The 102,129-nt window shown below is 61.9% G+C and carries 82 protein-coding genes and 6 pseudogenes; 40 read left to right on the top strand and 48 right to left on the bottom strand.

The features are described from left to right. Positions 1 to 1,180: 1,180 nt before the first annotated feature. A complete protein-coding gene (locus QMK22_RS15065; protein WP_283498468.1) occupies positions 1,181 to 1,480 on the bottom strand; it encodes a hypothetical protein in 300 nt (99 codons plus the stop codon). 964 nt (positions 1,481 to 2,444) lie between these two features. On the opposite strand from QMK22_RS15065, the gene QMK22_RS15060 reads away from it, so the two are divergent. After that, a complete protein-coding gene (locus tag QMK22_RS15060) occupies positions 2,445 to 3,020 on the top strand; it encodes a hypothetical protein (RefSeq protein ID WP_283498467.1) in 576 nt (191 codons plus the stop codon). Positions 3,021 to 3,144: 124 nt separating this feature from the next. On the opposite strand, the gene QMK22_RS15055 is transcribed toward QMK22_RS15060, so the two are convergent. Further along, positions 3,145 to 3,324: a helix-turn-helix domain-containing protein gene (locus QMK22_RS15055; RefSeq protein ID WP_283498466.1), complete on the bottom strand. Its 180-nt coding sequence runs from the start codon at positions 3,322 to 3,324 to the stop codon at positions 3,145 to 3,147. 113 nt (positions 3,325 to 3,437) lie between these two features. Next, positions 3,438 to 4,082 carry a TetR/AcrR family transcriptional regulator gene (locus QMK22_RS15050; RefSeq protein ID WP_283498465.1) on the bottom strand — a complete coding sequence of 215 codons (645 nt, stop codon included), beginning with the start codon at positions 4,080 to 4,082 and terminating at the stop codon, positions 3,438 to 3,440. A gap of 123 nt (positions 4,083 to 4,205) precedes the next feature. On the opposite strand from QMK22_RS15050, the gene QMK22_RS15045 reads away from it, so the two are divergent. Together QMK22_RS15045 and QMK22_RS15040 are read left to right on the top strand one after the other, a co-directional pair. Further along, positions 4,206 to 4,634 carry a hypothetical protein gene (locus QMK22_RS15045; protein WP_283498464.1) on the top strand — a complete coding sequence of 143 codons (429 nt, stop codon included), beginning with the start codon at positions 4,206 to 4,208 and terminating at the stop codon, positions 4,632 to 4,634. Positions 4,635 to 4,718: 84 nt separating this feature from the next. Then, a complete protein-coding gene (locus QMK22_RS15040) occupies positions 4,719 to 5,132 on the top strand; it encodes a Dabb family protein (RefSeq protein ID WP_283498463.1) in 414 nt (137 codons plus the stop codon). Between the two features lie 790 nt (positions 5,133 to 5,922). Here QMK22_RS15040 and QMK22_RS17605 read toward each other — a convergent pair. From QMK22_RS17605 to QMK22_RS15030, 3 genes and pseudogenes are all read right to left on the bottom strand, one after another. Further along, positions 5,923 to 6,033 (bottom strand): annotated as a pseudogene (locus QMK22_RS17605) (ATP-binding protein); the annotation flags it as partial. Positions 6,034 to 6,404: 371 nt separating this feature from the next. Then, positions 6,405 to 6,875: pseudogene (locus QMK22_RS17600) on the bottom strand (SGNH/GDSL hydrolase family protein); the annotation flags it as partial. Positions 6,876 to 7,270: 395 nt separating this feature from the next. Next, positions 7,271 to 7,843, bottom strand: a complete 573-nt coding sequence (locus QMK22_RS15030) for a TetR/AcrR family transcriptional regulator (RefSeq protein ID WP_283498461.1) — start codon at positions 7,841 to 7,843, stop codon at positions 7,271 to 7,273. 248 nt (positions 7,844 to 8,091) lie between these two features. Here QMK22_RS15030 and QMK22_RS15025 point away from each other — a divergent pair, with 248 nt between their 5' ends. Continuing rightward, positions 8,092 to 8,733 (top strand): recombinase family protein, encoded by a 642-nt coding sequence (locus tag QMK22_RS15025; protein WP_283498460.1) that lies wholly within the window; start codon positions 8,092 to 8,094, stop codon positions 8,731 to 8,733. A 5-nt stretch (positions 8,734 to 8,738) separates the two neighbouring features. Then, positions 8,739 to 9,788, top strand: coding sequence for a PDDEXK nuclease domain-containing protein (locus QMK22_RS15020; RefSeq protein ID WP_283498459.1), 1,050 nt, complete (start codon positions 8,739 to 8,741; stop codon positions 9,786 to 9,788). A gap of 477 nt (positions 9,789 to 10,265) precedes the next feature. Here QMK22_RS15020 and QMK22_RS15015 read toward each other — a convergent pair whose 3' ends face one another. The 7 genes from QMK22_RS15015 to QMK22_RS14985 all read right to left on the bottom strand — a co-directional run bounded on the left by QMK22_RS15015 (position 10,266) and on the right by QMK22_RS14985 (position 21,259). Next, entirely contained in the window at positions 10,266 to 13,124 is a 2,859-nt protein-coding gene (locus QMK22_RS15015; protein ID WP_283498458.1) for a sensor domain-containing protein, read from the bottom strand. Positions 13,125 to 13,793: 669 nt separating this feature from the next. Next, on the bottom strand, positions 13,794 to 14,153 hold the full coding sequence (locus QMK22_RS15010; RefSeq protein WP_502857803.1) for a DDE-type integrase/transposase/recombinase: 360 nt from the start codon (positions 14,151 to 14,153) through the stop codon (positions 13,794 to 13,796). Positions 14,154 to 14,315: 162 nt separating this feature from the next. Then, positions 14,316 to 15,143, bottom strand: coding sequence for a hypothetical protein (locus QMK22_RS15005; protein ID WP_283498457.1), 828 nt, complete (start codon positions 15,141 to 15,143; stop codon positions 14,316 to 14,318). 337 nt (positions 15,144 to 15,480) lie between these two features. After that, the gene (locus QMK22_RS15000) at positions 15,481 to 16,035 is read right to left on the bottom strand and encodes a hypothetical protein (RefSeq protein ID WP_283498456.1); all 555 of its coding nucleotides are present in this window, start codon (positions 16,033 to 16,035) and stop codon (positions 15,481 to 15,483) included. A 484-nt stretch (positions 16,036 to 16,519) separates the two neighbouring features. Beyond that, complete coding sequence (locus QMK22_RS14995) at positions 16,520 to 17,632, bottom strand: ATP-binding protein (RefSeq protein ID WP_283498455.1); 1,113 nt, start codon at positions 17,630 to 17,632, stop codon at positions 16,520 to 16,522. Between the two features lie 751 nt (positions 17,633 to 18,383). Beyond that, a complete protein-coding gene (locus QMK22_RS14990) occupies positions 18,384 to 20,303 on the bottom strand; it encodes an AAA family ATPase (protein ID WP_283498454.1) in 1,920 nt (639 codons plus the stop codon). A gap of 623 nt (positions 20,304 to 20,926) precedes the next feature. After that, positions 20,927 to 21,259 carry an ArsR/SmtB family transcription factor gene (locus QMK22_RS14985; protein WP_283498453.1) on the bottom strand — a complete coding sequence of 111 codons (333 nt, stop codon included), beginning with the start codon at positions 21,257 to 21,259 and terminating at the stop codon, positions 20,927 to 20,929. Between the two features lie 395 nt (positions 21,260 to 21,654). Here QMK22_RS14985 and QMK22_RS14980 point away from each other — a divergent pair, with 395 nt between their 5' ends. Genes QMK22_RS14980 through QMK22_RS14940 form a run of 9 tightly spaced genes read left to right on the top strand, consistent with a single transcriptional unit; the run spans position 21,655 to position 31,442 of the window. After that, positions 21,655 to 22,356, top strand: coding sequence for a hypothetical protein (locus QMK22_RS14980; RefSeq protein WP_283498452.1), 702 nt, complete (start codon positions 21,655 to 21,657; stop codon positions 22,354 to 22,356). A gap of 2 nt (positions 22,357 to 22,358) precedes the next feature. Then, positions 22,359 to 22,961: a M23 family metallopeptidase gene (locus QMK22_RS14975; RefSeq protein ID WP_283498451.1), complete on the top strand. Its 603-nt coding sequence runs from the start codon at positions 22,359 to 22,361 to the stop codon at positions 22,959 to 22,961. A gap of 27 nt (positions 22,962 to 22,988) precedes the next feature. Then, positions 22,989 to 23,303: a hypothetical protein gene (locus QMK22_RS14970; RefSeq protein WP_283498450.1), complete on the top strand. Its 315-nt coding sequence runs from the start codon at positions 22,989 to 22,991 to the stop codon at positions 23,301 to 23,303. Position 23,304: 1 nt separating this feature from the next. Then, a complete protein-coding gene (locus QMK22_RS14965) occupies positions 23,305 to 24,732 on the top strand; it encodes a TrbL/VirB6 family protein (protein ID WP_283498449.1) in 1,428 nt (475 codons plus the stop codon). Between the two features lie 15 nt (positions 24,733 to 24,747). Further along, positions 24,748 to 26,238, top strand: a complete 1,491-nt coding sequence (locus QMK22_RS14960) for an SCO6880 family protein (RefSeq protein WP_283498448.1) — start codon at positions 24,748 to 24,750, stop codon at positions 26,236 to 26,238. Then, complete coding sequence (locus QMK22_RS14955) at positions 26,238 to 27,851, top strand: putative type IV secretion/conjugal transfer ATPase (protein WP_283498447.1); 1,614 nt, start codon at positions 26,238 to 26,240, stop codon at positions 27,849 to 27,851. The genes QMK22_RS14960 and QMK22_RS14955 overlap by 1 nt, the downstream gene beginning before the upstream one ends. Continuing rightward, entirely contained in the window at positions 27,848 to 29,212 is a 1,365-nt protein-coding gene (locus QMK22_RS14950) for a nucleotide-binding protein (RefSeq protein ID WP_283498446.1), read from the top strand. The genes QMK22_RS14955 and QMK22_RS14950 overlap by 4 nt, the downstream gene beginning before the upstream one ends. A 2-nt stretch (positions 29,213 to 29,214) precedes the next feature. Next, complete coding sequence (locus QMK22_RS14945) at positions 29,215 to 30,933, top strand: type IV secretory system conjugative DNA transfer family protein (protein WP_283498445.1); 1,719 nt, start codon at positions 29,215 to 29,217, stop codon at positions 30,931 to 30,933. After that, a complete protein-coding gene (locus QMK22_RS14940) occupies positions 30,930 to 31,442 on the top strand; it encodes a hypothetical protein (RefSeq protein WP_283498444.1) in 513 nt (170 codons plus the stop codon). The genes QMK22_RS14945 and QMK22_RS14940 overlap by 4 nt, the downstream gene beginning before the upstream one ends. Before the next feature lie 154 nt (positions 31,443 to 31,596). Here QMK22_RS14940 and QMK22_RS14935 read toward each other — a convergent pair whose 3' ends face one another. The 3 genes from QMK22_RS14935 to mobF form a co-directional block, all read right to left on the bottom strand. Beyond that, a complete protein-coding gene (locus QMK22_RS14935) occupies positions 31,597 to 32,151 on the bottom strand; it encodes a hypothetical protein (RefSeq protein ID WP_283498443.1) in 555 nt (184 codons plus the stop codon). A 14-nt stretch (positions 32,152 to 32,165) separates the two neighbouring features. Further along, on the bottom strand, positions 32,166 to 33,029 hold the full coding sequence (locus tag QMK22_RS14930) for a DUF6731 family protein (RefSeq protein ID WP_283498442.1): 864 nt from the start codon (positions 33,027 to 33,029) through the stop codon (positions 32,166 to 32,168). A 283-nt stretch (positions 33,030 to 33,312) separates the two neighbouring features. Continuing rightward, positions 33,313 to 37,122, bottom strand: a complete 3,810-nt coding sequence (gene mobF / locus QMK22_RS14925) for a MobF family relaxase (RefSeq protein ID WP_283498441.1) — start codon at positions 37,120 to 37,122, stop codon at positions 33,313 to 33,315. Positions 37,123 to 37,284: 162 nt separating this feature from the next. Here mobF and QMK22_RS14920 point away from each other — a divergent pair, with 162 nt between their 5' ends. Beyond that, positions 37,285 to 37,617 carry a hypothetical protein gene (locus QMK22_RS14920; protein ID WP_283498440.1) on the top strand — a complete coding sequence of 111 codons (333 nt, stop codon included), beginning with the start codon at positions 37,285 to 37,287 and terminating at the stop codon, positions 37,615 to 37,617. Positions 37,618 to 37,710: 93 nt separating this feature from the next. On the opposite strand, the gene QMK22_RS14915 is transcribed toward QMK22_RS14920, so the two are convergent. The 5 genes from QMK22_RS14915 to QMK22_RS14895 form a co-directional block, all read right to left on the bottom strand. Further along, positions 37,711 to 38,643: a nucleotidyl transferase AbiEii/AbiGii toxin family protein gene (locus QMK22_RS14915; protein WP_283498439.1), complete on the bottom strand. Its 933-nt coding sequence runs from the start codon at positions 38,641 to 38,643 to the stop codon at positions 37,711 to 37,713. Then, positions 38,636 to 39,751: a type IV toxin-antitoxin system AbiEi family antitoxin domain-containing protein gene (locus QMK22_RS14910; protein ID WP_283498438.1), complete on the bottom strand. Its 1,116-nt coding sequence runs from the start codon at positions 39,749 to 39,751 to the stop codon at positions 38,636 to 38,638. The genes QMK22_RS14915 and QMK22_RS14910 overlap by 8 nt, the downstream gene beginning before the upstream one ends. A 149-nt stretch (positions 39,752 to 39,900) precedes the next feature. Further along, a complete protein-coding gene (locus tag QMK22_RS14905; protein ID WP_283498437.1) occupies positions 39,901 to 44,775 on the bottom strand; it encodes a helicase-like domain-containing protein in 4,875 nt (1,624 codons plus the stop codon). Between the two features lie 143 nt (positions 44,776 to 44,918). Continuing rightward, positions 44,919 to 45,473, bottom strand: a complete 555-nt coding sequence (locus tag QMK22_RS14900) for a hypothetical protein (protein ID WP_283498436.1) — start codon at positions 45,471 to 45,473, stop codon at positions 44,919 to 44,921. A gap of 290 nt (positions 45,474 to 45,763) precedes the next feature. Beyond that, a complete protein-coding gene (locus QMK22_RS14895) occupies positions 45,764 to 46,381 on the bottom strand; it encodes a recombinase family protein (RefSeq protein ID WP_283498435.1) in 618 nt (205 codons plus the stop codon). Between the two features lie 246 nt (positions 46,382 to 46,627). Here QMK22_RS14895 and QMK22_RS14890 point away from each other — a divergent pair, with 246 nt between their 5' ends. Genes QMK22_RS14890 through QMK22_RS14875 form a run of 4 tightly spaced genes read left to right on the top strand, consistent with a single transcriptional unit; the run spans position 46,628 to position 53,773 of the window. Further along, a complete protein-coding gene (locus QMK22_RS14890) occupies positions 46,628 to 48,187 on the top strand; it encodes a type I restriction-modification system subunit M (protein WP_283498434.1) in 1,560 nt (519 codons plus the stop codon). Continuing rightward, complete coding sequence (locus tag QMK22_RS14885; protein ID WP_283498432.1) at positions 48,184 to 49,677, top strand: type I restriction-modification system subunit M; 1,494 nt, start codon at positions 48,184 to 48,186, stop codon at positions 49,675 to 49,677. Before QMK22_RS14890 ends, QMK22_RS14885 begins: the two co-directional genes overlap by 4 nt. After that, positions 49,674 to 50,837: a restriction endonuclease subunit S gene (locus QMK22_RS14880; RefSeq protein ID WP_283498431.1), complete on the top strand. Its 1,164-nt coding sequence runs from the start codon at positions 49,674 to 49,676 to the stop codon at positions 50,835 to 50,837. Before QMK22_RS14885 ends, QMK22_RS14880 begins: the two co-directional genes overlap by 4 nt. Further along, positions 50,837 to 53,773 (top strand): type I restriction endonuclease subunit R, encoded by a 2,937-nt coding sequence (locus QMK22_RS14875; RefSeq protein ID WP_283498430.1) that lies wholly within the window; start codon positions 50,837 to 50,839, stop codon positions 53,771 to 53,773. The genes QMK22_RS14880 and QMK22_RS14875 overlap by 1 nt, the downstream gene beginning before the upstream one ends. A 13-nt stretch (positions 53,774 to 53,786) precedes the next feature. Here the strand turns inward: QMK22_RS14875 and QMK22_RS17595 are convergent. The 3 genes and pseudogenes from QMK22_RS17595 to QMK22_RS14865 form a co-directional block, all read right to left on the bottom strand. Further along, positions 53,787 to 53,912 (bottom strand): annotated as a pseudogene (locus QMK22_RS17595) (IS21-like element helper ATPase IstB); the annotation flags it as partial. Between the two features lie 60 nt (positions 53,913 to 53,972). After that, positions 53,973 to 54,569: a hypothetical protein gene (locus QMK22_RS14870; RefSeq protein WP_283498429.1), complete on the bottom strand. Its 597-nt coding sequence runs from the start codon at positions 54,567 to 54,569 to the stop codon at positions 53,973 to 53,975. Then, positions 54,566 to 55,459: a ParA family protein gene (locus tag QMK22_RS14865; protein WP_283498428.1), complete on the bottom strand. Its 894-nt coding sequence runs from the start codon at positions 55,457 to 55,459 to the stop codon at positions 54,566 to 54,568. Before QMK22_RS14865 ends, QMK22_RS14870 begins: the two co-directional genes overlap by 4 nt. A gap of 208 nt (positions 55,460 to 55,667) precedes the next feature. Between QMK22_RS14865 and QMK22_RS14860 the strand changes: the two genes are divergently transcribed. Beyond that, a complete protein-coding gene (locus QMK22_RS14860; RefSeq protein WP_283498427.1) occupies positions 55,668 to 56,807 on the top strand; it encodes a coiled-coil domain-containing protein in 1,140 nt (379 codons plus the stop codon). A gap of 281 nt (positions 56,808 to 57,088) precedes the next feature. Here QMK22_RS14860 and QMK22_RS14855 read toward each other — a convergent pair whose 3' ends face one another. Continuing rightward, positions 57,089 to 59,047 (bottom strand): hypothetical protein, encoded by a 1,959-nt coding sequence (locus tag QMK22_RS14855; RefSeq protein WP_283498426.1) that lies wholly within the window; start codon positions 59,045 to 59,047, stop codon positions 57,089 to 57,091. Positions 59,048 to 59,562: 515 nt separating this feature from the next. Then, positions 59,563 to 59,823, bottom strand: coding sequence for an ArsR family transcriptional regulator (locus QMK22_RS14850; RefSeq protein ID WP_283498425.1), 261 nt, complete (start codon positions 59,821 to 59,823; stop codon positions 59,563 to 59,565). A gap of 165 nt (positions 59,824 to 59,988) precedes the next feature. Between QMK22_RS14850 and QMK22_RS14845 the strand changes: the two genes are divergently transcribed. The 10 genes from QMK22_RS14845 (at position 59,989) to QMK22_RS14800 (ending at position 68,478) form a co-directional block, all read left to right on the top strand. Then, entirely contained in the window at positions 59,989 to 60,453 is a 465-nt protein-coding gene (locus tag QMK22_RS14845; RefSeq protein WP_283498424.1) for a hypothetical protein, read from the top strand. 61 nt (positions 60,454 to 60,514) lie between these two features. Further along, positions 60,515 to 60,928, top strand: coding sequence for a hypothetical protein (locus tag QMK22_RS14840; RefSeq protein WP_283498423.1), 414 nt, complete (start codon positions 60,515 to 60,517; stop codon positions 60,926 to 60,928). Then, positions 60,928 to 61,908 (top strand): hypothetical protein, encoded by a 981-nt coding sequence (locus tag QMK22_RS14835; protein WP_283498422.1) that lies wholly within the window; start codon positions 60,928 to 60,930, stop codon positions 61,906 to 61,908. Before QMK22_RS14840 ends, QMK22_RS14835 begins: the two co-directional genes overlap by 1 nt. Beyond that, positions 61,905 to 63,092, top strand: a complete 1,188-nt coding sequence (locus QMK22_RS14830; protein WP_283498421.1) for an alpha/beta hydrolase family protein — start codon at positions 61,905 to 61,907, stop codon at positions 63,090 to 63,092. The genes QMK22_RS14835 and QMK22_RS14830 overlap by 4 nt, the downstream gene beginning before the upstream one ends. Before the next feature lie 499 nt (positions 63,093 to 63,591). Further along, a complete protein-coding gene (locus tag QMK22_RS14825; RefSeq protein ID WP_283498420.1) occupies positions 63,592 to 64,230 on the top strand; it encodes a hypothetical protein in 639 nt (212 codons plus the stop codon). A gap of 45 nt (positions 64,231 to 64,275) precedes the next feature. Further along, positions 64,276 to 65,112 (top strand): hypothetical protein, encoded by an 837-nt coding sequence (locus tag QMK22_RS14820; protein WP_283498419.1) that lies wholly within the window; start codon positions 64,276 to 64,278, stop codon positions 65,110 to 65,112. After that, on the top strand, positions 65,105 to 66,178 hold the full coding sequence (locus QMK22_RS14815) for an ImmA/IrrE family metallo-endopeptidase (protein WP_283498418.1): 1,074 nt from the start codon (positions 65,105 to 65,107) through the stop codon (positions 66,176 to 66,178). The genes QMK22_RS14820 and QMK22_RS14815 overlap by 8 nt, the downstream gene beginning before the upstream one ends. A gap of 65 nt (positions 66,179 to 66,243) precedes the next feature. Then, the gene (locus QMK22_RS14810; RefSeq protein WP_283498417.1) at positions 66,244 to 66,906 is read left to right on the top strand and encodes a multiubiquitin domain-containing protein; all 663 of its coding nucleotides are present in this window, start codon (positions 66,244 to 66,246) and stop codon (positions 66,904 to 66,906) included. Beyond that, a complete protein-coding gene (locus QMK22_RS14805) occupies positions 66,881 to 68,065 on the top strand; it encodes a ThiF family adenylyltransferase (protein ID WP_283498416.1) in 1,185 nt (394 codons plus the stop codon). Before QMK22_RS14810 ends, QMK22_RS14805 begins: the two co-directional genes overlap by 26 nt. After that, complete coding sequence (locus QMK22_RS14800; RefSeq protein ID WP_283498415.1) at positions 68,062 to 68,478, top strand: ubiquitination-like system serine protease family protein; 417 nt, start codon at positions 68,062 to 68,064, stop codon at positions 68,476 to 68,478. Before QMK22_RS14805 ends, QMK22_RS14800 begins: the two co-directional genes overlap by 4 nt. Positions 68,479 to 68,685: 207 nt before the next feature. Here the strand turns inward: QMK22_RS14800 and QMK22_RS14795 are convergent, their stop codons facing one another. Then, positions 68,686 to 72,555: a YobI family P-loop NTPase gene (locus tag QMK22_RS14795; protein WP_283498414.1), complete on the bottom strand. Its 3,870-nt coding sequence runs from the start codon at positions 72,553 to 72,555 to the stop codon at positions 68,686 to 68,688. A 253-nt stretch (positions 72,556 to 72,808) separates the two neighbouring features. Between QMK22_RS14795 and QMK22_RS14790 the strand changes: the two genes are divergently transcribed. Continuing rightward, entirely contained in the window at positions 72,809 to 73,606 is a 798-nt protein-coding gene (locus QMK22_RS14790) for a DUF6414 family protein (RefSeq protein WP_283498413.1), read from the top strand. Positions 73,607 to 73,609: 3 nt separating this feature from the next. Next, positions 73,610 to 74,686: a DUF3644 domain-containing protein gene (locus QMK22_RS14785; protein ID WP_283498412.1), complete on the top strand. Its 1,077-nt coding sequence runs from the start codon at positions 73,610 to 73,612 to the stop codon at positions 74,684 to 74,686. A 424-nt stretch (positions 74,687 to 75,110) separates the two neighbouring features. Here the strand turns inward: QMK22_RS14785 and QMK22_RS14780 are convergent, their stop codons facing one another. Then, complete coding sequence (locus QMK22_RS14780; RefSeq protein ID WP_283498411.1) at positions 75,111 to 75,350, bottom strand: hypothetical protein; 240 nt, start codon at positions 75,348 to 75,350, stop codon at positions 75,111 to 75,113. A gap of 886 nt (positions 75,351 to 76,236) precedes the next feature. On the opposite strand from QMK22_RS14780, the gene QMK22_RS14775 reads away from it, so the two are divergent. Then, complete coding sequence (locus QMK22_RS14775) at positions 76,237 to 76,797, top strand: recombinase family protein (protein WP_283498410.1); 561 nt, start codon at positions 76,237 to 76,239, stop codon at positions 76,795 to 76,797. Positions 76,798 to 76,823: 26 nt separating this feature from the next. Here the strand turns inward: QMK22_RS14775 and QMK22_RS14770 are convergent, their stop codons facing one another. The 5 genes from QMK22_RS14770 to QMK22_RS14750 form a co-directional block, all read right to left on the bottom strand. Continuing rightward, complete coding sequence (locus tag QMK22_RS14770) at positions 76,824 to 77,690, bottom strand: DNA/RNA non-specific endonuclease (RefSeq protein ID WP_283498409.1); 867 nt, start codon at positions 77,688 to 77,690, stop codon at positions 76,824 to 76,826. A gap of 1,224 nt (positions 77,691 to 78,914) precedes the next feature. Beyond that, on the bottom strand, positions 78,915 to 79,337 hold the full coding sequence (locus tag QMK22_RS14765) for a DUF302 domain-containing protein (RefSeq protein ID WP_283498408.1): 423 nt from the start codon (positions 79,335 to 79,337) through the stop codon (positions 78,915 to 78,917). A 46-nt stretch (positions 79,338 to 79,383) separates the two neighbouring features. Further along, the gene (locus tag QMK22_RS14760; protein WP_283498407.1) at positions 79,384 to 80,910 is read right to left on the bottom strand and encodes a multicopper oxidase family protein; all 1,527 of its coding nucleotides are present in this window, start codon (positions 80,908 to 80,910) and stop codon (positions 79,384 to 79,386) included. 370 nt (positions 80,911 to 81,280) lie between these two features. Continuing rightward, positions 81,281 to 81,484 carry a multicopper oxidase domain-containing protein gene (locus tag QMK22_RS14755; RefSeq protein ID WP_502857808.1) on the bottom strand — a complete coding sequence of 68 codons (204 nt, stop codon included), beginning with the start codon at positions 81,482 to 81,484 and terminating at the stop codon, positions 81,281 to 81,283. A gap of 312 nt (positions 81,485 to 81,796) precedes the next feature. Next, the gene (locus tag QMK22_RS14750; protein WP_283498406.1) at positions 81,797 to 82,060 is read right to left on the bottom strand and encodes a hypothetical protein; all 264 of its coding nucleotides are present in this window, start codon (positions 82,058 to 82,060) and stop codon (positions 81,797 to 81,799) included. Between the two features lie 687 nt (positions 82,061 to 82,747). On the opposite strand from QMK22_RS14750, the gene QMK22_RS14745 reads away from it, so the two are divergent. From QMK22_RS14745 to QMK22_RS14735, 3 genes are all read left to right on the top strand, one after another. Continuing rightward, positions 82,748 to 83,725, top strand: coding sequence for a sigma-70 family RNA polymerase sigma factor (locus tag QMK22_RS14745; RefSeq protein ID WP_283498405.1), 978 nt, complete (start codon positions 82,748 to 82,750; stop codon positions 83,723 to 83,725). 189 nt (positions 83,726 to 83,914) lie between these two features. Beyond that, positions 83,915 to 84,355 carry a hypothetical protein gene (locus tag QMK22_RS14740; RefSeq protein ID WP_283498404.1) on the top strand — a complete coding sequence of 147 codons (441 nt, stop codon included), beginning with the start codon at positions 83,915 to 83,917 and terminating at the stop codon, positions 84,353 to 84,355. Between the two features lie 516 nt (positions 84,356 to 84,871). Then, a complete protein-coding gene (locus QMK22_RS14735) occupies positions 84,872 to 85,042 on the top strand; it encodes a hypothetical protein (protein WP_283498403.1) in 171 nt (56 codons plus the stop codon). A 7-nt stretch (positions 85,043 to 85,049) separates the two neighbouring features. Here QMK22_RS14735 and QMK22_RS14730 read toward each other — a convergent pair whose 3' ends face one another. From QMK22_RS14730 to QMK22_RS14695, 8 genes and pseudogenes are all read right to left on the bottom strand, one after another. Then, entirely contained in the window at positions 85,050 to 86,048 is a 999-nt protein-coding gene (locus QMK22_RS14730; RefSeq protein ID WP_283498402.1) for a glycine betaine ABC transporter substrate-binding protein, read from the bottom strand. Continuing rightward, on the bottom strand, positions 86,049 to 86,816 hold the full coding sequence (locus tag QMK22_RS14725) for an ABC transporter permease (RefSeq protein WP_502857784.1): 768 nt from the start codon (positions 86,814 to 86,816) through the stop codon (positions 86,049 to 86,051). A gap of 23 nt (positions 86,817 to 86,839) precedes the next feature. Next, entirely contained in the window at positions 86,840 to 88,087 is a 1,248-nt protein-coding gene (locus tag QMK22_RS14720) for an ABC transporter ATP-binding protein (RefSeq protein WP_283498401.1), read from the bottom strand. After that, the gene (locus QMK22_RS14715) at positions 88,080 to 88,721 is read right to left on the bottom strand and encodes an ABC transporter permease (protein WP_283498400.1); all 642 of its coding nucleotides are present in this window, start codon (positions 88,719 to 88,721) and stop codon (positions 88,080 to 88,082) included. Before QMK22_RS14715 ends, QMK22_RS14720 begins: the two co-directional genes overlap by 8 nt. Before the next feature lie 672 nt (positions 88,722 to 89,393). Further along, entirely contained in the window at positions 89,394 to 90,128 is a 735-nt protein-coding gene (locus QMK22_RS14710) for a peroxiredoxin (RefSeq protein ID WP_283498399.1), read from the bottom strand. Between the two features lie 119 nt (positions 90,129 to 90,247). Then, positions 90,248 to 90,853, bottom strand: coding sequence for a multicopper oxidase domain-containing protein (locus QMK22_RS14705; protein ID WP_283498470.1), 606 nt, complete (start codon positions 90,851 to 90,853; stop codon positions 90,248 to 90,250). Between the two features lie 33 nt (positions 90,854 to 90,886). Next, positions 90,887 to 90,973 (bottom strand): annotated as a pseudogene (locus tag QMK22_RS14700) (twin-arginine translocation signal domain-containing protein); the annotation flags it as partial. 467 nt (positions 90,974 to 91,440) lie between these two features. Next, on the bottom strand, positions 91,441 to 91,830 hold the full coding sequence (locus QMK22_RS14695; protein ID WP_283498398.1) for a hypothetical protein: 390 nt from the start codon (positions 91,828 to 91,830) through the stop codon (positions 91,441 to 91,443). A 509-nt stretch (positions 91,831 to 92,339) separates the two neighbouring features. On the opposite strand from QMK22_RS14695, the gene QMK22_RS14690 reads away from it, so the two are divergent. The 3 genes from QMK22_RS14690 (at position 92,340) to QMK22_RS14680 (ending at position 93,610) form a co-directional block, all read left to right on the top strand. Next, positions 92,340 to 92,705 carry a hypothetical protein gene (locus tag QMK22_RS14690; protein ID WP_283498397.1) on the top strand — a complete coding sequence of 122 codons (366 nt, stop codon included), beginning with the start codon at positions 92,340 to 92,342 and terminating at the stop codon, positions 92,703 to 92,705. Continuing rightward, positions 92,698 to 92,934, top strand: coding sequence for a hypothetical protein (locus QMK22_RS14685; protein WP_283498396.1), 237 nt, complete (start codon positions 92,698 to 92,700; stop codon positions 92,932 to 92,934). Before QMK22_RS14690 ends, QMK22_RS14685 begins: the two co-directional genes overlap by 8 nt. A gap of 250 nt (positions 92,935 to 93,184) precedes the next feature. Next, positions 93,185 to 93,610: a pyridoxamine 5'-phosphate oxidase family protein gene (locus QMK22_RS14680; protein WP_283498395.1), complete on the top strand. Its 426-nt coding sequence runs from the start codon at positions 93,185 to 93,187 to the stop codon at positions 93,608 to 93,610. Here QMK22_RS14680 and QMK22_RS14675 read toward each other — a convergent pair. Further along, positions 93,607 to 94,584: an IS481 family transposase gene (locus tag QMK22_RS14675; RefSeq protein ID WP_283498469.1), complete on the bottom strand. Its 978-nt coding sequence runs from the start codon at positions 94,582 to 94,584 to the stop codon at positions 93,607 to 93,609. The genes QMK22_RS14680 and QMK22_RS14675 overlap by 4 nt on opposite strands. Before the next feature lie 471 nt (positions 94,585 to 95,055). On the opposite strand from QMK22_RS14675, the gene QMK22_RS14670 reads away from it, so the two are divergent. Then, positions 95,056 to 95,625 carry an isochorismatase family protein gene (locus tag QMK22_RS14670; protein ID WP_283498394.1) on the top strand — a complete coding sequence of 190 codons (570 nt, stop codon included), beginning with the start codon at positions 95,056 to 95,058 and terminating at the stop codon, positions 95,623 to 95,625. Between the two features lie 91 nt (positions 95,626 to 95,716). Here the strand turns inward: QMK22_RS14670 and QMK22_RS14665 are convergent, their stop codons facing one another. The 6 genes and pseudogenes from QMK22_RS14665 to QMK22_RS14640 all read right to left on the bottom strand — a co-directional run bounded on the left by QMK22_RS14665 (position 95,717) and on the right by QMK22_RS14640 (position 101,520). Further along, positions 95,717 to 96,256 (bottom strand): MarR family winged helix-turn-helix transcriptional regulator, encoded by a 540-nt coding sequence (locus QMK22_RS14665; protein ID WP_283498393.1) that lies wholly within the window; start codon positions 96,254 to 96,256, stop codon positions 95,717 to 95,719. 168 nt (positions 96,257 to 96,424) lie between these two features. Beyond that, positions 96,425 to 96,658, bottom strand: a pseudogene (locus QMK22_RS14660) (transposase); the annotation flags it as partial. A 46-nt stretch (positions 96,659 to 96,704) separates the two neighbouring features. Next, positions 96,705 to 98,642, bottom strand: coding sequence for a tyrosine-type recombinase/integrase (locus QMK22_RS14655; RefSeq protein ID WP_283498392.1), 1,938 nt, complete (start codon positions 98,640 to 98,642; stop codon positions 96,705 to 96,707). 8 nt (positions 98,643 to 98,650) lie between these two features. Then, positions 98,651 to 99,715: a tyrosine-type recombinase/integrase gene (locus tag QMK22_RS17590; protein WP_502857778.1), complete on the bottom strand. Its 1,065-nt coding sequence runs from the start codon at positions 99,713 to 99,715 to the stop codon at positions 98,651 to 98,653. Between the two features lie 112 nt (positions 99,716 to 99,827). Next, positions 99,828 to 100,841 (bottom strand): annotated as a pseudogene (locus QMK22_RS14645) (IS256 family transposase); the annotation flags it as partial. Positions 100,842 to 101,280: 439 nt separating this feature from the next. Beyond that, a complete protein-coding gene (locus QMK22_RS14640; RefSeq protein ID WP_283498390.1) occupies positions 101,281 to 101,520 on the bottom strand; it encodes a hypothetical protein in 240 nt (79 codons plus the stop codon). Positions 101,521 to 102,129 lie beyond the last annotated feature (609 nt).

The following is a 102,129-nucleotide window of genomic DNA, read 5'->3' as shown; positions in this document are numbered from 1 at the left end:
CGAGCCACGCTGTTCGATGTAGCCGAGCACCTTCTCGGGCGACTGTTCACCTCGTCGACGGTCGCCTACCCGCCACTCAGTATCGGAAATAGCGAGCACTTCCAAGTCTTCCAGAGTGCACGGCTCATGTTGATTCAACGTTGACTCTCCTTTGTGACGTGGCACGGTTCGTCCTCCGCGGATCGTGGAGGTGGCCATCTGTCGTTCGTGGTGAAATCACTGTCAACCACATTAGCCATGGTTGGTGCCAAGTGGTCGGCAGTGTTTGACCGTGGGTCGGGCGCCGTGCACGTGGAAGGTTACGGTCTCATCGTGTTCATTGAGGCCGGTGCGCGTGCTCTGTTGAGGTCAGCGTTCCCTCTCGTCGGCCACGCCGCTGGACGCCGTACCGAGCGAGCACAGTCGTGGGCCCCACCCTGTCGGGGAATCAATTAGCATGATGCGCCCCTCAGATTGGCCATCAACTAGGCGCGGTCGAGGCATGCTTCCCGGGTGAGCCGGACGGTTTAGTCCGTGTTCTTGTTGGCTGGTGTGTGGAGAGGGTAGAGCGCGGCCTCGCTCAGTGCAGAAATGTGGCAGTGCGGGCAGTACCAATAGGGGTGCGCGGTCGTGCCAGCGATTTCGAGACCGTGAAGACAGGTTTTGCAGGTGGGCGCTCCGGTGGACTCTCGCATCAGGTCAGTCTGTACCCATCCGCGACGAATGCGCCAGAAATGTTGGTGACCCGTCCCGGGTTTCAGGCCGCCGATGTGTTGGCGGCTCCGATTTTTAGCGGGCCGTGTGTTTCATCGAAGTAGGTGCGTCACACCGACGGCACCGCGCCGACCAGATCATCACGCTCATCCCTGGCCGGGGTGGCGCCGTTCCATGATGTTCCCATTTGGGCGTTAACAGATTTGTCGATTAGTCGGACATCTCTATATTGAGCCTCACATCCACGTTACGAATGGCGTGGATTTCAGTCTGGCCCCTGGGCGATCATCCGATGCCACCCCGGTTTCGGTGACAGCACCCCCGGATCATCAACGACTGGGGGTAATAATCATGCAGGACCGGACGGGCCACCATCCTCAGAGACTCACACCATCCGACGGCATGAACAGGGTGACAGGGATGATCTGGGGTGCTCTGACCGGAACGGCGTCGAGCGCAGAGTATTCGCTCCCAGCTCTTGCGGACGTCAGCCGATGTAGCAGGTCTCGTCCCAGTCGTAATCTGTGAACGCAATAGTGTCCGAAAAAGCAAAGTCGGGAACCTTCGAAGCTGCTTCCGTCAGGACGTGTAGGGATTCGACTGTGTCCGACAGGTCAGGTGTTGGCCACGGGGAGTGTTCCGGGACGCTGATCAGGCCGTTGAACGGGCCGACGACCATGCTCACGAGCACCAGCTGCCCATCATCGTTCAGGGCCGGGATCTCGATGACGGGGGACGCCTGTTCGCGACCCAGGGTTGAGACCAGGTTCGCCAATGCATCTGCCACTTGGTGTGTGGTCAGAAAGGATCCACCACAATACGACACGCGTCTCATCTTCTAAGGGTTGCGCTGCCGACCAGGCCACGCAAGATCTTGCGCATTGTATCCTTGCATGCTATAGCGACCGACCACTACGTGACCTCCGTGTCAATGTTGTAAAAAACATCGAGATCGTTCCAAATAATGTTGCGGTGGACGGTTCAGGATTGTGCAAGGAAGCCATCAAGAGAACGCGCCGCTCACCTCTTCTTGACCACCACCCTTCGCCCTCCTAATCTTGCGAGGGCTGCTGTTGAGCGTCTCCGGAGCATCGCTGAAACAGGTCGCCCTCAGCCCGCGGCGATCCTCTGGTGGTCCCACCTCAGCACGGTCTTCGCCTCGATCGCTGCCGCAGTGACCTCGGCGGTGGCGGCCCGCCGTGCGGCCAACCGCACCTCCAGGAGCACATGCGTACTCTGGCACGCCGTGCACTGTGACCGGAGTGACCGGAACTGCCAGCCCGCCCATTCCGTGCCGAGACCGTCGCGGACAACACGGCGCCCCCCCGGCCGCAATCGACCACCGCAATCGGGGCACGTCACGCGCCCGACCCGTAGGTCCAACTCCACAGAAACAAGATCATGACTTGCCGTGAGCCTCAGTGCGGCCTTAGCGTTAGAACGGCTCGGCGTGATCTTGCAAGATTGCACGCCGGGCCATTCGTCTATCCAGACATCATCAGCCTGACGGTGCCCCGCACGGCGCCGTTGAGCGGAATGTAGACTCGCGGTTAGGCGGGGGTATGGGGTGATTATCGGTGTCGCGATGGCGCTCGTGCTGACCAGCTGCGCGTCCGCCGGGGGCGTGGAGTCAACACCAGCGGTCTCTGATGTACCTTCTGCAGTGCCCTCACCGGTTGGTGAGGCTTACCGGTCCAGCCGCCGGCCCGTCACCGGCTGGAGCGCCCTCCGTCGGCTGCCCGGCGAATGCTGTGCCTGTTCCAGCTGACGTGGTCCTGGCCACGATTCAGGACATCGATCGCGACGGGCTTCCAGATAGTGAGTTCTACTCGGAGGAGGATGGTTTTTACTACGGTATCCGGACTGCGTCCGGGGCCGCGATGCTGCTCAAGGATGACCTCGCCGGACCGAACACGCGCAGTGGATGGACATCGGTTCGCGAGAGGGCCATAGTCACCGTTCTTGACGATGGTCGTGCGGCGACACTGCACGCTTTCATTGATTGTGCGTTCGTCACAACGACCGGTGCAGGTGGGACTCCATACGGGTTCGGGATCAACGGGTTCAGCGACTATGGGACCGGCGTGCAGCGCACGGATCGGAATGGCGGCGTACTTCTGTACGGCGTCTTGGCTTCGCGCCAAAGCGATGGACTGTACGACATCACCCGAACGCAGATCATCCTCGACGACGGTGGTCGTGTTGCACGTGGCTCTTCGCATGACTGGGTTGTGGCCCAAGGTCTGCCCAAGGACGACGAACAAGTCGCCCTCGCGATGAGATCAACGTGCGGGCAAACTCCCATCGTCAAGACCTCCGGTCGATAGCAGCGAAAGTTCCCGGCGCACTGGTGCCGACCGACATGCGGATTTGCAACCGTCAAATCTAGCTGCGGCACTATCCGCGCTTTTGGCCACAAGCCGTCTGCACGGAGGGGTCCCGAGTTCGGCGTCAGTCGGTGCCCATGTTGAGGTACCGGTAGACGGTGGCACGGCTGGTTCCGATGATCTTCCCAATGTCAGCGGGTTTCAGGCCTTGGGTCTTCAGGTCGTGGGCGCGTTTGACGTTGCCATGGTCGGCTGTGATTTCACGTCGTCCGGCTGTGTGTCCGTGGGAGGCGGCGATGGCCATGCCGGCGCGGGTGCGTTCGGAGAGTTGGTCGCGTTCTAGCTGTGCGAACGCGGACGGGTGCTTTGCCGACCATTTCCATCATGCGTGCGTGAGATTTACTACGGTCTTGAGCCCTAGATCTTCGCGAGGCCGTAGACGATCCGCCGCACGACGTCGTCGGGCCAGCGGAATTCCGGGGTGGCGGGGCGGACGGAGGCGTAACCGTGGATGCCAACCCAGAGGGCGGCCGCATCGGCATAGGTGTCGGTGCTGGTCGATGACCCCTCGCTCACGCACCGATCGAGGGCTGAGACAAACATTCCGAAGACGTCTTGCCCGAGGGTCTCTACCTCATCACCGACGGCCGGTGATGACTTCGCCCGAGACGCGTCCCACACTCCGCCGAACAGGATGCGGTAGCGGCGGGGCCGCTCCAGAGCAAACGAGAGGTACGCGTCGCACAGTGCTGAAAGGCTGTCGACCGCCGACCCCTCGACCGTTGAGCCCTCGGCGGGGAGGGTCGCTCGGCTGAGATGGGTGCCGAGTTCGGTGAACGCGTTCTTCACGACCTCGAGCAGGATCGTGTCGCGGTCGGGGAAGTGCGCGTAGATCGACTGGGCGGCGATGCCGACTTGACGGGCTACAGCGCGAAGGGAGATGCCGTCTTCGTTGACGCCCTCGTCCAACAGATCGGCGGCCGCCTGCACGATCTCATCGCGCAGGCGGCTTCCCTCGCCGCGACGGTTGCGGGGTCGCTGATCGGCGCTGTTTGACTGCATGGATGCATGGTACCAGATAACTTGACACCGTGAGATGACGCATGTAAGGTCACGTATGTTAACTCATCTGAGTCAGTGAACGCCGCGACTCGTTGGGAACATCGACTCGAAAGAAGCGTCTTCATGACCAGCAACACCGTCTCCCCCTCTCCCTCCGTCTCGCGACGCGCCGACCTCGTCGGACGGAGTCTGATGGGCCTGAACGTGCTCCTCACCCTCGCGGCGTTCGTCAACGGGGTCGCGCTGACCGTTGCTGCTGCCGCCGACGACGTCATCGTGCAGGCCTGGCAGATGTTCGGGTTCGCGATCTTCGCCGGCATGTGGACCTTGGTGGCCCTCTGGCCGCGCCGCATCCCGGGCATCTGGGAGTTGCTCATCGCTCACAAGCTCGCCGTCACGATCTTTTGCCTCGTGAACATCTCGCAGCCCGACGCGGCAGTGACTGGGGTGATTGACGGCTTCATCATGATTACCACGGTTATCGCCTACGTCCTATGCCGAGGCTGGCGCTCGTGGAACGGCTTCGACCCCAGACGTGCTCTGGCCGTCTGATCCTCGACTCGCTCGCATGAGTCGAACCTGTAGACCACATCTAATCGATCAACACCGTATCTATCCCTCGAAAGGTAAAAGGGCATGATCTTCCACATCAACCGCCTCAGCTTCAAAACCGACGTGAGTGAGAACGACAAGCGTCGAGGCCTCGAGCTACTCCGCCGACAAGGTGAGTCCATTCCCGCTGTGACCTCGTTCGTGGTCGGCCCCGAACTCGGCGGGGACTTCGAGTACGGCGCCGTCTTCGTGATCGACGACCTCGACGGCTATTGGGAGTACCTGACCCATCCCGCGCATTTCGAGTCAGAAAAGTCCGGACTGCACCTCGTGGAGCGTTTCGCTGCGTTCGACACCACCGACTCCGACGCCCCGGACTACGGCGAGAAGATCGCCGCCCTCCACGCCCGCAGCTACCGGGAAAGTCCCGAACTGGCGAAGCTGGTGTCTGAGGTGCCGTCATTCGTCGTCCAAAGCGGTTCAGGACCCACGACGTAACCGCCGACGCGGGTGTCCCGCGACCCTGGTACTGCGGACAGCCGCTCCCCTCCGCCTGCCCTCCGGGCTTTCGTGGTGTTTCACTTCGGAGCCGATCAATGGCCAGTCGCAGCAATTTGCTCTTGACGGCATCGCCGTCACAGCTTCAGAGTGATATCACTCTGATATCTCCCGGGCCGCGCAGCGGCTCAAGTACCACGGGCTCTCATCAGGTGGCAACCGACGTGACATCGTGATCGAGTTCGTAGACGATGACATGCCCGTTCGAGTCATAATTCTCGAATTGAAGGCCTCCTCGTCGTCGCAGTATTTGAGCTCAGGATTCCTCCAATTGCTCGGATACCTCCGGTGCAGACCAAGCCTAACAAGTGTGCCCGCGTCACGGTGGCTCGTTGCGCCGCTACAGGATGACTTCGTCAATAAACCTGCCGACAAGCGGTCTCTTTGGCTTGTGGCCGCTCAAAACGTCGCCAAGACCGTAACGTCAACGGCAACCAACTGACGCGGCGGATAACCATTCAGGTTGGGCCAAGTCGAGAGATTCACCGATACAGTATCGCCCGTGAGATCTTCAGAGCCTTCGCGGCCTTCGCGACTGGTTCTCCGTGCCCGACAAGAACCGCAGCATTGCGGATCTGGATATCCGTGAATGTCTCTCGGCGCCCGCCGAGATCTTTGAGTATTTGATGCTTTGAGAGCCACCCGATCGTGCGGTCCAGAGCCAGCGATCGTGCGGAAGAGAGCCACCAGTGGTGGTGTGGTTGGGAGCCACTAGCTCTCGGCCCGATCGTTATGCGCTGGTGATGGCGGTCTGCTCCCTCCTGTTGTAGGTGCCGATCTCGACCCAGACGGTGTTGTGGATGATGCGGTCCATGACCGCGTCGGCGTGAACACCGGAGCCGGGGCATTTTCGGTGGCGAACACTCCCTCAAGGCCGAAGGCCAGCTCGGCGAAACGCTTGCTGATGCGGTGATGTGTTGTCGCGTCCGGGTGGAGCTGGTCGGGCAGTGGCAGCTCGGCGGAGTCTGCGGCGCCGTAGAGGTCGAGGCCGTCGAGGTAAAAGAGGTTCGGATCGTCGACCGCCCGCTGCTGCACGATCTGGGACAGTTCCGTTCTGATCACTGTGAGGGTCAGTTTCCCGGCAGCGACCTCGGCCGGGTTGCCGGTGGCCGTGAACTGCAGGCGCCCGTCGGCGAGGGCGCTGAGGTCGAAGGCGCTGGGTCCAGGTGTGTCCTCGTGGATCGGACAGAAGAGAGGAGAGATGACGAGGAGCGGCGTCGTGGGATGGCCCTCCCTGATGGTGTCGAGGAAGCCGTGTACCGCGGGCGTGAAGGCGCGTAGCCGCATCAAGTCCGTATTGACGATGTTGATGCCGATCTTGAGGCTGATCAGGTCGCCGGGGGTATCACGCATGGTGCGGGCCGTGAAAGGGTCGAGAAGGGCGCTGCCTCCGAAACCGAGGTTGACCAGTTCGACGCTCCCGCGGGAGGCAGCGAGTGCCGGCCAGGTCCCCGTCGGGCTCTCGGCGTTGGAGCCGTGACTGATTGAGCTTCCGTGGTGCAGCCAGACCCGGCGGTCTCGAGCGGGTGCCTGTTCGATGAGGGCGTCTGTGCGCAGGGCGACGAGTTCGGTTTTCTCGTTGTGGGGCAACCAGATCTCGACATCCTTCGCGTGGTCGGGCAGGCCGGTGAAACGAATGGTGCTCGACGGGCCGAGGTGGGTTGTGGTTGCGCCGGTGGCCATGTTGACGGTGACAGTGATGCCGGTCGTCGCGGTGGCCTGGTCGGTCAGCTGGCCGTCGATGAGTAGGTCGAAGACGCCGTCCGGGCGGGGCGGGCCTCCGAGGTAGACGAATTTGGTGGGCAGCACGTCGAGCTCGATCGCGGTTGCCCGGGTGCGGAACGCGATCCGTATTCCGGACGGCTGGGACTCCGCGTTCGCCAACTGCGGGTCCGCGTACTGCGTCCTGGCCCAGGCGGGCAGGCGGTGGGGGAGTAGGCCGTGTTCGGTGCGTTCCAAGTCAAGGGCGCCGAGGAGGTGGCCCGGTGCGAGGGGTGTTGTGATCCAGTCGTGCCGGGTGGACATGATGTCAGCCTTCTGATCGGGAATATCGGACTGTGTGGGGTGTGTGTGGGGTGCTATTTGGGCGTTGGCCAGTTGCGCAGGAGGGCGTCGAGGGCGTCGAGGGCTCGGGACCAGGACTCCTGGGAGGCTGGGAGGCTGTGGCTGAAGCCGCCCTCCATCTCCAAGGTCGCAAAGCCGTGGAAGACGCTGCCGAGCAGCCGGACCGCGTGGGTCTGGTCCGGCTCGGACAGCTGATAGCCGCGCAGGATCGCCCGGGTCAGCTGGGAGTGCTTGACGCCGGCGCTCGCGTTTGCCGTCTCTGGGTCGAGCCGGAAATGCATGGCGGCATAGCGGCCGGGGTGCTTGCGGGCGTAGTCACGGTAGACGTTTCCGAGGGCAATGAGGGCGTCTTTTTCTGCACGGCCGGCCAGGGCCTCCGCTGCCCGGTCGGCGAGTTCTTGGAGGGCGAGCAGTGTGATTCTGGTTTTGAGATCCTGGGAGCTTGTGACGTGGGCGTACAGGCTTGCGACCTTGACCTCGAACCGCCTCGCGAGTGCAGAGAGGGTGATGTGGTCGAAGCCGACCTCGTCGGCGAGCTCGGCGCCCGCCTGAGTGAGTCGTTCCGTGGTCAGTCCTGCACGTGCCATTCTCATCCTCCAAAACTAATGTAAGTAGGCATTTGCCTAATATTATTAGGTTTTGGCCGAGAAGTGAAACTGAGACAGCGCTCGTGACCGGGGAGTTGGGATCGTGCTGTTCCACTTCCTTGGTAGTGGAACGTCCCGCATCGGTTCTTGAAGTTTTGCGCTTTGCTGCTTTTTTGTATTTCACAAGTCAGGTTCAGAAAGGTGTTTCGTAGAACGGGTACGGATATGACTTCCGGTACGTTTGGATGATGGATATCGGTTATGCGCGCGTCTCAACGGCAAAACAAGATCTTGATCGGCAGCTCGACGCCCTGGGCGCGATTGGAATCCCGCCGGGCCGGATTTATGTTGACAAGAAATCCGGAGCCACGACGAAGCGCCCGGGGCTCACCGCTGCGCTCGACTATGCCCGCGACGGGGACGTCATCGTCGTGCACACCCTGGATCGTCTGGGACGGACTGTGCGGGACACGCTGAACATGATCCACGAGCTGAAGGAGCGAGGTGTGGGGGTTCGGAACCTGGCGGATCCGATCCGGGTGGACTCGGCCAACCCGGAGGATCCTATGTCGCAACTCGCGGTGGTGATGCTTGCGCTGTTCGGTCAGATGGAACGCACCTATGCGATTGAACGTGCCGCTCATGCTCGCGCCGTCGCCGTCAGTAAAGGCCGGCAGATCGGTCGGCCTTCGGTCGTTGACCCGAGCAAGCTCGCCTATGCGGCGCATCTGCGAGATACCGGCTTGACGATGACGGAGATCGTGGCCAAGTCCGGCATCACCCGGTCAAGCCTGTACCGCTACCTGCCACCGCGCTCGGTAGACCAGCTCACGGCTGGTCTCGACGAGGGTGATACGGAACGCGACGAGCGAATCCGACAGGGAGAATGAAGGACATGGCCACGGATACTGCTCTTACCCTTCCAGAGGGATACGCCGACTTTCTCAACGGTCTAAAGACACGGGTCCGGGACGCCCAGATCCAGGCGCAACGTGTCGTCAACACCCAACTCATCGAACTGTATTGGGGGATTGGGAGCGAGATTTTGTCGCGGCAGACGAAGGGCAGCTGGGGGAGCGGCGTCATCCGCCGGCTCTCAGAAGACCTGCGAATCGAATTCGCCGAACTGACTGGCCTGTCGTACCGGAACCTGCAGTACATGCGGGCCTTTGCCCTTGCGTGGCCGAGCGAGCAAATTGTGCAGCAGCCTGTTGCACAATTGCCGTGGGGCCACATCCTGGTCCTTCTCGACAAGCTCGACGACCCCACCACGCGCAATTGGTACGTCGCGGCCGCCGTCCAGCACGGGTGGTCGCGGAACGTGTTGATGAACCAGATCATGAACCGCACCCACGAACGCATCGGATCCGGTCCCACCAACTTCACCCGACAACTCCCCGCTGCCGAGTCGGAGCTCGCGCAGCAGATCGCGAAAGACCCCTACGTCTTCGACTTCCTCGAGCTGACCGACCAGGCCGCCGAGCGGGACCTGGAACAGTCGTTGATGGATCGCATCGTCGAAACCCTGCGGGAACTCGGCGCCGGCTTCGCGTTCGTCGGCCGGCAGGTGCACTTCGACGTGGGCGGGGACGACTTCTACCTGGATCTGTTGTTCTTCCACGTCGTCCAGCTCCGCTACGTGGTTGTCGAGCTCAAGACCGGAAAATTCCAGCCCGAGTACGCCGGCAAGCTCGGCTTCTATATTGCCGTCGTCGACGACAAGCTCCGGCTCGCTACCCACAATCCAACGGTCGGGATACTCATCTGCGGCAGCCGCAACGACCACACCGTCCGGTACGCCCTCGGGCAGACCGATGCCCCGATGGCCGTGTCGACCTATACCTACGACACGCTACCGGCGGCGGAGCGCAACGCGCTACCCGATGAGGACAAGCTCACCGCAGCCCTCGACTCTCTTCTGGACGCGGAGAATCCTCACGGTTGATACGTTAAATCCCTCCGTCTCATCAAAGAGCTCCTCCCGCCGGCACTGAGAATCTCCAAGTGAGACACGTTGTTCAGGCTCTCGAGTGCACGGATGTTCATGGCGCAGCCGCCGTGACGAAGTCTTGGCTACTGGTCCAGTCAAAGGAACCTTTGCTGAGATGCCCGCTGGGAATCGGTGTACACGACTTCTGACATTTGTGCAGTCGACTTCTGAAAATGACTGCGGGCCTGTGCGGGTAATTGCCGCCGCGGTCAGTTGACCAGCTGACGGTCGGGCTCGACGAGGTCTATATCTCGTCAACCCCAGTTTCGCGGCTGAGGCGGTGTTGAGGTGCCGGTAGATACTGCGGGAACGGGGCGGCCGAGGAAGCAGCCCGTGCTCACGTTGCGCCGGGCCGCGTGAGGTTTGAGCTCTTGGTCTGGAGGTGTGCCGTGGCCCGGACGCCACTCGGGCATTCGTCGAGTCGGGGTTCAGCTAATTTGAAGTGGATCGTCGCCTCTCGTCCAGCCAGTTGGGGATCTGGTCTGGGGGCAGTGGGCGGGACCAGAGGTATCCCTGGGCCAGCCGGGCGCCGATCCGGCGCAACTCGGCTAGCTGTCCGGGGGTTTCCACGCCTTCTGCGATGACGTCGAGGTCCAGCGCGCGGGCGAGACTAACGATCGCATCGACGATTGATGTTGCCTTGGGGTGATCGCTGTTGAGACCGTCGACAAAGGAACGGTCTATTTTGATTGTCTGCACGGGCAAGCTGCTCAGGTAGTCGAGCGCGGCATGCCCCGTGCCGAAGTCGTCAATGGACAGGCTCACTCCGAGCGTGCGCAGCGCGTGCAGGGTGTCAACTGCCACATTGACGTCACTCATCATCATCGTTTCCGTGACTTCGAGATGCAAAGCTACTGGGTCCAGTCCGCTCGCCGAGAGCGCGTCGGCTACGACCTCGACAAATCCGGGATCCTGTAATTGCAATGCCGATACATTGACGGAGATCGACAGGTTCTCTGCACTGGTGATTTCCGTGCGCCACTGTGTCACCTGTTCCAGAGCCTGGCGCAGTACCCATTCACCGATGGGAACGATCAGGCCGATTTCCTCGGCGACTGGGATGAACTCAAGCGGTGAAATCAACCCGCGTTCGCTGTGCACCCACCGTACGAGGGCTTCAAAACTGACGACCTTTTCGGTGGAGACCTCCACGATGGGCTGATAGTAAACGCGCAGTTCGTTCTTGTCCAGTGCGCGCACCAGTTGAGATTCGAGGTCCAGTCGATTCGATGCTTTGCGGTACATTTCCTCGCTGAACACCATCGCTTGCGCCCGGTCATGGTTTTTTGACTGGTAGTTGGCTGTGTCCGAGCTGCGCAGCACCGCCACGGCGTCCTCCTCACCTGATGCGAGTACGAAACCCACACTCACCGAAGCGAATATCTCCTGCCCCCCGAGCAGGAACGGTTGTTTCGTCGATTCGCTTATGCGCTCGACCAAACGTTCCGCGCTCTCGCGAGTCATGTTCTCACAGACGATAACGAACTCGTCACCGCCAAGTCGGGCCAACGTGTCGGTGAGGCGCACCATGGACTGTAAACGCTTGGCCATTTGAACGAGCAGCAGGTCACCGATCGTGTGCCCAAGTCCATCGGTGATGTTTTTGAACGGGTCGACGTCGAGGAAGAACACACTGACCTCGGCCCCGGTATCCCGTGCAACGGCGAGCGAACGGTTGAGGGTTTCGGTCAGCATAAGACGATTGGCTAGGCCGGTTAATGGGTCGTGGAAGGACTGGCGGACTAGTTCAGTCTCGGCCCGCTTCCGGGAGGTAATGTCCTGCAACTGCACGAATGCATACGCTGGCCTCCCATCGCGGCTAGGCACGGTTGACACGGTTTCCTGCACCCACACCACGTCACCATCAGGCTGCTGGTATTGCCGGTCGACGTGCGCGGGACGCGACTTGACCGCTCGATCAAGCTCGAATGCCTCTAGTTGGCTCGCAGTGTCTTCAGGGTGCCGAAAGGCTTGGAGCTGTTTGCCGAGAATTTTATCCGTTGTGCGTCCGAGGATCTCGCACACTGCGGGGTTCACCTGGGTAAGCAGTCCGGTGAGAGTGGCTATCGCGGTGCCGATGGGAGAAAGGTCAAAACCTATCTGGAAGTTGGTCTCGGCCTCCCGGCGTTGGGTATGTGCCAGATGTAGATCCGTTACGTCCATTGTCGTGCCAAGGATTCGGGCGGGGGATCCGTCCTCGGCAAATTCGGCATTCGCGCGGGAGTGAACCCATCGGACGTGGCCCGAAGGACTCACGACGCGGTAAATGAGGTCGGCCGGCGCACCGGAGTAAAGACTCGTCACGGTGTTTTCCACGGTTTCACGGTCGTCGGGGTGAACACTGGTCAGCATTAGCTCCAACGATGCCTTCTCGGCTACATCGACCCCGAGAATTCGCCAAAACTCGTCGGACCACCACCGTTCCCCGGTAGTCAGATCGAGTTCGAAACTACCAACACCCGCTGTGTATTGTGTGGTGGCGAGGCGGGTCCGATCAAGATCCGACTCCGCTCGACGAAGATTCGCTTCACTGACGTCGCGGGCGATGAAGGAGGCGCCCATCTTCACGTTCTGGGCGTCGTGCATGAAGGACACGCTGAGCGAAATCTCGACGGTCGATCCGTCTTTTCGGTGTCCAACTGTCTCCAGCGACCGAACCCGGGTGCCTGCGTCCACTTGTGTGTCAATGACGTGACCAGCCGTCCCGAGCATGAGCGATGCGGGCCGCCCCACCGCCTCCACTACGGAGTACCCGAACGTAGACTCTGCCGCTGCGTTCCAGGTCGTGATCAGGTGGTCGGTGCCACAACTAAAGATAGCGTCGCTCGATGCTTCAACTTGTGCCGAGAGCATCCGCAGGGATGCCTCGGTGCGTTTGCGCTCGGTGACATCGCGGATGGCGCTGGAGAAGAGCACCCCCCGATCAGTTTTCAGGGGGCTGAGAGAGATCTCCGCCGGGAACTCCGACCCGTCTCGGCGAAGGCCGACAAGCTCGACGTTCGAGCCCATGGCTCGGGTGCTCGGGCATTCAGCGAAGCGGGCCAGATGAATGGCATGCCCGGTACGGAATCGTTCGGGGAGGAGAACTTCAAGTCCCTGGCTGAGCAACTCAGCACGGGGATAGCCGAAAAGTCGTTCCGCCTGAGCGTTGACAAGCACGATCTCGCTGTCCGCATTCACAATTACCATGGCATCCGGCGCCGCTTCGAGAAGCTCCCGGTACTCAAAATCGGATTGTAGTTGAGTAGCCGACCGAACGATCAAGTTTGGATTCGTACCGTTGTCTTCCATGGATCTTTCCGTTGGAGCGTTGTGTCACTTGTATGGCCGCTCCAACATGATTGGACGCTAACGCTAACGCTCCGATTCCGGACACGTTTGTGTCGCAGGCCTCGCCACCAAGGCCGGATCAGCACGGGCAAAGCTCCAACCGATTGCGCCCGGGCTCCCGCGTGTTCGCAGCGGCGTTAGGTGCTCGGTTGTGTCCATCCCGAGAATCGGAGAGAGCACTCTCGGCCACGGCAAGAGCAACTTGTTGCGGCAGAGTGTGGCGAATGTTGCGCTATGCGCGACCAGTACGGTGAGAATTTCTACGGTGACCAAGAGAGCGACGCTGGCAGCCGATAGCGGTGGTCGGGTAAGTATGATGTCAGCGCTAATGTTTGGTATCGGTGCAGCCATAACTGAACTCATCAAAGGGGAATCCTTTCCTGCCCTATACCGCATTATGCGGGACGTTCCCGGTGCCTTATAGAAGGTCGATTCAGAGCGCTTTCGCGGAATTTTACGGTTTCATGTGAGTTCCTGTAGAACGTGAATACACCGCTGTCCGGGGAGGAGAGCCGTATTGGCCAGCTCGAGCACGAGCATGCGATTCTGAGATCCGAGCTACGTGGAATGACCCGGGCACTCCGTGTAGCTACCGGGTTACTTATAAAGGAAACACTTGACGCTGGATCCTCATTCTGACCGCGATGATTTATCGGCCAAGTGCTTGCCGTAGTCGGCGATGATGGTGTCGGCTCGAATTGTCCTTGAGTGCGCCCGGATAATCTCCAGATCCGACAACAATGCGGCAATGGTCTTGCTCGTCATCGACGTTCCCCGGTCGGCGTGGACGACCTGCGAGGTGCAATGCAGGGCGAAGGTTTCCGTGATTATTTCCGTCTCCAACACCGCGGATTCGGACGCGCGGACGGCGCAGCCGACGATGTAGCCGGAGTAGATGTCGATCATCACGTAAGCATCGAAGTACTTGCCCGTGACCGGCCCGGGTAGCTTGGAGATGTCCCACGAATCATGCCGACGTCGATTCAACACGACATCACGTCGCCGGGTTTGGTCGCGACAAGTTCCGGGATGACGCGCGCCGAATGCCGCGCTAGGTGTACTGGGTCATGAGGTTGGTAGATGGTGGAGATCGACGCCAGATAACGGTTGGCGGCCATGACACCGGTCCGAGTTTGTTGTGAGCCGGTAGCGTTATTGGCTGGGCGCTCTCTTTTTAGCACCGTCGTGGGTGGGGCGTTTATTCCACCACAGGATCAGGGCTGCTACGAGCAGCAGAAGGAGGCCGCCTCCGAGAGCGAACCAGAGCGGGTTGAGAGGCTGGTCGGGTTGCACTGTTTGGTTTTGGCCTGCTGGGGGAAAAGTTAATTCTGCGGTGGCGGTCACGGTGATGAGTCCGCTGGTGACGTTCAGGGTGGCCTCCCAGGGGCCAGCGGGTAGAAGCGGGTCTAGGACCACCGCGGTATCAGCGCTGGTGCCCGGGGCTATGGAGGTGCCTCGGGTGATGGGGAAAGGGCCAGCCGAAATGCCCCCGGGCCCGTTGGCTAGGGTAAGGGCGCCGGTGATGTCCAGGGCGCGCCCGCCGGTGTTGGTCACTTGGGCTGTCACTTCTGGGTTGCCGTCACTGTCACTGCTGGCGGTGATCGAATCGATGCGGAACGCTGTCGGCGCCCCGTTACCCGGTCCCGTGGCCAGGTACACCCGGATCCCGACCCGGCTCACTTCGGTGGCCCCGCCGCTGACCGGTGCGGGGCCGCGTACCTCGGCCCAGATCACCGCATACTGCTCCGTTTCCGGGGCGTCCTGAGGGACTTTGATAGTTACCACTGCCTCGGCCAGCTGTCCAGGACTCAAGTCCAGGTACGACGGGCTGAGGGACGTCCAGGTTGTTAGCTCGTTTTTCGCTGCACCATCTTCGATTTTGAAGCCGCCCTGATCGATATGCGCGGCGCCCGCATACAACCGTATCGGTTGGCTGGTGTTGGTCTTGTTCTGGATTTCGATGCGACGTTCAATGGTCACGCCGGGATTGAGGTGGTCAACAATGTAACTCTGTGCCCTGGGATTGTTTTGGGCGGCAACGGGAACGTCGACCAGGCGAATACCGATCCCTCCTTCAGGGGTTCCCGTAGGAGGGGCTGCAACCAGAGTGCTGCTAGTCGCCCCCGCGTCCGCCGGTGATGCTGCCGCAGACCCAGGGGCGACTGGCACGACGGCAAAAAAGAGTAGACACAAAAACGCTGTGAGTAGACGCAACTGTTCTGGCTTCCGTGATCGGCGAATGCCCCTTACGCGGACACGCTACGCCCGACGGGGTCCGGGGCGGGTCAAAGGGCCACCCCGAATCCCGTGATGAAACTCAGGCCACTGAGTGTGTGAAAGTCGCTGTGTAGTCTGTAGCGGCCAAGGCGTCGGCCGGAACAGTGATGACGATGGTGGGGCTCCAGGTCGCGGTGTTGTTCCCGCTGACGGCGGTGGCGGTCTGAACTGCTGTGGCCGCGGCAACCGACGTGGGGCTGGTAGCGGTGACCGTGACGGTACCCGTTTTCGTCGCTGCCGGGGCGGTGTAGGCGACGGCGGTGGCCGGGATGCTGGCCGGGGTTATACCGTCACTTTTCATGGTAGCTGTACTCGTGAAATCGGTGACCGCGGCGGAGGCGACCCAGCCCGCGGTGCCTGCGCGGGTATCATTGACAACCATGTCCCCCAGGGCCACGCTGGTCGTGGACGCTCCCGGGATGGCCGCACCCAGGGGGACCGATACTGTCGGGACGGTGATGTCAAGACTGCCGCCGGTGACCGTTGTGGTAGCCGGGGTGTCTCCTGTTGGTGCGGCAGATGCTGGCAGCGCCATGGCGCTGAAAAGTACAGCGGTAGTTCCGATGAGGGCAATGGCTCGAGTTGATTTACGCACGGTAGTTCTTTCTCTCGGTAGTAATGAGACCGAGGCTCAAGAGGGCTCCGGGCATCGAGCGTTTTAGCTCGTGATAGCAACCCTACTAACCTTCCGCACGATCACGGTACGGAAGCTGTCCGCGATGGCCTCGCGTCGGCCGTCGCACGCTGCGCCGGGATCTTTGGTGACTTATGTAATTCTTTCCGATCCGTTGACATGACCATGATTTTCATAATCTTTCATTAATGTCCGCAACTGCGCCCGTACTTGGATTTGAGAGGTTAGGAGAATCATGTTTCATGACGAATCATCGTAAGTTCAATGCCGAGTGCCGGGCCAGGGGGAGCAGAGGACGGGGTCCGTTCCTAAGCTCAAAATCAGTCGTGAAACTCCCTATCAATATTTGAAAGCAGACCCCGTCGCTCCGGAATCGTTACTCGTCTAGAGTCACCCGGGACGCCGGCGACGGATGCCTCGGACCCGGGTTTGTCTGTTTAGGGGGCTACGGGAGGTGCGATTGGCTCATCGCATCCGCGTGTTCCCGGAGGTATTCGCGCAGATGCGGGACCGCGAAGTCGATCAGTCCACGGCCGGCGTCAACGATGACCCCGGCATCCAGTAAGCGGCGGCGGTACACGCCGGCATATTTGGTGGTTTCGCCCAGCCGGTGTGCGATGTCAGCGATTCGGGAGGGTCCTTCGTCTTCGGACATCTTCAGGAGGACGGTCCGGTCGACCGGGGAGAGGTCGGCCAATGCCGCTTGGAGCACTGTCGCGCCCAGGCGGCGGCGTGCTGCGTCGACGCCGGCGGTCAGAGACTTGTCTGTCACGGTGCCTTCGACGGCGCGGCGCCACACGTGGTAGCCCACGAGTTGGATCAGAAATGGATATCCACCGGTGGCTTCTGCTGCCAGGTCGACCTGTGCCGGTTCGATTGTGACGCCCGTGTCTGCGAAGGTCCGGGCGAGGGCTTCGCGGACATCCTGCAGGGGAACTCCGGTGAGGTCGATCCGGTCCGCGCGTCGGAGAAAAGTGGAGACGTCTTCGTTGAGCAAGTCGGCGACTGCTTTGGGAATGCCGGCCATGAGTAGGCCGATCGGGAGGTCTTCACGGATGAGGTGCTGCACGATTGCGGCGAGTTCTGTGAGGTCTTCGCGGTCAACAGCGTGGATCTCATCGACCGTGATCAGAAGTCCGGTGTCGTGGCCGGCAAGGCGGGAGAGTAGCGCTGTGGCTCGCTCACGTAAACCGGTGGGACGAATAGGCGGCAGCTGGGTAGTGACTCCGAACCCGGCGGCGGCAACGGCCGTGACGAGGCGGGAGGGTTTGCCGTCGCCGAGTTCCTCCAGGTGGACTTGGATGGAGTCGGCCAGCCGGCTGATGAGGCCTTTGGTGGCTGTTTCGGAGATAACGACCCAGCCCTGTTCGCGCGCCAGGGCTTCGGCTTCGGTCAGCATGACCGTCTTGCCCACACCTCGGGGTCCCGTGAAAATGGTCAGTAGGCCAGGCGAGCCAGGGCCGTCGACAAGCCCTTCGCGGAAGCTATCCAAAGCGTCATTGCGGCCAACAAGCAGGGGCGGTCTTGCCCCGGCTGTCGGTTTGAACGGGTTCTTCAAAGCCTCTCCTTTATCCTCGTTTAGTTTCTTTATCTTTTATAGCTAGTGTACAAGGCGGACGATGACGAAGTTCGGTTTAGTCACGTTTATCTTCTTTATCCATAACGACAGATAGCCAGCCAGCACAACCACTGCAAGGTCGAATGGGTACTTCCCCCGGACATTTGGTGCGGTCTTACCGTCGCGGGGAGTGGTCGTCGCCCAGACGGAGCCGCGCGTTCACGGTCGCAGCGGCTTCGCGCGCTTGTTTCCAGCACCAGGGCAGTTGCAGTTGGCTGACAGCTCGTTGGCCGGTTGCAGAGTGGCTGTCCCATGCCTGCGAAATAGCAGTCCCATTTGTCGTCACGATTCACACACGCCGGGCCCGGTCGGCGTGACAGAGTATCGGCTACTCGTCCCGATAAAGGAACCTTTATTGAGATGCCCGCAGTAATCCCTGCAGACGACTTCGGCGTGTGGTCGATCGGCTTTTAACAGGGCAGCAATGAGCCGCTCGTGGGCGTCTCGCAACTCACTGCGTGTTCCCGAAACAGGCTCACAACTTACGAAGCATGGTTGCGAGTATCGCTGATACGGGCAGTGCGGCGGCGAATTGTTGCGCGGGCTCGGCGGCGATAAGACGTTTCACAACCCATGGGTTGCAAGACGGGTAGGGCTCCGTGAAGAATTTGTCAGTTCGGACACCGTCCTGCTCTACCAGCGATCATATAGTGGGCCGCAGCACCACAACCCCAAGCGCTCATCAGGCCATTCAGTCCGCTGTAGCCTCAAAGCACTTCTCGGCCCAAGCATGTAGAGCTTGGAGAGTTCGCTTGCGCTCTGATTTGAGCTGAATTGGCCGCTGTCTTGATTCGTGTAAGCCAAGAATATGTTCGGCTACCGCAACAGGGCCGGGCATGAATTCGCTATTCGCTAACGCCCACGCGTTCAATCGACCCTTGATAGGGCCGGTACCAGCGATCGCTTCAGTCGACACTTTTGAACTACTAAAGAAGTCATTGAGAGTTTCGACGTAGAAATCCTCGTGCAAAAAGTCTTCAAGTGCCTCTTCCGAAGGAAGCGACCGAATCCGATTCGCGGGAATCGAAGCCTCCAAGAGTTGATTGTTCCAAGCCTTCCCCCCGCGGTCACCGTCCACGAGAAAGACCACCTTAGCCGCGAGAGTGTCTAGCACTCCCATATCGTCTTTACTCGCCGCTGCTATGCCCGGCGCAACCTGATAAGGAAGCTCCTTTTTGCCGGTCGCGAGCTGGATGAGCGTGGGCATCAGGAGCATGTCAGCGGCGCCCTCAACAACCATTGCGCTCCGTAATCCGGAGAAGGCCGCTGCCGCGGCCCCCATGACGATCAGCAAAGGATTGAATCCAACGTGGTCGGACGCCTTGATGGACCAAAAATCGTGCCGGATCCTCGAGCCCCCTCCGGCTAAAGGCTCAACGAAACGTACGCCGTTCCCCAGGTCCGCAGGAAGGCAGCCCGGTGAGTGAGTTGTATAAATGACTTGCTGAATCTGCTCCAGCCCCTGCAACATACGAACGAGGTCGGCTTGAGCATTTATGTGAAGATGTTGCTCGGCTTCGTCAATCAGCAATACGGGAGGTCGCTCGACACCCTCGGCGTGAAGAAACGTCGCCAGCGCAACAAACGTTCTCAGGCCATCACTGCGTTCGGAAATGTTGAGCCAACCGACAGATCCCTCTCTTAGATCCTTCACGTGTACACGCAAGATATCACCATCGATGTGCAGGCCCACTGCAATCGACTCTTGGCTCCACCGTGCTAAAAAGAACGCCGCGAGCCGTTCCCGCGCGTCGTCAACTAGTTGAGCCACATACGCGGTGTCAGCTCTGTGCTCTCGAACGCGGTTCAGGTCGAGCCCCGCCACCTGCAATAAATTGCGCAGAGCAATTGAGGTATCGGTAGCTGGATCACTCAGCGAGTATTCCGAACGAATATCACGCTCCTGAGCACCAAACATAACGAACTGCGTTTCAACTATTTCCATTTGATTCCGCATGAGAAGAGGCAGGTCCACTGATGGCAACGCGAAACGGATGTAGCGATCGAACGCAGCGGAAGCTTCCCGTGAATACCGGTTTGTCAGATTGACTCTGTCTACAATTAAGGATTGAGTTCTGAAAAATGCGCCTTCATCAGGCGCCGCGCCGTTGAAGTGATCAGCGATTAGACGGAGGTCCTCGCGTTGGGACGCCGCCGCTTCAGGGTCGGATGCCTCAACTGTCGAGATGTGCTCGTCGACATATTTCGCCAGTGTGGGAACCAAGGAATGTGCGTCCGTCAGTAACTCGTCTTTGAGCTGTGGTGCTGGCGAGAGCGAATACTCAATCGATCCGTCGACCTTCTTATGCCGGCGGTAGTGGGTAGGCAAAACCTGGACTGGCAGTTCGCCCAGCAGCGCAATCTGCGCCGCGGTGACCGCGAAATCAAGCCTGACGACATCGGCGTTCGGGGTCCAGCTCTCTTCTCGTTTGGAACGGGAGCGGGACAATGGGGAAACGGGATCGGTGTTGTTGAAGAGCAGCAAGGCAGCGAGAACCGAGGACTTCCCAGCCTCATTCGGGCCGACTAGCGCGACAGTCTTCCGACCGACGTAGGCAGATGCCCTAACCAGCCGTCGGAATTCAAATATCTCGAAATGATCTAACAACACGTTAACTCCTATCGGGAACTAGCTGACCCGTGATCTCGTCGAGCTCACAGTTAACGTTGCACATCGAGGCACCCTCTAAGTTCGTTCTAGTCAGACACAGCAAGCTTACGATCCTGATAAGAACTGCTCAGGCGTCGGATCAACGGAGAGTGAAGGGCGATGTGATTGAAAAAAGCGCCGTCGTCATAGTCTGATATAAATCAGACTATGCACAAGGCGCAGCGCCGCTTGATCCGCCCCGCTGAAAAAGGCCGTTCCAGTGTCGGTTGCACTCGCGCGAGGCCTCCACAACGGCAGTGGCCGAAACTGAAGCACACTCGTCATCCCGAGCGTCACCGCCGCCAGCCATTCATCCCGATGGATTCAGCTCTAGCGAGCAAGAAAGCTGCGTCACCGTAGCGTCCTAGCGGGCAGAAGACAGGAGAAGTGTCTCGCAACCTCAGTGCCTCGAAACCCATAGCCTGCGAGACGGCGGCCTGGGATCGACGACTGCAGAGTTCCGGAAAATTCACGCGCGTCACCCGCAACTAACGGTGATCCGCGCAGTGAAGGAGCCGGACAGTCCTCTACCACTGATGCCCCCACGCGAGCGAGACGTTGCCCCGTGAATCTCTTCAGAGTCCTTACTCGGCGCCCTCACCGAAGAGGTAGCGCATCCATGCTTGCCCAAGTGATTCCACTCGGGAGCGGTGGATCGAATAACGCACGCCGCGCCCCTGGCGCTGACCGGGCGGTAGATCGGCGATGATGACGCCGTATTCTTCCAGCGCGCGCAAGTGACGGTGAAGGGTGCTGTCGCGAATCCCGACACGGTCGCGGAGATCTCCGTAGGTCATCTGCTCTTCCGCCGCGAGCACTCGAATGATGTCGTTGCGGGCGCGATTTCCGAAAATCTGCTCGATCGCCGTCATGTCATTGCTCCATTCGGGAGCTGACGATTGATTGACGGGATCCACCTGTCCATTGTGGCCCACTGCGACGCAACATCTGTGCGCCAGCCGTGAGGTCATTGACCTCAATCGCTAAGCTCTCATAATATGGCAGTATACTTTCAAATACTGAGCGAACGAGGGAGGCGCAGTGAGGTCACACCGTGAGGCTACGCATCGAGTGCGTCAGCCACGGCCCGCGCCGACTCGCCCCACGGGAGCGACAGTGGCAGCCGATACAGTACCCCTAAACGGGTTACGCCAACCCGCCGACGTAAATAGAAGAGCGGGAGCGACCAGCAATAACGGGGGAGTCTCGGATCGTTGCTCGGCGCTGCCGCCCTCGACCGGGAGGCACTGACATGGCACAACGAGGGCGCGTCCCGCTGACGGACCATCAGCGCCAAGTACGCAAAACGATCTTGATCAGCGCAGCAGGTGCCACCGTACTGGTGAGCGTCGTCGGCTTGGTGGGGGCTCTCCTATCGCAGCCGGATGAGGGCAACCAGTCACAGCCAGCACCGGCCGCGACACCGTCGAGCACGCAGGAGCCGGCAGAACCCGGGTCCGTGGTTGACGCATCCGTTGCCGAATTGGGCTGGTCGCCCGAGCCGATCACCACTGACGCGCGGGCCTACGGGGTCGCCGCCGCGATCGCCGGATCGACGTATGACACCACGCTCGCCACCCGAAATCAATTCCGTGACAACCTCGCGACCTGGCATACCCTCGACCCGCGCTACGACCTGGACGCCGACCAACAGGATGCCCTCGACGGCAAGCTTGACGAACTCAACCGTCGGGTCGTCGTTCCTGTGTCGACGTGGGATACCCAGGCCGCGAGCAATATCGCCGTGACCGCCGCAGTGGACGGTGATGTCTTGGTCGACTACGACCACCTAAGCCCGCAGCCGGGATCCTTGGACGTCCTGATCGCCGATGGTTACCACCTCGTCACCACGGACATTCTCGCGACCTACACGGGCCGCGACGACGTCAGCTACGAGGAGCGCTACACCGTCAGCGTGCAGGTCAACTGCGGAAGCTCGACCCCCGCCGCCGACTCCGGACAGGTCCCGGCCGACTGCAAGCTCATCCGCTTCTTCCCCGAAACGCGAAAGTAGCCATGGCCGCGCCCCTTGCTATCGCCGTCAAAGTGCTGGGGCCGCGGCGCATTCTCAAGGCAGCGCTCTTCCTGCTACTGCTCATCAGTGCGCCCCTCGTGGCGACGATTGGGCTGCCCGTCGCGATGGCGGCCACGTTGGGGTCTGTGTCGCCCGTCCCACCCGCGGCCGGCGTGCCCCCGCCTATTGCGAGCGATGGGTGGACGTTCCCGGTGGCCGGCTACACGATCACCGACAGTTTCGGGCCCCGCGACGCGCCCTGTGCATATTGCTCCACCGTGCATTGGGGAATGGACCTGGCAAGCGGATGCGGCGAGCCCATCTTCGCGGCCAGCTCCGGAACCGTCTCACAAGTCGGCGAGGAGGGCACCTACGGTTTTCGCATCATGATCGACCATCCGGGCGGCTTTCAATCCCTCTACGCGCACCTGACGCGGGGGAGCGCGACGGTTGCGCCCGGAGACCCGGTTGCCGTCGGCGACGTGATCGCGAAGGAAGGCACCACCGGCCAATCGACCGGCTGCCACCTGCACTTTGAAACACGCGTCGACGGGCAACGTATCAATCCCATCCCGTTCTTCCTCGAGCGCGGTCTCACGCTCTGACCCATCGCACCAACCGAAAGGCACACCTTGCACCTGCCCCTCTGGACCGCGTTCAGCGCAGCCCCCTCCGCCGTGGATGTCCCCGACATCACCCCGGACTGGAATGCCCCCTTCATCTCCGGCCTGACCAACATCGGCTCCTTCATCCTGGCGGGGGCGCTCATCTTCGTCCTGATTATGCTGATCATCGCCTTCGTCGGGGTGATCTCCAAGGGCGGCGGTTCCGAACGCTTCCAGTCCTGGTCCGGCGAATGGATCCTCAAAATCCTCGCCGTCGCGGCCGGCCTCGGCGCGGTCAACGCGATCTTCGCCTTCGCCGTCGGTTTCGACTTCGGTTTCTAACATGCAGGTTTCTGCCCGGCGCTGGGTTCTCGGCGTCAGCGCCGCTCTCATCCTCGTCGGGACACTCGGCATCATCGGCGCAGCGCCCGCACAGGCCGTCCCACCCCAGCCCATGGCGGTGTCCTCGGCCACGGTCGAGGGAGAAACCTGGAGTGGGCCATCCTTTCCGGTCACGTGCACGGGGAGCTCGGCGCGCATCTCCTGCATGCCCGAGAACGTCACCGACAGCACCTCCGAGCGCTGCTTCGCCGAGATCCCTCATGGCGGAGCGAGCGTCACCGTCTGCACGCAGACGGAAGACAACGTCGGTGCATTGACGGATGCCGGCGGCACAGAGCTCAAACTCGAGTACAGCTGCGGACCCGTCGACGCCGTCTGCACCGTGGGCGAGATGATTTCCCGCGGTCTGGCATCCGTCATAACCGGCGGCATCGCGTCGGTGATCGACAACACCTCGTTCAACACCAGCTCCAGCTTGTGGAGCGCCGCGATCAGCGAGTGGGCCTGGTGGAGCTGGGTCGTGCTGCTGGTCATCTTGATCGCCGGCATTGTCGCGATCGTCTCGGCGCTCTGGTCACGGGACGGCGCCGAACTGACCGCCGCCATTATTCGGTTCCTCCTCGCCGTTCCGCTCTCCGCCGGCTCCCTCTGGCTGGTCGGCAACATCGTCAACGTTGTCGACCAACTGGTCGACCCCCTGCTCACGCGCGGTGGCCAGGGCGAAGGCCTGTACCGGACGGTCGAGAACATCATTTTCGGCGGGGGAGGCGGCAACATCTTCTTGGCGCAGATCGTGCTGACATTCCTCACCATCGGCGTCATCGTGCTCGTCTTCGTATTCAGCTTCCGCAACCTCGCCCTCGCCGCACTGGTCGCGCTCGGCCCGGTCGCGTTCATGCTTTTTCCGATGAAGATCGGTGTGCAGTGGGTGGTGCGCTGGTTCTCCGCGGTGATCGCCCTCATACTGACCACCCCGCTCACCCTCGGATTTCTGATGCTTGTGCTCCGCGGTTTCGCCGAGGTCGACAGCATGTGGAGTATCCAGGCCATCCCGCTGGCTCTCGGAATGATCATGATCGCCTTCGCACCCATCGCCGTGTTTGGCCTGTTCTCCTTCATCGGCGCGGGAGCGACCTCCGCAATCGACAACATCGCCTCGCGGGGCGGAGCCACAGCCAAGCAGACTGGTGGTCGCGCGGCAAGGAGCCTGAGCTCCGCCGTCGCCAGCCGCACCGCAGCCGTGCGCCGACGCACCCCGTCAGCGCCGAGCGGGGGCGGTCCAACTCCGCGCACGTCGCCAGGACAGAGCCCATCCGCGACCAAACCGACGCCCTCAGCCAGTAAGCCCACCGGGCAACCGGCCGCGTCGTCCGGACCGTCTCCGACGCCGGCACCCTCGAAGTCCGCTGCACCGTCTTCCGCCCGATAGGCACGAAAGGATCTCATGAGCACCCATTCCACTGATCGCCCCATCCGCTTAGCCCGAAAGAACACCCAGGGCATCATCGCCGGCCTGGACATGTGGAACCTCGTCACCCTCGCGGCGGCGGCGGGAATCGCAATCGTCTCGATCAACCGTTGGGGATTCCCCGCATTCTTCGTCTCGATGCCGATCTGGTTGACGCTGGCCGTCGCCGGTCTGGCCCAGTATCACGGGGTCGCGTTCCCACGCATTGCCGCGCAGTGGGTCTCCCTGCAGGTGCGTCGAGCGCTCGGCGGCACGACAACCAGGTTCCGGCCCGAACGCCCACAGATCGCCGGCACCCTGAACCTGCCCGGCCGGCTCGCGAGCATCCAGGTGTGGGATGCGGACGGGCAGGCCGTCGCGTACAACCCGTTCTCCAAGACGATCTCGATCACCGCGGAGCTTGAGGTGCAGGGGTTCCTGATGCTCGAAATGCCCGAACGCAACGAGCTCGCCCGGAACTGGGGCCAGGTGCTGGCCGGGTTCACCCAGCGCGACGGCATCACCCGCGTCTCACTGCAGGAACGCACGGTGCCCACCACGATCCTGCCGGCCCGCCAGTTCTACGCCGAGACCGTCACCCGTCGCGGTCTAGACCCCGAGTCGGCGGTCGCCCGTAACTACGGAGACGTCCTCGACCAGTCCGAATCCTTCGCGGTGTCGCACAAGAACTACGTCACGCTGACCTTCGATCTGGTCAAGCTGCAAGGCCAGATCAAGAACCTCGGCGGCGGCAAGTCGGGCATTCTCGCGCTGGCCCGCATCGAGACCGCCAACGTGACGGATGCCCTCCGCTCGGCCCGGTTCGACGTGCGCAAGTGGCTCAGCGTGCGAGAGTGGGCAGCGCTGGGACGCACCGCGTTCGACCCCGAATACCTTTCCGCCACGCAAAGCCGGCTCCAGGACGATGCCGGGGTCGACCTGGCCGCGATCGGGCCGATGGCCCTCGACGAACCTGCCGGGAAGAACGGCATCGTTCGCTCCGATTCCGGCTGGCACTCCACTATGTGGATCCATGAATGGCCGCGCACCGAAACCCACGTCGGGTTCATCGAACCGTTGGTCTTCGCCCGGCACCCGAACTCCGGCGAGGCCGTCACCCACATCTTCTCCCTGGTCCTCACCCCGGTGAAGACCAGATCCGCGCTTAAGCGCATCGACGATGAAAAACGAACCTGGCGCACTAACCAACGAGTCAAGGCCAAACGCAACCAGCAGGACAGTGCGGCCGACAACGCCGACTGGGATGCCCTGATCGATCAGGAGCAGAGCATCGTCGCGGGGGAGGGCGAGTACCGGTACGGCGCCTACTTGACCGTGTCGGCTACCAGTGAGGAGAAGCTGAACTCGTCGCTTGCCGGGATGCGCAACGCGCTCACCCGTGCCGGAATGGAACCGCAGATTTTGTACTGCCAGCAGGCCGAAGCGCTCATGGTCAGTGCTCTCCCGCTCGGACAGGGGATGAAGTAATGACCCAGCAAGTCTTTAACGTCACCCCGCCCGGGAAGCTGACCCGTCGCCAGCGCAAGGAGCTGCGTCAGCAGGTCGCCCGACTCCGACAGGCCCGTGACGGGCAAGACACCGCAGACCGGGATACCCGATTTCCTGCGGCCGCCGCTGGTCCGCTCGGCCCGGGTATCTCCACGGGGGAGTACTGGAACTGGATGCAACTGGCCCAGCCGCCACACCAAGCCACAAGCCATAACCTCGCCGGCATCTATCCGTTCGTCGCCGACGACGGCCTCGGGCATGAAGGCCCCCTGCTCGGCGTCGATCTGAACGCCGACGTGCTGTGGCACTTCTCGCCGTGGGATCTGTATATGAACACCACCGCGAAAGCCGCTCTGTCGACGAATATCCTCGTCATCGGTGCGTACCGTTCCGGCAAGTCCGGCACGATCAAACAGCTGTGCACCCGGTCGCTCGCGTTCGGCCACCAGGTCGTAGTCCCGTCGGATTCCAAGGGGGAGTGGGTGATCGTGGCCGAAGCCGTCGGCGGCCAGGTCATCGCGATTGGCGGAGAGAACACGACCGCACGGTTGAACCCGCTCGATCGAGGCCCTCGTCAGACCGGAGTATCCGACGACGTTGACGAGATCATGGTTCGGGATCGTCGTCGGGCCACCCTCACGAGCGTCATCGAAGCCACCATCCAGGGGCAAGCGAAACTTTCTCCGATGGAACATACGTCCATTAACTGGGCCCTCGAGCATGCGATCACCGTCACCCATGACCGGCCCACCATCACCCACGTCTGGCAGGCGCTGGTGTCCCCAGATCAGGAGGCCCCGGGCTACCGGCCCGAGATGGCCAGCAACGGCGAACGAGCCCGACATGTTCTGGAACGGTTCGTCGCCGGCGACTTGCAGGGTTTGTTCGAAGGGGAGAGCACGGTCGCGTTCGATCCAGACGCGCCCATGGTCGTCGTGGACACCTCGGCGTTGTTTGACCGCAGCGAGTTGGCAGCACAACTCACCCAGATCTGCACGTCCTCCTGGATTCAGGCCGTCATTTCGGACCGCTCGGCCAAACGCACGCGCTACCTCGTCCGCGAGGAAGGCTGGCGGGACATGGCCACCGAACAGGCCCTTCGGACCTACCAGCAGTGGCTGAAACTGTCCCGGCACTACGGGGTGTCCAACATCGTCATCCTGCACAAGATGAGCGACTTCGACGCCGTCGGAGAAGAGGGTTCCAAGGAACGCACCCTCGCGTATTCGATCGCCGGGGACATGGAAAACAAGTTCATCTTCCGTCAGAACACCCAGGAAGAGCACAACCTCACCGCAAGGCTCAAGCTCTCGCCCGCACACGCCCGTCTCGCGCTCACGCTGCAGTCGGGCGTGTTCCTCGCCTACGTCGGCCGGTTCTCCTACATCGTCGACGCCTTCGCCACCTCAACGCAGTGGGAACGCGACCTCTTCAGCACCGACGAGGCCGTCGAGGCTGGCTCCGCGAGCGATCAGCCGGTCCCCGCCCTCGTCCCGGATAGCGACGAGCCCCTTTTCGATGAATCGGCGCTGGACAGGCTCTGGCCCACCGGCGACCACCAGTTGGTACAACAGATAGGACACCGCGAATGAGCATCACCACCACCGTTCCTCTTCCCGAGGTGCGCGCCGTCGTCACCGACATGACCGTGGAGCTGAACGTTCTCGGCAACCCCGAGACACTCACCGCGTCAACCTCTGCCGAGCTGCGCACCAAGATCATGAGCCGCGTAGTTAAGCTCGCCAGCGGCCTCGGCACGGACGTGCGCCTTGAGGTGCACGACCACACCGGTCGGTGGCGTCTCGTGGCGAGCCCCGACGGCCACCTTCGAGAAGACGAACCTCTTCCGCCGGCGGAGGAAACTGCACCGGTCTCCCAGAAGATCCAGCCGCCCTCCCTTCCGGCGGAGCAGCTGTCCGCCCACCTCTCCGAGCCGGCTGCGGCTGCGGCCGTTTCGTCCCTCCACGACGCTCCTACCGCGGAGGCGAGTGAGACCGCGGAAGACTCGGGGGAGGAGCTGCCGACCCGCAAGGCGGCACGCGCATCCTTCATTATCGATGAGCGCCGCGAGCCGGCGGCGACCAACGGATGGCGTGGGTTGCTCGCACGCACGACCGGGCTGCAGGTGCCGGCATCCGTTCTGGAACGCGAACGTCGTCGACACGTGCAGGCCGTCAGCCAGCATTGGCCCGGGCCGCGCAAGATTTCCGTGGTCAACGGCAAGGGCGGTGTCGGTAAGACGCTCACGACGGCCATGCTCACGGCGGTCTTCGCCCGGCACGGTGGTGCCGGTGTGCTGGCGTGGGACAACAACGACACCCGTGGAACCCTGGGTTGGCGCACCGAGAAGGGCCCCCACGACGCCACCGTGCAGGATCTCCTCCCGGACACCGTGAGGTTGCTGTCGCCCTCCGCGCAGATTTCCGATCTGGCACGGTTCGTGCACCACCAGACCAGCGACAAGTACGACGTGCTGCGCTCGAACCCTGAGCTGCTGGCGACAAAGCAGCGCATCACCCAGGACGACTTCGATGCTCTGCACGAGGTGGCCGCGAAGTATTTTCGTCTGGTGTTCTTCGATTCCGGCAACGATGAGTCCGCGCCTCGGTGGCTACGGATGATCGACCACACCGACCAGCTCGTCGTGGCCACCACCGCCTTGGGGGAGTCCGCCGAATCCGGTGCGCTCCTGCTGGAGGCGCTGTCGGAGCGCGATGAGCATTCGGCCGCCTTGGCCCGCAATGCCGTTGTGGTCGTGCTGCAATCGGAACGCAACAGCACAATTGCCGATGCGAAACGGGTCGCCGACGATTTCACCGGGCTGGCCCGGATGGCGGTGACGATCCCGTTCGATCGGGCGCTGCACGGGGGTGCGCTTCGCTATGACGCGGTGCGGCCGGCGACGCGCGCCGCGTGGCTTCGCGCCAGTGCGGCCGTCGCCGACGGGCTCTGATGATGGCCCGCTCTGGTCAGCAGAACCAGCCGCCGTGGCCGTTGCTCGGCATCATCCTGGCAATGGTCCTGATCGTGCACCTCTCTTTCCTTTGCGCCGGGACCGGGATCGGGGCGCTCCGCCTCGACCAAACCCTGCAGGCGCTGGTCATGACCATGACCGGGAACGACGATGGCTTCCGTCAGCGCGGGCTGACCGCGCCCGACCTGAAGCTTCTCGGCATCTGGGTCGGAGCCTGGACGGTTCTGATCGGCATAGTTCTCGGCGGTTCTTTCATCCTGTGGGACCGCCGGAAGACAGTTCAGAAGGCCGAGCTCTCGACCGGCGCTGAGCTGCGGAAGCGCGTCACCGGTCACGGCGTTCCCGCGGTCGCCCCGTTCGCCCACCTCGACGGGAAGCCCGTCACCATCCGCGAAGAAGACACGTCCTGCACGATCGCCCCGCCGCGCGCCGGCAAGAGCGCGTACCTCGCGATCGGGCGCATCGTCGACGCGGCCGGCGCGGTCGTGGCCACCTCGACGAAGGCGGATGTCTTCCGAGTCACCGTGAAGAAGCGCAGCGAGCTCGGTCATGTCTTCGTGTTCGACTTCGACGGCATCACCCGCTGGCCGGACAAGGCCCGTTGGGATATGGTCGCCGGCTGCGATCGGCCCGACGCCGCCCAGTCCCGGGCGGCCGCGATCGTCAACGCCCGGCCCGCCGGATCCGCCGGGATGAAGGACTCCGCTCACTTCGTCGAAGGGGTGAAGATCATCCTCCGGTCGCTCCTGCACGCCGCCGCACTGATCCCTGGCGGAGACATGCGCGACGTCGTGCGGTGGGCACAGGATTTCAACGATCACGAACCGTCCGCGATTCTCCGCGACCTCTCGCCTAACGGGGCAATCTGGGCCCGCGAACTGGATCAGTGGTGCCGAGAAGATGCCCCCGAAACCATCGGCAACACCAAAACCACCCTCTCCCGCATCACCGCATCGTTGACGGATGCCCGTGTGCTCGACCTGCTCTGCCCGGCCCGGCCCACGGACGACGGCGACGACACGGAACCCGTGGCCCCGTTCCGGGCGCAGGACTTCGTGCTCTCCACCGACACCGTCTACTGCCTGGTCGATGATTCCCGCGAATCCTCGACCGCGCCGATCATCACCGCGCTGGTCTCCGCGATCATCGAGGAGGCCAAGACCGTGTCCCAGCACACAACAAGCGGCCGTCTGCCCACGGCCATGACTCTCGTGCTCGATGAGGTCGCTAACGTGTCGCCGTTGCCGCAGCTACCGAACCTGATGAGCGACGGCGGCGGCCGCGGCCTGCACACCTGGATCTTCGCCCAGTCGATGTCCCAGCTCGTCGGCAAGTGGGGCCCCGAAGCGGCCACCACGATCTTCGAATCGTCGGCCGCGAAAATCATCTTCGGTGGCCTCGCCGACGAGTCATTCCTGGAGAAAATCTCCCGGCTGATCGGCACCCACCACACCGTGCAGACCAGCACGTCCGTGCAGCGCGGCACCGGACGGGATACGTCTTCCACGTCTACCAGCGAACGTGAGGAACGACGGATGAAGGTGGAAGACATCCGCAAGATACCCGAAGGGAAAGCGCTCTTGCTTTATCGGGAGAAGGAAGCTGTCGTGCAGCTCACCCCCTGGTGGACCCGCCCGGATGCCGACGAGCTGCGCGAGTCGCAGAACTGGTCGCTGCGCCTTGAGGGGATTACCGCATGAGCGAGGATGAGCTCGACCCGATGAGCATCGAGGGTCTCGACGCCCGGCTGGTGAACGTCGAGACGATCCTGCCGGATCTGTTCGACATGTACGAGCTCCGCGCCGCCGGTGGTCCCTACTATTGGGCGACGCTGCCGCGCGATCAGGCTGTGAAGCTCTGGGAGGAGCTCGGGAAGTTTGTGACCTGGCTCGACGGCCGGTATCTCACCAATCTGGCCGATCCCAGCTATCGACTGCCGGCCTGCTGGTATCGGCATCCAATCGCCGTCGAGGAGCTGACCGCCCTCATGGTCGCGCACCGCGCGGCCTATGACACTCGGTCGGCCAAAGCATCCTCTGCCCTGGTCGACTGGCACCAGCGCGCCCTCTGGCCTACCCTCGACTCCCTGAAACTCCGCGCCGGGATGGCGGGCTGCCGCGACCGCGACGACCACCGCGAACCCCATGCCGGCCCCGGCACATTCAGTGTGACCGACGAGTACCTGCGATGCGTCGATTTGAATGCTTGAAGTGACAGCCCTGGATGACGTCGCGCACCGTCGGCGAGTTGCCGCACATCCACGATCACGATGCTGGCGCTAACGTTTAGGTCCTCGTCAACGCTTCCGCACTCTATCTCGACCGGGGCGCGCGCCCATTATTCTCGCGCGCGGCACGCACGCCCTAGCCTGCGTTTCGATGGAACAGCTTGTCCATCGAGTAAACGTTTGTGGCGTCGGTGTTGGTAATGTCCTCAGCGCGCACGATTCCAATCAGCGCGCTCAATATCCAAACGAGTCTGAGTGCACCGTGAATGAGTACCAAGAGTGCTAGCTCGAAGAATGAGGGCGCCAACCACGGAACGCCGACTACGCTGAGCACGGCCGCGGTAAGGCCAAGGACGACTGCTTCAAATCCTGACAGCGTGCTTGCGACCCATGTCCGTGTCAGTGCCGGGCCAGCATCCGCGCGAAATTTTTGGAATCGGTCCCCATTTGCAGTCAGGCCAAACACGACGACAACGCCCGCAAAGCCTGCGACGATGGCAGCAGGACCAAGCAGAGCAAGATATAGCGCCTGAACTGGACCCTGATCTGCTCTGTCGATCAAACCCGAACCAATGTTGGGAATGTAGCCAAGGAGGGTGGCCGCGAATTGTGCGGCCACGATTACCGTCAGGATTGCGTCTACCCAGAACGGTTGATCACGAACAAAGGCCCAGAAATGCCTCGGCTTCACTGCGACCTCCCAAGCTACAGTTCTTGTCGAAATTCGCGAATCGCCTCGAACATTGCATCCAGCACAACAGTTGGTGTTGGTTCTTCATCCGCGTCCGCGCCAATTTGCTGTCGCACCGTTATCCGGTCCCTCAAGAAGTCGATCTTGTCTCGAACGAGTTCGCCCTCTTCGTTCTCAACGATAACCGTCGCTTCGGCTTTCCTGAAGGTTGTTGAAGCGTTTAACAGTTCCTTGACGTCTCGAATGAGTTCTTGCCCTCCGGCATCGTCAGGTTCAACGTTCCCGTAGCTGATGGTCATGTCTACCGACACAGAGCCGTAGGAAACGCTCTGCGCTTCCTTGAGAGCTTTTCCAAACCGTCCTTGAGGTTCCTCACTCTGCATGGCCCCCGGCAGGATCTTGATGTGCAGCTTCGTTGCGGACTGGGCCTTGCCCAGGCGAGCCATCTGGTCTCCCCGGGTTACAGCACGAAGTTCGAGGCGATCACCGACTTTCTCTAGATCGAGAACGATGTTAAGCCAACGGGCGATAGCTGAGGTTGTAGGTCCTGCTGATGACCTCATCATTGCAAAATAGGGAGTGCTACTGACCGGGAGCAGATAAGCAGGTTCGTGTAGCGAAGCTACGACTCCCTTCGAGGCCAGAGTCCCGTGTGCGCCATCGGTTCCTTTGGCATCGGGCCAATCCTGGCCTGGCCGTCGGCGATCGAGGTAAAAGTAGTCGGTAGCTGGACTGATCTCCGTTCTGGCTTCTCCCTCGATATCTCGACCAAAAAAGATAACCTGACGCTTCTTCTCGGTTAGTCCGGCAACGAGCGAATGGAGATCGGTCCAGAAGGCCGTAGGTAAGGTCTTCACCTTCTCGTTCTGGTCGATCATGATTGGTTCATAGAAATAAACCGTGCGAAACTTCGTTCCCGCCAAAACATCTCCCTGGTCGAACACGCCATATTATGTGTCTAAATTTGAGTCTAGGCAGCAACGTTCCTTCGAATCTTCGGGCTGGTACGCCCCAAAGGGGGATGTCTCTTACGATCCGCAACCGGAGCGGTTGGACGCTTGCAGCTGCTGTCACTTTTAACCGTTGTTTTACAACCCTTGGTCCTGCCTCCGGCTCGTTGCGTTGTGCGCCAAACAGACCGTTGATCGCGTAGTCCCACGTTCACATTTTGGGCCGATGGTCGCGACCGTGGTTGAGGGGACTGTGAGCCTCGGGCTGCTGATCCGGCGAGTCGATTGCTCGGGCGCGAATCCGCCGGACACGTTCGGCGAGGCCACCGGCACCTGCTGCATCGCTCGTTCCGGACAGACGTTGGCGAAGCTCCGCGGTTCGATGCCTTGCCTCGGTTGCCGACTGGTCCTCCGTCACGCGAAGGCGCTCGAGGGATACCGCCGCCGCCGCATAGGCATCGTCGTCGGGACGAATGGCACCAAGCGGCGACTCGGTATCCGTGATCTGGTTCAGGTCGCGGAAGGCGAGCACGTTGCCGAGGTCACGCCGCCACGCTCTCTGCAAGGAGGCATCATCGGGCTGGGGTCGAAGTGTCGCACTCCACGGTTCCGGCGCCGCTGCCACAGCGTCGACGAGCGCCGTCGTTCGATCCCGGATTAGATCGGCCTGGGCGTGCAGCCAGTCGTGGACCTGGCGGTTGTCACCGGCTGCTCCGGCAGTCGGCGGGGCCACCCATGTCGGCAACGCGCTTTCGCCCGTCGCAGCCACGGGCGCTCCGATGCGGTGATGGTAGATCATCGCGAACGATTCGATGCTCGAGTCGAGCCCGGTGTCCTCGGCCCGAACGGCCGCGGCCAGCCGCGCGCGCACGTCGGCGCCGCGAGCCTCGTGTACCGCGAGCCGTCTCGCAAGGTGCGTCCACGCCTCGTCGTTGACGACGCGATCGGCGATGCCCGCGTCGAGCACATTGCGGACGACCGCTTCCATCCGCCCGATCTGGTCCGGATCGTAGACCCGCGCGAGAGCATCCTCGTAGGCAGGCAGCAATGTCGAGAGGCTCGCTGCGGCATCCTGTTCCCGTTGGATCTCCTCGGTCGCGGACCGCTCGGTGCCCTCGCGCGCGAGCACCGCGGTGAGCGCATCGATGATCGAGGTGCGCAGGTGGTCGGGAGCGTGCGCATCCACCTCAAGGGTCTCCTCCACGACCGCATACATCCGGTTGGACTCACGCCCGCGGGTCGCCGCCACGTACAGCTGCTCCCGTGACGTCGACTGCGGGTCCACAAGAATGTGGGACGTGTCCACGGTCATGCCCTGCACCCGATTGATCGTGGCTGCATAGCCGAGCTCCACGTGCGCGGCCACGTATTCGGCCGGCAGGGTCAGCACTCCCCCGTGCCGAAGGCTCTTCACCTTCAGGTCGCCGCCCTCGTCGCCCAGGATCGTCCAGAGGTCACCGTTCGCGACAAAGTCCTTGCCCTGGTTGGAGCGCAGCTTGCGGTCGTTCTGCCGCGTCACGATCACGTCGTTCAGGCCGGCCTTGTTCCCGTCGTGCAGCAACGCCCCGCTCTTCCCGACAGCACCCTGGCCGATCAGGTCCAGGCGGGCACGCGCGTTCAGCGCGGCAACCTCTTCGTTGGTTCCCGCGACCATGATCGAGTGCCGGTGATCGGCGCGATCCGCGGCCCACGCCACATAGATCTCTTCCAGCATGCTCTGGCGGATGCCGCCCCGCGTGCGATCCGCTGTGACATAGAAGTCCAGGGAACTGCTGGCTCCATCACGCAGCAGCAGGGACACCGCCGCTTCCTCGGTGTCGAGGAAGCGGTGCACCTGGTCGAGGTAGCTGGCGCCCACGCGCTGCTGGATCAGGCGCAGGGCTCCCCCGGACTCGACCGCGGCCAGTTGCGCCGGATCCCCGAGGAGGCGAATCGCGGCCCCGTGCAGCTGGGCGAGCTCCAACACGTCTGCCAGCAACGGAGTCGAGGCCATACCGGCCTCATCGATGAGAAGTACCGTGCTGCTGTCGATCCGGTACTGATCCGACTCCTGCTGCTCCGGCGACCCATTTCGGTGCACGTCGACGAGCTTGTGCGCCGTCTCCGCTTCCACCTTGATTTCTTCGGCTAGCACCGTCGACGCAGCCGCCGTCGGTGCCAACGCCAAAACTCGGCCACCGCCCGCTTCCACGGCACGCGCGAACGCGCGCATCGCGGTGGTCTTGCCGGTCCCTGCCGGTCCGATCCCGACCTCGAGGAGACGGCCGCCGGATGCGAAACGGCGGGCCAGCTCCACCTGCGAAGCATCCAACGGGTACGAGCTCGCGGCGTTCAGAGTCTCCACCGTGGTGGCGAAGATGGCCGGCTCGACGGCGAAGCCAGCGACGGTGCGGGCCGCGTCGATCAGGCTGTCCTCAATCGCGAGGATCCGCTCCGAGGTGAACCGTTCCGTCCCGTGCACACGGTAAACGGACTCGCCGTCTTGGCGCTGCAAAGCCTCGGGGACCGGGTTGAGTGTCGTCGCGGTGACGGCAATCACGCGCGCCATAACGGCCTGCGCGACACCCTCTGCGATCTGCTGCGCGTCGACGCCAGGGCTCACGTTCGCGAAGGTCCGGGCGATGCGTTGCGCCTCCGCTGCAACATGCGACCGCCGCCAGATTGCCCGGCTGTCTTCGACCGTGTGCAGCACCCGATCGGCGAGCTCGTCGATACTCAACGCTGCAAGGGTCTGGTCCTGCGCCGACAGCTGCTGTCGTTGCCGGACCGTAGTTCCGATCGTGTCTACGGCGACCTCGCCGATGATCCTGACCGCGGCCAGCCGCCACTCCGCGCGCTGCCGCGTCAGGCTCTTCGGAGCGCTCTTACCCTCGCGGGTTTCCAAGGTTGCACGCTGCGCGAGGCTCAACTGCACCGACTTCGGCGGGGTGCGGCCATGCTTGGCCACGTACTCCTGCACCAGGGTTTCGTAGGCATCTTCAATGGCCGCGCGACGGGAGGAGAACGAGTCACGCAGCTCCCGGCTGATGCCGGCGATCTCGCGCACGCTGCGCTTGTTCCGGCCGCGCGTCTCGTCCACGAAAGTCACTCCGAGGCGGTTCCGGACCTCCTGCTCAACAAGGGTGTTGTAACGTTCGGATGCCGCAACGCCGAGCGCGTGCAGCACCCGTCCGTCCAACGAACGCCACTTCCCATCGAGGCCCTGCACCTTCGTCGACACGGCAACGTGGGTGTGCAGGTTGGGGTCACCAGTGCGGGAATCGCGGTGTTCGAACGCGGTGGCAACGAACCCGTGGGTGTCGACCTGCGCGACCCCGCCGGCACCAACGCGCGTAACACCGGCCTCGGTTTCGAGCCAGGAAACGGTGGCCTGCCAGGCGGCGTTGTGGGCCTCGCGCACCTGCTCCGAGGTGTCCAGATCGCCGAGTGCCCAGAGCACAGACACGCTTTTCACCGGCGTGAACACTAGGTCGTATCCGGCGACGGGCTGCCTGGGCGCCTTGCCCATTTGTGAGAGATGGGTGGCCACTTCGGCATCCGTTGCCGCCCGTTTCAACGTGGCTGCTACCCGGTCGGCAGCGATGTTCCAGCGGATCAGATCCCGCTCGACGCCGGGTTCGGGACTGCGCCCGTTCGTGGCCGTGAACTCGGTGTACGCGTCGGCGACGGCGTCATCCCAGCCGTCCGCGATCGCTTGGATGCGCGGGAACCGGCGGCCCAGCCGGGATGCCTGCACGGCGTCTTCCGGGGTCGCTCCCCCGGCGACGGCGGCCCGACTGGCGGACTCTGCATCGGGGTGCAAACCGTCGCCGAACAGCGCCTGCATCTGCTCTTCAGAGACCGCGCCAGAGACGCCAAGGTTGACCAGGCCCGAGCCGACCCATTGCCCGACCGGGTTGCCCTCGGCGGTGTAATACTCGGTGAGATCCTCACCGCGGCGCACGGAATGGTCCCCCGCCGCGACCTGGCGGGTCAGGTAGGTGTACCCATCGCCGGCGTGAAGAACGTGCACGGTCATCATGGCGAAATCACCTCCCTCCAGACAGGTTAATGCCTGAATCTTCTCCAGACACTATTAGTGCAAGAGGTGTGTCTACTTGCTTTGGGTTTTGGCGTGTCGTTTTGGAGCTGGTGAGATCTGTGAAAAGTTTGATGAACGTGACGTTCGATGGGAGTGTTTGGTATGGCAATTGGACAGACTGGCAAGAAGATTGACGCTCGTGAGCGAGCGCGCCTCGCCCGCACTCGGGTTGATCAGGTGCGCGCGGAGCGCGACAACAAGATCGAAGCCACGCTCGCGGAGTTCTTCACCGCCGGCGATGAGCGCGACGCTCTGATCGCGCAACTGGCCACTCTGGAGATCACTATGGGTGCCCGCGTGACGAGCCTTTTCGAGCTGGGTGAGACTGTGACGCGAATCGCGGATCTGGTTGCGCTGGCCCCCAAGGAGCTCAAGCGATTGCGGGGGCTTGTCACTCCCGTGCCGGCGGTAAGTTCTGTTCCTGACGTTGACTGAACTCCAAGGTCCGAACTCACGGGCTGCCCAAAAAGCTCCGCACTCGGCGCCAGGGCTGCACTTTGGTGCGACTGCTGGCTGTACGCCTGTTACTTAATTACTCATCAGTAACGCCGACCACTGCTGGTGCGTGGGGTCCCATTGCCCTTCCATGAGGTCCCCGCTGAGGGCGGGCTGCAGCATCGCGTTGACAACAGAAATTGCGTCGTCCGGGTTAAGAAGGTCGATAAGAAGAGGGACTGTTCGGGCGACTTTGCTATACCCATCAGTCATCGATCGCGGCACCACGATCGACGTGAATGTTGGCAGGTGCCGGTGCAGCGCTTCGGTATGAACGCTGACGCGAAGTTGCTTGGCGCTGATGGGCATAGTTCGGGCGAGGATAGCCAGATCGACGAGATCTTTCGATCGGGTAGAGGACTGACCGCCAAACATCGAGAGGGTGGCGCAGACTTTGTCAGCGATCTGGTCCTCCACAGCGATTGCTTGATAGTCGACGACGGGGCCGAGGCGAGACATATCGAGCCGGAACGCCGGGGTGATCTTCTCCAGCGGGGCCGCAGGCGTGCGTTTGTGAATAGCCAGGTCTACGTTGAGGGGGTTCTGGGTTCCGGCGCCACGCACTGTGACGCTGAAGGCGACTGCGGCGGCCTGCAATTCGGGTTGATTACGCCCGCCGGTGTCACGATGGCGGAGATATCGAAACTCCAAATGATCCCCCAGGTCGATGCTGACCGCCGCGCGAAGTTGGGTGATGGCCGCGTCAATAGTCATCTCCGGCGTCTCCAGATCAAGGTCCGTTGTCCGCCGAGCTCCCGGAAGCCGTGCAAGCATGTTTGTGCCCCCTTTTAGAGCAAACGGAGAGTCCGGGGCGGAAAACACCCTGCAGAGAAAGCGGTCGAAAATTGCCAGTTCGATGAGGCTCTGAACGGATGTTCCCAGCCCGCTGCGATGCGCCGAGACCGCCTTCTCTTTAATGGCGGAGAGCACAGCTCGCCCATTCGGGTACGGCTGGTCGTTACTCATCGGTCTCCTCTGCTTCATCGGACTGTTCGTGGTCGCTCATCGTGTCCGTGTCGGGAATCTCGCGTCCAAGACTGCGGGGTTGCATAGCTGCGGGCACGGCAGGTGACGCGAACGACAGTTTCCAGGTATCCGCGGGGAAATTCATGACTGGCATTGTGGGCCTCGGCACCGTGATGGTTGGTAGCTGCGATGCGATGGTCTTCGCTATCTGATTCATCTGCTCTCGATACTGTCGAAGGACGGGCTCCAGCACCGCGTCCGCCGTCTCGGAAATGAGACGACTCTGCTCCTGCATGGGCGCGAGCATCAGCCTCATCTGTTCGCCAAGCTGCGCATACCCGCCCAGCTGGAATTGAGCTTGCTCGGCGATGACCCGAAGCTGTCCAGCAACTTCTTGGCTTATGACGTTGGCAAGGGCAGCGCCCACCGCGGGACGCTGCACCAGTGCCCGAGCAACAGCAACATCGTCGATGCCCGCACTCCGGCGGAGCTGCTCGACAAGTGCCGACCCATCCCCTCGAGCATGCCCGTACCGGGCTGCGTATGGTGCCAGCAGCCGGGCCAGGCTCTGCAGGTCAACGACGCGATCCCCCCGGGTCGCGTCGGCGAGCACGTCACCAACTAGGGAGAGATCCCCGACGTCATCGACGAGATCAGCGACGGTGCGCTCGATGCTCGTCACCGGAAGTCCCTCCACAACGACAACATCGTCCGGATCCAGCAGACGCTGCCAGTACCCAATATCCGGCCGTTGAGTTTGCCTGCGGTCGCGAGAAATCAGTCGGTACGGTGCCGGTTCAATATCGCCGCACCCATGCACGAGTGCCGCCGCTGCGCCGCCAACGACGATCTCCGGAGCGTCGACCCGTTCCCAGGCCAGCTTCTCTGGCACCGTCGACATCCATGCCGCTCGAAGCTCGTCCAGGGGTGCCGCCGGCACCCCGCCCAGCCGGTACACGCCGTGCGCGAGACGCACGAGACGCCCATCTCGTTCCCGATGGGACAGATTCGCACGGCTCACAAGCCGCACTCGCGCCTGAGCAGCCGTGAACAGGCCCCACTGCCCGGAAGCTAGATCCTCAAGGATCGGCTCAACAACCACACTCATACTTGAAAAGTATAGTCTGGATATCCTTTTCAAGCAATCTTTGTACCTGTGCCGTTAGGAACCGACCAACCCACACTGTCGGTACGGTGGAGTCTCAAACACGCAGGCCCTCAGCGTGCAACGGGAACAACCCACGGAGAGACAGGTCGCTACACCCGTGGCTGGTGCGATATTGGCCTGACGCTCGGCGCCGGATCCACATCGCCGTGATGCTCGTCGGCTCTTGCACGGGCGCGCGCGGCGAGCTCCTTGACCCGATCGCGCGCAGCCACGGCGGCACCGTCAGCACCCGGCGCATCCGTCGTCTCAGCAGCCGGCTTCTGCTCGCTGGCCATGGCCGCGAGACCGGCCACCACCCTCGCCTGCCGCTCCTGCGCTTCGCGTAGCTCATCACCATGCTTGAACGGGTCACCAACACGCGCGTCCACCTCGGTGATCGTCGTCTCGGCGTCGACGCGTTTCTGCTGGGTCTCAGTGATCAGCTTGGGCAACGACGAGGCCCGGTTCTCGAGCTGCCGCACTAGACCCACCCCCGCCTCGGCGAACTGGTTCCGCGGCACGGTCACGCTCGCCCCGGGCACCCCGCGCAGCTCCGCCACAATGTGCACCTGGCCGAGCGACGTGCGTGAAGCCACGTCGATCGGGAACCCACCAACCTGGCCCAGCTCCCCCAACTTCCGATCGGCATTCGTGGGCAGATACCGCACGCCGTTGCGCGCCGCCCACTCCCCGATCGCGATTCCAGCATCAGCGCGTTTGCCGTACTGCCGGCCGGCCACCGTCATCCGGAACAGGTCATCGCTCGTGTCCACGACGCGCGGAAGCGCGGCCGTCAGCAGGCCGATGTCGCGGTCCAGTGCCCCGACCTGACTGCTCGCGTTCACGCGCATGCTCGCCAGGTTGGTCTGGTTGCGCTGCCAGGCCCGCTCGAGTCGTTGCAGCCTCGACACGTCATTGTTCACGACGGACTGTTCCATCAGAAGCGGGTTTCCCGACGACAGGGCCTTCGTCTCCGCGGCGCCGAGGGCGACATCGCCGATGTCCTCGATCTCGCGCATGTCGAGCCGGCCGCGCATGATCTGGGAGATGAACTTCGCCTTCCGCTCCACGGTCTGCCACATGTAGCTGTCGAAACTGCGCTCGACGACGTACCGGTACAGCCCGATCTCGGCATTCTGGTTGCCCTGCCGCACGATGCGCCCGTCGCGCTGCTCAATGTCGGCCGGCCGCCACGGGCAGTCCATATGGTGCAGCGCAATCGCGCGCGCCTGCACGTTCGTCCCGACGCCCATCTTCGCCGTCGACCCGACGAGTACGGCCACATGGCCGGCGCGCGCGGCCGCGAACAGCCGCGCCTTGTCGGGATCGGTTTTCGCCTCGTGAATATAACGGATGGCCTCGGCCGGCACCCCACCATCGACCAACTTCAGTCGCAGCTCGTCATACGCATTCCATCGGTCGGGTTTCGGTGTGCCCAGGTCGCTAAACACCAGCTGCAGCGCGCCCGGCGTGGGCGATGGCTCCTTCGTCACGTCATCGAGGTAGGAGAGGTCTTTCGTCTCGTTCCAGATTCGCAGCACCTGGTGCGCGACAGCGTCGATCTTCGTCGGCCCGTTCGGGCGGTCTCCGCCGACCATCCGCACGTCCAGCGCGGCCTTGCGGCCATCCGTGGAGATCTTGAGCATGTTGTCCTCTTCGGGGCGCACCGACTTGTTGGCCACCCGCTCGGCACGCTCGCCGATGTCGGCGATGTAGGCCTCGAGCTCCGGGCCCGGTTGCAGCACTAGATTCTCGGGCACCCGCTGCCCATCGGAGCGTTCCCGCAGCAACGGCGTGGGCAGTTTGAGATCTTCGGCGGTTTTCACGTCGGCGAAGACGTGCCACATCCGGAGCATTTCGGGCACATTCTGGAACTTCGCGAACCGGGTCTTCAGCCGAAAGTTGCCGCCGCCGGTGGGCGCCATCTCCATCTCGGTGACCGTCTGCCCGAACGTCGCCGCCCAGGCGTCGAAGTGACCAATGCCGGCGTTCTCGAGCAGATCGGGGCGCAGGTAGCGCTGCATCACGTAGGCCTCGGTGATGCTGTTGGCCAGGGGTGTCGCCGTGGCCACGGTCACGACGCGGTCACCGTGCCGGGAGCGCAGGTATTCGAGCTTCATATGCAGATCCGTGGCCCGGCCCGCACCTGCGATCCGGGCATCCTGAATGCTCGACTCGGTGGCGAGGTTCTTATAGTCGTGCATCTCGTCGACGACGACATAGTCGATCCCCGTCGACTCGAAGGTGATGCCAGGATCGCGGGGCTTGTCCGTGAGGTCCTTGTAGGTCTGCTCCAGTGACAGCAGCTTCTTTTCGATGCGCTTGACGCTCATCGCGTCCTCGCCGGTCGCCTCCTCGAACACCGCACGCAGGGTTTCGAGTTCCCGGCTGATGTAACCGGCTTCGGCGACCGGCGACAGCGGGATGCGTTGAAACGCGGTGCGCGTCATGATGATGGCGTCCCAGTCGTTCGCGGCCGCGCGGGCGACGAACAGGCGGCGCTTGTCACCGGCGAGGTCGTCACTCGACGAGGCCAGGATGCGTGCCTGCGGGTAGATCTGCAGCCACTCGCGGGCGAACTGCTCGAGCATATGGTTGGGCACCACGACCACCGGCTTGGTGACCAGGCCCATCCGGCCCAGCTCCATGGTGCCCATCACCATTTCCGCGGTCTTGCCCGCTCCGACCTGGTGGAACAACCCCACGGCAGGCTCGGAGAGCATCCGCGCCACCGCGGCACGCTGGTGCGGTCGCGGCACGAAGTTCAACGCCACCCCGGGCAACGTCAGGTAGTCGCCTTCATGGCTGTAGTCGCGCAGCGCGATGGAGTTGAAGCGGCGGTTGTACCCATCGGTGAGGCGTTCCGCCCGCTCCGGGTTTTCCCAGACCCACTCGCCGAACCGCTCCTGCAGCTGGTCGGCTTTCTCCTGCGCGGCCGTGGTCTCCAAGGCGTTCACGACCCGCTTCTTCGTGCCCATCTCTTCGTACTCGTCATAGACGGTGATCGGCTTCTGCTCCATCAGCGCCTGAGTGAGCATGGTCGCCGGGCGGCGCACGGTGCCCCACTCGCTGGTGGCGCGCAACGTCTGCCGGTTACCGCGCACCTCCCACATTCCCGGCATCGGGTTTTCCACCCGGATGCTGCGATCACGCAGAAGCTCCCGGAGGAATTGCTGGTGCGTGTCGGCGTCGACCCACACGGCGCCGAGCCGTGCCTGGATCTGCTCCATGGTGAGCTTCTCCGGCAGGGCCGTCTGCAGTGCCGCCACGTTCACGGCGAACCGGTCGGGTTGGGTCTCAGCGGCGGCCTGCGCGGCGTCGAGCTTGATCCGTACGTCCCCGGAGAGGTACTCGGGAGCGTGGATCAGGTTTCCGGTGGTGGGGTCGTCGTAGACCATCTCGCCAAGGCCGGCCCGGGCATCCACTTCGGTCTGACCGAGCAGGTGCGCGATTGTGTCGAGGTCGATGCGGCCGGTGCGATCCAGGCTCAGAGTGATCGCCTCGGCGGGGGTATCGGCGCCCTGGGTGATGGGGCGCTGGGCGACGACACGCTGTTTGAGCATCGCAGCCGGCGACGCGGTCTGCCGTTCCTCGTCGAAGCGTTCCAAGGCCATCACGAGGGGCCCGAACGGATCGGCGCGCAGCAGACGAGCCGGAGTGGGCGTAATGCGGGCCGTCCCCGCTTCGCCCGTGTCCGGGTCGTCGCGGCCGGTGGAGCGCAGCGTGAAGCGGTTGAGTGGGCCGTAGCGGGTCTGGTAGTCGTCATACCGGGCGGACAGGATGGCGCGGGTGTCGACGATCTCATCGGTGTCATCGACCGTCGCCGCTTCCAAGGCCAGCAGGGCTGTGGTGCCATCGCGAAGGCCGAGCAGCGCGGTCAGTTCGGTGGCCGCGTTCTTCGGAACCTTGAGTGCTGTGTGGACGCCGGCGCGCACGACGGTGAAGGTGCCGTCGTGCTGGTCAACGATGGTGCCGTCCCACTGGGTCGGTTCCGCGGGCCGGTAGGTTGCCAGCGCGCGCTCCGAGTGAGCGCTGCGCGCGGTCATCCGTTGGCCAGCTGCGGTCGCATCGGCGACGACACCACTGAGGGCCGTGCGGAGGTCGACCGGGGTGTTTACGAGGTCGGCGGCTGTCACGGTGAGGGAGCCATTGCCATACATTCCAGTGCCGACACGCACGTCGCCGAGGATGTTTTCGGGACGCTGGTCGAAATAGGAATTGATCTTCACCATGCGCTCATCGACCTGCTGTGCGGTGACGGTTTCCCAGAGTTGGGACGCCGCGGGCTCGCCGATCTCCCGGCGGCGGAAGACCAGCAGGTCGGTCACGACGTCGGTTCCCGCGGCGCGGCGGTGCGCCCCTGAGGGCAGCCGCACGGCACCGACGAGATCGGCCATCGCGTTCATCTCGCGGCGGGCGGACGGGTTCTGCGCGTCGAGCGTGTAGTGGCTGGTGAGCACGGCGACCAGCCCGCCGGGACGGGTGAGCGCCAGGGCCTTGATGATGAAGTGGTTGTGGATCGAGTGCCGGCCGGCGTTGTGCGCCGGGTCGTGCAGGCGCACGTCCGCGAACGGCACGTTGCCGACCGCGGCATCGAAGTATCCGCCCGGGAACCGGCTGTCGGCGAAGGACTCGGCGCGAATCTCCGCCTGCGGGTAGAGGCCGCTCGCGATCAGGGCCGTCGTGCTGTCCAGTTCGATTCCGGTCATCCGGACGCCTTCGGGCGCCAAGCCAATGAAGGTGCCGGATCCCGCACCGGGCTCCAGCACCTGGCCGCCGTCAAAGCCGAGGTCGGTGAGGGCCGCCCAAATTTCGCGTACGTAGGCCGGGTCGGTGTAGTGGGCGTTAATCGTGGTGCGGCGCGCTTCGGCGTAGGCGTCGTCGCTGAGCAGAGATTTCAGTTCGGTGCGTTCGCTCGACCAGCTGTCTTTGGATTCGTCGAAGACGTCGGGCACGGCGCCCCAGCTCGACCACCGGGCGAGCACCTGGTGCTCGTCGCCGGTGGCGGGCCGGCCTTCGGCGCGCAGCTGCTGGGAGAGCCGAATCGCGGCGACGTTTGCGCCGAAACGCGCTTTCGCTCCCGAGGGGGCGAGGCTCTCCTGACTCCCCGGGGTAAAACTCGGTGCGGCTACTCCGGGTGCGCCTGGGCGATCTTCTCGTAGCGGATATCCGCCGCCCGCTTCATCGTGTCGGCGTTCTCGGTCAAGAACCGGCTCGGGTTCGCCGCCGCGAGCAGCTGCTGGATGAAGGTCACCGGCACGGCCCACTCCTCCGCCGCCAGTTCCTCCTCGTAGGTCGAGGTCGCCCCCTCCGGGCTGTCCTGCACGCTGTCCGCCCATCGTGCCAGTGCCGAGTCCATCGGCCGGGTGGCTTCCCACTCTTCCCGTTCCTGGCTCGGCGACAGCTCCGGGGTGATCCACACCAGATCGGCCAGCACGATCTCCTCGGCCTGCTTCTGTGCCATCGTGAGTCGGCCCGCCTTCTCCAGGTAGTTCTCCCCCGCCGGGTCCGGTCCGGCGATCGTCTGGCTCAGGGCGTCGACCTGGCTCAGCACCTGCTCGCCTAGTTCCTCGAAGAACTGCTCCGGGTTCGGCAACGCCACGTACCGGCTCGGGGCCATCTTGACCCAGTGATCCCTGGCCTGCGCCCCGTACTTGTTCATCGGTCCCACCATCCTGTTCATTCCAAAAGTCATCAAAACTCAGCTGGCCACTGACTAGGGCAACCTCAACCGGCGACGGCTCAGCGGTTCGTACAGCCTCGAGGTGCGCATCCGCACTGCTCTCATCGACACCCCACAAGTCGAACTCGATTTGAGCGGTTGAAACTTTCCTCTTTGAGCCCTTGCCAGCCATAAGACACTCCCCTGCACCCCAAATGGGCGCTTCGAGGAGGTTAACAGCGTTGGCAACAACTCAACAATTCGAGAGCACTCAAGACCCGCGAGATTCCGCGGGCACGCAGCGCCCATGATCATGCCCCCGATTTCGAAGGCTCGACAATGGCGTCTATGGCCTCTGCCTCCCGGCGGGTGTGCCGTTCAACTGCCCGGTACACACTGCTCCGCGAGATGTTAAACATCGTCGCAATTTCCGAAATATCTGTCTTCGGGTCAGCGAAGTGAAGCGCAACAGCGGCATCCTGTTTCGGCGTGAGCTTCGGCTGTCTCCCCCGCAATTTCCTCCGAACGCTCGGCCTGGCCATGGCCTCCTTTGTGCGGAGACTAATCCACCCGCCCTCAGCCTCGGCAACGGAAGCAAGCATGGTGAAGATCATCTTCGCCATGGGGTCCTTCGGGTCATAAACCATGCCGTTATTGCTCAAGATAACTTCGCGCTCACCAAGCTCCTTAATAATCTCCAACGTGTCGAGCGCGTTGCGTGCGAGTCGATCGAGGCTAGGAACAATAAGCGTGTCGCCGGCGCGACAGGCAGCCAGTGCCTTTTCCAACCCATCACGAGTCATGTTCTTGCCGGTGAAGCCCTTGTCGGTATAGATCCGTTTCGGGTCGACACCAAGCGCAGTGAGCTTTCCGATCTGCGTCTCAAGATCCTGCATCACCGTGGATACACGGGCATAACCAACCAACACGGTGCGCTCACCTAGCTTTCTTTGCTCGCTCTCCTGAGAGAGTATCAGATAGGCACCCCTCTACGGGATTTTTAAAGGACAGCCTTACTGAACCGCATGAAGGCCCGTGTTTCCGGAGCTGGCGCAAACAACTTGTGGCATTCGTTGAACGATCCCCATGCGGGACGACAGCTAGGGTCGATGCCTGTCCGCGAAGGTCGTAGGCGTAGGGCACTATGAGGAGAGGACTTTGAGCAAGGGGACCGAGTGACAGAAGAGGAAGCCGCAACTCTTGCGAGCGGTCTGATTGCAACGAACGCCAATGCTCTCACGCTGAATGCGCTGCAAGGCTATCTGGCTGCCGCGGCCGACCTCCTTCGAGGATCGATCGACCAGGCCGATTTCAAGGCGTACATCTTCCCGATGATGTTTTTCAAACGGATAAGCGACGTTTATATGGAGGAGTTCGCCGAGGCGCTGGAGGAATCCGGTGGCGACCACGAGTTCGCGGCCTTCGCCGAGAACCATCGGTTCGCGATCCCCGAGGGCAACCTGTGGGCCGACGTGCGCAACCGCACCGAGAATATTGGCACCGCGCTCCAGACCGCTTTCCGAGAGATTGAGAAGGCCAACCCCGAGACGCTCTACGGCATCTTCGGCAACGCTAATTGGACCAACAAGGATAAGTTGCCCGACCGCATGCTCGCCGACCTGATCGAGCATTTCTCGACCAAGACGCTTTCCAACGCAGCAGTCGCACCGGATGTCTTCGGCAACGCGTATGAGTACCTCATCAAACGCTTTGCCGACCAGTCGAACAAAAAGGCGGGCGAGTACTACACCCCGCGCTCGGTGATCGGACTGCTCATCAACATCCTCAACCCGGTCGAAAGCGAAAGTATTTATGACCCGGCCTGCGGCACCGGAGGCATGTTGATCGAGGTTATCGAGCATGTGAAGGCCGCAGGTGGCAGCCCCAAGACTCTGTGGGGCAAGCTGTACGGCCAGGAGAAGGTTCTCGCGACTTCTGCGATCGCTCGCATGAACCTGCTGCTTCACGGCGTCGAGGACTTCAGGGTCCTCCGCGAGGACACCCTGCGAAACCCTTGCTTCTACACGGGCAACCATCTTGCCCAGTTCGACTGTGTCGTCGCTAATCCGCCGTTCTCGTTGAAGAACTGGGGTGTGGCCGAGTGGGCGTCTGACAAATGGGGCCGCAACGCTCTCGGGGGCGTCCCACCTAAGGGTTACGCCGACTGGGCGTGGGTTCAGCACATGCTCACGTCGGCTCGTCCGAAGACGGGCCGAGTCGCAGTCGTCCTGCCCCAAGGTGCGCTGTTCAGGCCGGGCACCGAAGCAAAGATCCGCACTAACATCCTCCAGTCCGATGTGGTGGACGCTGTGATCGGACTGGCACCCAACCTGTTCTATGGCACTGGCCTCGCGGCGTGCGTGCTGATCCTTCGGCTCGGCAAGTCCACTGAGAAGAAGGGCAAGGTGCTTTTCATCAACGGCGAGTCCCTGTTCAAGCGTGGCCGTAACCAGAACACCTTTGAGCCGGAGCACGCCCGGCAGCTGCTCGACGCGTATGAAACGTTCGGCTATATCGACGGCTTGGCGCGCGTCGTCGACCTCGACGACATCGCTGGTAACCACTACAACCTCAACATCCCGCTCTACGTCGCACCTGCCGACACTGGCGAGAAAGCGACTCTTGCCGACGCCCTGGCAAACCTCGAAGTCGCCCACGCACAGTCCACGAGAACCCGCGCCGGCTTGGAAGCTGAACTGGCGAAGTGGGACATTGGACAGGACATAACCGTATGAGCGAACGCATCAGCCAGCGCGAGTTGGAGGACTACCTGTGGGGAGCTGCCGTCATCCTGCGCGGCCTCATCGATGCCGGGGACTATAAGCAATACATTTTTCCGCTCGTCTTTCTGAAGCGGATTTCGGACGTATACGACGAAGAGCACGCAACCGCGATGGAAATCTACGCCGACACAGAACTCGCCGACCTTCCGGAGAACCACCGTTTCGCCATTCCCGCGGCCTGCCACTGGGGCGACATCAGGGCCCTTACCAGCGAAATCGGCGCCACAGCCCTCAATGCGATGCGCGCCATCGAGGCTGCCAACCCAGACACCCTTCCTGGCGTGTTCGGGGACGGCGAATGGGGAAACAAGAACCTGCTGCCCGACTCAACCCTTGCTGACTTGATCGAGCACTTCTCGACGGAGACCCTGTCGCTCGCGAATTTGCCGGAGGACGAGCTCGGCAACGGATACGAGTTCTTGATCAAGAAATTCGCCGACGACTCGGGTCACACGGCCCAGGAGTTCTACACCAACCGCACCCTCGTGCACCTGATGACACTAATGCTGGAGCCGCAGCCGAGCGAATCGGTCTACGACCCCACGTGCGGCACAGGCGGGATGCTGATATCCACGGCCGCCGAGGTGAAGCGTCAGGGAAAGGAGTGGCGCAATCTGCGCCTCTACGGCCAGGAACTCAATTACGGAACGTCCGCGATCGCACGGATGAATCTGTTCCTGCACGGTGTCACCGATGGACACATCGCTCACGGCGACACCCTCGCCCGGCCGGCGTTTCACGACGCCAAGGGCCAGCTCCAGACCTTCGACGTGGTGCTGGCGAACCCGCCGTACTCCATCAAGGCGTGGAACCGAGACGCGTTTTCCAACGACCCCTACGGACGCAACACATGGGGTGTCCCGCCACAGGGTCGCGCCGACTACGCCTTTTTTCAGCACATCGCCAAGAGCCTCGATCCCAAGACGGGGAGAGCCGCGATCCTCTTTCCACATGGCGTGCTCTTCCGCCGGGAGGAAGCAGCACTGCGCGAGGCACTCGTGAAGTCAGATCTGATCGAGTGTGTCCTCGGCCTCGGCGCAGGCCTGTTCTATAACTCGCCGATGGAAGCAGTTGTCATCACCTTGCGTGCCACCAAACCAGCCCAGAACAAGGGCAAAGTGCTGTTCATCAACGCGATCAACGAGGTCGCGCGCGAGCAGGCGCAGTCGTTTCTGCGCGAAACGCACAAGGCGAAGATTCTCGACGCGTACCAAAGCTTCGCCGACGTAGACCTGTTCGCGACAGTCGCAACGACCGACCAGATCGCCGACAAGTCCTACAGCCTCGCGATACCGCTATACGTTGCAGGAGCCAAGGCCGCCGACTCGGATGAGCATGTCGATGTCATCGATGCGGCCGCGGATTGGCGGGCTGCGGCCGATAACTCTGATGCTGTCATCGGTGCTGTCTTCACGCTGCTTCGATCGGAGATGTCGGCATGAGTCTCAAATTCGACAAGTCCTTCTGGAAGCACGTTGCCTTCGGTGATGTCGTCCGCAATGCGAACGAGACCCTCCGTGACCCTGAGTCTGCTGGAATCAACCGTGTTATCGCCATGGAACATCTGGACCCTGGTGAGCTGAGGATCCAACGCTGGGGATCACTCGACGAAGGCACCACCTTTACTCGCCGCGTGAAGCCAGGACAGACGCTCTTTGGCAAGCGCCGTACCTACCAACGGAAGGCCGCGTATGCCGAGTTCGACGCGATCTGCTCTGGTGACATTCTCACTTTCGAGACGGATGAGACTCAGATGCTCGCGGAATTCCTGCCGTTTCTCGTCCAATCCAACGAGTTCTTCGACCACGCCCTGGGCACTTCTGCTGGTTCGCTGTCTCCCCGCACCAACTGGCGTGACCTCTCTAAATTCGAGTTCGACCTGCCATCCCTCAACGAGCAGAGGCGTATCGTCAAACCCCTCTGGGCAGCAGGCCAGCACCGGCTGGCGATCGCCACCGAGTTGCGGAGCATGTTCGAGGCTCGGGACCGGTGGATCGAATCCGCGCTTCCACGCGAAGCCGCCGAGACTTCACTGGGCGAAGCTGCGAGCATCGCCTCTGGTGTCACCGTTGGCCCCGCCCGCCGAGCGATGTCCACCGCAGCGCCCTACCTTCGAGTGGCGAACGTCCATCGGGGCTCGCTTGAGCTTTCCGAGATCAAGGAAATCGGGGCGACAGAAGCTGAGATCGCAACAAAGGGACTCGAGCGTGGCGATGTCCTAGTGGTCGAAGGTCACGCCTCCGTGAGTGAGATCGGGCGTGCCGCGATTTGGAGTCGGGACGATTCTCTCCTGTTTCAGAACCATCTCTTCCGGGTTCGGGCGAATGCAGATTTCCGTCCGGAGTTTATCCTGGAGTGGGTCAACAGTCAGCGTGGTCGCGCCTACATTCGAACCGTCGCCAAGAGTACAAGCGGTTTGAACACAATCAACAGCACGGTGCTAAAGGCCATGCCCGTGCCGGCAATTAACCTGGCTCAACAGGATGCAATGCTCAAGGGGCTTGCTGTCATTGACGAGGGCATCGCGTCGCTCGACGCGGAAGTGGCCGCTGTTCAGGTTCTTCATGCATCTATGCTCGCTGACATCTTTGGAGGCAACTGATGACTCAGTTCGATGAGGCTGGCTCGGTGCGCGACTTCGTGCGCGACCTTGCGAAGTCATTCGACGTCACGTTCGTGCCCGGACACGAGCTGCCCCGACGAACCGACGAAGTGATGCTCGAGGGGGTGGTCAAGGGCGCCCTTATTCGGTTGAACCCGGAGATCGCGGCCGACCCGGACAAGGCCGATGAGGTCACGTACCTTCTCCGAGCCATCCTTATAGCTGCTCGCACCAGCCCGCACCCGGTGGTGGCGAACGAGGCGTTTATGGCGTGGCTCACCGGTCAGAAGTCGATGCCATTTGGTCGGAACGGCGAGCACACGACAGTCCGGCTAATCGACTTCGACAATCTTGACGATGACTCCGCGAACGAGTGGATGATTTCGACTGAGGTCACGTTTAGGCAGGGCCGGGTTGAGAAGCGGTTCGATCTAGTGCTTTGGTGCAACGGGTTCCCGCTTGTGGTCGGCGAGGCGAAGTCGGCTACCCGTCCGGCGTATACGTGGATCGACGGCGCGGCGCAGGTCCACGATGATTACGAGCAGAGCGTGCCACAGTTCTTCGTGCCGAACGTGTTTTCGTTCGCGACGGAGGGCAAGGACTTCCGCTACGGCACAGTCGGCATGCCGGTGGAGTTGTGGGGTCCGTGGCGTGAGGAGTCCACAGGCGACGACGCTCCGGTCAAGATCGGCTTGATCGCAGTACAGGAGGCCGTCGAGGGCGTATTGAACCCGGCTGCAGTCTTAGAGTTCCTGCGGTTCTTCACGATCTACGCGACCGACCGGAAGCATCGCAAGATCAAGATCATCGCTCGGTTCCAGCAGTTCCAAGCGACCAACCTGATCGTCGAACGCGTCCTGCTTGGCAAGATCAAGCAGGGCCTCATCTGGCACTTCCAGGGCTCCGGCAAGTCGCTGCTCATGGTGTTCACAGCATTGAAACTGCGAGCTATGGCAGAACTTACCAACCCGACGATCCTCATCGTGGTCGACCGCATCGACCTCGACACGCAGATCACCGGCACGTTCAACGCATCGGACGTCCCCGGGTTGGTATCGACCGATTCGCGGGCTCAGCTGCAAACACTCTTGAGTCAGGGTGCGCGAAAGGTCATCATCACGACGATCCACAAGTTCGGGGAGGCGCCTGGCGTCCTCGACGCACGTGACAATATCATCGCGATGGTCGACGAGGCTCACCGTTCGCAGGAGGGTGATTACGGGCAGAAGATGCGCGAGGCCCTACCTAACGCGTTCCTCTTCGGATTGACGGGCACACCGATCAACAAGAGGGACCGCAACACGTTCATGTGGTTCGGCTCGCCCGAGGACGAAAGCGGCTATCTGTCGCGTTATTCGTTCCAGGAGTCGATCCGCGACGGCGCGACATTGCCACTGCACTTCGAACCACGCCTGTCCGAGATTCACATCGACCAGCAGGCCATCGATGCCGCCTTTGCGGAGCTCTCGGTCGATCGGGATCTGTCCGAGCGGGAGAGGATCACGCTCACGAAGAGGGCAGCTTCGATCGAGGTGTTGATAAAGACCCCGTCACGGATCGCGAAAATTGCGGCCGACATTGCCAACCACTTCCGTGCCAAGGTCGAGCCAGAGGGGTTCAAAGCTCAGGTAGTCGCTTACGACAAGGCGTCTTGTGTCGCTTACAAGGAGGAGCTCGACAAGCACCTTGGTTCCGATGCCTCGACGATCGTGATGTCGAAGTCCCGCGGTGACTCGGCAGCCTGGTCCCAATGGACTCCTGGCGCCGAAGGGCTGGAACAGGTCGTGGCCCGTTTCAATGACCCAGCGGACCCGCTCAAGATCATCATCGTCACCGCCAAGCTGCTCACCGGCTTCGATGCGCCGATCCTCTACTGTCAGTATCTCGACAGGCCGCTTAAGGAGCACACGCTTCTGCAAGCGATCACCCGCACAAATCGTGTGTATCCGCCGAACAAGACGCACGGTCTGATCGTCGACTACCTAGGCGTCTTCGATGACGTCGCCAAATCGCTGGCGTTCGATGAAAAGTCGGTGCTGCAGGTGATCTCGAACATCGAGGAGCTCAAGGAGCAGCTCGCACCGGCTATCGTCGCCGCACTCGTGTTCTTCCCAGGAATCGACCGGACCGTCGGCGGTTACGAGGGTCTCGTCCAAGCGCAGTCGGCCATTGCCGACGAAGTCACAAAGGATGCGTTCGGGCTCGCCTACAGCATCGTCTCCCAGCTCTGGGAGACGCTCAGCCCTGACCCGATGCTGTCGCCGTATCGCGACGACTACCGTTGGCTGACCGACGTCTACGAGTCGGTTCGCCCGTCGGACATCATCGGCAGGCTCGTCTGGCACGCGCTGGGAGCCAAGACCATCGATCTAATCAACGAGCACGTCCAGGTCGAGATCCCGCAGAGCTCCGACACGATTGTTCTCGATGCCCAGACCATCGAAGATCTGATGGTAGGTAAGAGAACAGACATACCGGCCAAGGACATCGAAAGGCAGATCACCGCCCGCATCGCCCGCCACCTGAACAACCCAATATTTGTGGATCTTGGGCAGCGTTTGAACGCCCTTCGTGAGAAATATGCTGACATCCAGCAGTCCAGCCTCAACTTTCTGCGAGACCTCCTGGATCTGGCCCGGGATACTGTGGCGGCCGAGAAGGCTGTCAACGAGGTGCCGCGCGAAGAGCAGGGCAAGGCCGCGCTGACCGAGCTTTTCGAGGCCCTCAAGACGGACGAGACCCCGATCATCGTAGACAACATCGTCAACCGGATCGACGAGGTGGTGAGGGGAGTCCGCTTCGAGGGCTGGCAGTCCACGATCCGCGGCGACCAGGAAGTTCGACAAGCCCTGCGCAAGACGCTCTACATCCAGTTCAAGATCCGTGACAACGACGTCTTTGAGAAGGCCCTCAGTTACGTCTGCGAGTACTACTGAGCTAGTTGTACTCGGAGGCTTCGCGTTCGGCAACTTCTTTGGAGAGCACCGCAACCAAATACTCCTCGTGCGACCAGCCCGCGTCCCGGGCCTGGTCGCCCAGGCGGCGGCACGCTTCACTGATCCGCGGCGCCCGCAGCGCGCGGGCGCTCCTATCCGGTCTAGTGGTGCTTTCATCTCCCCCACTCCGTGAGGACCTTTAGTCTGCCGGGCTCAGGTGCAGCCGGAGAGCTTCAGCGACCAAGGCAGACCTCGAAGGGGCTCCGAGAGTGAGAACCTTGGCATCGAGCCATTCGCGCTGCTCGGCGCTCAGGCGAAGGTTCATCTGGATGCCCGCGGTCCCGCGTCGACGGCGAGCCCGCGTCGGCATCGCCTTGCCCTGCACGAGCGGCTCGACGGGCGCGAACTCGACGACGAGCCGGGCGTCAGTGACGTAGTCAAATGCCTCCACGAGCAGATCGGTGTAGGTGATGCGGCGGGCCAGGGAGACCTCCCGTGCGCGCTCGAGCGTTAGCGGTGCCAGATACACGCCGATGGTGGCCACCCCTCCCCCGCTTGCGCTCAAGGTGACGGGCCGAGTGACGGTCAATGCCTGCGGCACAGGCGCCACGGCTGGAGCCGGAGCTGCATCCGCTACGGCTGCAGCCTCGACCGAAGGCTCGGCCACCACGGGCGCCGGCGGGCGCGGCGGCAGGAGTCCCACCAAGCCGGCGGCCCGTTTCTTTGGCTCTCCCCCGCCGGTCTTTGGGGTCGTGAAGCTGGTGCCGACGCTCGAGCGCTTGATCATGCCGTTCATGCGGTCACGACCTCGTTTTGGATCTGACTCAGCGCCGTGAGAATCTCACGGGTCAAGTTCTCGTAGTCCTCCGCCAGACCGCTCGCATCGCGCACGAACAATCCATCGGCCGGCTTCTCCTTGGCCTTGAGCGCGGTGAGCCTGGCCGTGCGGTCGTCCCGTGCAGCTTGCTCCAGCTCGTGGATGAGCAACCCGCGGCTGCGCGCGTCGACGGCAGCACTGTCGAGGTGACGGATGCGAGTCTCGAATACGGGCGCGACCCCACCGAGCAGGTCCGTGAGCGCCGCGCGCACATCGCGCTCGAGTCGAACGGAACGGGAGCCGACCGCGAACAGGACGACGCCGGCGAGACGCAGGTGCGGGTTTCGGGCGGCCACGTTTTGGAACCGCTCCGCAACTCGGGCGACGCCGTCGATGCTGGCCTCGTCGGAGCGCGTCGGAATGACGACGGATGTCGCCACGGCCAGCGCGCCCTCGGCGATCACCCGGTCCCCTGGGGGCGTGTCGAGCAGGATGAGGTCGTACTCCCCCGCGATTGCGCCAAGCGTGCGCTCGAGCTGAACCCCGAAGTCGCCGGCGCCTCGTTGCTGCCAGGAAAAGTTCAGGCCGGCGATGTCGCCGACTGCCGGGCCTCCGGGCACGACATCGAGGTTGGGACGGACGTCTTTGAGCACGGGCAGACTACCCCCGGTGGCGAACGCATTGAAGAGGTCCTGCCCGTCGGACGGCGCGAATCCGAGGTCCCGCGCGATGTTGCCCTGGGGGTCGAGATCCACGATCAGGGTGCGCACGCCAGCTGCCGCGGCCAGGCCGCCGACGTTGGCCACGAGGCTGGTCTTTCCGACTCCGCCTTTACCCTGCTCAACAGCAACAGTGCGTGCAATAGCCATAATGGACTCCCTTATTGTGCAAACTGCAATAACAATTGCTATTAGCATAGCTGACCCGATAGCCCTACGCGCAGCTATAGTTTCACCCTTTAGGACTGCAATATTTAGTGCTATAACACGTACCATACGTATTGCTATAAGTGTTTAGTTCCGTTTCGTATTCAGTTACGTTCTGTTGTTTTGTATTCCGTTCTGTTACACTGACGCTATGAGCGACCAGGAGCAGACGCAGACCGAACAGCGCACGTGCCGATTCCCGGGCTGCGACCGCCCAGCGATCGCCGCCGAAGCTGGCACCGGCCGGCCGCCCGAATATTGCAATGACGAGGGCCACAATCGGGCCGCGGCATGGCGTGCCCGACGCAAGCTCACCGCCGAGCCCACCCGCAACCTCGACGACGACAAGCGCCCGGTCGACGCTGCACGCCAACGCGCAAGCGAGATCCGCGGCCAGGTCGCTGGGATGGTCGAGCATCTCGGTGTGCAGCTCAATGCCCTGGTCGAGGAGCTTCGAACCGTGGCCGACCCCGATGCCGCCGCGGCGCAGATCGAGTCCGTCACTGCGGATGCTGCGGAACAGGTGGCGGCCGCATCCGCTCGAGCGAGCCGGGCTGAACAGGCCCAACGCAAGGCAGAATCCGAACGGGTTGAGGCAGATGCTGCCGCCGTGGAAGCTTCAGAGTTTGCCGACCAGCAGAAGGCGAGTCTCGCCGGGGCCATCGAGCAGCTCGAGACTCAGGGGGAGGTCTTGAACCGAGTCACCGCTGAACTCGCTGCGACCCGGACCGCGGGGGAGACCCGCGATCTGAAGGCTCAGGCCGACCTGGCCGAGCTGCGTGAGCAGCTCACATTCACTCAAACACGCCTCACCGAAACGGAACAGGCCCGCGAGGCCGCACTGGCGCGTGCCGAGTCCGCGGCCACGGCACGCGCGGAAGCCGATGAGCGGGCCCGCGGAGCCGTTGACCGCGCAAATGCGGAAGCCGAGCGCGCGCACCGAGCCGAGGCCGACGCGGTCGGTGTGCGGGAGGAGCTCGAGAAAGCGCGTGCACAACGCGACGAACTCAGAGAAGAAACCAGCGCCCTCCGCAGCCATGTCGCCACTGTCACAGTCGAGCGCGACGCGGCCCGGGCAGACGCCGAACGGGAGACAGCGCACGGCGACCAGCGCGTCGCCGACCTGCGCCTGACTCAGGATCAGCAGCTTACCCAGCTGCGGGCCGAGCTGGCGGAAGCAAGACAGGATGCGCGTGCACAGCGCACGCGCGCCGACAAGGCCGAGGCTCAGCCCATCGAGCTGGCTGACACCGCGACGAAACCTGCCAAGTCTGTCGACCCAAAGAAGTGATGACAACTCATTTCAAGCCCCCGCATTCGGACAGCTCTGCGCCGCGTTTGTACTAGGGGTCTGAGCAGCAATGGAACGGAAACGTGCGCTAACAACAACTGGGCCGACCCGGAAACTCTAAGCGTGTTATTTATTCCGTTTCGTGAGCTGACCCAAAAATGCCCGCTATCGTCGGATATTTCACTTTTTCACAAGCCACCACTGATAGACGGTTGAACGCGTTGAAGGTCGCCGAATTGAAAGCTGGGAGGTCAGTCGCCAGGACTGGTCGTAGCGGAAATTTACGCGACAGAGAGCTGCCAGCGGTTCTCCGGATACAGCACACCCTCATCGACATAACCACGGGCCTCACGGTGGTTGGCCCGGCCGTCGCTCGAGCGTGGGTACCGGGGCCACACCCGCTCACCGGGCGCACTGGCCTCAAACAACGCCCGGCTCAACACGTGTGGCCGACGCGGTCGCTGTCTGGGCATGCTGGTCATCGTGGCACATTCAGCTAGCCACCACGCCCACACCACCCGCTCCGCCCGATACAACGCACGCCGGGCCTCCAAAACGCCAGCCACGCCGAGGACACGTGCCGCCTGGGCGCGGAGGTCCCGCCGTGACCTGGCCCACCCCTGGGGGTGTCTGATAACGAGGCGGTGTCGCTGTAGTCGGCTCAGGATCGTGGTGGTGTAGCGGGAGGAAACACCCAGTAGCCGAGCAGCAGAGTCAATCGTCAGGGCGGTATGCTCGCGCAGCAGCGCGTAGACCCTGCCCGTGAGATGACCCAGACCGGCACGAGTGAAAAGGTCATGCTGTTGGTCAGTCAGATCGTTCTCGATGGTTCGCACGAGCGAGGCTCGCAGAGAGAAAATTTCGGGAGGGGGGCGGGGGTTATTAATTAGTTGTGACCGGACTGTACGAGGGGCTGTGGAAAACTTCGGGATTAACTCCCATTCGGCGGCATTTCCGCCGTCCGAATTGCGCACCTGCTGGATGAATCCAGCATCCAGCAGAGCATGGAGGGCGTCTGCTGCGGTCGTGCGGCCCAGGCCCGACATCAGGGCCAGATCACGGATCGAGGCCGCTACAGCGTGCTTCCCGGTCTGGAGAGTCAGATAAGCCAGAGCAATCAGGACTGTGCGCTGGGAAACGGCCGACTCCTTACGACCCCAACGGCCTACATTTACCCGCAGACGAGTCAGGAGGTCATCGACGTCGGTGACGATCTGAGCCAACTCGGTTAGGTCGGCGGGCTCGTGCACGGCAGCAAGCGGTCGCTGAAGCGCCGCATACTGCTGCGCCTTGGTCCACTGGCGAGCCAACCGGTCACGGGCCTCGCCCGCACTGCGGGGGCGGCGGGTTCCACGCCCGGTGTTCTTCGTGCGGTAATGCTCCATGCCTGGGGCCGTTTTTGCAGCGTGCTCGACGTCGCCGAGCGTCCACCCGGCACTGGTCGCGGTCAACAGGCACATGAAGCCCGTCCAAGACGGGTTGCTCCCCCCGTCGACGGTCGCCATGTGGCCTTCACCGGTGGCGCTCAGGGCCCGGTGGGTGCGGTGCAAACCATCGACCGGGCCAGACGGCCGCGTGTCCACGTGGCGGAGGGCCGGTTTCCGCTCACGGAGCACCACGGCGAGCCGTTCCAGGTCGCCGGGCGTCGTCAGGGGGACGGTGAGCGCGTCGAGCCGGCCGCGGAGCACCGTCGAGGTGCTGCCGTCCCGGTGCGGCGCACCGGGCGGCCGCGCGGCGCCCTCGGCGGCATTCAGGAGCATGCCATGGTCCAGGGTTCCGTACGTAGCATGGGCCTCGCTCGCGACAGAGGCGACGATAGCGGGGGAAGCCCCACCGGCCACGCCAATCCAGACGTGACGGCCACCACCAGCCGACGACTGGCAGACCACGTGAGCAATCCCGAGCTCATCCAGGACGCCAGAAAGGGCGTCACAATCGTCGACGGCGTTCTCTACTACGTCGGGAGTCTTCGCGTCAAAGTCGAAGCACAACAACCGGAACTGATGCGCGGCATCGGCCAGACGAATGCACCACGGCGTCGTCGGTGCTACCTGCCCGACCCGGTGCAGCCTCGGGTACTGATTGATGTGTAACTGGCCGTCAGCCTCACGCACCATGGCACGCACATGGTCACGCGGACTGATGTGGCGCGTCAAATCCCAGGGGGTCCACTCAGACGTAGACACGCCGAACACCAATTCAGGTGCATCGAGCGTCACTTGCGCTATGCTCTGTTGCATAGAGAAACCTCCCGTGAGGGCTGTTGATCTGGATTAGCTCTTACCTCAGGGGCCGGGAAGCTGCAGAGGGTTTGAGCTACGAAACTTATGAAGCCCGTCGCGAAAGCGACGGGCTCTTTCGTTTAAGCGACCTGACTGATGGGCAGCTCCTCATCGTGACGAATAGATGCCTGGGGCACGAGCGCGGACAAGCCGACGTCTCGCGCGAGAACTGAAGCGATGTAATCGCTCAGAGTCATTCCTCGCTCTTCAGCGCAGTCGCGGACTGCGTCCGCGATCGGCGACGGAACACGGGAAAGCAGTGGTTGGCGATCGCCTTTGCTCTTGCGCCCGCCGTAAGTCCGTTGAGGTGGCATGACCCGACCATATCGGCTCCCTGAAACAGAAACTCCGAAGGTGGGTCGGCGTGTCGCAATGAAACGCCTGATGCCCTGTCTTTCAGCCTGCTTTATCGATGCGGATGCCGAGCACACAGCCGCGGGGGAGACGTGGATGAAGGGAGAAGCCAGCATCCGTCACCGCCCCAAAACGTAGTCGACGTGCGCCGTTGCCGCAGCGACTAGCACCGCATTGTTCAGCACGTACGTGGCCTCGGCGCTCCGGTCGCTGCGCACCTCGTCGACGAAGTCACATTCCCTCAACACGGCAAGGTCGCGGCTCACCGCACTTTCCACTGCGCGTGTCGACGACGTCAACTCACCACACGTCAACGGACCTTTCAGCGCCAAGGATCGAACGATGTTCGCGACCGAGCGTCGGGCAATAAGTTCACTCATCCGCACGTCACTTTCTACGATTCTTGAGCAGCTGGGCATGCCTAACACTCTAGGCACGTCTAGCTAGGCATGTCCAGCTGAGGTAAAATTGAGTGTGCACGTCGCGGTGACCGGGTACACGATGGGTCGGTCGCGTGAATTGTCCCAACGAGCGAGAAGGCCAGATTGACTGAACAGCGTCCCGATGACCATGAGTCCCCAGACGAACACGCCAGGTATACCCTGGCGAGCAAGCTGAACTTGCTTCTGGATGCTGTCACTGCTGAACGAGGTCAGCCTCTGACCTATCGTGAGATCGCCGCCGCTCTAGACGATCGCGGGGTGAGTCTGTCCCGTGCCCGGTGGTCGTACATGCTCAGCGGCAGCGGATACCTGGTCACCGACGAAACCCTCCTGCGCGGTTTGGCGGCGTACTTTGAGGTCAACGCCGACTATCTCCTCGGCGGTGCCGATGTCGCCGAACCCGATCGAATCGCGGCGGTGAACGAGCTGATTGCGGCCATGCGTGCGGCCAAGGTGCGCACTTTTGCCGCTCGAACGCTGGGCGAGGTTTCACCACCCACTCTGCGAGCGATAACGGAGATTCTGAACCAGGTAATCGATGGACCGGCCAGTGAAAAAAAGAACTGACGCGTCGGCTCCCGGGGATAGCCGCACCCCTCGAAAACGAGCCACTGCCGCATTTACGGCATTGGCCCTCCCCGATCGGGTGTCGATCTCGAGCATCGTGTCCCTCGTTGAGGAATCGAGAAAGACGCACATCTCGATCACAACCTCGCCGCTGCTCAACGGAACCGAAATCTGCGGGCTCTGGCTGCCCCGCGAAAATGACGATCTGATCTTCCACGCCGAAACCGATTCGGAACACCACCGGCAGCAAATCGTCTGCCACGAGCTGTCCCATATGATCTTGCGCCACGACGAGGTCGCCGGCCCGACCCTGCACGGTGTCTTGCTCGAAGCGGATGGCCCGGTGAGCGCATTCGGCCGTTCGGATTTTCGTGATGAATTCGAGTTGGCCGCCGAAGCGCTGGCCGATCTCCTGGCCAGCGCGATCCGCACCAGCACCAAAGAGCCCGAGGGCTTCGAGGGAGTCTTCGGATAATGCAACTGATCATCGCCCTGGCCCTCTGGGGACTCGTGGGCGCGCTGGCAATAGGCACCCGCCGACGCACTGATCAGAGTATTCTCTATGCCGCCGTCATGATTGCGGTCTCGCTGACTCTGAATATCGATGCTGTGTACTTCGCGACAGACGGGCTCCTCGGGGGCCGCAACTATGCGGACCTGCCCGCCAACCTCTTGCTTCTCCTGGGCGTCTACTTCCTCTCCCGGGCCATCCTGCGGGCGTCGTCACCCAGCCGCGCGCGCGCGGCGGACAGGCCGTTTCGCATCGGGGCCATCGTCACAGCCAGCCTCATGGTGACGGCCTTTGTTTTCATCGACGCGCCCGAGACCTCGGGCTCGTTCATGCAGGACTACGGCCACCAGCCGGCAGCGGCCGCCTACTCCCTAATCCAATTCACCTACCTGGGCATCGTCGTCGCTCTGACGGGAACGATCTGCCTGCGCTTTGCAGGGCGAATGAGCACCCCCGCTCGTCGGCTCGGGTTCCGCATCGTGGGCGCTGGCTGCGGCGGCGCCGTTCTCACCGTGCTCAGCGTGGTGGGCATGGACCTCGCGCACGTCTTCGGGGCGATGCCCCTCGTGGCACTGTTCGCAAGTGCCTACAACGTGCTGAATATGGCCGCGATCCTGCTCCTCTGCCTCGGGCTGTCCCTCCCACCGATTCTGGGGTGGGTCAGCAAGAGGATCGACCGGCGGAAACTGCAGGATGTTCTCCCCGACCTCACCCGAATCTGGAACGACGTGTCTGCCCAGCACGTCGAGTTGGGTGACGAGACTCACCGAAACACCCCAGGCATGGCGTCACGCGACGTCGACACCGTTGTGCACCGCACGTTGGTCGAAATCCGTGACGCTCTCCTATTCGACCCGAGCGTTCGCGATCGGCTCACCGATGAGGATCTCGCGTTGCTCACGGCGACCGAGACGCACATCGGCGCGCAGAGCGCATCCGCGTGAAATTCGGCTACGTCCTGACCGCGGGCGCTCTCGCCGTCGGCGGCATCGCTGTTGCGAACCTGGCCGTCGTCAAACAGATCGTGGGAACGGATGCGCCGAGGCGCGAACCACTCCGCGTGATCGCGGTCGACGATGCCTCCGTACCTCGCACCGTGACTCTGCCGTCAAACGAGGCGACGCGGGCGCCCGGCCACTACGCGATCTGGTTCGACTCCGGCCGCGGCTACGCGCAGCTCGGTCGGGTCATCGCCGTCGATGAACGCGCCTTCCTCGTCACGCGCGAGGTAGTCAGCTCCCGCGGTACTCCGCTTCGAGCAGGCCAACCGGCCAGGTGGAGCGGTGTCGTGCCGTCTCAAGCAACGGATGTTGGCCTGCCGTTCACCGCCGTCACCATCCCGACCGCTCTCGGTCCGGCTCCGGCCTACCGTTTCGATGCGCCTACCGACCAGCCGCCGTCCTCGACCTGGGCAATCCATATCCACGGTCAGGGCGCGACCCGGGCTGGCCCGTTGCGCGGCGTTCCGGTCGCCCACCGTGCCGGCCTCTCGTCGCTTGTGGTCTCGTACCGGAACGACCACGAGGCCCCGAGCTCGCGCGATAGAAAGTCGATGCTGGGCCAGACCGAGTGGCGCGATGTGGACGCGGCCCTCGACTACGCCATGGCCCACGGCGCCGAAAACATCATCCTCGTCGGCTGGTCAATGGGCGCGATGATCGCGCTGCAGCTCACCCGGTCATCCCGGCATCGGGAGCGAATCGCCGGGCTGTGCCTCATCGCCCCGGTCACGGATTGGCGGTCGACGATCCTCGCCGCCAGCCGTCGAGCGCGCGTGCCAGCATTCGTGACGCACTTGGCGATGCGGGCGCTACGCAGCCCGTTGTGGAGTCGGGCAACCGGCCTACAGGAGCATGTAGACCTCTCTCAACTCGACTGGATCGACGGCGACGACCTTCTCGTCCCAACCCTGGTGCTGCACAGCTCCGGCGACCGGTCCGTTCCGATCGCCCTGTCAAAGGCGTTCGCCCATGCCCACAAAGGTCTGGTCAAGCTCGTCGAGCTACCGCCAGCACCGCACACGCTCGAATGGAACAGAAGCCCCGAGCTCTGGGGGACCACCTTCTCAGGATGGCTACACCGTCTACCGTTTCAAGAAGAAGCTGGGGGTTGGGTGTCTCGCAACTAACGATGAGTACGCCAACCCGGCCAGACACTTACGAGATATAGATGTGAGAATCTCCGGCCCGCGAATTTCCGCGACACAGAGACGTGCCGTCATCGCGACAGCGCGACGCGTCGTATTCCTAGGGTTATGCGACAACTGCAAGAGTGATTGTCTGCTCGCTTCGTGCGCGGAATCAGTCGGTCGTAGGCGCTAGGTTGAACGGAAGGTTGTTCTCTAGTCGAGGGTCGTGTTGATGTCAGCGTTCCAAGAGCTGACCGAGTCGGGCGTGGTTGGACCGGAAACGGTCGATCTACTGATTCGCCTCGTGGGCCAGACGGGCCGAACCAAATCGTTTCCCCCTCCACTTGGGCATGGAAGCTGGTCGGATCAGGCCGTTCTCGATTACGTCGGGAGCATCCTTTCTAGTGCGCGCGGGTCCGGCATGGCAGTCGGGTGCGTGGTGTTAGCGACGGACGACCGCTCATTAGAACGGTTATTGCTCACGTCCATCCGGCGGTTCATGATCGACGAGGCGAAGGCGACCCCGGTCGGAAAACTTCGGCTACGGTTGCGAGGTCTGCTCGGAAAGGACGAGCGTTTCGTGAGTGCGACCAAGCTGCTCGCCGGCGAAGAGGCATGGACGATTCCGACGAACGGTTCCACGGTGTGGAGCGAGGACATCGCCGAGTTGGAGCGCGTGACGGCATCCGTGCAGGTGACGCCGATCCATCGCCTCAACCGCTCCGGCCCTACACCGAGTCCAGTGCGCGAGTCTCTTCTCACCATGAGTCATGAGGCCTTAATTCGGACTGCTGGCGCGATACGCGCTCAGCTCCTCGCCCGCTTCCTCTATCGCCGCTTCGATCTGGATGCCGCAGAACCAACGTCTCCTGGATCGGCGAGTAATCCGCGGCCGACGTTGTCCCTTGACCCGGCTTACGAGGTCTCGGTGCTGGCGCGGACGATCTACGATGACTTGTCTGATGTAGACATCCGTATCCTAAGTAACGCAGGAACTGCCGCAGACCTGTCAAAGTCAGACCCGGCCCGTGACTCGCTTTTCGAACGTCTCCGTATCTACGCCGGCAGCGAAGTCGGGCGTGATGCAGTGAGCCTGGCCATCCGATGGTGTTCGTCCTCCGGCATGGTTGCAAGTTAGGTCGTCAGTTCAGATGAGATCACCAATTACCGAGAGGGCGTCGTCATGGTTGACCTACCTCCTCTGACCCGCGCCGACCTTGTTGAGCTGGGCCGGAGGATCAGAATCCCCCAACCGATCGAGGCAGTCGCGCCCGACCCGGGCCAAGTCTGGCGGGCCCTCTGGGATGAAACTGCTGCGCTTGTTGTAATCCTTGAGGTCAACGAGATCTTGATTCGTGTTGCTCCGTTCTTCTTCGACTTCGATGACCTGGTCTTCGGGGACGAGGACCATGTCGCCCTCGCGGGGCGGCCTGCCGTCGTTCTGTGGCGCCACGCTCGGAAGATCGCACCGCTCACCCTTGATGTCATGCTCGGCTCTGTTCCTCTGGCAGGACGTCAGACAATGGGGCCGATCATCGATCAGGTTCTTGAATCGCAGATGACCGAACCTGTCGATTTGCTCGCGGCGTGGACCAGAAAGAGCGAAGGTGACGGCACTCTGAGCAAGCGTCTCCTGGAACTCCAGGTTTCTCCGCGGCAGATCGCGGACGCGCTCGGCACGCCGCTTGCCGTTGGCGCCAATATTCTCCGAAACGTGCGACCCGTTACTTCCGAGGAAGCGGAGGCCCTCGCGAGCACGGTGCCTCTGACCGCGAACGAGATCCTCTCTGCCAACCCGATCCTGCCGCAGCAGTGGCAGGAAGAGCTGCAGTCCGCCGCCTACCGCAGTCCGGTGCGCGACCTGGCGCGTCAGCGCCACAGGTCCGACTCGGAGACATGGCGATCCGTGGCCTATGGTGCCTACGCGCTTGCTGCGCGGCAAGGCAACAATCGTGAGGCCGCGAGTGTGCGTGCGCGAATCCTGAGCTACTTGCAGTCCGAGCTGGAGCGTGATGCCTGACGTCAGCCGCTCCGCCCGGATCCGCGCGCGACTCGATGCTCCGGGCCATGTCCGCCGCATAATTGCGTCTTTGCAGGCTCGAGGCGACATCTCGTTGGAGGAAATCCGTCAAGACCCCATCCGCTGGCTGAGTGAGTGGAACGAGGTCGAGGTCTTCGACTTCGAGCCCTCAAGAACGGACTCGGATTCGCGATGCGACGTCGCCGGGCTGTACCGAGGTGAGGAAACACCGCCTCGGATCGGTATTGCGTTCTCTGAAACTCGGCAGCGGATGAACTTCACGGCTCTGCATGAGCTTGGGCACCACCTCCAAATGACCGACGAGGATCTTGTCAACTCGCTCTTGGACCGTCCGGATGGAGGAACTGCGCTTGAGGAAGAGGCCTGCGACACATTCGCAGCAGCGATCCTGATCCCGGAGTCGACTGCGTCCAGAATGTTGGGCGCAGGGACGCCCTCTGCCGAGTCTGTCGTTCAGCTCTGGCGAACGCTCGGTACGGTGTCTCGCTCCGCGGTCGCGATGCGAGCTCGTCGCCAGATTGACGGCGACGGTCATGTTGTTGTTCTCAATGCCGAAGGCGCGGTCACGTTTGCGACGTCGACGACCGCGATACGCCCAGGAAGCCGAAGCGACCAAACGGCCACGCCGATCTGGTCAGCAATCCAGCGTGCTCACGCGAACGCGACAGTTACGGCGCGAGGACAGCTCGCGTATGGGACCGAGCTTGCAGGCGACACCTATTTCATGCAGGCCACGCCTGCCGGCACCAGCTTCGTCATCGTCGCGGCGATCGAACGAGTGCCGTGGACACTGTCCATCGCTCGACGCGAGAACGTTCCGTACGGTCGCTGGTACGTGTGCCCCCACCTCGCTTGCGTCGCGGAGTTTATGGCGGGACCGAAAGACCTTTGCTCCGTCTGTCATCAGCCGACCTGCACCGAGTGCGGTCGCTGCGCCTGTTCTATCGCGGCCCCATCCGAGTTTCTCTGCACCGAATGCTTCATGTTGAAGGGGTCCGCGGAGGCATCCTCGACCGCAGGCATCTGCTCCGACTGCGCCGCCTGACGAAGCCTCAGAGTTACATCGTCTGTTCCCTGTGAGGGCTCATCCTGGGCCCGGTCAGGAGACCAATGAACAACTCGGCCCGCCCGCTTTCCGCGACAATCACCATCGACAACATCACCTTCCAGCTCGAGCACGGCGACGTCACCGGTCAGGAACTACGGGAACTCACCACTCCTGCAGCCACCGAACTGTGGCTCGACCTCCCGGACGCACAGGACGTCCCGGTCTTGCCGAATTCCACCATCACCGTCAGCGGCGACCTGCGCTTCTTCACGAACACGCCCATCACCATCTACATCGATTCGGCGCCCTTCCGGGTCCCGGCCGGTGCTGTGACGGAGCAGAAGCTGCGCGAGCTCACTTCCCCGGCGATTCCGGAGGACCACCGCATCTGGAAGGACATCTACGACGACCTCGACGACCCCATCACCGAGGACGAGATCATCATCATCAAGAACGGCGACCGCTTCTTCACGAAGGCACCCGAACCGACCACCTTCGAGATCCGAGTCAACACCGCCAAGCACACCGTCTCTGGCTCGGTCGTGTCCTTCGAGACAATCGTCGCGCTCGCGTTCCCTGCGCCGCCCACCGGCTCTCAGCTCATCTTCACGGTCGGTTACACACGCGGCGCCGGCCCGCGCCCCACTGGAACGCTGCGCGCCGGCGAGACCGTCACGATCAAGAACGGAACCATCTTCAATGTCACAGCAACTGATAAGTCGTAGCGCCGACCTGCAAAAGCTGCGTGACCAGGGCTACGAGGTGTCCGTCATCGACGGACACCTCGTCCTCTCCCACGTTCCCTACGTCACCGCAGCTCGCCAGGTCACCTACGGCTCCCTCGTCTCCACGCTCACCCTCAGCGGCGATACCACCACCACTCCGGACACTCACGTCGTCTACTTCGTCGGCGAAACGCCGTGCAGCGCAAACGGTGCCAAGCTCGACAACCTGATCAACTCGGTCGTCGATATCCAGCTAACGCTGAATCTCGCCGTGAACTTTATGTTTTCGCACAAGCCGGTCCCGTCCGGTATATACCCGGACTACTTCGCGAAGATGAGCACGTACGCGACGATCCTGCTTCAAGAAGCCCAGGCTCTGGACCCGGACGCGATCGCCCAGACCTTCGCGCCCATAACCGACGAGGACGACACCAGCGTCTTCAACTATCTCGACACCGCATCCAGCCGTGCAGGGATCGCGACGGTCGCCAGCAAGCTCCAGATTGGCAAGGTCGCGATCATCGGACTCGGCGGTACCGGCGCCTACATCCTCGATCTCCTGGCCAAGACACCCATCGGTGAACTCGACCTCTTCGACGGAGATCGCTTCCTGCAGCACAATGCGTTCCGCGCCCCCGGAGCCCCCACCCTCGATGAACTCCGCTACACGCCATACAAGGTCGACCACCTGGCTGGGCGGTACGCCGCAATGAGGAAGGGAATCATCCCGCACGCGGTCAACATCGACACCACTAATCTGAGCGAGCTCGACGGAACCGACTTTGCGTTCCTCGCGATCGACGACGGCCCGGCCAAGAAAATCATCATCGCGCACCTCGAGTCGGTCGGCATCGACTTCATCGACGTAGGCATGGGCATCTATGAGACCAACGGGTCGCTCGGCGGGCTAGTCAGAACGACCCTCAGCCGGAACGACCCGCGGAGCCGTGCCGATGCGCGCAGCCGAATATCGTTCGGCGACGACAGCACGAACGAGTACACGCAGAACATCCAGATCGCCGATCTCAATGCGTTAAACGCTGCCCTCGCCGTCATCAGGTTCAAGAAGCATCTCGGGTTCTTCCACGACCTTGACGTCACCGATACCTCCATCTACATGATCGACAGCAACGCCGTCGCAAACGAGGACGCGGCATGAAAACCCACTCGTTCGACTGTGAGTTCATCGACGAGTTCCCACCCGTGCTGGTGGAGAGGATGCTCTACGTTTCAACGCTTTACGCCAGCGCACTCCACCTCTGCGCATGCGGATGCGGGATCAAGGTGGTCACCCCACTATCACCAGACAACTGGTCCATCATCTTTAACGGCGTCTCCATCAGCCTGACACCATCCATTGGGAACTGGAGCTTTCCATGTCAGTCGCACTACTGGATCCGGCGCGGCGACGTCATCTGGTCGGATCGATGGTCGGACCAAAAGATCGAAGCCAACCGCGAAGCCGACCACGCACGGAGAGAACGGCACTCCACCGCTGCATACCAAACGGCGCCCACCGTCTCGACGCCGCGCAAGCGCTTCGCGCTCTGGTTCAGGAAGCTACGACCGTAGCGGCGAAGGCCTCAGACAATTCCGATTTCTCTCAACTTCAGAACTCTTGTCTTAACTGTGGAGTTTCTCAAAGACGTTGAGGCCTGTCTCGTAACCAAACCGTCTCGTAACCCATCGGTTACGAAACAGTTAGGTTACGAGACACGCTTCATCGGAGGCTGCACTGATCGTGCGCAATGCCTGCGAAGAATCGCCATACGCCCCGGCTTAAGACTGGCGCATGTTGACGCGAAGCTCGTTGCCCTGTTCCGTCACAGAGCTGACGATGGCCAACTCACGTAGCCGTTCCACAAGCGCGCGGTCGGCAGCGGTGTTGGGGATATGTGGGTGCTTGCCGTTCGGTTCGGTTAAGTTTGGGTACCGGCCGCCCAAAGTGCGCAGTACGGGCGCGAGTTCGGCCGCAGTGAGTGCTGCCAGATGGGGGTTGAGAAGTGCAACAACGAGGCTTGACGACGCGCGTTCGCTGGCCAACCGTGCGACCTGGTCGAAGGCGAGCGTGATTCCCCGCCCCTGCGCGTACCGGGCAACGGCCGTCAACGCCCCCTGCGCAGCGCCGACTGTAAACTCCGCGAAACTTTCCGCTATTACGTCCTTCACCTCGTCGGGCACGATGCTGCTGCCGATTAGTGCCGCAATGTTCGTAGGAGTCACCTGCGTCGTGGAGATGAAGCTCAGAAAGGCATCCGACTGACGGATAGCGAAAGCAAGGCCTTCGATATCCGTCGGGGGGATCGCCGCAAAGGTTTCTGGCGTGTCAGCGACGATCTCCTGCTTGATTAGGTGTCCGATGAGTTCGCCAGGTTCCGTAGGGATTGATGAGATCGGGATTGGGTCCGCCAGTGAGAGCGTGCCCGTGAGGTTCACGCGCGACGCAGCAGAGGGGAGTTCATCGTTGGCTCGCAGGATCGTCAGCGCGACCTCCACCTTGACGGGTTCTTCTGGACCATCGGAAATGTCGAACTCGTGCGCTTCCTCAAGGAGCTTCACGATCGCCTGGTCAGTGCCGATCTCCTCGATGAGGTAGGTGTACACGTTTGCGAATCTCGCCGGGAACCGCTGACCTTTGGCAAGTGCCGGCCAAGATGCCGACGGGACCCGTGCTAGATCGTCGACACGGCATGTTGCGTCGGTGCGGGCGATAACCGCTCCGAGATGTGCCTCGTCGGCGTTGGCCACGTCCTTGATCACCGTCTCGAACGCGGCACTGTCTTCGACCGTGACCTCACCGTCGTGGAGTGCGGCAAGATATTCGGCGAGATCACCGAGAACTCGAGCATGGACCGCGGCGTTGGCCTCGGCGATCGCGTCGAGGCTGAGGCTATGTACGGGATTTCCGAGCGCAATGAACAGATTCTCGCGGTTCAGCGCATAGCTGCCACCGCTCACGACAGCAGGAAGGACGTGCGCGCCAAGCGAAATCAGCGCCGGCAGTCTCGCGCCGATCTGCTTGAGCAACTTGGCAAGGAGTGCAGCTTGCGAATCTGAGGTCTCGTCGGACGTGAAGGCGGCGAGTTCGGCGAAGTCTTGGAGGAGGCAGTCGCGGAGGGCGTCGTTCGTGGCGTAATCGATCGACTCGTTCAGATTCTGGAGAGCGACGTCGATCAGTCGCCGCCCGCTTGAAGCGTCAAGTTTGGCGTCGGCCAAGGCGACCAGCACTCGTGGCCACCGATTGGCGAGGTCGCAGACGAGCGCGTCTCTCTCCGACCCGTCCTCGAGGTACGTCAGTAGGAACTCTTGCTCCTCGTTGCCGTACGTCATGATCTTGTTCGCAATGACCACAGCGGACTCGGGCGCATTCAACAGAAGGCGATTCAGGAGACTGACGTTGTACCCGGAGCGCTCCCGAAGCACCGCATCGCCCTTCTCCCGCACGATGTCGTCCACGTCCTTCTCTTTGAGCGGGAAGAACATGTCAGTGATGTTCGGGTCGACGTTCTTCAGGATGTAGTTGGTTGCGTTGGCGCTGATGCGTTCGCCATAGAAAGTCGAGGTGTACATGGTGAAGTTGCGGTCGACGTACTTGCCCGAGAGCAGCTGAACAGCAAGCTCGGATTTGAGCCGATCCTTCGTCAGTTCCGCGAACGACAAGTCGTTGCCGTCGCGCGACAGCGTGAATTCGGGTCGGCCAACAAGCGCGTCCATGTCGGCGTGAGTGAGGAACTCTCGGTGTGATCGAGCTTGAGCGATAATTTTCTCGAGGCGAGCATGTTCGGCGTCGGCCCACGCAGAGCTGCTGATCGGTTGCCCAAGCGCATCCTCGATCTCCACTCGAGTGAGGTTCAACGCCGTCCGGTTACCACGGGACGGGACGACGTAGGTGATTGCCAGCGTCCCGTCGCTCGAAGCGAGTGTCTCCCAGAACGCCGATGTGTGAAGCTCGGCTTCCTCGATGGCGTCGTTGTTGAGGGTGAACGCCTGCATATTGACGCCGTTGAGGTCGAACAGGGTGATCTTGATGTGATCGAGAAGCTGCTTCCCCAGCGCCGTGCTGTGGTCGGCAGTGATTGTCACGCGGGACAGTGCAGCCCTGGCAGTCCTCACCGTCGCGTTCTGGGTGCTCACGTTCGCGAGGACGAGGGCGCGGCCGTCCCTATAGAGTTCGTCGAGGTTGCTTTTGCCGAGTTTGATGAGTTCGAAGTCGGACAGGTGCGTGCTCTTGTAGAGCATCATGGCGAACAACTTGTCCTGATCGAGATCGAGGTCACCGTTGTCGATGACCAGACGTTTGAAGATCGCGAACTCATTGCGGACGTTCTTGATCAGTCGCATATCGGCGACATGGCGCGCGGCGAGGTCGATGAGTTCATCGGTGACCTCGTGGTCGAGATCATTCATCGTCTCGATGATGAGGTCGCGAGCGCTGCGATGCGTGATGAACGGGACGACGGGAATGACCAAGTCGAAGAACTTCGTCCGGTTCGCGCGCGCAACCTCTGCCACCGCCGCGTCATCGTCGCCGGGAGCGGCGGGCTTCTTCTCGGCGTCGTCGAGTTCTTGGGCTGCAGCTCGGGCGCCTAGCTCGTCGAAAATGCTGTCCTTGATCGCATACACGAACCGGATGCGGCGACGCCGGGTCTGTTTGGCGCCGTTCAGGATGCTGTTAAGCGAGCGGAGCGTCTCGAAGATGTGCGCGTCGTCGAACCGGTCGATGTCCTCAAAGATGACGATGTCGCGGCGGATCATCTCGAAGAAGTACACGATTTCGTCTAGGTACTCGTCGAAGTACGTGGCTGACGGCGCCGACAACGAAATCGTCGCGGAGCCAGCCGAAATCTTGTCGATCTGAATCCGGTTGTGGAACGCGACGCGGAACCCGAGGATGAGCAGTACAAGGCCGGCGATCACAATGCCATGGATGAGTAGGTGCCACTCGTCAGGGAGTGGGACGAGCTTGGCCAGCGAGGCGCTCCAACCAGTCAGATAGAAGATGACCGTGATCGGAGTCGCAAGTAGTGCCGCGAATCCGAGCTCGCGCCAGAACCGAAAGCGGGTCATTCGCCGGAAGCGGGACCCTGGCATCTTCACCGGGTCCTCGCCGTAAAGGAGATGCTTAACGATCTCCTTCTGGATCTGGTTCGTCTTCGTTGAGGCTTCGTCACCCTTTCCCCGCGCCGGTTTGTCAGCGAACCCGAGCGTAGATAGCGAGATCGAGATGACCTTGCGCTTGTGTCGGCGCGTCACCTCCTGCAGGATGCTGCTCTTTCCGACGCCGTAGCTACCGGTGAGGGCGATGTTGAGTACCGGCTTCTTACCCTTCTTCAGGGCCTTCTCGAGTGCACCGAAGTAAACCCAGTGCTTCTCAGGGTCATACTCTGGGGTCAGCGGTAGCAACGTCGGCGCGTCGTCCCGCTTCCGCAGTTCTCGAATCCAGCGCCACGCCTTCGCCGCTATTCCTCGGAGCCAGCCGGCCGCGATGGTCAGCGTGCGAAGGACGGTCGCCCTTGCCTTATTCAGCTTTTCGTTGTTCTCAAGGTCACCCATACTGCGCCTGATTATGACAGCGTCCGGGGACGGGTTCAGCACGACCGGGTTAGCAGGTGTTGCGAACCTGCTTCGGGGTGAAGCGTAATCGGTCACAGCGGGGTGCGACACGAGCTTCGCGTAATGAACGCAGGTTGGACAGCAATATTCAATACACCCCGACGCCACGTGTCTGTGCACCTCTCCGCACCCCCGTATGAACTCGCTTCGTCTCCGTCATCCAGATACCCGTGGCTGGATCAGCCCGGCACAGATGCCCTCAAGATGCCTAATTGCAAGGCGGTTTACGTCTCGCAACTCTACGGATACGAGACAAGGTGTTGGCGGTGGCCTGCGCTAGCGTTCTTACGTGCTGAAGAATTTTCTCTATCTAAACGAATCCACTCTGAACGGGTATTTGAGCGCCTTGGAGGATGGTCTGCGCAGCGCAGCAGAACATCGAACGACGCTAACCAAGTCGTTTTCAGGTAAAGCCGGCGTCGGGGGCTTCGGCGCGCAGGGCGAAAGGGAATCCGACACAGAGTTGTCTCACTCGTACGCGGACACAAGCGAAGCGCGTTTTGAACGCTTCATAGCTTTGTCGGCCGCCAACCCAGAGCGATCTGGATGGATCGACATCGTCAATAGCGACGATGATTTCCCAGCCGCTTCCCCTGGGACAATCCTCGAGTTTGATTGTGAAATCTTCGTACCTCCCATGATCCGATCTCTTTCCTCTTCGAGTGGAATCGGACAAGCCATGGCCATGCTTAAATCGATATCGCCTTTGATGAAGGTTCTGGGACCCGCATCCGCAGCTCTGCCGCCAGACGAACAAATTCAGGCCGTGACTGCCTTGACCTCTCTTATGGGCGACGACCTGGCGGTCGTCGGTGAGAGAGATGACACCGATTGGCGAATCGCAGGCCGGCTCCTTGCAACGAGTATTCGGGATAGCGAGCTCGACGGCGCGGCCAGAGTCGTCGGCAAGGTATCGAGCATTCTTCGGCCTGGAGATCACAAATCGTTGCTCGCCCTCCCCGGAATGAACCTGATGACTCGAGAGCAAAGACGTGCGCAAGCAAAATCCGGACCGAACCCGGGTGAGGAAGCGAACTGGCTTACGGGACCTGCGGTGATGCTAGACGTTCTTGCGGTCTACAGGTAGAAAATGCGGCGACAGACCGGCATGTTTCGGGACACAGCCGTTGAGTCCCTGACGCTGTCGATTGAACTCTTCAACCGGCCGTCCACCGTTGCACGAGAACATGCCGTCATCATGATGCTCGCTCACTCGTTCGAGATGCTCCTGAAAGCAGCGATTTTCGAACGAAGAGGCACGGTCCGGGATAAGGGGGCTGAGGTTTCCCATAGCTTGAAGAGGTGCGTCGCCATAGCCGTGAACGAGCTGGCGCTTGTGACAGAAGACGATCGGACTCTCCTCGCCGCCATCAAGCAGGATCGCGACTGCGCCACGCACGACACGATCAGCATGAGCGAGGAGATGCTTTGGCTGCATATGAGAGGAGGCATCACAATCTTCAACCGGGTGCTCCAGCAGGCATTCGCCCAGTCCCTCGACGAACTTCTTCCGAATCGGGTTATCCCAGTATCCGTGAGCCCGCCGGAAGATCTTGGCTTTCTCGTCGAGGCCGAAGTGAAGGCAGTTCTCCTGCTGCTCGCACCCAAGACCCGAAAAACTGCAGAGGCTAGAGCTCGCCTCCGACCGCTCCTTAGCCTCGATGGCGCATCGACTGGGCGGCTCGATCAGCCGACGGAGGCTGAAGTAAATCGTGCGGAAAAGGCGCTAAAAACGGGGACTGCGTGGGAATCTGTTCTACCGGGGCTCGCAGCACTTCAGATTGCACCCGTGGCTCCGGGGGCGAACGTGCAGGAGCTTGCACTACGAATGAGTCGTGAGGCTGATGGCGTCCCGGTCCGAAGAGCTACTCCCGGCGAGTCAGCCCTCGTTTACCGCGATTCCAACCCATTCGACGACTTTGGTCTCACGCTAAGTGCTTTCGGCAGAAAGCTGGGCCTCACGCAATTTGAGGGCTTCGCCTTGATCCACCATTTGGATCTGAAAAACGACGATCGAGCGTATTTCATTCGTCGGACTTCGAAGGGTGCCGTCAAGTTTCAGGGGTTCAGCGCCCGAGCTCTCGAACTGGCGAAACAAGAAATGTCAAAGCCTGAGTTCGATCTCGACAATGTGAAACGCACGTATTCCCAGCGCCATAAGTCCTGACTACCCAATTCCGCTAATACCGTCTCGCAACCTGACCGTCTCGTAACCGCCCATGGGATGCGAGACCACACTGACGGTCGTGCGGCCATCAGATCCGCAGGTGTGCAGACGACTTCTGACACTTCGTGCAGCCGAGTAGGGAAGTGACATAGACGATCTTCACAAACCCTGGCTCACAAACGATCATTTCTGACCAGATCGGTACGATCGACGCCGTCTCTTGGTTTTCTGCAGGCCAGTAACTGTTCAAAACTCTTTGCCGAAATGAAAGCTGCCGAAACCTGGCCATCGAGGTTTTCCGCCAATCTTCATCGACAGGAAATTCACTTTGAAGAAACCCTCGGGACTGGACCCCAGTGCAGAGGTGGGTGCCGATTTGGGGTAGACCCGACCCCGACAGGCACTGTTGCGGGCCTACCCACGGTCAGGTTGCCCGTGCGCCGATTGCGAAGGATTCGATTGCAGAATTCAAGTGGGGAAAGGTGACGTGACGGCCGGGGGTATCGACGTTGAGGACGTCAAAGGTCGAGCCACGCTGTTCGATGTAGCCGAGCACCTTCTCGGGCGACTGTTCACCTCGTCGACGGTCGCCTACCCGCCACTCAGTATCGGAAATAGCGAGCACTTCCAAGTCTTCCAGAGTGCACGGCTCATGTTGATTCAACGTTGACTCTCCTTTGTGACGTGGCACGGTTCGTCCTCCGCGGATCGTGGAGGTGGCCATTTGTCGTTCGTGGTGAAATCACTGTCAACCACATTAGCCATGGTTGGTGCCAAGTGGTCGGCAGTGTTTGACCGTGGGTCGGGCGCCGTGCACGTGGAAGGTTACGGTCTCATCGTGTTCATTGAGGCCGGTGCGCGTGCTCTGTTGAGGTCAGCGTTCCCTCTCGTCGGCCACGCCGCTGGACGCCGTACCGCACGGCCGCTGACGGCCCTTGTGCGGCGAGCACAGTCGTGGGCCCCACTCTGTCGGGGAGATCATTTAGCATGATGCGCCCCTCAGATTGGCCATCAACTAGGCGCGGTCGAGGCATGCTTCCCGGGTGAGCCGGACGGTTTAGTCCGTGTTCTTGTTGGCTGGTGTGTGGAGAGGGTAGAGCGCGGCCTCGCTCAGTGCAGAAATGTGGCAGTGCGGGCAGTACCAATAGGGGTGCGCGGTCGTGCCAGCGATTTCGAGACCGTGAAGACAGGTTTTGCAGGTGGGCGCTCCGGTGGACTCTCGCATCAGGTCAGTCTGTACCCATCCGCGACGAATGCGCCAGAAATGTTGGTGACCCGTCCCGGGTTTCAGGCCGCCGTTCGATCGTTATCGAGCAGGCCGGGAGCGTGATGTGGCGCCACGGGGATTTTCGCCTTCGCATTGTGCTCGAAACTCGTTGCCGAAAATCAAAGCGCTCCAGGGGAGCCGATCGTGTCCATATGGGGTACACCCCAACTAGACGTCAGGCGAATGTATTTTAAACTGTCAGAATAGGGTCAGCTTTTTATTTATTGACAGGTCTCCTCGTCGGATCTTAGACTCTAATCTGACAGAACAGAGGAAAAGCCTTATGACGGGTCAACGAGTTGGATATGTGCGGGTGAGTACTCTCGATCAGAACACCGTCCGTCAGCTTGCTGGCGTCGATGTCGATCGGGTGTTTGAGGACCAGGCGTCGGGCAAAGATAAGAATCGCCCCGAGCTGGAAGAGATGATCAAATTTGTCAGGGACGGTGACACTGTTCTCGTGCATTCCATGGACCGCCTGGCCCGCAACCTCGATGATCTTCGCTCGATCGTGCGTCGATTGACTGCGAAGAAGGTTCGGGTTGAGTTCGTGAAAGAGCAGCTCTCTTTCACGGGCGATGACAATGCGATGGCGAACCTGCTTTTGAACGTCATGGGAGCGTTTGCTGAGTTTGAGCGGTCTTTGATTCGTGAACGTCAACGTGAGGGTATTGCCCTGGCCAAGAAGCGTGGCGTTTACCGTGGTCGTACCCCGTCACTGGACACGGCTCGCGCGGTCGAGCTGCGTGAGAAGGCTGCTGCTGGCGTACCGAAGTCTGTGCTTGCTCGAGAGTTTGGGATCAGCCGCGAAACCGTCTATGTCTACCTTCGCGCCGGGGACTGAGCTGGCTGTAGACGATTCGGTGTGGTTTAGAGCTGGATTCCTGCTGTGTTGACCAGTTCGACCCAGCGTGTTCGACGGTCGGTGCCTTCCTGGATAGCTGGGGCTGGGGCGTAGACGTCTGCTTCGGATAGGGCGGCCAGGTTGAGCCCGGTGAGGTCGATGATGTCGACGATGGGTACTTGATAGGTGCGGTACGGTCCAAGCGGTGGGGGAGTACCGTACATGCGGGCTGGAGCGCGGACCGTGTCGAGGTCGATGTCTTCTAGCTGTGGACTTTGGTCGAGGACGAACCCGGCAGCGTGCAGAACGGTGGAGCCTTTTGTGGTCGTGGTCCATGCCGCGATCTTCCAGAACGCTTGTGGGATCTTCACGCCGCGATATGTCGGGTCCTGGGGTGAGAGCACGGGGGCGGTGAAGACACTGATGCGGTTACCGTTTGTCCGTGCATAGGTGAGGACGTGGTCCTCGAGGCCGAGCCAGAGTTGTTTCGATTGGTTAAAGGCTCCGGCTTGGGGGGCGGCGTTGGTGTAGGTGAAGGTATCGTAATTCGCTCGCCGGGCTGTCGTTGTGTCGCCCCAGATCGGGTCTTGGCGCCGGACGAGGTGTCCGCGGTCGAGGTCGTTTCTGGCGTAGACGCCCTCCCCGGCCTGTTCATAGAGCGGGATACGCGAGTCGAGGTGCCAGTCGTCGCCACGGTCAACGGTAACGAGCTGGTTCCCGTCGATGTTGACGCCGGTCGCGATCGCGAGGCGCCGCGCGGGATCGAGGAGCACGGTGAAATGTGTGTAGAGCAGTTCACGAATCAGGGTTCCCGCGGGAGGGGCTGGAAGCGGCAGACGAGTCGTAAGGAACTCGGCGTTGTAGCCAGCAGGATAAAGTAGTGCGGCGTTCATGGTAAGAGTCAACCAGCTAGAGCCGACTATTGGGGCTTTCGAATTTATCTGGCGGTGTTGTTGGGGAGATTGTCGGCGGACACCGAAAACTGTCCACGGGCGGCCAATAGGGAATCGCCGCATTTCGGCCGCATGGCCATTACGACGGCCCGCTGGCGGCCAACCGAATCTGTCCATTTTCGGGCATCGATAGTGCCATGAATCCGACCCCAGACAGCGTGACGATGAGCGGATGGAAACCGCCGCGCCTAGTTGGCCAGTGTCGGTCACGCTGCCTGCTGGCACCCATTCCGGTCCGTGATTGCAGGGAAACTCATGGGCACTCGCCGAACGGTGCTGACGACGATCAGCGCAACCGGGCTGAACGCCAGGAAGCGGCGACGAAAGAGAGTTCTGGCGTATTTTTCGAGACGGATGTCTTTATCTGAGGGGATACCGCCTGCCCACTGGCGGCCAATGGCTAGTGGCCGTATACGGGCTCCGCCATGGCCGCGTATGGGCCGTTTCTCCTGTCCGCTGACAGGAGATCCGTTCGCTGGTGTTTTTGTTGGTCACAGAAACGAGTGGTCGAACTGGGGATATTGCTGTTCCTTATCGACTGCATAAACTTAGAGAGCTGGGTAGTCCAAGGAGCTGTATGAATAAAGTGATCGTGACATTACGACGCCGATTTGCGCGGTGGCCGGGTTTCGTTCTGGTCAGCGTGAATCGGTGCGGTCAGCTACCCGCCGTCCTTGAGGATCCGGTGGATTGCACAGGGCGGGTCCTTCACGGCTTGTGGCTGGGCGACAGCGTCGACGACGGGCCTGATGGCACGACGTACTGCAAAGTGAAATGGGTCGCGCGGAGACGCTGACCAGTAGTGAATCGACCGCAATGCTCAAAGCCACAGGCGGCAAGGTCAGCTCTTCGACGTTCGATGCTGTTGAGTTCGAAGGTGAATTTGACGGGCGCACAGTCTGTTCCGCCGACCGTCGGCCGCGCAACCAACAATGTGCCGGGCACGTGAAAGAAAAACCGACCGAATCATTCTGGTCTCGGTTGCTCGCACGCTAACTAGAGCACCGGCGCGGCTAACGGCCAAACACGGCCGGGGGTGGGGACATCCTTATTCCGAGGTTCGGCATGGGCGCAGCTCTCGTGTCAGGAAGAGCGCTGCGGCGCGCCGCGTTGCACAGATTCAGCGACAAGCCCTCACCATGCTTTAGCGGAGCGGATCGCGTGTTACTTGCTGTTGTTTTCTCCTTGGAGAGCGGCTAGCGCGGCGAGAAGACGTTCATCGGCTTGATCAGCAACGTTCTGTATTCCCGGGGAATTGCTGAGCTGGACCATGGTTTGTGGGTTGATAGCTTGAACCGTGGTGGTATTCGCTGACGGGCTTCGTCGGATCACGACGTTGCACGGAAGCAGCAGGCCCATGTCGGGCTCTGCGGTGAGTGCTTGTTCGGCGAGGGCGGGGTTGCAGGCACCCAGGATCAGGTAGTCGCCGAGTGTGTGCGCGCTTTCGACGCCGAGTTTCGTTTCGAAGGTCGCGTGGACGTCGATTTCGGTAAGAACGCCAAATCCTTGGTTGGCAAGTTCTTCCCGCACCCTGGAGACGGCTTCTTCGTAGGGCAGCGAGACGGTGATGGTGTGTGCGTAGTTCATTGGTTTCTCCTAATTCATTTTCTTGCACTGATGGTTACGGCTGATGTCAGCTTGCGGTGACGATTCCCATCATTCCGCTGTCTTCGTGGTCAAGGATGTGGCAGTGGTACACGGTACGTCCGCTGAAGTCGTCAAACGCGATACGTACGCGCACGGTGCTGCGTGCCGGGATGTTCACGACGTCCTGCCACATGATGGTTTCGACGGGCTGGCCTGACTGTTCAATGATCTGCATCGGCCACACGTGCAGGTGCATGGGGTGATCGAGCGGGCTGGTATTTGTCAGCAACCAGTCCTCCACGCTGTCGAATTGCACGGTCGTGTCGACCCGGGTGGCTTCGAATACCTGGCCGTTGATCGTCGCTGACATCATGCCCCCGCCCATGCCGCCATTCATGTCTCCACCCATGCCACTGCCCGTTTCCCCGCCCATGCCGCCGCCCGTATCCCCGCCCATTCCCATCGCGAAGATCAACTCGCGTCGAGCGGTTACGGTAGCCGTGCGTAGGTCACGTGGAACGGGCTGGCCGGGTATGGCGGCGACTGTCGCGACATCGTCACCGGTCACGATAAAGGAGGCCAGTGCGACGTCGGCGGCGGCAGTGGAGCTTTCGCCTCCCATCATTATTCCGCCGGAAGTGCCTCGATTATAGGTGTGGGCACGCAGCACGGAGGTGCCGGCTGTGCCGGTGACGAGAAGGTCGGCCCGGTTCCCCGGGGCCAGCACGACCTCGTCGACGTCGTGCGCGGCTTCGAACCGTCCGGAGTCGATTCCGAGGAGGGACAACTGCTGCCCATCGAGGCGCAGCCGCAGGTAGCGGGACACGCAGGCATTTACGATGCGCCATCGTTCCCGCTCACCAGGGCGGGAAGTCATACTGGGGGTGAGTTGACCGTTGACCAGGACGAGGTTCCCCTCGCGTCCGGACATTTTCTCCATCACGGTGGCCGCTGGAATTGTTCCCGTGGAATCGAGGGTCATGTCGGAAATGACGAGGACGCGTTCCCGGCTGGCAAGGATAGGGTCAGGGTCTTCGACGATGATGGCGCCGTAAAGCCCGCCGAATACCTGATCGGCCACGAAACCATGGTGGTGCGGGTGATACCAGTAGACACCCGGCGGGTGATTGGCGGGCAATTCGTACTGGTAATCAAAGGAGTCGCCGGCTGCGACGGTGACGAACATGTTGTCGCTGTTGTTCTCAGGCGAAACGTGGAGGCCGTGCACGTGCAGGTTGCTCGGATCTGCCAGCCCATTGCGAAGTCTGACGCTGAGGGTGTCTCCCGCTCGAACGCGCAGTGTGGGGCCGGGCACGCCACCGTTGTAACTCAGCGCACGCACATCACGACCAGCAATGGTCACCTGTTGGGGGGAAGACTCGAGATCAACGGTGAGAGTACCGCTGACGCTTCGGAGCTCCGGGGGCTCGACGAGGTCGCTCCCGGACGGTATAGTCGGTGACGTCGTCGAGGAGATCCGTTGATTGACGAAGAAACCCGTTCCGCCCACAGCTGTGCCTGCAATCCCCACCCCGCCGAGGATCAGGGCACTACGGCGACTAAGGTCGGGCACTACCGGCCCTCCTCGAGCACCCGCAGCTGATCACGGAACTGCTCTGCTGTGAGCTCCCCCCGAGCGAACCGCTCCTCAAGAACTTGCCTAGCACTGGCGGAATCAGCTTGCCTCGGAGCTGATCGCGTGTCATCGCTTGCGGATTTGTTCGACAGTAAACGAACAATGACATAAATGAGCACGGCAACGCCTGCAATAGCTATCAGACCGAATCCCCAGGACCACCCCATCGTTCCGTTGTCCCACATCATGATGTGATTCCTCTCGTAATTCGTAACCACTTGATTATACCTCTAGGGGTATCTGATCTAGCTGGATAATACCGACACACATTCAGATCGAATTAGCGACCGGCGTTGGGGTCGCCACGCTAACGCACATAGGAGAACAGTCCGATCATGCCGCGTTCGGCGTGGTAGGCGTTGTGGCAGTGGGCGATCCACTGTCCCGGATTGTCGGCGTCAAATTCAAACGTGACCGTTTCTTTCGGGCGGACGATGACGGTGTCTTTGCGTGCGCCGTTGCCCTCTCTGTCAACCTTGGATAAGGCACTGGGATCATCCCGGTGCCTTATCCAAGGTTGACAGAGAGGGCTGGACGTGGGTCTGGCGGGAAAGGTGCCGTGATAACGACACTTGATGTTGTGACGAAGAAGACGAAAAAAGAGCCCACCCGTGAGGCGGTGGTGGCGAAGGAATGGGTGCGATGGTCAGCGGGCGGACTGTGGCGGGTTTGGCTCAAGGATGATCTTGATGGGTTGTGTTGGGAGCAACTGACTATCTGCCGGATCGATGACGTGCTTCCAACGTTCTGGGGAGTCTTCAGCCGGCGAGTGGATGCGGGACATGGTCACTTTCTTGGCGCGTATTGGTACGTAGGGGATTGCCTACACGGTAAGGCGTTCGTCGAGGCGGCCAGCGTGCTGCACGAATTTCGATTCTGCTTTGGCCATGGAGCCGACGAAGAAGGTACGCATGGGGTCACCGAACTCGAACACCTCGTATGTGCCGGCGTTCATACTAATGAAGCCGATGAGGGAGAAGGCGCTGTCCCACGGCACTCTCACGTCGCTCACCCTCCATTCGGTGTTGGAGATCGGGGTGAGTTGCACATCGGTTGAGGTTCTGGTGGTGCGGTTTTTGGTATTCATGGTGTTGCATTTCCCTCTCTGGTTGAGTATCCACGCGTGAGGCCGTTGACCCGTGAGTCTTCACGCCAGTTGTGATCGCCGCGAGAGAGGGTTTCAGCGTCATGGAATTATCTAATCACCGGGGTCCGGGCGGTCACAGGGCCGAAGGTCCCGACTGCGGGGGAGCATCCCTGTGAACGATCGTTTGTCATACAGCGCCGACGATGCGGGCGTCCTCTGATCGGGTTGGGAATCCTCAATCCTCACGGTGTTCCTTCCCTGGTGCCGGTCTCAGCAGATGGTGAATCTGCTGCCTCGTATTAGGGGCAGACTCGAACGCTTCAGACCTGAGGGAGGCATCCTTGCATCAAGTCCTAGCATTTTTCGGCGGGCGGTGTCAATGCTCTTGACGGGTGTGTATTTAGTATGTGAACTGGGGTTCTGACTTTGAGGGGGAGGCGTTCATGCCTGATCAGGACGTGTCTTTATTTCAGCACCGTGACGTTGTTATTGCCGCGGTCTCCGCGGCAACGTGGCAGGTGAGGGGGCCGAGGGCCGGCGATGACGGGGCATCCGTTCTCCTCGGCTACATTCAACGCGTGGGGGGAACACATTTGAAGCGACGAGTCTTGCTTGTCCGTTGGAGGAGTGTGCTGAGGTCACTTTCGCTCAGGCGGCCGCTCACATCGTCGCCAGGGCGGTGACGACGTGAGCGCTGTCGTTCAGGCTCCGGTGATCTCCTCGCCGGCCTCGCCTGCCCGTCCCCGGGTCGCGGCGCCTTATGCGCGGGGGTCGACGGATGCCTTCGGAGACTACCTGCACCAGATCGGCAAGAGCGCTCTTCTGACCGCTGAGGAGGAGGTGGATGTCGCGCGTCGGATCGAGGTCGGTATCTTCGCCGCCGAGAAGGTCGCTCAGGGCATCACCGACGAGGTCTTGGTTCGGGAGCTGGCGTGGCTCGTCCATGATGGGAAACGGGCCAAGAATCATTTCATTGAGGCGAACCTGCGCCTGGTGGTCAGTATCGCCAAACACTTCTCCGGCCGCGGGACGCCGATCATGGACCTTGTCCAGGACGGCAACATGGGCCTGATACGCGCGGTCGAGAAGTTCGATTTCATGACCGGCTACAAATTCTCCACCTATGCGACGTGGTGGATCCGTCAGTCCATCCACCGCGGCACCGCCGACAAATCTCGCATGATCCGCATCCCGGTGCACACCGCGGAGAAGCTCAACAAGATCAAGCGGATCCGCCGCGACCTCACGAACACGCTCGACCGGGAACCCATCGTTGAGGAGGTCGCTGAGGCCATCCAGATCTCGGCCGCGGACGTGAGGAGGCTGCTCCGGTATGACAGCGAACCGGTGTCCTTGCAGACACCGGTCGGGGAGGAGGGGTCCGGGGACATCTCGGAACTGATCGTTGACGATGACCTCCCGCAGCCCGACGAATATGCCACCGGGGTCCTGCAGAGTGCGGACATCATCTCCTGCATGGACACCCTGCCGGCCCGGGAGTACTCGATCCTCACCGAGCATTTCGGTCTCGACGGTGAGGTGCCTCGCACGCTGGCTCAGATCGCCGAGGGGCAGGGGGTCACGCGGGAACGAGTGCGACAGATTGAAAAACGTGCCCTCGCGCTTCTGCGTGTTCCCCGGCTGGAACACTACCTCCATGATTGACCCGGGTCAGGAGGGGTGATCCCGATGGTCAATCCGGCGGATACAAGTCCGACAGGGTCGCCGAAACACACGGGGACCCCGCAATCGACAAGCCTATGGCGTGGGTCCCGCCTCAGCGCAGGCCAGCGGGCCGATCGCCAGCTCTGCCCTGTTCTGGTTAGTGAGGTTCTCGGGCTCACCGTCGGCGACGTGGCCGCGGCCATGCGCATGGCCTTCGTCACGCGGACGCTGACGCTTTTCCAGGCGAACGCCTGGATCATTGCTGCGGAGCGGGCGCCTGGTTGGCTTGCCCCGCTCCTTGACAGCGCGGACCTTCGCGATCCAGGTCGGGTGAGTCTGATCGCCGCGCGGAGGCGGCACATGTGGGCGGTGCAGGAGGAAGTCTGGGAGGCCTTCGGGGCGGGACAGAGAATTACGGGTTCTGAGCAGGTGGCCGTCGCTGCCCGGATCGCGTTCGAGTCCTTGACGGAAATGGCCACGACGACAGGCGATAGCAGCGGACTTGGTCCCAACGAACTCGCAGCGCTCACCTGGGCGGGGGTTGAACCAACGGATAAGTCCACGTGGTTTGTCATAGACCCGGACGACAGCGAAACCGTGTGGTTTCCCCGCTCCGACGACGGGTTCTGATCCTGGTCGCCGCACAGAGAGGAACTGAGTGCAGAGTCAAAGCGGCAGTGGAATGAGTAACGTAAGAGATAGGGGCCTCCGTGGCATCAGATTGTGTGTAGTAACCCAATCGATCCGGAGGTCCTCACTTTTTAACGCACGCCACGCACACAACCTGTGTGGGAACAACACCTACGACGCTGCTGAATAATGCGTATATACGCTGACAAGCATGCGGTTTTATCAGGAATTTCAATCTGCCAAGGGCCGTATTCTTGCCTTTGTTCAGCGGGCTCCTAGAAAGCGCCCTTCTGGTTCGAGGATTCACCGGCCGGCCCGGTGGGACGTGACCAGTTGCGCGGATTCGTCTTCACTGACCGGCCGGGGTCAACAAAACGCCGTGGCGATCCGATCCGTGACGCGCTCAATTAGCACCTACAGTACGTCGTCATAAACCACACCAAGAACCCGCATGAATTTGGGTCCAGGGAGTAGGCACACCTGCACACACGCCAGCAGCATCGGTTTGAGCTGTCCGTGGCCCAGAAGGCGGATGTTCAGGTCGAACACGAGCGCTGCCCTGCAATTGCCGTCACGGTGGCCCAATTTCGAGCCACGACCGCAGCCGTTAGCGGGCGAATCGTCACGGTCGTGCTGCGCGAGGCAGACTTCGACAAGATCGAACCCGTGCTGACTTGCTGCCGCTGAGGCGCGGCTATGCGGGGTCGGTGATGAACCCTTCGGATTTCATCCATTCGAACGCCACGTAGGCGGGTTCGTCGCCATCGACGTCGACCTTGCGGTTGAGACCGCGCAGTACGTCGTTTGTGAGGCTGGGGGAAATCTGGGCAAAGATTCCCTCGAGTTCCGGGTATTTCTTGAGCGTCTTCGTGAAGAAGATCGGGGCCACGTTGTACGCGGGGAAGAAGCTGAGGTCGTCTTCCAGCACGGTGAGGTCGAGGGCTTCGAGGCGCCCGTCGGTCGTGAAGACTTCACCGAAGTTGCACGCACCGCTGTCCGTTGCACTGTAGATGGCGCCGGTGTCGTAGATTCCCACGTTGTCGTCTGGTACACCGTCCGCGGCTCCTCTTGTCAGCCCGTAGTGCTCAAGCATCGGGTTCAGGCCATCGGGTCGTGAGTTGAACTCGGCCTCGACACAGAATGTGCGGTCCTCAACCGGGAGTGCGGCGAGCTCGGACATCGTGGTGATTCCACCCAGGTCGGCGACGGCCTCACTGCGGACGGCCAGTGCATAGGTGTTGTTCATTGGCGCCGGAGCGCCCCAGGTCAGGCCGTTGTTAATATCGAGGTCATGCACCGCCTGCCATTGTTCCTGCTGGTCCGGAATGGCCGTGGTCTGTCCCATGTACGTGAGCCAGGCCGTTCCGGTGTATTCCCAGAGGAGGTCTGCCTGCCCCGACAGAATGAGTTCCCGGGCGGGTTGGCTGCCGGGAACGTTGCTCAGGTCGGTCACCGTGAATCCCGCTGCGGATGCGGCAAGCACGGCGATCTTCCCCAGAATGAGCTGCTCAGTATAATTCTTTGACGTGACGGTCAGTTCCGCGCCATCGACGCCGGAAACTGGCGTGATCGAACCCGGGCCGAGCTCGGGAACGAACGCGGTCGCCGGCTGTAGACCACAGCCGGAGAGCGCCAGCCCGGCGACGGTCAGGACTCCGGCCACGAGCGAGAAGCGATGGTACTTCGAGGACATTTATATTCCCTTCGGGCGAGCGACGTGTTCAACGACGCGTCCGACCCAGTCGATCAACAGGGCCAGCAGGGCAACAAGCACGGCACCGGTGACGAGAACGGCCGTGAGATTGAGATTGACGCCGGTCGTGATCAGAATTCCGAGCCCCCCACCATTGATGAAGGTGGCGAGTGCGGCCGTGCCCACGAGCAGGACCAGTGCCGTCCGAATGCCGGACAGCATCACCGGAACCGCGAGGGGCAGCTCGACCTTGAAGAGAACCGCAGTCGCGCTCATCCCCATTCCGCGACCCGCCTCCACCAAACGCGGGTCCACTTGCTGCAGGCCCACCATCGTGTTGCGTAGCACCGGGAGCGCCGCGTAGAGCACCAGGCCAACGGTGGCTGCCCAGAATCCGAAGCCGACCCAGAAGGCCAGGAGAACGACCACACCGATCGCCGGGGCGGCTTGCCCGACGTTTGCGAGGGCGAGGATTGGTCCGGTGAAACGGCGCAGGGGGCGCCGAGTGAGCAGAATGCCGACGGGGATGGCAATGGCCAGCACGATGACAGCGGACAGCAGCGTGAGCTGGAGATGCTCAACGGTGTACCCCCACAGCGCATCGGGGGCCAGCGTGTTGAGTTCCGTGGGCGTGAGCTTGGCGGTGAGCAGCCAGACGACGAGTGCCAGGAAGGCGGCGAAGATGCCGGCGAGCTGGAAGACGAGGCCCCGCCACGCCAGCCAGCGCTTCCGGGCCAGCGTCGGGACGACGGCCGGAAGGGGGGCCACGGGCGAACCTGTCACGACGGTGCTCACGGCTGGGCCGACTCACCGGCAGTGGCGGCGGCTGCAGCCTGGAAGACGCCGGTGTTGAGACCCACGGGGGCATTCGCCGACTGCGCGGCGCCCTGCGCCTTCGTAATCGTGTCCATGATCGTTTTGACGTCAATAACGCCCTTGAACATATCCCGGCGTCCGGTCACGAGGGCCGCCCCTGCGCTGGATACGAGCATCGTATCCAGCGCATCGTTCAGGGTCGCCCGGTAGCCGACGACGGGAAGCTTCGGGTCGGGGACGTTCGTGATTGTCTCCAAACGCTCCAGCTGGCGCAGCGAGAGCCACTGGATCGGACTGTCGCGTTCGTCCACGATGACCGCGTGGCTATGCCCGGCCGTCTTTACCCGGCTCAGCACGTCTGCGGCCCGCTGCCCCGGTTTACCGACGACGGCTTCGCCCAGCCCCACCTCGGTCACCCGGGTGAGGGTGAGCTGTTTGAGCCCGGCACCGGACCCGATGAAGTCCTCGACGAACTCGTTGGCGGGTTCTGCCAGGATTCGCTCTGGCGTGTCGTATTGCACGAGCTGGGCGCCCTCGTTGAAGATTGCGATCCAATCGCCCAGTTTGACTGCCTCATCGAAGTCGTGGGTGACAAACACGATGGTCTTCTGCAGTTCCTCCTGAATGTTTAGCAGTTCGTCTTGCAGGCGTAGCCGGGTGATCGGGTCGACGGCGCCGAAAGGCTCATCCATGAGCAGCACGGGGGGGTCAGCGGCCAAAGCACGCGCGACACCCACGCGTTGCTGCTGTCCACCGGACAGCTCATTGGGGTACCGGTCGCGGTACAAAGCGGGGTCCAGTGACACGAGTTCGAGCAGCGCATCGACACGTGCCGCAATGCGGGCCTTGTCCCAACCCAGCATCTTGGGGACGATGCCGATGTTGGTGGCGACGGTCATGTGGGGGAACAGGCCGCCGGCCTGGATGACGTAGCCAATGCCGCGTCGGAGTTCGTCACCGTTCATGCCGGTCACGTCATTTCCGTCGACAACGATCTTGCCCGCCGAGGGCTCAATCAAACGGTTGATCATTTTGAGTGTCGTGGTCTTGCCACACCCGGACGGTCCGACCAGCATCACGATCTTGCCCGCCGGAATCTCCATGGTGAGGCCGTCGACGGCCGGCTGAAGCTGCCCGGGGAATCTTTTCGTCACAGTGTCAAGCAGAATGCTCGCACCGGTGACCTCGATGGATGGGAGGGATTCTTTAGTTGATTCAGACACGGATACCTCGCGGAGTTGTCAGCCGGCCGAGGCCGACGAGAAGAAGATCAAGAATGAGGGCGAGCACAATGACGCCGATGACACCCGTCAGGACCGATTCAAGGGAATTGGCGCCGCCGAGTCTGGAGAGTCCGGAGAAAATGAATCCGCCCAGACCCGGGCCGAGGGCGTATGCGCTGATTGCCGCGATTCCCATGACCATCTGGGCTGACACCCGAACCCCGGTCAAAATGATCGGCCAGGCAATCGGGAGCTCAACCTGCAGCAGGGTCCGAAACCGGCTCATCCCGATGCCGCGGGCCGATTCGACGATTGCGGGCGAGACTCCGGAGAGCCCGACCACCGCATTTCGCAGAACAGGGAGCGTGGCGAAGAAGGTCACCACAATGACGGCCGGCAAGACCCCGAAACCAATAGGGGCGATGAGGAGACCGATGAAAGCGAAGGACGGAATCGTCAGTCCAATGGCCGAAACGGAGTTCGCGACCGCGCTGAGGCTCTTGCTGCGATACACGAGCGCGGCGAGAACGACGGCGAGGAGAGTGGCGAGCAGGAGGCATTGCACCACGAGGCTGAAGTGCTGCCAGCTCGAGAACAGGATTTGATCAAACCTGTTCCCTAGGAAATCCAACACATTCAAACCCACTTCGCTTCGATGACTTTGGGGCACCGACACCGACACTCGCGACGATGTCGCTGTGCCGAGCCCTACGCAGTAGCGGGCCCAGGCCCGCGGTGAGGGTGTAGGCCCACTATATACGTATGACTACATTGTGGGTTTTGACACGATTCTCTCGTTGTCCGCCCGGGCGCTAGAACGGCAGGAGCGGATCAAGGCCGACGGCCACGAAGAGCAGGGTGAGAGACGCGATAGGACCGTTGAAGACCCGCATCGGTGAACGACGCCTAGTAGTACTTGGTTAGGTTGGTCCGGCGCGTTGATGGCAGTAGGGGCAGTGGCGGAGGCTGTCGAGGAAGCCTCGCGTTAGTTTCAATGTTCGAAGCTCACCAGCAGTGGCCCACCGAACCCCCGGCGGCATCGCTACCGGCGGCGAATACCCCTTTGAGAGGGTCGGTTGTGAAGCAGTGGATCCGGAAGACCGTGCCGTCCGGCGCCGCCCGCTCCAACATGCCGATCTCAGCGATGACGCGGATCCTCAGGCCGGTCTCCTCCTCACCTCACGTACCAGGGGAGTCGTAACCGATTCGTCGGGGCGCGATTGGTCGTCGTTGTCGTGCTTCCGCCCTTGATTTACCTGTTGCGTTTGGCCCAGTCCCCGTCGTGGACCGGTCCAACCGGTGGTCGTCACTGGCCGGTTGGACCAACGCGGATGGTGGCTTCGACCTTGTCCGCTGAGAGTTCCTTGGTGCAGAAGAACCAGTCGATGCATTCGACGCCTTCCTCTGCGCCGTCCATTCGGTCCTTGGCGGTTCCGCAGGATCCGGCGGTGGGGACGATGACGCGTTCCCCGGGCCTCCATTCAGCGGGCGTGGCGACGCTGAACGCATCGGCGGTTTGCAGTGCCTTGATGACGCGGAGCAGTTCATCGAAGTTGCGCCCGAGGCTGAGCGGGTAGTAGATGATCGTCCGGATCATGCCGGCTGGGTCGATCACGAACACCGCACGGACAGCCTTGGTACTGTCCTCACCCGGCATGATCATGCCGTACTTCTTGGCAATCTCCATGGTGATGTCTTCGATCAACGGGAAGGTCACCTCGATGTCGCTGAGGCCACGAAAGGTGATCTTTTCCTTGATCGTTCGCAACCACGCGATGTGGCTGTAGAGCCCGTCGATTGAGAGACCGACTAGTTCGGTGTTGTACGCCTTGAACTCGTCCTGCATGGACGCAAACATCATGAACTCGCTGGTGCACACCGGCGTGAAGTCGGCCGGATGTGAGAAGAGGATCACCCATTTCCCGGCATAGTCAGCGGGGAAGGAAATGTTGCCCTGGGTGGTGATGGCCTCGAACGGAGGTGCGGCGTCGCCGATGCGCGGCATGCTGGCCGGCGGGTCATCCTGTGTGGCTTCGTTCATGGAACTGGTCCTCTCGTCGGGTCTCGTGCCTGACGGTAACATGCCCGTAGGTGTTCTTCCCCTGACGTTGTGAACGCGGTTGATGGGTGATTTCCTGACGAGGACGGAGACGTCCACTTTTAGCCCGCCGAATCCGCCCACATGGAGCACGGCGCAGGCCAGTAGGACCTGCAACGAAAAGGTATATCCATTCCGGACATGTCCATCCCCATGGATAGTTCGTCCAGAACGTCCACGGGTGTGCCGGTGATGCCGTCGAGCCAGTCGTCGAGCAAGATGACCCAGTCTTGGTCGTACAGCATTGGCTCGTGCGGGTCCTCGATGATGAGCGCGCCGGAGAGTCCGCGTTCGCGTTGCATGTCGACGTGTGAGTGATACCAATAGGTGCCGGGCTGGTTGAGTCGAAATTTGTAGTCAAAGTCGGCGCCCGGTTTGATCGCGGGTTGGGTTACAACAGGCACTCCGTCGGCGTCATTGCGTAGAGCCAGGCCGTGCCAGTGCACACTGGTCGATTCCGCGAGCGTATTGCTGACCGGGACGTCGAGCGTGTCCCCGGTTTTTGCGCGGATAACGGGCCCGTTGAGTGCTCCGTTGTACCCCCAGGTACTCAGCGCAATACCGGCGACGGACGTGTCAAAAACCCCGGCGCTGAGCTTTTGCGTGACCGTTGTCCCGTTCGAGGGGCGAGCATCTTCATATTGTGAAACCAGCTGATCAGTTGGCAAGATGCGATCAACCTTTCCTGCTGCGGGGGATGTCGACGGAGTGCAGGATGCCAACGCTGCCGTAGCTGCTGTGGCCAGGGAGGCACCGAGGAATGTGCGACGCGTAAGAGACGAATTCATCAAGTTTCCTTTAATCTATGAGTCGGACGTCGGCCGGATGGCCGGTGTCGTTCGGTGTTGCGTGGGTCAGCAAGCCGGTGAGACCGGTGATGTCCATGTGTCCTCGTAATCGTCGATGGAATCCAGACGTACCAAGCCTTCGCCCGTATCGGTGCTCACGGTGAGGCTCGAGGCCGTCGTCGCATGGGACGAGATCGGTGCGCGTGCAGCCGGGTGTCCAGCGCGTTCCAGCGTGCCGCTTTAAAACGAAGCGAGGAGTCCGGGAATGACGGCGACTTCAGCCGTAGCCGAGGGCGCGACAAAGTTCCGCTGCCACGTACTGGCTCGGAACTGCATCAGGATCTAAACGCGACTAATGGACAGAAGGATAAGGCTGGGGCGGTGAATCGGTAAGGCAATGCTGCGCCAAGACCCGAGAGTGACGCATCCGGCATCGAGCAAGCGCCGATACACGTCGGGAAGCCGAATTAGGAACACAGGGCGACAAGGGTGAGCAGCAGCACGCACGTCATCACGAGCAGCGCGCAATCGAGCATTCCCTCGAGGCCGCCCGAGGAAATCGAAGCGACAACGGGTGCGGCCACGACAGCCACCATGCCCATAACGACTGCCTCTTGACCGGCTACTGCTGACGCAGCGGAAGCCGGTGTGTGCATGGCATGCCCGGTGGCCTCGGAATGGAAAGTAAAAACTGCAAAAAGCAGCGCGGCAAGAGCAAGCAGCGAGATGAAAGACGACAGAGGGACAGATGCAACTACCCGCCGTGTCGCGCGATCGATCGACATCCCGGCACACACGAGATCAATGAACTCAGTCCGAGTATTCGGCGGAAACAACTTGACCATGAAACGCTCCATTCACTAGAGCGTTGCTACGACCATATGACTTTGCCCCAAGAACGAACTGCCAATGTCACCTTTCGCAGGATACCGCACGGACAGCGACGATTCCTGAATTCCGGTTTGGTGGCCGGGAGACTTTGACCGATGATCGTCATCATCGCGGCCTCAGCATGGTTTACGCTGCAACAGCGCCCCCAACTCGAGTTGTCAGCATCGAAAATGATGGACAGGGACGTGCCCGGCAGCACGATCGACATATCCATCAGCGCGCGCGAACGTTGCGAACGGGCCCGTAAAAACGGACATGACAGCCGAGTCGCGCGCTGGGGGGACAGCGAGACTGGAACAGCATTGGCGATATCGCCAAGGCGGCGTCGGTCGCGCCGTCCACTACTCATCAGGCGCTGGGACGACTCCTTGATATCGGTGCCATCCGCGCGAATTCCCGTCGCGGCTACACTGTCGTCGCGCCGGAGAAGCTCCTCGATGCCTTCGCCGCCTACGGTATCCTGCGCGCCGACACTGTGGTGTCCACAACGCTGCCCGCCGCCCAGACGTTTCTCGACGACGGTGAAGTCGACTACGCCCTCAGCGGCAGTACCGCCGCCGTGCACTACCTCGGTGGCCGCAATGCTGTCGCCGATCTCGGCCGACGAATCATCTACACCACACGCACTGTGTCGCAGGCGGACTTTCCGGCGGGTGATGAGGTCATCATCCTCACCGAGGATCAGGACGCGGCACGGAAATGGCGGTCCGGTTACGCCAGTCTCGCTCAGACCTACGCCGACCTCTGGGCAAGCCCAGGATGGCAAGCCGCCGAGTTCACCCGCGCGCTGAAAACGAGCTTGTTCCCGGCCGCGGATTGGGAGCAGCAAACCAGTGCCTAGTCTCTACGAGGACAAGGACGGAGTCATCCGTGCGCTGGTCGATCGGCTGGGCCATGATTTCGAACCCTCGATCCTCATCGGCGGCTGGGCAACATTCGTTCGTGCCGGGGGGGAAATCAGTCTCGACATCGACCTCATCACCTCGCAAGAGAGCCGACACAAGTTTGCGCAGCTGATGACCGACATCTCAACTATGAGCGTGGGTCGGGAGCCGCATAATCGATCTTGAGGCCCGTTTCGTAGTGGTCATGCGGCGCAGGGACAGCCTGAACCGCATCGTGTGAGTGATGGGGTTCAGGGACCGCCGGCTTCTGCCGATTGAAAAGAGGGCCAGGGCCGCCAGGCGTCGTAGGGCTGAAAGTCCCGGCGCCTACCCCCTTTCGGGGATATGAACAAGGTAACGGGGCGGGAACTGTGGGCAGGAGAAAGGTCTCGGTCACGTCGTCTCCCGGTTGCTCTCATACGTGCCACGATGAAGCATGGACATCGACGACGTTAAAGAGATCCGCATTCTCACCGAGGACGAAAGCTGGGACGCGTTGCTCTCGGGCAGTCTGGGCCGCCTCGCGGTCAGTGCCGGAGGTATTCTTGACATCTTCCCCGTGAACTTCGTCGCCGCGGACCGGCGTCTGCTGTTTCGCACGGCCGAGGGGACAAAGCTGCTCGAACTCACGGTGAACAACCACGTGGTGTTTGAGACGGATGGCGTTGGTGCCGAGGAAGCGTGGAGCGTCGTCGTCAAGGGAACGGCGCGCATCCTCGAGAAGAGGTCTGAGATCGACGACGCCGATCAGTTGCCGCTGCGCCCGCTGGCCCCGACTCTGAAGTACATCTACGTGGAAATCATCCCCACCGAGGTTCAGGGCCGTCGCTTTCAGCTCGGCCCTGAGCCCGACCGCTACTAGCTGTTCTTCCCACTGACGTTGTGAACGCGGTCGATGGGTGATTTGCCGCCGATGCCGGTATGGGGTCTGTGGTGATTGTAGCTGTGAATCCAGTCCAGGTACGTTGCTGCTCGGGCTTGCTCTGAGTCGTAGTGGTGGGCGTAGGCCCATTCGAAGGCCAGGGTGCGGTGGAAGCGTTCGATCTTGCCGTTCGTCTGGGGGCGGTAGGGGCGCGTGTACTTGTGCTTGATGTCGCCGAGCGCCTCGTTGAAGTGGCCGGATCGGTAGCAGGACCCGTTGTCGGTCAGTACCCGGGTCACGGTGATTCCGAGTGACTTGTAGTAGGCGTGGGCTCGGTGCCAGAACGCGGCGGCGGTTTCCTTTTTCTCGTCGTTCAGGATCTCGGAATACACCACCCGAGAGTGGTCGTCGAGGGCCGAGTGTAAACACGAGTACCCGGTTGGGACTGATTTCTTTTTGTTCTTTCTTCCGGCGTTTCCGAGGGTGCGCCATCCGCCGCCGTCGGGGATTCGGCCGAGCTTCTTCACGTCCAAATGCACCAGATCGCCCGGATTGGCATGCTCGTAGCGGAGCGGTTTGGGTTTGCGCACGGGCAGTCCGGTGTTGAGGTCCACGTGCCCGAGCAGCGGCATCCGGTACCGGTTGAGGACCTTGGATACCGTCGACTGGGGCAGACGCAGGTGGTAGCCGATCCGGTGTGGTCCCCACCTCCGACCAAAGCGCAGCGCGACGATGCGTCGCTCCGTGCGCTTGGCCGTCTGCGCCGGTGAACGGCGCGGTTTAGACGAGCGGTCGGTCAGACCCGATAACCCATCCGCTCGGTAGCGTCGGACCCATTTAGAGACCGTCGCGCGGGAGACCTGCAGGCGTTCAGCGACGCGCGCCTGAACCCAGCCGTCCTCGATGACAAGTTCGACGAGTTTGAGGCGTCCTGCCGGGGTCAGCGGCGCGTTGAAGTGGGTAACGTGAGAGATGAGGGCCTCCGTGGCATCGAGTGAGTGTGGTAACCCAATCGATACAGGAGGTCCTCACCTTTTTACAACTCGCCACGCACACAACCTCCGTGGGAAGAACAACTAGGACGCTGCTGCCGTACAGGGCGGCGCCGGATCAGGCACCTTCGCGGGATTACACCGTACGGACAGGTCATGCGGGATTGACGTGGCCACGATCTGCTGAGGCCATAGGATCCACCGGGGGAGCGTCCGGTCAAGGTTCCCCATCGGGAGCTTTGAGTGACCAGCGTGCCGCCGGCCGTGTCAATTGTTCTGGAACATTGGAGTTCCGGTTGCGGGAATAGCGTCTGCGCCCATCTGCTGGCCAGAAAGTGGCGCGATGCCGCCGTCATGGGATGCTGAATAGTGTCTGTATCGGTCCCAGTCCTAGATGGCGTCTTGGACCAACCATTTTGGTCATTGACCTGAAATTATTTTGGAGCCTAAATCGTGATCCAACTACCCTCGATCGATGATCACACCGCCCTGATCGTCGTTGACGCTCAGCAAGGATTTGACCAAGCCGAATGGTGGGGACCCCGAAACAACGCGGACTGTGATCAGAACATCGCAGTGTTAGTGAACGAGTGGCACAGGCTTTCGCGACCGGTCGTCTTCGTGCAGCATAATTCCTCCAATCCGCTCTCTCCGCTGCACCCCAGACACCCCGGCCATGCGTTGAAAAGCTACATGTCCGGCACTCCGGATCTATTGGTCCAGAAAACGGTCAACTCAAGTTTTCACGGCACACCCGATCTTGACTGCTGGCTTCGAGAAAACGCTATCTCGACCATTGTGGTCTGCGGCATCACCACCAATCACTGCTGTGAAACAACAGCGCGCATTGGCGGAAACCTGGGATACACCGTCTACTTTGCTGTAGATGCGACCCACACATTTGACAGGACAGACCTCGAAGGTGGAATGATCAGCGCGGCGGAACTTTCCCGAGTCACCGCGATCAATCTTCACGACGAGTTCGCCACCGTCGTCCTCTCGCACGAACTCCTCAACCGCTGAAGACGTTCCGTTACGGGTTCCCTTGTGACACACGTCGCACGCCAAGATCCAATGACCAGTTCAAGGTCAAACTGCGTCGCTGGACGACCGCCTATCGAGCACCAGCGTCTTTCGCTTTGGGTTGAGGTTCTTCGATTGAAAGGCTGGTAGGCGGGGTCCACGTTACGTCAGGACCGATGGCCGTTGAGATCCTCCGACTAATGATTCCCAGCTGTGTGACCTGGCTGTGGGTGAGAGCGTCGAAGACGAGCCTCCGCACCAGCGCATTGTGACCAGGCGTCGAGTCGGCGACCTTGTCATGGCCCTCGCTCGTCAGGACGCCCAAAGTGAACCGCCCGTCGCGCGGGTCGACGACGCGCTCCACCCACCCCCGCGATTCCATGCGCGACACCGCACGCGAGAGCCGAGACAGCGTGCAGCTGGCATAGCCGGCAAGGGTGCTGAGCCGAAGCGATCGGTCGGGGGCGACATCGAGGGCGTAGAGGATTCCATGTTCAAAGTGGGTCAGGCCGCTATCACGCTGCAGTTGCGTATCGAGCACTGCGGGAAGGCGCTCCAGCATCGTCGCTACGGATGACCACACCGTGAGGTCTTCGACATTCATTTCGGCACGATCGCGCGATGCAGCCATAACCCCGATTCTACGTCACCGCACTAAGCTGGCGGCATCGTGTTGGGTTGCCTGCGCAAGTCATAGACGGATAGGATGACTTTCCTGAGCAAGTAGTATCGGCGACTGCGGGCCACGTCCCGCTGGGTGGTGTAATTCATCGTCACCGTGCGGGTCAGTTGTTTTAGTTTAGGCGGCAGCGAGCTCGGGGAGGATCACCGCCTCATCGATGACTTCGACGGGGTTGTTCATTGTGGTCAGCTCGAGCATTGAGGCTTCGGAGAAGTAACGTCGTTCGCCGGCTTCCCACTCGTCGTGCTGCTCGATCAGGACTGAGCCCGCGAGGCGGAGCAGGGCGGCAGAGTTGGGGAAGACGCCGACGACGTCGGTGCGGCGTTTGATCTCCTTGTTGACCCGTTCTATTAACCGGCTCTCGTTGTCAGGTCAAGGGGATTGGGGTTTTTCGATGTCACCGTCGGACTTGGCGGAGGTGGCTGGTGAGGGCTGCCGCGGTGGTGGCGTGTCTGGCTGCTTCACCGTCCCAGCCGCGTTGTTTGGCATCGGCTGTGAGAGCTTGGATGTCGTCGAGTTGTTCCGCGAGAGCGTCGGTGAATTCGGGGCCGGTCGTGAAGTTGGCGCAGTTCTCGCAGATGTTTGCATAGGAACAGGCGCCGGCGCTTTCGTGCCGGGAGCAATATCCGTGGGCGACACGGGTTTTGATCATCTCGCTGTTGAGCCAGGCCACCTTGTCGGGAACGATCGGGCGGCCGACCGGAGTGAGAGTCAGTTGTCGGCGCATTTTGCCGACGGCGTCGTCGTAGGCGACTCGCAGCGTCGGCGAGGCGAGGGTGGCATACCGGACGGTCATTTGGGCGGTCGCGTGGCCCAGCAAAGCCATTAGCGCTTGCAGGCTCATCCCGGCGTTGGCGAGTTCGGTGGCCCAGGTGTGGCGGAGTTGGTGCGGCGTCACGATCAGGGCAGTCCCGTCGGCGCCGCGGAGTCCCGCAGCGGTGCTAGCAGCGATCAGACCGTTGCGGATACGGGTCGGTCCCAGTCGTCGACCGTGGTTAGTGAAGAGGAAGTCTGTGATCGTGCCGGTCCGGGGGTGCGGCAGTGCCCGTGAGGGACCGCGCTGCCTCGTCCATTGGTCGAGGGCGGCTAGCGCGGTCGCGTCCAGGGGAACCATCCGCTCGGTGGCGAGTTTGCCGAGGGGGACTTTCAGCCACGAGCCGGTGAGGCCGTAGTCATAAACGCTGCCCAGCTCCAGGTCGAGGAGCTCACCGATGCGCAATCCGGTGTGCCGCAACACCGTCACCGCGACGCGGGCGAAGGGATCGTCGATGCCATCAACTGCTGCCATCAGCGCCGCGTCGATGTTGGGGGCGAGAGCGCGCGGCAGCGGCTGACCGATCTTGGGGATGTCAGCCCGGAATACCAACCGACGCGTGGGGACGTCCTTCCAACCCCAGTCGGTGATGTCCTCGAGCATGTTCCGCAGTGTCAACACCGCCGCCTGCGCGACAGCGGTCGAGACGGTGCGACCTGCGCCGGCAGAAGCATGACGTCCGCGCCAGGACCGGTGGCGGTTCCAGATCAGGTAGGCCTCGATGTGGTGGCGCCGCAGGTGACGGAGGTGTCGGATCTCCGGAGCGTGGGCGGTGAGATATTCCGCAAACGGCAGCAGGTCATTGATCAGGCAGTCCACCGTGCTGGGACGGGCCACTGCGGACCGGACGGTGACGTAACGCAAGAATGTCTTTCGCAGCGCGGGCACCATCTCCACCGCAGCGAAGCGTTCCTCGTAACTCGACGCGGTGGACCGCCGCCGAGGAGGCGTGTCAATCACTCTGGTGTCGAACAGGATCGCTCTCAGCCCTGCCACCCGTGCGCGGTAGGCGCGGAGCATCGACGGCGTCAGCGTCTTCGTGGCACTGAGTCCCGATTCGAACGCGTCGATGATGTCGGCGGTCAGCTGCGCCGTTGTTCCGCCCGTCCAGGCGAGGAGCACGGCCAGGCCTTCACCGAGAAGAGTTTCGACCCACTTCGATGTCCATCCGAGCCGGTTTCCGGCGGCGCGTATCCGGGTGAATCCATCCGGGTCGCGCACCTCGATCGCCGAGCCGAGGCCGGTGAGGTTCTTCGCACCAATCAGCTCCAAGTCCAGGAGCAGGCCGCTGTGGGCGACGGCATAAACGATGACGGGCCAGGCGCCGGTCCGAACCAGCTCCTCGCAACGAGACAACGCCGGGGCGTTCATCCACTCGGCCAGGTCCGGGTGATTGCCGAGGAAAGCATCAACGATCCGAACGCGGTCCCGCATGGCCCTGGGCCCCAGGCCGAGAATCGACAGATTCTCGAGGTACCCGTCTCGCAGCGTCACCACTGGAGGCAGGAATGTGGTGGTCATGACGATCATCATCGGGCGTTGGCGGCGAGAGTCGCGCGGGCGGCGCCGTATTCGGCAGCGAGGTGTTCGATACTCAGATGGACGTAGCGGGCGGTGGTGTCCGGGGAAACGTGGCCCATCAGCTCCCGCAGTGCCAACAGGTCAATACCGGCCGAGGCCAGCTCGGTGCCATAGGTGTGCCGCAATCGGTGGGGACGCACTCGGGTCGCCCCCGAGGTCTCCCGGTGGCGGCGAAACACCCCACGTAGCCCCGCTTCGGTCAACGGTTGTCCCGTAGTTGGCCCTCTCAACACGAGGAAACACTCCGAAGACTTCACCCCGGCGGGGCGTTCGTGACGCAGGTAGGCGGCAACCTCGGTGAAGAAAGCACCATCGACGGGGACGTGCCGTTCTTTCGATCCCTTGCCCACGACGCGCAGGCGGCGGCGCCCGAGGTCGACGTCGGCTAGCTGCAGCCCGCGCACTTCCGCAGCCCGCAAACCGCCCAGCAGCATCACCAACACGATCGCGCGGTCGCGGTGCATATCCATCGAACGCAGGAAACGGTCGACGTCGCGAACAGGCAGCGATTCCGGCAGCATCTGGGGCTGACGCACCAGTCGACCCCCGCCGCGTGAGCGTCCGGCACCCAGATGACCCAGCAGGCCGCGGGTCGAGGCACCCGGACTACTGCGCCGTCGCGCAGACGGGACGGGATTGTTAGGGCAGGCGCCAGCCATCACCAAGTATTCGAACAACGCCCTCACCGCAGCGACCCGGCGGTTGACTGTCGATGCGGCCGCCGTGCGCACCGCGCCCGAAGCGTCCTCGGCCCGGTCAGGTGTGCCGTGTGAACGAACGCCCTGCCAGTCGATCCACTCGAAGACCATCATCGGCGAGACCTCGACAAGGGTACTGTCCCTCGCCAATAGAAACCGTGCAAAGTTGACGATGTCGAAGGCGTAGGAGCGAACCGTGCTCGGGCTGAACGCCCGGGCATCGAGGTGCCCGAGAAAGGCATTCGCCGATGCGGCATCGTCCCAATCGCCCACGATGCGGAAAGCTCCGTCGATCTTCTTCGCTGAAACATTCATAGCGTGGACTCCTTTGTCGGCCGGTGTGCAAGAGCTTCCACCCCAACGAGCGTGGAGCCCTCGTCATTCGCAGTACTGAGAGGGACGTGTCGTTCGAGAGCCGGTAAACAGATAACGGATTTGTCGACCAGATCTGTCGCCAGTGACGCCGCGGGAACGCGGCGAAAGTGAGCAAGTCGGGTTGGGCGTCGGTGAGCATCGACGCGACCTTCGGGTGTGATCGGCCGAGCATCGTGGTGACTTCACGGAATTGCTTCTCGATGTGCTCGCGGTCGGGCTGGGCGAAGATGGTGCGGATAATTGACGCGACCATCTCCTGGGATCCTTTCGGGACCACGGCGAGGACGTTTCGCATGAAGTGCACCCGGCATCTCTGCCACCCGGCGCCTTGGAAGACCGTCCCGATGGCTTTCTTCAGCCCGGTGTGGGCGTCAGACATGACCAGCTTCACCCCGTCGAGACCGCGGGTCTTCAACGACCGTAGGAAGCTGGTCCAGAAGCCTTCATTCTCGCTGTCGCCCACGTCAAACCCGAGGACTTCCCGCCGTCCGTCGGCGGCCACGCCGATCGCGACGACGACTGCCTGGGACACGATGCGATGACCGACGCGCGCCTTGCAGTACGTGGCGTCGAGGAACACGTAGGGGAAGTCCTGCGCGGCCAAGGTCCGGTCGCGGAACTCGGCCGCTTCCGCGTCGAGGCCGCCGCAGATCCGGGACACCTCCGATTTGGAGATCCCAGAATCAGCGCCGAGCGCCTTGACCAAGTCGTCGACTTTGCGGGTCGAGACGCCGTGGACATAGGCCTCCATCACAACGGCGAACAGGGCCTGGTCGACGCGGCGGCGGCGCTCGAGCAGGGCGGGGAAGAACGACCCGGCGCGCAGCTTGGGGATCTTCAGATCGAGGCCCCCAGCCGTCGTGCTCAAAGTCCGTGGCCGGGTGCCGTTGCGATACGTGGTGCGGCCGCCGGAGCGTTCAAACGGGGCGGCGCCGATGAACGCGCTCGCTTCCGCATCGATCAGTTCTTGATACAACGTTTCGGTCGCGACGCGGATGCGGTCGGTGACATCGGTGAGTTTGAGTTCTCCCAGCAGGGTGAGGAGGGCAGACTGGTCTAGAGCCATCGTGTGGTGTCCTTTGTGAGTTGCTTTAGTCGGTACTCACTGACCATCGCACGATGGCTCTTCGCGTTGACGAAGCAACGCTCAAATCCGGGAAACAACACCACTCAAGGGGACATGACCGTCGCGCCGCGGGCGGAACATCTTGTCTTGCTACAGAACTGTCGTAAACCTCTAAGCCGGCGGGTGGAGCCGAAATTGATCATTTCTGACCAGATCGGTACGATCGACGCCGTCTCTTGGTTTTCTGCAGGCCAGCACCTGTTCAAAACTCTTTGCCGAAATGAAAGCTGCCGAAACCTGGCCATCGAGGTTTTCCGCCAATCTTCATCGACAGGAAATTCACTTTGAAGAAACCCTCGGGACTGGACCCAGTGCAGAGGTGGGTGCCGATTTGGGGGAGGTCCGACCCCGACAGGCACTGTTGCGGGCCTACCCACGGTCAGGTTGCCCGTGCGCCGATTGCGAAGGATTCGATTGCAGAATTCAAGTGGGGAAAGGTGACGTGACGGCCGGGGGTATCGACGTTGAGGACGTCAAAGGCCGAGCCACGCTGTTCGATGTAGCCGAGCACCTTCTCGGGCGACTGTTCACCTCGTCGACGGTCGCCTACCCGCCACTCAGTATCGGAAATAGCGAGCACTTCCAAGTCTTCCAGAGTGCACGGCTCATGTTGATTCAACGTTGACTCTCCTTTGTGACGTGGCACGGTTCGTCCTCCGCGGATCGTGGAGGTGGCCATCTGTCGTTCGTGGTGAAATCACTGTCAACCACATTAGCCATGGTTGGTGCCAAGTGGTCGGCAGTGTTTGACCGTGGGTCGGGCGCCGTGCACGTGGAAGGTTACGGTCTCATCGTGTTCATTGAGGCCGGTGCGCGTGCTCTGTTGAGGTCAGCGTTCCCTCTCGTCGGCCACGCCGCTGGACGCCGTACCGAGCGAGCACAGTCGTGGGCCCCACCCTGTCGGGGAATCAATTAGCATGATGCGCCCCTCAGATTGGCCATCAACTAGGCGCGGTCGAGGCATGCTTCCCGGGTGAGCCGGACGGTTTAGTCCGTGTTCTTGTTGGCTGGTGTGTGGAGAGGGTAGAGCGCGGCCTCGCTCAGTGCAGAAATGTGGCAGTGCGGGCAGTACCAATAGGGGTGCGCGGTCGTGCCAGCGATTTCGAGACCGTGAAGACAGGTTTTGCAGGTGGGCGCTCCGGTGGACTCTCGCATCAGGTCAGTCTGTACCCATCCGCGACGAATGCGCCAGAAATGTTGGTGACCCGTCCCGGGTTTCAGGCCGCCG

The organism is Cryobacterium sp. PH29-G1 (assembly GCF_030063365.1).
In the GTDB taxonomy this organism is placed as follows: domain Bacteria; phylum Actinomycetota; class Actinomycetes; order Actinomycetales; family Microbacteriaceae; genus Cryobacterium.
This window is presented reverse-complemented; position numbering and strand designations above follow the sequence as displayed.

Excerpts from the sequence above, each read along its gene's own strand:
- QMK22_RS14750 (WP_283498406.1), bottom strand. The coding sequence starts at position 82,060 with ATGAATACCAAAAACCGCACCACCAGAACCTCAACCGATGTGCAACTC.
- QMK22_RS14865 (WP_283498428.1), bottom strand. The coding sequence starts at position 55,459 with ATGGCTATTGCACGCACTGTTGCTGTTGAGCAGGGTAAAGGCGGAGTC.
- QMK22_RS14965 (WP_283498449.1), top strand. The coding sequence starts at position 23,305 with ATGCAGGTTTCTGCCCGGCGCTGGGTTCTCGGCGTCAGCGCCGCTCTC.
- QMK22_RS15030 (WP_283498461.1), bottom strand. The coding sequence starts at position 7,843 with ATGGCACGTGCAGGACTGACCACGGAACGACTCACTCAGGCGGGCGCC.
- QMK22_RS14680 (WP_283498395.1), top strand. The coding sequence starts at position 93,185 with ATGGACATCGACGACGTTAAAGAGATCCGCATTCTCACCGAGGACGAA.
- QMK22_RS14920 (WP_283498440.1), top strand. The coding sequence starts at position 37,285 with ATGGCAATTGGACAGACTGGCAAGAAGATTGACGCTCGTGAGCGAGCG.
- QMK22_RS14695 (WP_283498398.1), bottom strand. The coding sequence starts at position 91,830 with ATGGAGCGTTTCATGGTCAAGTTGTTTCCGCCGAATACTCGGACTGAG.
- QMK22_RS14960 (WP_283498448.1), top strand. The coding sequence starts at position 24,748 with ATGAGCACCCATTCCACTGATCGCCCCATCCGCTTAGCCCGAAAGAAC.
- QMK22_RS14940 (WP_283498444.1), top strand. The coding sequence starts at position 30,930 with ATGAGCGAGGATGAGCTCGACCCGATGAGCATCGAGGGTCTCGACGCC.
- QMK22_RS15040 (WP_283498463.1), top strand. The coding sequence starts at position 4,719 with ATGATCTTCCACATCAACCGCCTCAGCTTCAAAACCGACGTGAGTGAG.
- QMK22_RS14930 (WP_283498442.1), bottom strand. The coding sequence starts at position 33,029 with ATGATCGACCAGAACGAGAAGGTGAAGACCTTACCTACGGCCTTCTGG.
- QMK22_RS15015 (WP_283498458.1), bottom strand. The coding sequence starts at position 13,124 with ATGGAAGACAACGGTACGAATCCAAACTTGATCGTTCGGTCGGCTACT.
- QMK22_RS14825 (WP_283498420.1), top strand. The coding sequence starts at position 63,592 with ATGATCGACGAGGCGAAGGCGACCCCGGTCGGAAAACTTCGGCTACGG.
- QMK22_RS14910 (WP_283498438.1), bottom strand. The coding sequence starts at position 39,751 with ATGAGTGTGGTTGTTGAGCCGATCCTTGAGGATCTAGCTTCCGGGCAG.
- QMK22_RS14710 (WP_283498399.1), bottom strand. The coding sequence starts at position 90,128 with ATGAACGAAGCCACACAGGATGACCCGCCGGCCAGCATGCCGCGCATC.
- QMK22_RS14655 (WP_283498392.1), bottom strand. The coding sequence starts at position 98,642 with ATGACCACCACATTCCTGCCTCCAGTGGTGACGCTGCGAGACGGGTAC.
- QMK22_RS14820 (WP_283498419.1), top strand. The coding sequence starts at position 64,276 with ATGGTTGACCTACCTCCTCTGACCCGCGCCGACCTTGTTGAGCTGGGC.
- QMK22_RS14885 (WP_283498432.1), top strand. The coding sequence starts at position 48,184 with ATGAGCGAACGCATCAGCCAGCGCGAGTTGGAGGACTACCTGTGGGGA.
- QMK22_RS14900 (WP_283498436.1), bottom strand. The coding sequence starts at position 45,473 with ATGAACAGGATGGTGGGACCGATGAACAAGTACGGGGCGCAGGCCAGG.
- QMK22_RS14880 (WP_283498431.1), top strand. The coding sequence starts at position 49,674 with ATGAGTCTCAAATTCGACAAGTCCTTCTGGAAGCACGTTGCCTTCGGT.
- QMK22_RS15050 (WP_283498465.1), bottom strand. The coding sequence starts at position 4,082 with ATGCAGTCAAACAGCGCCGATCAGCGACCCCGCAACCGTCGCGGCGAG.
- QMK22_RS14950 (WP_283498446.1), top strand. The coding sequence starts at position 27,848 with ATGAGCATCACCACCACCGTTCCTCTTCCCGAGGTGCGCGCCGTCGTC.
- QMK22_RS14775 (WP_283498410.1), top strand. The coding sequence starts at position 76,237 with ATGACGGGTCAACGAGTTGGATATGTGCGGGTGAGTACTCTCGATCAG.
- QMK22_RS14955 (WP_283498447.1), top strand. The coding sequence starts at position 26,238 with ATGACCCAGCAAGTCTTTAACGTCACCCCGCCCGGGAAGCTGACCCGT.
- QMK22_RS14875 (WP_283498430.1), top strand. The coding sequence starts at position 50,837 with ATGACTCAGTTCGATGAGGCTGGCTCGGTGCGCGACTTCGTGCGCGAC.
- QMK22_RS17590 (WP_502857778.1), bottom strand. The coding sequence starts at position 99,715 with ATGAATGTTTCAGCGAAGAAGATCGACGGAGCTTTCCGCATCGTGGGC.
- QMK22_RS14835 (WP_283498422.1), top strand. The coding sequence starts at position 60,928 with ATGCAACTGATCATCGCCCTGGCCCTCTGGGGACTCGTGGGCGCGCTG.
- mobF (WP_283498441.1), bottom strand. The coding sequence starts at position 37,122 with ATGATGACCGTGCACGTTCTTCACGCCGGCGATGGGTACACCTACCTG.
- QMK22_RS14785 (WP_283498412.1), top strand. The coding sequence starts at position 73,610 with ATGCGGCGACAGACCGGCATGTTTCGGGACACAGCCGTTGAGTCCCTG.
- QMK22_RS15055 (WP_283498466.1), bottom strand. The coding sequence starts at position 3,324 with ATGGCCATCGCCGCCTCCCACGGACACACAGCCGGACGACGTGAAATC.
- QMK22_RS14765 (WP_283498408.1), bottom strand. The coding sequence starts at position 79,337 with ATGAACTACGCACACACCATCACCGTCTCGCTGCCCTACGAAGAAGCC.
- QMK22_RS14860 (WP_283498427.1), top strand. The coding sequence starts at position 55,668 with ATGAGCGACCAGGAGCAGACGCAGACCGAACAGCGCACGTGCCGATTC.
- QMK22_RS14945 (WP_283498445.1), top strand. The coding sequence starts at position 29,215 with ATGGCCCGCTCTGGTCAGCAGAACCAGCCGCCGTGGCCGTTGCTCGGC.
- QMK22_RS14815 (WP_283498418.1), top strand. The coding sequence starts at position 65,105 with ATGCCTGACGTCAGCCGCTCCGCCCGGATCCGCGCGCGACTCGATGCT.
- QMK22_RS14850 (WP_283498425.1), bottom strand. The coding sequence starts at position 59,823 with ATGAGTGAACTTATTGCCCGACGCTCGGTCGCGAACATCGTTCGATCC.
- QMK22_RS15045 (WP_283498464.1), top strand. The coding sequence starts at position 4,206 with ATGACCAGCAACACCGTCTCCCCCTCTCCCTCCGTCTCGCGACGCGCC.
- QMK22_RS14805 (WP_283498416.1), top strand. The coding sequence starts at position 66,881 with ATGTCACAGCAACTGATAAGTCGTAGCGCCGACCTGCAAAAGCTGCGT.
- QMK22_RS14855 (WP_283498426.1), bottom strand. The coding sequence starts at position 59,047 with ATGCAACAGAGCATAGCGCAAGTGACGCTCGATGCACCTGAATTGGTG.
- QMK22_RS15025 (WP_283498460.1), top strand. The coding sequence starts at position 8,092 with ATGGATATCGGTTATGCGCGCGTCTCAACGGCAAAACAAGATCTTGAT.
- QMK22_RS14800 (WP_283498415.1), top strand. The coding sequence starts at position 68,062 with ATGAAAACCCACTCGTTCGACTGTGAGTTCATCGACGAGTTCCCACCC.
- QMK22_RS14730 (WP_283498402.1), bottom strand. The coding sequence starts at position 86,048 with ATGTCCTCGAAGTACCATCGCTTCTCGCTCGTGGCCGGAGTCCTGACC.
- QMK22_RS14810 (WP_283498417.1), top strand. The coding sequence starts at position 66,244 with ATGAACAACTCGGCCCGCCCGCTTTCCGCGACAATCACCATCGACAAC.
- QMK22_RS14770 (WP_283498409.1), bottom strand. The coding sequence starts at position 77,690 with ATGAACGCCGCACTACTTTATCCTGCTGGCTACAACGCCGAGTTCCTT.
- QMK22_RS14915 (WP_283498439.1), bottom strand. The coding sequence starts at position 38,643 with ATGAGTAACGACCAGCCGTACCCGAATGGGCGAGCTGTGCTCTCCGCC.
- QMK22_RS15020 (WP_283498459.1), top strand. The coding sequence starts at position 8,739 with ATGGCCACGGATACTGCTCTTACCCTTCCAGAGGGATACGCCGACTTT.
- QMK22_RS14870 (WP_283498429.1), bottom strand. The coding sequence starts at position 54,569 with ATGAACGGCATGATCAAGCGCTCGAGCGTCGGCACCAGCTTCACGACC.
- QMK22_RS14665 (WP_283498393.1), bottom strand. The coding sequence starts at position 96,256 with ATGGCTGCATCGCGCGATCGTGCCGAAATGAATGTCGAAGACCTCACG.
- QMK22_RS14975 (WP_283498451.1), top strand. The coding sequence starts at position 22,359 with ATGGCCGCGCCCCTTGCTATCGCCGTCAAAGTGCTGGGGCCGCGGCGC.